Genomic DNA, 115,343 nt, shown 5'->3' with positions numbered 1-115,343 from the left:
GTTGAGATAGTTGAGCAGGTCGGTGGAGTTGGCCAACAGGGGACGGCCGACCAGTTCTTTTTCAAGGCAGCGGTCGGCCACGGCCTTGACCAGCCGTATGCCGAAAAGGTTTTTCGGGCCGATGCCGTCAATCCGGCAGAGCGCTTCAGGCGCGGCATTGAGCACGCCCTGAAGGGTCTTGAATTCGGCCATGGCCGCCTTGGCCGGTGCCTTGCAGTCCTTGCGCGGCGTGGCCAGGGTCAGCAGCAGTTCAATGATTTCATAATCATGAAAGCCGGAAAGACCCGAGGCCAGAAACTTCTCCCGCAGCCGCTGCCGGTGACCGGTGCCTTTATGGGATGTGGTTTGGGTCATGCGCAGGACCGTTGCCTGTTTTTCCGCGAAGCAAAAGGAAAGGCTCAGTAAGCCGTCACCTCGTCATCGATCTCGTGTTTCAATGTCCGGGTCATGAGCCGCAGCACCGCGTCTCCCGGAGCCAGCCCCTCGTAAAGGATGCGATACACCTCGTGGCAGATGGGCATCTCCACGTTGCGCTTGTTGGACAGGTTGAAAACCGACTTGGCGGTTTTTACCCCTTCGGCCACCATGCGCATGGAGGCCAGGATCTCATCAATGGTCATGCCTTCCCCGAGTTTCTTGCCCACCGTGTAGTTCCGGCTCAGGCTGCCGGTGCAGGTCAGAATCAGGTCCCCGATGCCGGCCAGGCCGGAAAAGGTGTGGGGGTTGGCGCCCAGGGCCATGCCCAGGCGCCGCATCTCGGCCAGGCCCCGGGTGATCATGGCGGCCCGGGCGCTCAAGCCCAGGCCCAGGCCGTCGCAAACGCCGGAGGCAATGGCAATGACATTCTTGACCGCCCCGCCGAGTTCCACGCCCACGGGGTCGTCATTGGTATAAACCCGGAACAGGGGCGCGGCAAACACCTGCTGCAGAAACAGGGCCGTTTCCGTGCTGGTGGAGGCCACGGCCACCACCGTGGGCAGGTTGGCCGCCACTTCACGGGCAAAGCTGGGGCCCGACAGCACGGCAATCTTTTCAGCAGGCGTGTTGGGAAGCACCTCGGACAGGACCCCGGTCATGGTCAGATGGGTCTTGTTCTCAATGCCCTTGGAGGCGGTCACCACAATGGTGCGGCCGTCCAGGTGGTCCGCCGCCCGGGCCGCCACGTCCCGGGTCAGGTGAGAAGGCACCACCATGACCACGATGTCCCTGTCGGCCACCACGGCCCCAAGATCATTGGACACGGAAATTCCCTCGGCCAGCTGAATACCGGGCAGGTAGATCGTGTTTTCCCGGCCCTTTTCGATCTGCTCGCACAGCTCCGGCTCATAGGCCCAGAGCAAGGGAAAAAGCCCCTTGGATGCCAGCAGGTGGGCAATGGCCGTGCCCCAGCTGCCCGCGCCCACAACGGCGACTCGAAGATCCGTCTGGCCGCTACTCATCGCCTTCTCCATTGGTCAAAGCCGCCCCGTCATCGCCGCTGTCGTCGTTCTCGTCGTCCTCTTTTTCCGCCAGGCGGGCCGCGCCGGTGACGGTTTCGCCCTCTTCCATGCCGATCAGCCGGACCCCCTGGGTGTTGCGGCTGATCACGGAGACGCCGCCCACGGGAATGCGGATCAGCTTGCCCCGGTCGGTCATGATCATCAGTTCGTCATCGTTTTCCACCAGCAGAATGGCCACCACCTTGCCATTGCGCTTGGTGGTCTTGATGGTGATCACACCCTTGCCGCCCCGGCGGTTGACGGGATATTCGTCGATTTCAGTCCGTTTGCCGTAGCCGTTCTCCGTGATGGTCATCAGGGTGTTGCCGTGGCTTAAGACCTCCATGCCCACCACGTGATCGTCCTTTTCCAGGGTCATGCCTTTTACGCCCCGGGCCAGGCGGCCCATGGGCCGAACATCCGACTCCAGGAACCGCACCGACTTGCCGTTTTGCGAGCCCAAAAACACGTTCCATGAACCGTCGGTGATGCGGACCGCGATCAGTTCATCGCCGTCGGCCAGCCCCAGGGCGATGAGCCCGCCGGAACGGGGCCGGCTGTAATCCATGATATCGGTCTTTTTGACCATACCCTTCCGGGTGGCCATAAGCACGAAAAGCCCGGGCGAAAATTCCGGCACACTGAGCACCGTGGCCAGGTCCTCGCCCTCGTTGAAATTAAGCAGGTTCACGATGGCCGTACCCCGGCTGGCCCGGCCGGCCTGGGGAATCTCGTAGACCTTGCGCCAGAACACCCGGCCCCGGTTGGTAAAAAACAGGAAGGTATCATGGGAGGATGCCACGAACAGGCGGTCCACAAAATCGTCTTCCCGTGTTCCCATGGCGGTCTTGCCCCGGCCCCCCCGGCGCTGCTTCCGATAGAGGGTGATGGGGTTGCGCTTGATGTAGCCGGCACGGGAGACGGTGACCACCATCTCCTCTCTGGCGATCATGTCCTCAAGCAGGATCTCCTTTTTCTGGCCCATGATCTGGGTGCGCCGCTCGTCGCCGAATTCGGCCTTGAGATCGGCCAGCTCCTTTTTTATCAGGTCCAGCACGATGCGCTCGCTGCCCAGAATTTCGTTGAACCAGGCGATCTGCTTTAAGGTCTCTTTGTACTCTTCAATAATCTTTTCCCGCTCCAGGCCGGTGAGTTTCTGCAGGCGCATGTCCAGAATGGCCTGGGCCTGAATCTGGGTGAGGCCGAATTGCTCCATCAGGCCGGTACGGGCCTCGGCAGGGGACGCGGACCGGCGAATCAGGGCCACCACCTCGTCCAGGTTGTCTAAGGCGATCTTCAGGCCCTCTAAAATATGGGCCCGCTCCTCGGCCTTTCTCAGGTCGAACCGGGTCCGCCGGACAATGATCTCCTTGCGGTGAAGGATAAAATACTCGAGGATTTCCTTTAATGTCAGCAGCTCGGGCCGGTTGTTCACCACGGCCAGCATGTTGATGCCAAAGGTGTTTTCCAGCTGAGTGTGCTTGTAGAGCTGGTTGATCACCACGTCGGCAAACTGGTTTCTCTTCAAACCGATGGCAATGCGCATGCCCTCCTTGTCCGACTCGTCCCGCACATACCGGATGCCGTCGATGACCTTGTCCTTGACCAGTTCCGCGACCTTTTCGATCAGCCGGGCCTTGTTCACCTGGTAGGGCAATTCATCAACCACAATGGTTTCGTCATGGTCGTCCTTTCCCTTTTCCACAAACACCCGGCCACGGACCCGGATCTTGCCCCTGCCCGTGGCGTAGCCCTCGGCAATGCCGTCGGTGCCGTGAATGATGCCGCAGGTGGGAAAATCGGGGCCCGGCACATGCTGCATCAGGGCTTCCACGGACATATCGGGGTTATCGATCAGGGCCGTGATGGCGTCGGCCACCTCGGAAAGATTGTGGGGCGGAATGTTGGTGGCCATGCCAACGGCAATGCCGGAAGATCCGTTGATCAGCAGGGTCGGCAACCGGGAGGGCAGCACCAGGGGTTCTGAGAGACTCTCGTCATAGTTGAGGCCTAAATCCACGGTCTCCTTGTCGATGTCTTCCAGCATCAGGTGGGCCAGCTTCTGCATGCGGACCTCGGTATACCGCATGGCCGCCGGCGAGTCGCCGTCCACGGAGCCGAAGTTGCCCTGACCGTCCACCAGCATGTAGCGCATGGAAAAATCCTGGGCCATGCGCACAATGGCGTCATATACCGCGGTATCGCCGTGGGGGTGATACTTGCCGATCACGTCGCCGACCACGCGGGCCGATTTCTTGTAGGGCTTGTTCCATTCGTTCTTCAGTTCATGCATGGCAAAAAGGATGCGGCGATGCACCGGCTTGAGCCCGTCCCGTACATCGGGCAGGGCACGGCCGATGATCACGCTCATGGCGTAATCCAGGTAGGATTTGCGCATCTCTTTTTCGATGCTTATTTCTTCGTGGCGAACAGCGGTCTCTTCCATTGGTGTGTCACCTTTTTAAAACTATTCTCTTGATACCGGTATTGTATAACCTTCCCGCACAGCGCGGGCCTATCCCGCCTATCTGGCGATAAACCCGCCGGCAGCCAGCAGCAGCATGAACTCGTAGGTAAACACCGCCGTGTAGTTGCCCATGAAGTGAAACACGATACCGCCGCCGATAATGGCCGGCACGCCGAACACCACCATTGTTCCCAGCAGTCTTGCAATGCTCATTGCCTTACTCCTTGATTTTTATTTTATGTATTGTTGCGATTACTGTCTTTCAATCACCATGGCCATGCCCATGCCGCCGCCGATGCACATGGAAATCAGGCCGGTGGTGTAACCCTTTCGCTTCATGTGGTGCAGGGCCGTCACGGTCTGGCGGGCCCCGGTGCAGCCGATGGGATGGCCCAGGGAGATACCGCTGCCCAGCTCGTTGGGCTTTTCCGTGTCAATGCCCAGCTCCCGCATGCAGCCGATGGCCTGGGAGGCAAAGGCCTCGTTGAGCTCGATCATCTCCATGTCGGCCATGGTCATGCCCGTGCTTTTCATCACCCTGCGTACCGCCGGCACCGGCCCCAGGCCCATGTAGGCCGGGTCCAGGCCGCCCGCGGCAAAGCCCTTGATGGAAACCGACGCGTCCAGGCCCAGCTCCTTTGCCTTTTCCTCGCTCATCAGGATCACGGCGGCGGCGGCATCGTTGATGCCGGACGCGTTGCCTGCGGTCACGGTGCCGTCCTTGGCAAACACCGGCTTTAAGCCGGACATTTTCGCCATGTCGGTGTCCATGGGCCGCTCGTCGGTGTCAAACACCACGTCCCCCTTGCGCGAGGACATCACCACCGGCACGATCTCCTGGGCAAAAATGCCCTCGGTGATGGCTTTTCTGGCCCGGTTGTGGCTCAGCACGCCCAGTTCGTCCTGCTCCTTGCGGCCGATATCGTAGAGCCGGGCGATGTTCTCGGCGGTGACACCCATGTGGTAGCCGTAAAAAATCTCGTACAGGCCGTCAAACACCATCAGGTCGTATACTTCACCCACGCCGGTAAGCTCCATGCGGTGGCCCCACCGGGCCTTGGGAAGGGCCATGGGCGCCAGGCTCATGTTCTCCTGGCCACCGGCCACCACCACGTCGGCCTGGCCCGTCATGATGGCCGAAGCGCCAAGGGCCACGGCCTTGAGACCGGAACCGCAGATCTTGTTCACGGTCATGGCCGGGGTCTCCTTGGGCAGGCCGGCCCGGATCATGGCCTGCCGGCCCGTGTTCTGGCCCTGGCCCGCCTGAAGCACGTTGCCCATGATCACCTCGTCGATCACCACCGGCACGGCCCCTTCTTCCCAGTCGTAAGCCTTGTTCTCCAACTCGATACGCCCCTGGTCCCTGAGCCGGTCCGGTGCCGCCTCGGACATCAGGTCGCTGGTGACGGGCCGCAGGCCCGCCTTTTTCAGGACGCCCCGCATCACCACGGCACCCAGGTCCACCACGGGCACGCTCTTGAGAGAGCCGCCGAAAGAACCGATGGCGGTGCGCACGCCTTCCACGATCACTACTTTTCTCATGCCTTACTCCTTGTTTATATCCGCTGTTACTTTGATAAACAGTTCATCCAGCTGTTTTTTGTCCGCCGGAGACGGGGCATCGGTCAGGGCGCAGGCCGCTTTCTGTGTCTTGGGAAACGCGATCACCTCGCGAATGGAGGACTCGCCGCACAGGAGCATCACCAGACGGTCGAATCCAAAGGCCATGCCGCCGTGGGGCGGGGCCCCGGAATCCAGGGCGTCGAGCAGAAAGCCGAACTTGGCCGTGTAATCTTCCGGCGCCAGGCCCAGGGCCTCAAACATTTTTTCCTGCACCTGCCGGTTATGAATACGAATGCTGCCGCCGCCGATCTCGGTGCCGTTCAACACCAGGTCATAGGCCCGGGAGCGTACCGCCTCGGGGTCGGTGTGCAGATGTTCCATGTCCGCCTCGTGGGGCGCGGTAAAGGGATGGTGCTTGGCCTGGTAGCGCTTTTCGGTCTCGTCATACTCGAAAAAGGGGAAGTCCGTGACCCACAGAAAACACATCCTGTTTTTGTCCACCAGCCCCAGCCGTTCGCCGATGCGGTTTCTCAGGTTGCCCAGGCTGTCGTTGACAACGGACGCGGCATCAGCGCCGAAAAAGACCAGGTCCCCGACCGCCATGTTCAGCCGCTGTGCCATGGACGCCTTTTCGTCGTCGGTGAAAAACTTGGCAATGGGGGACTGCCACCCGTCCTCCCTCACCTTGACCCAGGCCAGGCCCCTGGCCTTGTAGATGGCCACGAACTCGGTGTAGTCGTCCAGCTCCTTGCGGGTAAAATCGGCGCATCCCTTGGCGTTTAAGGCCTTGACAATACCGCCGTTCTTCACCGCGCCGGAAAAGACCTGGAACCCGCACCCGGCCGCGATATCGGTGATGTCCACCAGTTTCATGTCAAACCGCAGGTCGGGCTTGTCCAGGCCATAGTCGGCCATGGCCTGGTCATAGGTCATGCGGGAAAAGGGCAGGTCCACGGCTTCGCCGGTAACCTGACGGACCACGTTGGCGACCAGCCCTTCGCCGATGGCCATCACATCCTCCTCGCCCACGAACGACATCTCAAGGTCGATCTGGGTGAACTCGGGCTGGCGGTCGGCCCGCAGGTCCTCGTCCCGGAAGCACCGGACAATCTGGTAATACCGGTCAAACCCGGCCACCATCAGCATCTGCTTGAAGAGCTGGGGAGACTGGGGAAGGGCGTAAAAAGCGCCGGGATTGACCCGGCTGGGCACCAGGTAGTCCCTGGCCCCTTCCGGCGTGTTGCGGGTAAGAAACGGGGTCTCGATGTCTAAAAAGCCCTGGCTGTTGAGAAACTCCCGGGCCGCCATACCGGCCCGGTGACGGGCCAGAAGGTTTTTCTGCATGGCCGGCCGGCGCAGGTCCACAAACCGGTGCTTGAGCCGGATCGATTCAGACACGTCGATCCGGTCCTCCACCATGAAGGGCGGTGTTTTGGCCGTGTTTAAAATGGCCAGCTCGCTGGCCGCCACCTCGATCTCGCCGGTGGTCAGTTTGGGATTGACCATGTCGTCGGGCCGCTTTTCCACCTTGCCCTTTACGCAGATCACGTACTCGTTGCGGATATCGTGGGCCTTGGCATGTACCGCCGGCTCCCGGTCCGGATTAAACACCACCTGGGTGATGCCCTCCCGGTCCCGCAGGTCTACAAAAATAACACCGCCATGATCCCGGCGACGCTGCACCCAGCCGGCCAGCACCACCTCGGTTCCCGCGGACGCCGCGGAAAGCTCGTTGCAGGTGTGGGTCCGTCTCATATTTCCCAGCGTGTCAACCACTTGCTTTAGTTCTCCTGTCTGTTGTCCATCATCGTTATCAGCGCGCCGGGCACGTCCCCAAGGGGAATCTCCTGCTGCGCCTTTGTCTTCATGTTTCTCAAAATCAGGCTGCCGGTTTCCATTTCGGCGTCACCCACGATCAGCACATGGGAGGCGTTCCACTTGTCGGCGGTTTTCATCTGGCTTTTCAGGCCCCGCTCCTCCAGGCTCATTTCAACGTCAAAGCCCCGGCGGTTGAGCTCGCACATCCACCCGAAAGCCCTGCGCCGGGCACGCTCGCCCAGGGCCGCGATAAAAAGCCGGAGGTGGGCGACATCGGACACGGTTTCCTCCATTGCCACCAGCTCCACCAGCCGCTCCAGGCCCACGGCAAATCCCACGGCCGGCTGGTCCGGCCCGCCCAGCAGCTTCACCAGGTCATCGTACCGGCCGCCGCCGGCAATGGCGCTCTGGGCCCCCAGCCGGTCGGTCTGCACTTCAAACGTGGTGCGGGTGTAGTAGTCCAGCCCCCTTACCAGGCGCTTGTCGATATCAAACCCCACGCCCAGGTCCGTCAGAAGGCCGGTGACCTCGTCAAAATGAGCGGCACAGCCGGGGCAGAGAAAATCAGTGATCTGCGGCGCCTCGGCCGACACATGGCGGCACCGGTCCACCTTGCAGTCCAGTACCCGCAGCGGATTGCGATCGATGCGCCGGGTGCAGTCCTCGCACAGGTCGGCCTTCCGGCCTTCCAAAAAAGAGAGCAGCCGCTGCTTGAAGGCCGGCCGGCACTGGGCGCACCCCAGGGAGTTGATGTGCACCCGGGTGTCTTTCAGGCCAAGGGCTGAAAACAGGATCATCAGCATGAAGATCAACTGGGCGTCCATGTAGGGCGCGGCCACGCCAAAGGCCTCGGCATTGATCTGGTGAAACTGCCGGTACCGGCCCTTCTGGGGCCGTTCCCGCCGGAACATGGGGCCGATGGTGTAAAGCTTGGCCACCGGCGTGTCGGCATAGAGCTTGTGCTGAATATAGGCCCGCACCACCGAGGCGGTGGCCTCCGGTCGTAATGTTACCAGGTCGCCGCCCCTGTCCTCGAAGGTGTACATCTCTTTTTCAACAATATCAGTATCTTCCCCGATGCTTCGCTTGAACAGCTCGGTGCGTTCCATCACCGGGGGCCGAATCTCGGAAAAACCAAAGGCACCAAATGTGACGGCCGCCAGTGTCTCGATGCGACGCCACCGGTCCGCCTCACCGGGCAGAATATCCTTGAAGCCTTTAATTAACTGTAACATTTATATTTTTTAATGCTTTCGATGCGTTTCAGGGTGCTCTCGCATCCCTTTTTATGAATCAGGTTAATGTATATGGCAGGCCCTCTTTAGTCAATAGTTTATATTATATATGGCGACGCCGTAAAATCCCAATTTCTGTGTTGCGACGCACCCCTCGTCACTGCGGCGTACGACCAGTACGCCTCATTCCTCTGGGCTTGTGCGCCTTGAACTTGACCCGGACATTTCATGAAATTTTTCGACGTGAGTGAATATTCATATCAAACACAGTCTGTTGCAACAAAATTCAGGCGTTTTTGCAAAACACAAACTGTCATGAGCGGGGTGAGGCTTTTTTCGCCAATTTGTATGTCGAAAATTTCACCCTTCGGGCGAGTCACCTTGGCCGCATCTGCTGTGTTGCAGGCCGCTTGCGGTAGATTGACTACAGCTTCGCGTCCTGCGCCTTGCATCTGCGACCAAATCAACTCGTGAAATATCCGGGTTAGGATTTTACGGCGCCGCCACAGCTTTGGCTTTTCGGATTTTATTTAAAACAAAATAGAATAGTTATCTATCAACCAGGGATAACATTCGGTGGAGTGGATGCACCCGGCCCGAATAGCGCTTCCCATAACTACAATATTCTGTTATAATTCTAAAACTATGGAAAAAGAGATCCTGTCAAGGCTCAAAGTATGGCAGGGGGACATCACCACCCTGGAGGTGGATGCCATTGTCAATGCCGCCAACAAGACCCTGCTGGGCGGGGGCGGCGTGGACGGGGCCATTCACCGGGCCGCCGGTCCTGAGCTGCTGGCCGAGTGCAAAACCCTGGGCGGATGCGATACCGGCCAGGCCAAAATCACCAGGGGCTACCGGCTGCCGGCAAAATTCGTGATCCACACCGTGGGGCCGGTCTACAGCCGGTCCAACCCGGGTGTGGCAAAACTCCTGGCTGGCTGCTACACCAACAGCCTGAAACTGGCAAAAGACCAGGGCCTGGCCTCGGTCGCCTTTCCGGCCGTCAGCTGCGGAGTGTACGGCTACCCCATGAAAGAGGCCTGCAGAATCGCGTTGGACACGGTGTGCGACTTTCTTGAGACCGACCGGACCATCGAACAGGTGATTTTCGCGCTTTTTTCCGCGGACGCAGTCAGGGTGTATGAAGGGTATCTGTCAGTCCTTGCATAATTTTTATCACATGGAACCGTAATGGTGGGAAAAAGAGAGTTGACAAACAGCGGTTCCGTCATTAGGTTACGAAAACGGCAATAGCAACAGCTCTGTTAAAGCAGACAAACTGCCGGGAACATACCGGCTTTTACGGCATCGGGATCCGGTGCCAGAAGGAGGTTTCTCATGAGTGGCATTGAAATCACGCCTGCGGCCCAGGAGCAGATCCTGGACTACTTCAAGGGCAAGGACGTAAAACCCATACGGATCTTTTTAAACGAAGGCGGGTGAGGCGGCCCATCCTTTGCAATGGCTCTGGATGAGCCAAAAGATTCGGATACGGTTCACAAGGTGGATGACCTGCAGTTCATCATGGACAGCGCTTTCCTGGAAAAAGCCCAGCCGGTAAAGGTTGACTTCAACCAGTTCGGCTTCGCCATTTCCTCTGCCATTGAACTTCAGAAAGGCGGCAGCTGCGGCGGTTCGTGCAGCAGCGGCTCCTGCGGTTAACCGCCCGGCCCGAAAGGGCCTGACAGTACACATTAAAAGCCCGCTGTCATGCTTCGGCATGGCAGCGGGCTTTTACGTTTCATGACCCCGGCCGGGAGAGACCGTCCTTGTTGACCGCTGTCCGCCTTCATGGTAGGAGAAAGCTTTGACACACCGGTATCAACATCAAGACACCGAAGGAGCAGGAATGGCGGATATCACTTACACACTGGACAAGGAAGTGGCGGTTGTTTCGTTAAACACCGGCGAAAACCGGTTCAACCTCGACTTTGTCGACACCTTTATCTCGGTGTTCGACGAGCTCGAGACCAAAACCGAGGCCCGCACCATTGTGGTTACATCCTCCCACGAGAAAATCTTTTCCAACGGCATCGACCTGGACTGGCTGTCCGGCCTGATCCAGGCCGGTAAAGCCGACGAGGTAAAACAGTTTCTCTACCGGCAGAACGACATGTTCAAGCGGGTGGCCACCTGCCCCATGATCACCATTGCCGCCATTTCCGGCCACGCCTTTGCCGGCGGCGCCATTCTGGCCTGCGCCTTTGACTTTCGGGTGATGCGGTCCGACCGGGGGTTTTTCTGCTTTCCCGAGGTGGACCTGGGCATTCCCTTTCTGCCGGGCATGCTGGCGCTGCTCGAGTCCGCCATTCCCCTTTACAAAATGAATGAGATGCAGTACCTGGGCCTGCGCATGACGGCCGAAGAGTGCGAAAAGCACCACATCGTGACCAGGGCGTGTCACAAAGACGACTTGATGAACGAGGCCATGGCCTTTGCAAAAAAGTTCAACAAGGACCGCAAGACGATCGGCGAGATGAAGCGCCGCATGAACCGGAACATTGTGGCCGCCATGGACAACGAAGATGGGGCGTATATCGAAAGAGGGCGCCTGGTTTGACAGGCGCGGCTTCGATCCTGCCCATATCCACAAACTAGGAGGCAACCATGGAACACCTGATGGAGATCATCAAAAACCGTCGCAGCATTCGCCATTTTGAAGCAACACCGCTTTCCGATGAAATGGTCAATACCCTGCTGGAGTCGATAAAATGGGCCCCCTCCTGGGCCAACACCCAGTGCTGGGAGGTGGTGGTGGTCAAGGACCCGGCGATAAAAGAGCAACTGGCCGAGGCCGTGTTCAAGGGCAACCCGGCCGCAAAGTCGATCACCGCGGCGCCGGCGGTGTTTGTGCTGTGCGCAAAGCTGCAAAGCTCGGGCTACTACAAGGGCCAGGTCACCACCAAGTTCGGCGACTGGTTCATGTTTGACATGGGCATCGCCTGCCAGAACCTCTGCCTGTGCGGCCACGCCATGGGCCTGGGCAGCGTGGTGGTGGGCCTGTTCGACCACGACAAAACCCGGACCGTCCTGAACGTGCCCGAAGGATACGAAGTGGTCTGCATGGTGCCCATGGGCCATCCGGCCAAATCCTCGTCTGCACCCAAACGCAGGGAGATTAGCGAGTTCACCCATAACGACACGTTCTGATAAACCGGCAGGCGCATTTATCAATTCTCTATCATCGCTATCGAAATCGGGATCGGGAGTGAAATCGAATCGCGAACTCCCTCTCCCTCTGGGAGAGGGCCGGGGTGAGGGGTTCGAACCGATACCTATACCGATACCGATTCAATAAATAATGGAAACCTCCTTTCTCACCATCGCATCCCTCTCCTTTGCCGTGGCCCTTACCGGCGCCATGGCGCCGGGACCGCTTTTGACCTACACCATCATCCAGTCCGCGCAAAGCCGGCGGGGCTACCTGATGGGCCTCTGGATCATTGCCGGCCATGCCGCCATTGAGGCGGCCATCATCGTGCTGCTGATGGCCGGGTTCTCCTTTGTGTTAAACAGCCCGCCGGCCGTAAAAATCATCGGCGTGGCCGGCGGTACCATGCTGGTGTGGTTCGGCATCTCCGTGATTCGCGACATTTATCGCCGCCACCGGCCCGGGGCCCTGAACGGCGAAACAAGTGACATCGCGCCCGCTCTCGCAACAAACACCACCCTGCGCCGGCGGCTGTTGAAAAACCCGGTGTCCGGCGGGGCACTGGTCTCCATGGCCAACCCTTACTGGTGGGTCTGGTGGGCCACCATCGGGCTGGCCTTCATGACCGAATTTGAAATCTCCTTTGCCAACCCGGCCGGGTTTGCCGCCTTTTTTCTGGGCCACGAGGCCGGGGACCTGGCCTGGTACCTGGTGGTCTCCACCCTCGCCTTCTGGGGCGTTCAGAAGCTCAACCCCAAAGTTTATGCCGCCATGCTGACCTGCTGCGGCCTTTTCATGGTGGGGTTCGGGATATACCTGGGCGTGTCGCCATTCATCTGACATCCAAATCGAAATCGGGATCGGGATCGGGATCGACGCGGCAGGATCGCATCCTGACGGCTTAACTCCCCTGCGTCATTGCGCGAAGCGAAGCAATCTTGAACGCACTGTGGGTCATTACCCGGCGTGACCGGGTAATCCAGAATAAAATTGACTGAAATACCTTCCTGCTTATCTGCGTACTTTTCTTGGCGGTAAGAAAAGTACCAAAAGAACCGCGCCCCGCAGCTTGGCCTTCGGCTTCCCTCGCGCAAACGCTTTTTTCGGCGCGGGCAGGAACTCGCCCGCCTTCGGCAGGCTCAAACAGCCTGCCCGCTGCTTCCGAAAAAACCGTTTGCACTCGGCTGCGCTGCAATGGGCGGAAACAACGGCTGCCCGGACCACCCATCATAATACAATTCTTCCTTTGCGCCCTACACTTTCTTGTCAGGGCTTGATCTTTATCGCACGATGCACACAATGAATAACATGATCCCCGGTTGACATTTCGACAAAATAAATTCTAGTATCCTAAAAAGACCGGAGGGGACGGACGTTTACATCACAATAAATATTAATCGCTAAAAAATATGGGTTTAGCCGTGAGTCGATTTAGTGAAATCCGCCGAAAGATAGATTCGAGCTCTATAAGAATTTTTGCGCGCACCTTACTTTGGCCGTACAATGGTATGGTTAATGACATACTTGGTGCTATACAAACAGGAGGGAATTATTTAGCGGCACTAGGGTTGGCATCTTATACAGAAATTTGTGGGCGACAAATTTTCTTCGGTGGCGACAACAACAAAAAAGATTGGGAGTGTTTCAATCAATTCATTAAGCACATGGGGTCAGAAGAAATCCTAAATGAGAAACTAATATTTGAAGGGAAGCCCGTTTACTTCAAAGATGCCGTTCGTAATGGCTTGGTGCATCGATATTTCATGAAAGTCGGTAGTGGTAAGGTTGCAATGTCATCATCAAAAGCACAAGCAAAAAGAACTGGCTTCCTCATTAATGGACCAAATGAGGTCGTAATGGTAGTCATCCCGTATTTTGAGCTCTTCTGTGGTGCTCTTAAACGGGCAAGAGATGAAGAGCTGCTAAAATGGAGATCATAAATTTTTGGACTAACAACATCATCAGCGTACTTGCGAAGATTGGGGGCCTGTTTGGTTATACCGCCTTTGTCATCACGCTGAGTTGCGCTGTAGTCCTCAACGAGTCTCTCTTACACGACGACAGCTACATCGTTGGATGGGCAGCAGCATGGTTTATTCTCCCAGCCTTGTTGCTTTATCTCGTTCTTGAACGGCTAACGGTTGGTCGCATAAAGCATATCGCTGTAGCCGTGTATTCGTTCTTGTTTATCGGATATGGAATTTTAGTAGAAGTTATAGGCGGTGAGGGCGCAGGCTACGGTGTATTCTTCATCGTCGTCTACTTGGTGAGTCTGGCCTTCACTCTGCCGGTTTTGAGATATCTATCCGTCCGAAGAGTCCTTGTCACACTCTGGTGCCTCGGTGGCCTGTATGCTGCGGCTTTTGGCTTTGTTATGAGTTCTTACCTAGTGTCCATCCACAGATATAACTACTTGTAAAGAATAAAAAAAGCGCATTTTGTACTGGTATTTTTTGTCTTGCTGTAGTATATAAAAGTTATCCAAGCTTTCAATATAACTACAGAAAACAAAAAGGAGCCCAATACAAAATGCGCAAAAAATGGCAAAAACAAATGACCTTCATGCCTCAAGAAATTGATCATCCGCAAGCCAGAGAACTCGAAGCCATCAGTCAGTTGCTTGACAGCAAATCTACCATTTACGAAATCGTCTTGCAAGACCTTCCCAGTCAAGCGACATCCGGCTCGCCAGGTGGCGCCCAGGGCATGACTGCCGAGCAGGTGATACGAGCCGCCATTGTAAAGGTCCTGTTCGGCTTTACATACGAAGAACTGGCCTTTCATTTGGTCGATTCCATGAGCATCCGGCGCTTCTGTCGAATCGGCATTACCGACGAAGGGTTTAAAAAATCCACGCTTCATAAAAACATCAAAGCCCTGTCCGCCGAGACCTGGCAGTTGATCAACAAGGAGGTGCTGGCGCATGCCGAAGAAGCCGGGATTGAAAAAGGCCGTCAGGTGCGTATTGATTGCACGGTTGTTGAAAGCAATATCCATAAGCCGAGTGATTCTGTCCTTCTGTGGGACGCCGTCCGGGCTATTACCCGGTTATTGGAACGCGCCCAACAAGAGACCGGGAAGCAAAGGCTTTTGTTCCATGACCACCGGCGGATCGCAAAAAAACGAATGCTGGCGATTCAATACACCCGTGACGCAAAAGCCCGAAAGCCCCTTTACAAAGACCTTGTCAAAAAAACCCGCCAGTGCGTCTCCTATGCCAGGTCAGCCGTAAAAGCGCTGGAGCAATCCGTGGCCCATCCTTCCAGAACGGCATTGGCCATTGAACTGCAGAGCTTTGTGCGCCTGACCGATCAGGTGATCCGTCAGACCGAGCTGCGCGTCTTCCAGGACCAGCAGGTTCCGTCGTCAGAAAAAATCGTCTCTTTGTTTGAACCGCATACGGACATCATTGTCAAAGACCGCCGGGACACCTATTACGGACATAAAGTCTGTCTGACCGGCGGCAAATCAAATCTGATCCTTGATTGCCTTATTGTTGAAGGCAACCCGGCCGATACCACACTGACAGAGACCATGCTGGATCGCCAGCATCAGATTTATAATCGTTACCCGCTGAAAGCCGCCCTTGATGGCGGATTTGCCTCCAAAGACAACCTGGCCAAAGCCAAAGAGAAAAAGATCAAAGACGTATGCTTTGCCAAAAAACGCGGGTTGTCTGAATTGGATATGTGTCGCAGCCATTATGTTTATAAACAGTTACGCCGCTTCCGTGCGGGCATCGAGGCCGGGATATCCTGGCTCAAACGGACCTTCGGCTTCAACCGCTGCATGTGGAAAGGCCTGCCGTCCTTTAAAAGCTATGTCTGGGCAACGATCGTGTCGGCAAATTTGCTGACCGTTGCCAGAAAACAACTGGCATAACCGGACCCCGACATAACGATTTTGATAAGTCATGGGGATAGCTGTTCCCCAAAACTGATATTTTGTGGTATTTTGTTTGCTCAATAATTTTTTATCCCCAAAAAATAAGGGGTGATAAAATTTTGCTCATAAATGTGCCAGATTAAAGACCCAAAATCGACAATTTATGGATGGACACTACCTATAAAAGCCAAGGACCTCCGATAGTTTACACTGAGTACCTGGGCATAAACTCCCCCTCGCCCGTTGCAGCGCAGCCGAGCGCAAATGCTGTTTTCGGAAAAAGCGGGCAGACAGGATAGGGGCGGCCGGCGGTCGCCCGACTGATGGGCAACCACCGGTTGCCCCTGCATAATCGCCCGCGCCAAGAAAAGTACGCGAATCATGCCAGGGCAGTAACCTATGGCAGCCACTCCGCATGCAGCTTTCTGTTGTTCGCCGCACAATCCCGAAGGTAAAGATTGATCAGGCTCTGGTAGGGAATTCCGGTCTCCTCGGCCATGGTCTTAAAATACTGGACCGTGTCCCGGTCCAGGCGCATGGTCACCGGCTGTTTCAGATGCTTTACATAAGGGTTCTTGCGGCCCTTCATTTTGGAAAAATCATAATGGTCTCTCATGATCTGTGCCTCCAGTATTCATTTTCTTCATCCCCGTCGGCTTTCCTGGCGGAAATGATCCTGATAATTTTATCGCTTTTTCGAAAGCAGTGGCACACGACAAGCACCCTGAGCCTGTAACTGATGCCGAGCAGAATAAACCGTTCCTCCTTGTCTGAATGATCAGGGTCGAAATATTGAATGGCATGCACATCATAAAAAACAGCGCGGGCTTCCTCAAAAGAAACCCCATGCTTTTTAATATTCGCCCGCTCCTTCCGTTCGTCCCATTCAAACAGTAACTCGCTCATATGTACATTGTATTGACAATAGGTGTAATGTCAAGGCCCTTCTTATAGAGACAACCAGCGTCCACAGACAAGCCCCTTGCGGCCTGCACGTGGTGATTTGACATCGATTTGAATGATAAAAAGGGCGAAAAATGACATTTTATCATTGACAGCCCTTTGCCGGAAATGTCAACAATGGGATCAGCAGTACTCATTACAAGCCCGCTCTCTTTTTTTCTGAAGTTGGTCTTTTTTATCATCTTCTTTTCTTAAAGGGGCAATTGCAATCTCAAAACCAAAGGAAGACAAATGACACAGGCCCAGAACGGCAACACCGTAAAAGTGCACTATACCGGGAAACTGGAAAACGGCGAGATTTTTGATTCGTCAGAAGGCCGGGACCCGCTGGAGTTTACCATCGGGCAGGGACAGATGATTCCCGGGTTCGAGGCGGCGGTGATCGGCATGAAAGCCGGTGAAACCAAGACCGCCGAGAAAGTCCCGGCCGACCAGGCCTATGCCTACCACGAGGAGCTGGTCATGGAGGTGGGCCGGGACCAGATTCCGGAAAACCTCAGCACCGAAGTCGGCCAGCGCCTGCAGGCCCAGCAGCCGGACGGACAGGTCCTTGTGGTGGAGATTGTCGCGGCCACGGATGACACGGTTACACTGGACGCCAACCATCCCCTGGCCGGCAAAGACCTGTACTTTGACCTGGAGGTGGTGGAAGTCAGCTAGTTTCGAAGGAGACACCTCTGGTTGACTCTGAAGAAGGAGATTGCTTCGTCGCTTCGCTCCTCGCAATGACGGACTACGCTTTGCTCCTCGCAATGACGTTTGATTCCGTATCAAAAGGAGCATTCTGCCTTAGAAAGCAAAAGGCCCCGCATGCTTTTCGCTTGCGGGGCCTTTTTGTTTTCATTCCAGTGCTGTTTCAAAGGTCATTGCGAGCCGAAGGCAAAGCAATCCCCCCTGCATTACGCATGCCATGAGATTGCTTCGTCGCTGCGCTCCTCGCAATGACGGACTGCGCTTTGCTCCTCATGACGGGGATGCGTCTGGGCACCTTCGCAAGGCAACAGAACTTACTTTCCGGCAATCCCCAGCAGGTCCTTGCCCAGGTTCTGCATGGCTTTTTCGGTTCTCGGCGCCAGCCAGATGCCGAACAGAGCCTTTTTAATGGGCATGCCGGCGACCACCACCTCGGGCTCGGCCTTGCCGTTCTTGTAAACCTTGGTGCCAACGCCCTTCACATACTGAATATCAAACACGTCGTCCGGCTTGATCTCCTCGGCAAACACCGACAGGAACATGTCGATCTCTTTTTGAATGGACGCGGTGTTGCCGCCGGTGGCCTCCTCAAAGCCTACCACCGCGGCCTCGACAAACCGTTCAGAGGAGATCAGGCTGGAGATGATCTGAATTTTCAGGGCCATGGATTCATCCGCGTCGATAATGGCCTGGGCATCAGTGGTTTTGCTTTTCAGGTAAAGACCGGCCGCGTAAATATCCACGTTTACCAGCACCACCCTTTTTTCCCGAATGCCGGCCCCGTTTAACACCAGATTTTCACCCGCTATGGTGATCGAATCCGGGAGGGTCACCTTTCCCACCGTTACCGCTGACGCGATTGATGCCATGCAAACCACCAACAGACCCACCATCAATAAACGTTTAACCATGCTGCCGCCTCCATTGTTATGAATTTTAATGTTGACTGCTTGTGCCATTATACTTCCGGACCAGACAATATACAACCGGACCGGTTACCCCGGATATTTCATGAAATATTCCGGTTATGTGGACAGCGCGTTGACCAGCACATCCAGGTAGAACCGGGCATGGCTGATATGGGCCGCCATGTTGGCCCGGTGATTGGCAAAAATGCCGTCCAGGTCGCTTTCCAGAATGATCAGGGGATCCAGGTTTGCCGCGTGATGACAGGACTCGATGGCGTGGTGAAGGGTATCCGCGCTACCCCGGGTCTCAAGGGTTTCATGAAAATCCTCGGCCACTGCCTCCAGGATCACCAGCATGGTGCTGGCCACGCCCTTGGCATAATAGAAATAATCATCCGCGGCAAAGGTGCTCACCCGGCTGCCGTCTTTCTCATGGGACTTGACAAGGTTCTCGTCGCATCCGCCCAGCACATCGGCATAGGTTTTAAACAGGGGGATGATGTTGTCCGAACGGGTGAAAAACCTGGCTTCGCCCCTGGTCAGCTTGTGGCCATAGGCCCGCACTTCCTCAACGCCCTCCTGGTATTTGTTTTCAGCGGAAGGAAGCCAGTAACTGTCTGCGGCCACCATGAACCAGTTCATGGCCCGTTCCAGATTTTCGTCCATAATATCGGTGGTGCCGGTGCGGGAGAGCCGTTCGGCCAGCATCACCGCGGTTCGGCGGGTCACTTCCAGAACGCCCAGCTGAAAATTATTGACGTTGTCGGTGGGCTGAACAATATCATTGGGCCGCCACCCCATGAACCGTTCGCTGAGCTCGTATTCCATGGGTTTGATCATGGCATTGACAAAAGCCAGCCCCTTGGTTTTGGGTTTTGAACCGGCCGCGCCGGCCGCGCCCCCGTGTTCAGACGCCGGGGCATAAGGGGCCGGCGTGGTGGTGACCACGGTTTTGCGTTTTTTATCGGCTTTTTCCGCGGCCACCGGGGTGTGTGTATCGACGGCAGCAGGAGGTGCAGCGGCATCATCAGTCGCATGCTCCGTCACGACAGCACTGGTTTCTCCATGACCGGCGGCGTCCGCCGTGACAACGGAAGCCGGGCCATGACTGTCAACGGCTGCATGGTCGTCGCTTTCAGGGCTTAGAAAGTTTAAGACAAAAGATGTTCCCCACACCACAAGCGCCACGATCACCACGGCCGCGACCACCCGTGGCACCGCATAAGCGCTGAATTTCTCTTCGTTCATGAACCGATCTCTCCTTGACAACCCGGCTTTGCCGGGCGGACCTTTTGATTGTCTGTAACCCGGTTTTGTTTTCCCCCTCACAATATACAAATACCGGTAAAATGTTAAGGACTAATTGGTTTCCATCCATAAAGGGGCCTTTTTCCGGATTGGAAACATTTTTCGTGTTCTCATAACAGATGGATGGATACTGACGAATTGAAACGCGGGCAAGGCGGGGCGGATTTGCTTGTCATTGCCTGAGCTTGCGGGTGTCCCCCACGCGAATGGTCACCTTTTTCGCGTCAAAATATTCCAGCAACGGGATGGTGTATTTGCGGGAGGCGCCGGTCATCTCCTTGAACCGGGGCGCGTCGATTGTTCCGTTTTTATTTAAAAAATCAACCAGTTCGGATTCAAGGCGTTCGAGAACAGCGCTATTAAAATAAAGATCGTCCTTGACCCTTACCAGGTCTTTCTGCTGCACCAGCAGGTAAAGCACTTCGCGGACCGCCCCGGTATCCTGGGTGCCGATGGCCCCGGGCAACTCCTTGAGGGTGGGTGGTGTAAGGCCGCTTTGGGCCAGCAGGTTCAGCAGGTCTTCCCTGATTTTCCCCTGGTCCGAGGCCAGGGCCACGGCATGGCCGGACAGGTGCACGGTGTCGCCATCCTGGACCACCTCCTTTTTTTTGACCATGCGGTCCAGCACCCGCTCAAACAGCTTGTCACCGGCCCGGCGTGCGATCCTGGATTTGATGTCCTGCCGGGGCATGCCTTTTTTCAAGGGGTTGTCCCGGTGAAATGCGTCGAGAATGGCCCGCATCTCAAAAGCGGTTTTGTCAAAAAGCGTTTTGTGAACATAGACCTGTTTTTCCCGGTCCACCAGCAGAATGGTCTGGCCCGACAGCAAACCGTCCATGGCCCTTGTCAGGGCCTTGTCCGGAAGGTTGGTCATGACCCGGAGCGCGGGCAGTGAAACGCCCCGAAACCCGGCCTGCTCGCAGTGAAAGGCGATGACCGCCTCGGGCGGGGCCGATGCCAGGTTTGCGATGGCCTCTACCAGGGATGAATCGTTGCGCCGGTGCTTGACCGGCACCGGGTTTAACACCGGGCCGCCGCCGATGGTGCGCACCGGCGAATAACTGCGCACCACCACCCGGTCATCCTTGACGCACACCACCGGCTCCTTTAACCGAATCTGGACCACGGTGTCCTGGCCGGGATCAAGGGTCTCCCGGTCCAGCAGGATTATCTGGCCCATCACCTCGGCCGTGCCGCAGTGGACCCGCACCGGGGCACGGTGCTTGATGGGCCTTGCATTGCTCTTCAACGCGTGAAAATAGATGTCCAGCATATAGGTGGGCAAAAGCTGGTCCGGCCGGCCCACCACGCCGCCGCGGGTGATCTCGGTTTTTTCCAGGCCCTGAAGGTTGATGGCGGTGCGCAGGCCGGCATCGGCCCGCTCCACGCTGCTGTTGTGGACCTGAAGGCCCCGCACCCTGGTCCGGACGTCAAAAGGGTAAAGCTCCACGGTTTCACCCACGGTCACGGCGCCGGCCACCAGGGTGCCGGTAATCACCGTGCCGAATCCTTTCATGGAAAAAACCCGGTCAATGGGAATGCGCAGCAGGTCGGTGGGGTTGCGGTCCGGCACATTCGCGGCCAGGCGTTCCAGGATCGCGGGAAACTCGGCAATGCCCTCCCCTGTAACAGCGGAGACGGGCAGCACCGGGGCCCCCTCCAGAAAGGTGTTTTGCGTAAAGTCTTCCACGTCGGCCATGGCCAGTTCCAGCATCTCTTCGTCCACCATGTCGATCTTGGTCAGCACCACAAGGCCGTGGTCAATGCCCAGCAGGGTGCAGATGTCCATGTGTTCCCGGGTCTGGGGCATCACCCCCTCGTCGGCGGCGATCACCATGGCCACCATGTCGATGCCCGAAGCCCCGGCCACCATGTTCTTGATGAACTTTTCATGGCCGGGCACATCCACGATGCCCACCTGCTGGCCGCCGGGAAGGGTAAGGGAGGCAAACCCCAGCTCAATGGTGATGCCCCTGGCCTTCTCCTCCTTGAGACGGTCCGGGTCGGTGCCGGTGAGGGCCTTGACAAAGCTGGATTTGCCGTGATCGATATGGCCGGCGGTTCCCAGAATCAGCTGTCGCACGCGTGCTCCCTATTCGCCGGGCTTCCGGTTACGAAGATAGTCAAACAGGTAGGCCAGGCCCACCATAATAACGGCCAGGCCCACGGTGGCGGCCCCGGTCATCTCGGGATGAAAAAACCGGGTCAGCAGCACGGCAAACACCAGGCCCACCACTGCCCGGACAAAAAAAATCGTAACGCCACGGTTCATGATCTATGTTCCTTATGAAATATCGTTAACCAGGTATTCTTAATATACCTGGGGTACGCCGGTCAATACATCTTCCAGTGCCGGGCAGCCAACCCGGGGGAAACGGGGTGCTGGTTTCCCCGGCAGGGATCATACCACAAAAGACTTTTCCGACCGGGTATCGGCATCCCAGAAGGTGATCTCGGTGCGGTAGCTGTCCAGGTCCACCCGGGCCGTGGTGGTATAGGGAGGCATGTTCCACGTGAGGGCCACCCGGTTTTCCGGTGTCTCTTCGATGACCAGCTCGCCGTCAAAGGCGGGATAGCTGCTGCGAAACCGCATCAGCCGGATCAGCCGCTGCACCACCTCCCGCTCCACCGCCACGGCGATTTCGTCCAGGGTGTAATTGTGCCGGTTGATGTCCCGGCCGTTCCGGGTGGCCTCCACCAGGGCCACATCGTTTTCCCCGGCCAGCAGCCCCACGTAGTAAACATGAGGAATGCCCGGCGCGTAGAACTGAAGGGTCCGGGCCGCCAGGTAGGAGTCGTCGTTGCGCTCCAGTGCCGAATAGTAGGTGCAGTTGACCTGGTAGATGTCCAGGTTCTGGTAATCGGCGGTGGAATAGATGCGCTTGATGTTGGAACCCTTTTCATACAGACCGTCCACGGTGCGCTCGATCTCCTCCTGGCTCATGAGGTCGGCCACGTCCACCACGCCCAGGCCGTCATGGGTGTCCAGGGTGGTGAACTGCCGGCGGGGACAGATGCGAAGCCAGTGCAGCAGCCGCTTGTTGGTGTGATGATAAAGGGTGTGCAGCACCAGCATGGGCAGGGCAAAGTCATAGACCCAGTAGCCTTTTTCAGCCAGCTTCAACTGGTAGGAGTAGTGCTCGTGGACCTCTGGCAGCAGCTGCACGCCGAAGGGGGAGACAAACCCCTCCAGCATTTCCAGAAGCTCCCACACTTCCGGTTCGACAAAGAAGCAGTTGGTGCCCAGGCGAATGGTGGTGTAGGCAAAAGCGTCCATGCGGATAAATTCCGGCTTTCGGCGGGAAAGAAAAATCAGAAAATCCCGGAACAGCTCCCGGGTGACCGGGGACTGGACATCCACGTCGATCTGTTCGTAGTCAAACGTGGACCAGATGGTCTCCCGTGAACCGTCGGGCCGTTCAATCACCTGATAGGGAGGCGACGGCTTTCTCGTATAGACCTTGTCCAGATCTTCCTTGCGGATTTCACCGTCGGGCGCCAGCTTGTTGAAACTCAAGAACATGTCGGCATATTCGGATTTATCTCCCTTTTCAATGAAGTCGGCCACGTACTTGGACTGGCGGGAGATGTGGTTGACCATGAAGTCGATGGTGATGTCAAAGTCCTCCTGAATCAGCTCGATGTCACGCCAGGTGCCGAAGGCGGGGTCCACCTGGTAATAGGTAACGGGGGCAAACCCCCGGTCCGCGGACGACGGGTAAAAGGGAAGCAGATGCACGCCACCGGCGGCATCGGCAAAATAGCGGCGCAACACGTAGTGCAGCTCCTGAAGGTTTTTTCCCAGGCTGTCCGGGTAACTGATAACCTGAATCCGGTTTCTCAGGGTCATGTCTTTTTCCTTTTTCCACCGCCCTCCCTTTCCAGGAAGCGGTAATGTTCCAGCCCCTCGATAATGCCGGCGGCGCAGGGGGCCTTGGCAAAATAGACGTTGCGGCGGCCCCGAAGCGGCTTAAGTTCCGGGCTGTAGTTGCCCACCACCACGCCATGAATGTCACCCCGGAGCATCTCCTCGTCATTGCCCGAATCCCCGCACACCAGAAAATGAGAGAGCGGCACCTGCCACTTGTAGGCCAGGTAGCGGATCGCCTTGCCTTTTGAGGCCCGGAAGGGAAGGATATCCAGGTATTTTTCATGGGAGTAGATCAGGGTATACCGGCACTTTTCCCGGGAAAGGATTTCGTGGATCAGGGGAATGCGGTCCTTTGCCGGTGCCATGTTGTAGCTGATTTTAAACTCCCGCTGGGTCTCTTCCCGCTGATACTCCAGAAACGGCAGGTCGGCCAGCAGGTCCACGATTCTCTCCCGGTTCCAGCCCTTGGCGATATGAGTGGCCCAGCCGTTGGAAAATTGAAGCTCCCGGCCGTAATAGAGCTCGGCCCCCACGGAGGCGATCACGATATCCGGTGGCGCCACACCCAGTTCCTTGAGAAAGGCCACGGCCGATGAAACGGTTCGGCCCGTGGCCACACCGAACCCCACGCGGTTCCGGTTCTCCTTAAGAATGCGAACCAGTTCGTCCAGCCGGCTGTTGTCCTCTCCGGCCAGTGTGTTGTCGATATCGGTGATCAGAAAGCGGTCCAGCCGCAGCAGGCGCCGGCCGATGGCGTTGGAGGGCCGGGCCACGTCCATGCCCTGTTTTCCCGTCTCGGCCAAGGTCTGGCGCAGGGATTTCACATACCGGTCCACGTGGCTCTCCCAGGTGTAGTGTTTCCGCACGTTCATCACACCGTTGCGCGAACAGCGCTTCCATGTGTCCGGCCGGGTGAGAAGGGTCTTGATGGCGCCGCTGATCTCCTCCGGGTTCAGCGGGTCCACCAGCAGGCCGCAGTCGCAGTTGGCCATGATATCCCGGGGCCCGCCGTCCTTTGTAGCCACAAGGGGCAGGCCGGTGGCCGCGGCCTCGATCAGGGTGAGGCCGAAGGGTTCGGTCAGGGCCACGTTGACAAACACCCCTTTGCGCTCGGCGGCAATGCGGTAAAGCTCGGGCACCTCGTGTTCAAAATCGTGCTGCTTGGGAATGGCCATCTTGCCGTACAGGTCATACTTGTCCATGGAGAGCAACATCATGGTCAGCACGTCCTGCTCGTTATCGCCCATCCGGGTGATGTCTTTTCGAATACCGGCAAATACCGCCAGGTTGGCCATGGAGGAAAGCTCCCGGTCCGAGCCGAAGGCCTGGATCAGGCCGGATATGTTCTTGCGCTTGTCCGGCCGCGACAGGGCCAGCACCAGGGGCTTGTCCGGCTGCATGAAAAACCGGTTCATCTCCTCGATCACCGAAGCCCGGGCAAAGAGGGCCGCCTCGGTGCGCTCGTTGTCCCCGGCGATATCGTGGTAATAGGGATAGAAACGGTCCACGTCGATACCCGGCGGAATCACGCAGAACCGTTCCGGCAGGTGGTGGTCCGTGTAGGCGCCGTACTGCTTTTCCACCTCCTGGTGCGTACTGGTCACCACCAGGTCGCAGCTTTTAAGCACATCCTCCTCCACGCGAATGCGGTGGTCGATGCGGTACTTTTTTATAATATCGGCCTCGCGCATGCCGTCCTTGAGCAGCCGCTCCTTTTTCTGGCGGCCCAGGGAGTGACCGGTGAACACAAACCCGATGTCAAACAGCTGGGCCAGCTGGGACGCCACGTACCCGGCATCGGCATAATGACCGTGAACAATATCCGGCACCCGGTCCTGTGACCGGATGAACTGAATGGTCTTGTCCACGTACTCGTCCAGATGGGGCCACAACAGCTCCTTTCGAAGGTATCGGCCGCCGCCGCAGGGAATGCGCACGATGCGGAATTTATCGTTGACCTGCACCACCGGTTCGGCATAGTCACTGGAAACCGCCTTGTCCGTGACGCGCCGGGTCAGCAGGTCCACCCGTTCCACGTCCTTGTGCCGGCTCAGGTGGCGGGCCAGCTCTACCACGTACAACACCTGGCCCCCGGTATCGGCGTCCCGGCCCATCTCCATGTTGCGGTCCCGCACCAGGCCGTGAATGCTGAACATCTGGATATATAGCCCCCGTTTTGTCATCGGCTTTCTCCGGTGTCTTTGTAAAAAAATTCGGGCAGGCGACCCTGCCTGTAAAAATCGGGTGAATCGGGCACCGCGCCCTGAATACCGCAGATGCGGCCGGCAAACTCCGTGGCTGCCTCCAGAATGGTTGACAGATGACGGTTCTGCAAGAACCCGGCGGCCGTGACCGCGGCAAAGGCATCACCGGCGCCCACGGTGTCCACCACCGGCGGACCGGCGGACCGGGACGGCAGGTCGATGCGGACATGATCGTCAGGGGTAAACAACCGGCCGCCCCGGCTGCCCAGGGTCAGGGCCACCAGCACCAGCCCGCGGGCTTCCATCAGCCGGCGAATCATGGTTTCCGTATCCCCTTGAATGTCAAACATCTCTCCGATAACGGCCAGCTCCGCGTCATTGAGCTTCAGCAGGTCGGCCTGTTGCAGGGCGCCATCGACAATTGCCCGGTCATAGCCGCCGGGTCGAAGGTTGATATCGCAGAAAAACCGGGTTTCCGGCGGGGCCGCCTGAAACATCTCTTCCATGGCCTGCCGGCTCTGCTCAGACCGCTGGGCCAGGGTACCGAAATAGACCATGTCCGGCGGGGTGCGCATCAGGTCCATGACTTGATCGGTGCACGCCAGGTAGTCGTAGGCTGCCGGCGCAACAATATCAAACCGGTGGCCCCCGTCCGCCTCTGGATGGACCATGACCCGGCCGGTGGCATACTCGGGATCGATCTGAACGTTCTCGCGGGACAGCCCGAACCGGTGCATCAGGTCCAGAATCGCCCTGCCGTTGGCATCCTTTCCCACCCGGGTGACAAAGTGAACGGGAAACCCCATGTTTGCCAGGTGAACGGCAAAATTAAAGGGGGCGCCGCCGATCCGCTTGTCTTCGGGGAAAACGTCAAACAACACCTCGCCGATAGCCACCACCATGGGTCACTCCCTTGTCTCTGGTGCCGGACGCCGGCACGTGGAAAGAGAACCGGGCCGGCCGGCCCTGCGCTCATCCACGAAAAGTGTCCGCACTGCATGGGTTGAAAAGAAGAAGCGGACCGGTGCCGGCAACGGCCCGGCACCCGTATATGTGATATCCGGAAAACTCATAACATGATGTTAAGGTAATACAAAATCGCGGGGCCCGTCAAGGCGGGGAAGAACGCATGGTGCGGGAGAGGTGCGCGGCGGTCTCCGCCTGCCCCGCGTATGGCACGGGTTATCTGGGCAAAAAAGCAAGGCCCGGCCAGGGTGGAAACGCCCGGAGAATAACGCTTTCGATCTACACCATCTCTTCTTCGGCCTGCTGGTCGATGATGAACCGGGAGGTCATGTTCGCGGTCTCAGTGGTCACTTCGCGCATACGGACCGTGCCGGTGTTGACCTCCTGTGTCTTGTCCGCGATCTCACTGGCCGACTGGTCGATGGCCAGAATGTCTTTGGCGATCTCGGCGGCCACCATGGAGGACTGGGCCACGTTCTCATTGACCTCGCCGATGCCGGTGGAGGCCCGGGCCACGTTGTTGGCGATTTCCCGGGTGGTGGTGGTCTGCTGTTCCACGGCCGTGGCAATGGTGGCCACCACCTCGTTGACGTCGTTGATGATCTTGGTGATCTGGCTGATCTCCTTGATGGTGCCGGCCGTGGAGTTCTGAATGCCCTCGATCTTGTTCTTGATCTCCATGGTGGCCTCGGAGGTGGCCGAGGCCAGCTCCTTGATCTCGTTGGCCACCACGGCAAACCCCTTGCCGTATTCGCCGGCCCGGGCCGCCTCGATGGTGGCGTTTAAGGCCAGCAGGTTGGTCTGGTCGGAAATCTCGGCGATGGTCTCCAGCACCTCGCCGATCTCCCGGGCCGCCCGGCCCAGCTCTTCCACCTGGTCTGACGCCTTCTGGGCCTGGGCCACGGCCCCCTCGGTCATGGTGCTGGCGTTCTCGGAGTTGCGGGCCACCTCGGCGATGGTGGCGGTCATCTCCTCGGTGGAGGTGGCCACCATCTTGATGTTGGACGAGGCCTGCTCCATGGCCAGGGCCACGGATTCCATGTTGGCGTTCATCTCCTCGGCGGCGCCGGCCACGGCATTGGTGCGGTTGCGGTTCTTTTCAACGGTCTTCTGCATGGACTCGGTCAGGACCAGCAGGCCGCCGGCCGAATCATTCACCACCACTGATTTGTCCCGGACCACGGTCATGATGATCTGAATCTTTTTCATAAACTTGTTGAACCACTTGGCCGCCTGGCCCTTTTCATCGTGGGGGTAGTCCTTCAGGCTGCGGTTGAATTCCCGGACACGGGCGGTGAGGTCGCTTCTGGCTTCAAAAATATCCACCGACATGTTCCTGCAGATTTCGATGATCTCGTAAACCGGCCCCAGCACGCTGCCTGCCACGAACCATATAATCACACTGTTTAAAATGATCATGATGCCGCCCAGGGCCCAGAAGGCACCGGCGGAGCTGCTCATGGAAAACATGAGCCCCAGCATGATCACGGTGACCGGAATCACCAGCAGCAGCAGCTTGGTACGAACACTCGCCCGTTTTATCCTCTCAGGAAGCATGGTTGACTCCTTGTATGAAAATGTAAAAAGCCGGCCGGTGGCCGTGCCCTGTAACCCGCTTGTTCCATAAGACTTTAGGCAATATTTCCGGGCATGTCAAGCCCATTGCCCTCATAGCCGGCCCTTTCTCAGGATCGCGATCAGCAGCCACACGCCCATGATGGCGGCGCCGGCAAACCCGATGATGCCCAGCAATGACATGCCGAACACCAGGGGCGGAATCTTGGTGGCGATGATCATGGCCGAACCGATGAGCAGTGCCCCGATGATGATGGAAAAAGAGAGGCGGTTGCTCACCTGGTCCATGGTGGACAAAAGCGTCTTGAGCCCCCGGATCTCCATCTGGAAAGCGATCTTTTCTCCCTTTATCATCCGGGTGATGTCCAGCAGCTCGCCGGGGAACTGGCGCGCAAACCGGCCCAGGTCGGCGGCGGTTCTGGCTGTGGCCGAGGCGATGCGAAAAGGAGAAAACCGGGCCAGCTTCACCCGCCGCAGAAAAGGCGTGGCATGGGTAATAATGTCAAAATCGGGGTCCAACCGGCGGGCGATGCCTTCCACCGTGGCAATGGCCTTGATCATCAAAAACACGTTGGGCGGAATGCGCAGCCGGTGACGGGTGAGCATCTCCAGCAGGTGGTGGAGCAGGCTGCCCAGGTCCATCTCTTTTAACGGCTTGTACAGGTGCTGGCCGATGAACTCGGCCACGTCCCTTTCCAGGGCCAGCCGGTTGGGCTCGTCGTCCCAGATGGCCAGCTTGAGCAGCACGTCGGTGGTGTCGGAAACATTCTGGTGGACCAGGGCGTCGAGCAGATCGACAAACATCTCCCGGTGCTTCAAGGCCACGTTGCCCACCAGGCCGAAATCCAGGGGGCAGATCACGTTGCCGGGAAGAACGAAGATATTGCCCGGATGGGGGTCGGCATGAAAAAAGCCGTGGTTGAAGACCTGCTTTAAAGTGACGTCCGTTCCCCGTTTCGTGAGAAGCTTCTTGTCGTAGCCTTCGGCCTCCAGCCGGGCCACATCGGATATCTTTATGCCGTCGATATGCTCCATTACCAGGACCCGGCCGGTGGTGTACTCCCGGAACACCCGGGGCACATGGATGGTCTCGTCGCCGGAAAACTGCCGTTTGAACCGCTCGATGTTGGTGGCCTCGATGGTGAAATCCAGCTCCCGCTCCAGGGCACGGGCAAACTCCTCCACAATCTGGACCGGCCGGTGCGGGGCAAACTCCTCAATGTTGCGCTCCATCAGGCCGGCCAGGTACATCATGATCTCCAGGTCGGCCTCCACCGTCTTCTTGATGCCCGGCCGCCGCACCTTGACCGCCACCCGTTCCCCGGTCAGCAGCACCGCGGAATAGACCTGGGCAATGGAGGCGGACGCAATGGGGGTTTTATCGATAGAGGCGAACACCACATTCACGGGCCGGCCCAGGTCCTCGCGCAACACCTCGGAAATGGCGTCAAAGGGGGAGGCCGGAACATTGTCCTGAAGCCGGGTCAGTTCGTTTACCAGGTCGATGGGAATCAGGCCGGGCTGGGTGGACATGACCTGGCCCAGCTTGATGAAGGTGGAGCCCAGCTCCTCAAAGGCCATGCGGACCCGTTCGGCCCGGGAGAGCCGCTCGGTCTGCTCCCGGTGCTGCCTTGAAATCATCTGCATGCCGATTTCAAGGTACTGCTCGATTTTCAACAGCTCGACAAACTCGCCGAACCCGTACTTGAAAAAGATGGTCAGTATCTGACGATACCGGTTCAGGTGGCGGTAGGTCCTGCCGATAATGCCGATTTTGCGTATGCTGAGCATCAAATATTACCGATCGTCATCGGCGGCGGAAGAATCTTCAATGGAAAGGGTTTTGCGCATGTGCTGAATCTCGTCTTTGACTTCGGTCATCTCCTCCCGGGTCACGAAATTGGCCTTGGCCAGCAGGTCCCGGACGGTGCGCTCCACTTTTTCCTCCAGTTTCTCTTTGGACTCATCGTATCGCTTCATAAAGTCGTTGACGAACTTTTTGCCCTCGTTTTCCGACAGTTCGGCCCGCTGCACAAGGTCGGAGGCGAACTCCTCCACCTCTTCCTTGGTTTTCAGTGCCAGGCCGATGCCCGCAAACATGGCTTTTTTCAAAAGGTCGATCATTACATCTCCTCCTTTTTTTTCTGATGAATATTCGGGCAGGCAACCGGGATTACGCATCAGGTCGCTAAAGTGACCATGTTGCGCCCGCCGGCCTTCGAAGAATATAAGGCATCATCGGCTTTTTTAACAAGGGGTTTTTTGTTTTTGGCATGAATGGGGAACCCGGCCACACCCAGGCTGATGGTCACCTGAAGATATTCGCCGGGAGCGTGTTCCACCCGAAGCGCCTCGACGCGGCGGCGGATCTTTTCAGCCAGGGCAAAGGCGGCCTCCGGCCCGGTCTCGTGAAGCAGCAGGGCCATCTCCTCACCACCGTACCGGGCCACCACGTCTGAACTTCTGCAGCTCTCCCGAATTTCAGCGGCCACCTCCCGCAGCACCATGTCCCCGGCCTGGTGGCCCCAAGTGTCATTAAACCGCTTGAAGTGATCGATATCGATCATGATCATGGAAAGCTCCCGGCCCTTGCGCTTGGCCAGCAACAGTTCCTGCTGCAGCATGTTCTGAAAATAGTCGTGGTTGTAAAGCCCGGTCAGCCCGTCGGTGACCGCTTTTCTGGAAAGTTCCAGCCGGCCGGCGGCGGACAGGGAGATGATCTCCAGGGTCTCAATCCGGTCCCGGGTAAAGGCGTTGCGGGTCAGGTTGTTTTCAAAATAGAGCAACCCGATCAGGGCGGTCCCCTCGTCGGTGGTTACGGTGATGGGCATGCAGAGAATGGACTTGACGTCATTGCCCTGAATATAGTCCTCCGAGTGAAGCATGGGCAAAATATCCTGGGGCTCCTGGGCGTTGTGAATCACCAGGCTCTCCTGGGTCCGGGCCACGTAATTGACCACGGTGTGGGAGAGGGTCTCTTTCTGGTCCACCGGCGTGGACTGCATGATCGCCACATCCCGGGAGCCAACGGACCACTCGGCCTCCACAAACAGGGCCATCTGGGCATCTTCTTCTTCCCGTGCCTCCTTGCGAAAAATCAGCAGCCCCTTCTGTGCCCCGGCAAACTCGACAGCCGCGCGAATGATGCGATCCACCATTTTGGTATGAATCCGTTCCTCGGCAATGGCCTTCAACGCCTTGCGAAGGGCGGAAAGGTCAATGGCCGCGGCGGTCATGGTGCTGGAAGTGCCGCCGGTGGAACTTCTGGCCACCAGCAGGGGCCCGGACGAGCCATACCGTTGCTCTATCTGTCGCACCTTGGCCGCTGCCCCCCAGCGTGCGTAGGCACCCCGGGCCTCGGCCGCGCAGGCCCTGCCGAACTCGTCATATCCCCTGGCAAAATGAAAATCAGCGGCCAGTTCAGCGGCCAGGGCCTGGTTCTGCAGAAAGCCGTGCTTTCGGGCCTCGACCATGGCCTGGTGATACAGGGCCGTGGCCCGGCCGGTGTCTCCGGCGCATCGGGCCTGCTCGGCCCGCATCAGGCAGGCCATGTGGGTGAAATTCTCCGGGCAGCTTTTTTCCCATTCCCGGTACCGGGCGACGCACCGTTTCATCACCTTTGTGTTTTTCTTTTTTCCGGCCGGAGAGGCTTCGTCGTAAAGCTTTGCGGCGGAAAGACACCAGTAAAAACAGACCTGGGCCACGTACAGCGTGCCCATGGCGTACGCTTCCAGGGGCCCTGCCTTGACAGCGGTGTCAAAACACTGCTGGTAGTTGCCGAAGAGAAACATGATCATGCAGCGCTTGGCATAATGGATGAAAACGCCCAGCTGAAGGTTTTCATCCTCAATGGCGCGAAGCCGGGCTTCCCGGTCGTTCCACTGGGTCTGAAGGTTCTCCTTTGTGCTCTTTTCGGTGCCGGTGAGCTGAAGAAAAATCTCGTAGGTGTCCATGTAATTGTTCAGCACAAAGGGCGAATCCAGACGCTCCAGAAACGCCTTGTGGGAAAGGTGGGCCTCGAATACGCCATCCAGGGGAAGCCCGGCGAACATCGAGTAGGCCGCGGAGACATTGATGCTGTGGCCGGTAAAAATCACATCCCCGGTTTCCATGCCGTGACGGATGGCCAGTGACAGGTAGTGCATGGTGTTTTTCACATGCTCGCACCAGGGCAGGATGAAATAGGCATACACGAAATAGGACTTGCAGAAGGAGGGGGTGTCGTTGAACCGGTTGATGGTCTTGAGGCCGACCTTGCCCACGCGGTACCCGTACTGGAGAAATCCCAGCTTGGAGCCGAAAATCAGGCCCAGCGGAATCAGGCCAAAGGCCACAAACTCGGGCAGGCCGTACTTAATACCCATGCGGCATCCCATGATGATGCACGCGGCAAACAGGTTGGGGTTGGCGTAATAGGCGGGCACGCCCACGGCGGTAAGCAGGGCGGCGATGGCCCGCTGCTTCCGGTCGGTCATCACCGGAAGATTAGAAACCGCCTCCACCGGCATGAATCCCTGAGTGAGCCGAAACCGGACCAGTTCCCGCAGCACGCGAAGCTTGCCCGCATGGGGGGAAAGCCGGACCCCCAGGCGGGCCAGGGCCGCCAGCCCAATCTCTATGGCCTTGTCCGGCTTGTCCACCGCGGTGTAAAGCATCACGATCTGCCGGTCCACCTCGGCCCGGTCAATGGGGTCGGTGGTGTGGGCCAGCATTTCGTCAAAAATACGGTTCGCCCCCTCCGGATCACCGGTTAGAAACAGGCTCTCCCCCAGCTGCCGCATCAGGGACCAGGACAGATCATGCAGGGTCTCCCACCGGTTGTCCGGCAGCAGGGACGCGGCGGTTGAAAAATAGCCTGCCGCCGCCGTGTAGGCGGATGCGGCCCTGGCCTTCTCCCCGGCGCGCATGTTGAGGCGGGCCGCTTCCATGCGACGGTCCGGGTCGGCAAGGGCGGGCAGGGCGCAATTGAACTGGTAGACGATTTGAAAAAGGTTCTCCTCCAGCTCCTGCTCGCCGGTGGTATCGAGCAACAGCTCGCCGATGCGCAGATGAAGGCCGGGACGGTCGTTTTCCGACACCAGGGAGTAAGCCGCCTCCCGGATCTTGTCATGCTGAAAGAGATACAGGTTGCCTTCGGGCCGGACCAGGTCAGCGGCCACGGCCTCGGACAGGTCGGCCACCACCTCGTCAATGGACCGCCCCAGAAGGGTAGCGGCCATGTCCAGCTCGAACCGGCTTCCCAGGCAGGCGCAGGCCAGCAGTGTTTCCCGGGCACCGGAATCCAGGGCGGAGATCTTGCCGACCATCAGCTCGATCACGTTGTCGGTGATCTGAAGCCGGTCGATATCGGCGGCCTTCCAGTGCCAGCCCCTTTCCACATCCAGCTCCAGCAGGCCCTGATCATAAATGGTCTTTAAAAACTGGTTGACGAAAAAAGGGACACCATTGGTTTTTTTGTATACCAGGCCGGCCAGGGGCTCAGCCCGCACCATACCGCACCTTAAGAAAAGGGCGATAAACTCATTGAGTTGCCCCGGGGTAAAGGCTTCCAGGTGAACCCGCTCCACCGGCACGCCCTTGGATTCCGTCTTTTCCAGGATCGATTCCACCGGGCCCCGCTCGGGTGCGTCGCTTCGGTACGCGGCAATGATAAACAGTGCCCCCATGTCGGACTCACCGGCCAGGTGGCTCAGCAAAGAGAGGCTTTCCGGATCGGCGGCGTGCAGGTCGTCCAGAAAGATCGTCAGCGGATGGCTCTCCCTGGCAAACACCCGCACAAACTGCTTGAAGGCATAGTTGAGCCGGTGCCGGGCCTCTTCCACACCGGCCAGCTCAGGCGGCGCGGGCTGACGGCCGATGAGCAGCTCCAGTTCGGGAAGAATATTGATCATCAACTGCGCGTTGGCGCCCAGGGAGGTCAGCAGGTTTTCCCGCCAGGCAGCGATGCGATCCGCGGACTGGGACAGAATCTGCTTGATCAGTCCCCGAAAGGCCTCGTCAAAACCGCTGTAGGGAACCGATGCCCGAAGCGTCTCAAACCGCCCGGTACAGAGGAACCCCTTGCGCGACACGGCCTCCCGGCATACATGGCCGGCCAGAAAGGTCTTGCCCGTTCCCGTGTCACCGGATATGACGGCCAGGCGGCTGGTCCCCTGCTCCACCCGGCGGAACAGGGCCACCAGCCGGTCTGCTTCCGCTTCCCGGCCCACCAGTTTCCGGGGAATAACAAACGCCACCGACATGTCCCTGGCGGCAATGTCAAACCGTTCCACCCGTCCGTTGGCGCGCAGGAATTCCAGGCATTTTTTCAGGTCATGGGCCAGGCCGAAGCTGCTCTGGTACCGGTCCTCGGCCTCTTTGGACATCAGCTTCATCACGATATCCGACACCACCGGCGGAATGGCGGCGTTAAGCTCCACCGGCGGCACCGGACGTCGGGCCATGTGAGCGTGAAACAGCTCCAGGGGATCACTGATGTCATCAAAGGGAAGCCGCTGGGTGAGCAGTTCGTAAAACGTGACCCCCAGGGCATAGAGGTCCGTGTGATACCCCACCGGCCGGTTCATGCGGCCGGTCTGTTCTGGGGCCATGTAGGCAAAGGTGCCATCAATGGCTGCTTCCTCTCCGGTGTCCGGCTCCTCACGGGTTAAAGTGGATGAGATGCCGAAATCGGTGAGCTTGGTCTGTTTTGTTTTTATGTTGAGAAGAATATTGTGGGGCTTGATGTCCCGGTGAACGATCTTTTTCCCGTGCAGTTTTCCCAGGGCCTCGGCCACCTGAATACCGGTGGTCAGAAACAGTTCCAGGGAAAACGCCTGCCTGGCGGCCTGCTTTTTTAAGGATACACCGTCAAAATCCTCCACCACCAGAGCGATGCGGCCGTGGTGCTCCACCATGTCGAGCACCCGGACCACCGAAGCATCCTCCAGTGACCGGACCAGCTCATACTCCCTTCGAAAACGGGCCACTTCCGAGGGGGTGGGGCTGTCGGTGTTGAGCACTTTGACGATCACGGTTTGGCCGGTGTCGTCACCGGCTTTCCTGCCCCGGTAGACCGTGGACGTCCGTGTCTCATCAATTTTTTCAAACAGGGTATAACCGGGAATCTGGTCCATATATGTATCCCAAGGAGATGTATGATGAGGGCCGGAACATGTGAGGGCGGTCAGAACACGGAAAAGCACAAATCAGGTAGACACCAACAGGCCCGGTGCATTTTTAGTCTAATTACTATAGGCCACAACCGGCTTGGTTGACAAGCTTTTTAATTTTACGGCCCTTTCCTCCGGGTCACAAAAAACGTGTTTCCCCACTGCCGATATTGACTATTTTTCACCATAAACAAAAACAGTCCTGACTGTTTTTCATTAGCAGGAATAATAGCCATTCTGGAACAGCGCTTATCCCACCCCCGATTTTTTTTCCTCCTTAATCAAATGCAGGGGCGAACAGACCCAAATCCCTTTTTTTATTTCAAACGGCTCATCCACCGGCGCGACCACGCAGGCGGTTTCGGGTCGCAGACCATCAACCAGCTCGTAAAAGCCACGGGAGGGTTGCGGGGCCTTGGAGAGCTTGCATTCAAAAACATGGTATCGCCCGGCCCGCTCCAGCACCAGGTCGATTTCAGCGCCGTTGGAGGTGCGTAAGAACGACGGCCGCCAGCGGGGATGCAGGGCAATAAGATTTTCAATCACAAACCCTTCCCAGGAGGCGCCGGCCGTTGGGTTGGCCAGCAGGTAATCATAGGACTCAATATCCAGCAACGCGTGAAGAATACCGCTGTCGGTCAGAAACACCTTGGGCGACTTGACCAGCCGTTTTTTAAGATTGGCGGCAAACGGGGGCAGCAGCCGGACCATATAGGTCTGTTCCAGCAGGGCCAGGTACTTTTTCAGGGTCGGCACGGCCAGGTCCGCTGATGCGGCCAGTTTCTGGTAGTTGATGGTCTGGCCGTGGCAGTGGGCCAGAAGCAGCCACAGCCGTTCGATCACCGGCACCGGAATGTTAAATCCCAGGGCCGGGATATCGCGCTCCATGAATGTACGGATAAAATCCAGGCGCCATTCAAAACCGGCCTGCTCGTCATGGGCCAGGGCGCTTTCCGGGAACCCGCCCCGAAGCCACAGGTCCGCCCACGACAATTTGCCGACCATTTCCGCCAGCAAAAAGGGCGTCAGGTCATGATAAGCGATCCGCCCGGCCAGGGACTCGGTTGACTGCCGGATCAGGTCCCGGGACGCCGACCCTAAAATCAAAAAGCGACCCGGCCGTCGATCCTTGTCGATCTCCGAGCGCAGCACGGAAAAAAATTCCGGCAGCAGCTGAATCTCATCCAGGCAGATCAGTCTGCTCCGGTATTGCTCAAAAAACAGTTCCGGCTCAGAAAGCTTGTTCCGGTCCACCCGGTCCTGCAAATCCAAATAGATCGATGTGGCCGGATCAATCAACTGCCGGGCAGTGGTGGATTTCCCGCATTGCCGGGGGCCGAGGATTGCCACGGCCGGAGACCGGGCAAGGGACCGGAGAATATCCGTTTCAATAAGCCTGGGGATATAACCATGCATATTTAAAACTCCTATTATTATTTTACATGGATAATATCACTGTTTATTATTCCTTTCAAGCCGCCGCCAGCTTTTTTATGCACTTTACCCAAATATTTAAAGCGTTAAGAGTTAGCCTTTACCGCCGCTGCCGGGCATGCCGGCCCGCGTTTCCTGGTTGATATTGCCCAACATTTCTGGTAGGAAGCAGAAACGTTGATACCGCTGCCCGCGCCCCCGTAGCTCAGTGGATAGAGCAATGGATTCCTAATCCATGTGCCGCAAGTTCGATTCTTGCCGGGGGCACCAGTAAAATCAAGGCTTCACACGTTTTCATAAATTCCATTTTTTATCCGGGGGGACCATAGGGGGACCACATGTAGGCTCAGGACCCGGAAACAGGAGAGTGGAAAAGTGCCCACGCCGGCGGCAATGTCGCGTTGCGGGTTTTCGGAAAAGCCATGGAAAACACACCGCTTGGTAATTCCGATGGATTCCATTTATCCGGAGATGAATTTGCCTTAGAGGGAAATTCCGTTGAAGAAATAGAGGCGACAGTTGCAGAAGTTCAAAAAAACCTTGACAAGACGCCAATTAGAGTCAAATTTAAAGGCAAGGAGATAGCCCTCACCTTGCAGTTTACGCACGCCATTGGCGAAAACCATGAGGTGGCAGATGAAAAACTCGAAAAAATCAAACGCAAACTCAGGCAACAACTCCCGAAGGGGACAGGGCTCCGGGGCGCAGTCTATGACGATGCGGGAACTGGCAGCGTTTCTGGAAAGCCAGGGGGCAAAGACGACATCGTATATGTCGAAGACAAAGCGAAGCCTGAAACCACTGAGCCACTACAAGACGAAGTAACCCCCGCCGAAGCCACACCTGCGCCAGAGCCTGCAAAACAAGCTGATGTGCCAAGCGCACAAACAGTTACAGGGCCGTCTACCGAGGCGGCTCCAGCCAAACCGGACGGTGACACTGGAGTATCCGAACAGCCAGCCGTTTATTCTTCCAAAGAAACGGGTGATGCAGTAAATGAGCCGACAGGACACTCACCAGAACAACTCGAATTTGACATCACCCTCCAGCCGGAAAGTGATACCGTTCCCGGTAGCCTCGAGGCGTACCGGGAGATTAAATACGCGACCACTGGCTACCTATACGGCTCCGGAGCCAGAATCAATGGCGACAGTGACGCCGCAAGCCTCATATCACAGAGGATACGCAAAAGACCCCAGGAAAACGCCTACGTCATAATCACCAATCATGACGGAAACCCCCTAAGCGACTATTCTGATTATTGAGAGAGACCGCCATGTCAATTGATTCAGCAAGGATTGTCTGCACTGGTTGCGACTACGAAACATACGAGGTGTATCGCCCTATTCGGATTCGATATCAAACCACGAACGGAAGGGCCATCGAGACTGGCTGTGCCAAAGGATGGTGTTACGACTGTGCAAGCTATTCCGATATCGAAAGAATGAATCAAGGAGAGTTGCACGACGAACTGGTTTCAAAAGAGCGCGAACGGCTTGAGGCACGCCATCATCAGGATGAGTTGAATTGCGGTTTCCTCTCCAACTTCCGGCATCGGTCAGAGAAAAGACAATTGCAGTATCAACTTGAATGTCTGAACGAGGAAATAGCCGAGCTTGGCGGGTTGCTTGAAATTGCAAAGAGCCGGAAACCGAAAGCAAGATGCCTAAAGTGCTGGTCTGACAGAACCGCTCTGCTAACGTTCGACTCTGAGAGCAACATTGCGTATGACTTTAAGCACGAGTGCGGCGGAAATTTGCAGATCATTCACGACCACTCAGGGCCACGAATAAACTTCCGGGTGTCAACTTATATACTGAACGAAGAGGGTGAGTTTCTCGGTGAGGAGTAACTTGCCTAACGAATGTAGATCGTGCAACGATCGCATTCACCGGATGCTGATTCCGTAGCGCTCCAGTGCGACCGCTTATGCGGAGCGTTATGGGTATAAAAAACAAAAAAATAAGAGGCTATGGAAATGAGTACAGTAACAGTTTTTTTTATATCATTTGTAGGTGTTGGGTTGATATACGCAATCATTGCGGCCTTCACAAAAATATTTTATAAAAACAAATCAATTGCCGACCTAAGTCTTTTTGAACTCAAAGTATTAGACGACGAGGCAACTGTCGGGGGCCGCCTTGCCGGGTTTGTTGTAAATCTATTTTCAAGCATAATCGCTCCTCCGATATATATTTTAGCCGGTATAATAACATTTATATTTTGGATTTTGGCAGATTAAAGGAGGAGTTATGAATATAGGAGAATTGAAAAAATTTACATTTGTTGACATTGAAAATGGTAATAACCATTACGTTTATATTTATCTTTTATATTCTAAGAACTTTTTCAAGAAGCTGTTTTTCAAGCTCACCTTTGAGTCAAAGTTCCCGCATTATGTGTTCACAGATATAATGAAAGTAATGAGAAATGAAGGCTGGTATTTTGAAAATTTGGTGGGCACAAGCACCGAGTTGTCTATTGGTACTGTTAAAGTTGTGCCTTTTAGTTCAGCAGACGAGACAAAATATGGTACTGATCATAACTGTTGGCAGGCTAATTTTTTTAAAGATGCACGGGGTAAACAAGAAAACTACATAGACGAATATAATGAAAAATACGGCCATCCCGAAGAGCTGGGTTTACATGATGCCTATAGGTAAAGTGAAGATCGTCGATTTGAGAATCAAAAGACCCCTCTCAGCTATCGTTTTTAGAGAAACTATCCGGGACTCCTTGCGAGGAAGTTGCCTCGTTAAAAATCGGGTTCCCGGTGTGAAGTTATCAGTACGGTTACCACGGCTACGCGAAGGGTATTTACTGCTCAGGTTGACGCTTTTTTATAGGATACGGAAAATTCTTTTTTATAGTGTCAGAAAACTACCGGCCTTTTTTATAGTGCCGGAAAACTACTGGGCTTTTTTATAGTGGGGAAAAACTCTTTTTCCCGGTTTTGACAACCGCACTAATTTTTATTGACTCCCCAGAAGAATAGCGTAAGTTTTGAGCAGAACTCTTCCAAGAATATAAAATACCCTCTGGAGGGGAAATGGGCACACCTCAAAATTATTGGCTCGGCTTCTTTTTTTCATTTAAAGGCCGGATCACTAGAAAACAGTGGTGGATATACTGTTTTCCTCTTCTGTGCCTTGGGGGTATGGTGGGAGTGGTTTTGGATATCGCTTTAACCTACAGAAGTAGCGACGAGAGTGGTGGGCTCGTCATTCTTCTTATTAGCCTAATATTTATCGGTTGGCCAGCTTGGGCCTTATCGGTTAAGCGTTGGCAGGATCGGAACAAATCTGGCTTGTGGATTTTTGTCAATTTCATCCCGGTTATTGGACCGGTTTGGATGCTTATCGAAAATGGGTTTCTTCGTGGCACTTCTGGTAATAATAAATATGGTCCCGACCCACTTGCCGGTGAAATCCTGATTGAAACGAACAGCGAACCGATTATACCGATAGTCGGCCAGGCAGCTAGTAGCTCAACTGACGATTATTCAACATCGCAGTCCCGCTATCAAGCAGATAAAGTCATGGGGTCCAATCCCCCCAATCCCCAGACAAATGATGAGTTAAAAGCCTATTATGGAATTATTTATGACGGTACTCATTATTATTTCGGCCCGCACAAATATACAACACTTGAAGATGCGATTAATTATGCAAAACTCAGAATGGGAAAAAAGGGGGGTGAGCAAAAAAAGGTATCGGACTCTACTTTGACCCAAGAAACACCGCAAATAGAAAAAAAATCAGCGCTGCAGCGTGCTTTTAAAATAATTGGATTTATAATCACTGCAATAGTTTCCTTGTTCATATGTTTTTTAATATATGTATATCAACATGAATATGTATCAAGAAAAAATATAAAAGCGTATGTGTCTTATGCTGATGAATGTGGGAAGGGGTACCCTTTATGGATAAAGATTGAAAACAATAGTTCCCGAACGGTTAATAGATTTCAATGTTCAATTAATGTAAGGATTAAAGGGCGGAGTTCTATTGTTGGTTCAGGAGTTTATGAGACCGATATAATAACTGAACCGGGCGAAGAGATTAACCATTGTATAAGGTTACCAAAGATAGAATTGGCGAAAGGACAATACGAAGTGAAAGCTTTAGATTATGAAGTTGAGGTTTTGGAGATAGAGTTCGCGCTATCATCTGCCATGGACCGATTTTTGGACGAGTTGCGCAAATTCTAATGGCCTTTCGGGGTGGCAAGATAGGCGTCACGGTCTACCGTTTTTCCCTGACGTAAAACTTCGCTCCTTTTAGGTTCAGTTCGGTATCCTGGAGGTGTCTTCCCTCGTTGCCCAGAAACTGTATTCTCATTCTTATGGCAGTGAAGGGCTTCTTCTGCTCCTTCTCCGTCGGACGATGTTCGGATGGCATTGGCTACCTCCTCTTCATTGTTGAACGTCGGGTCCTTGATCAAGCGGTGATAGTGGCTGGCTGTGATTAGCTTTGCAGGTTTAAAATAATCATACGCTCTCTAATCCGGCTTGCCCAGATTTTTGACCCTTTTTTATAGTGCCGGAAAACCACTGGGTTTCTTTATAGTGGGAAAAGACTCTTTCCCGGGCCACTGGTCCGGGTTCCGGGCCGCACCGCGCCGAATCCTCTTTTTTGTGTTTCTTGGAAGCGCCACCCGCCCAAAAGCGCAAAGCCGAAAGCAAAACAAGATTGCCCAGAAGCATGGTATATCATGTAAGTGCATTATGTTTTGTTAGACTAAAGCCTAAAATGGCTATGGGGCGTTTGTTTGTTCCAAGGCTTGCCGGTGTTACGTTTGCACGAATACGGGAAAATTTATAGTCTATCGTTTTGTGAGCGTATCCGGTTTTTTTAGTCTATCATTTTGCAATGCGTATAAGTCTATCATTTTGTGAGCGTGAATTTTTCCTATGGCGCTGGTTCGCCGGGTCTTGGAAACCACGCCTTATCACTTTGGGCCGTTTGTAGAAGACCACGCCAGGGGTCCACCTCAAATAATCTTCGGCCAGGGCAAAGACGCTTTGATCGTGTTTGCCGCCGCCGCCCTGATGCACTAGTTTTGCAAGCCCCTTTGCCAGAACGTCGTCAATGCCCCGTGTAATGCCCGCCATATTCATAAAATAAACATCCATAAGTTTCTTATATGGCAAGGTCAGGCTGTCTCCATTTACCAGAATCCTTTCTTTCTTGCCGTTAATTTTGACGTTATTGAATATTCGAGCATCAAGCAAGGCCGTCAAAACCATATGGCCGGTTGCGGTAAGTGAGCAATAAGCCGGACTCTGGTAAAGCATCCTTTCCCAATAAAAACCCCCAGGCCGTGGCCGATAGTCAAACGGCTTTGGATACCTGCCTTGACCTTTAGGCCGGATTGATATATTATCCTTCATAACTTATCCTTTTTGAAAGGCCGTTTTCCCGCCCGGAAATGGCCTTTCGTTTTTTCAGGCTATACTTCTCCTTGCCTTGCGTTCGGATCGTTCATCTTGGAAGCAAAAAACCCCTTCTAGCCCCCCTGTTCAACCATGTTTTTGCGCCGGACCATGTTCGGGTTTTTCGCCATGCGGAACGGCCAAAGGCTACAAGCCATGTTCCCACATTCGCGGACAAGTTTCGGACTATTGCACATGCAGGCCATACACTCCTGCCGGATCGTTTTCACCGATGGCCGGCCTTTACCCCTGCGATGGGGGAAAAGTGGACATGAACCGCCGCCGGTTAATTCATCCCCACCGCATTGCCGCACATCGGAAGCACTACCCACACAGGCAAGGCAAAACTTTCTGGCCGCCTGGCCGGGGGTCAATAGCGTTCTTTCAGTCAATGGTGGCCATCCTTTCAGCGTTTTTAACGTGAGCATCCCGCGCCCGGATCGCCATGTTTTCGTATTCATCAAGGTCCACCATAAGAGTGCCGTTGACCTTGAAAACCATGGCCGGGTGCTGTTTCATCGAATGCCATTTGTAAAGAGTGTTCAAGGCATAGGGAACCGCGCCACTGTCAATCGCCTTTTTCGCCGGTAACATCTTCATGCTAATTCCTTTCAAGTCGGGTTAATTAAAAATTACTTTATCCTTGACTGGAACATATCCCCTGAAAATGGACAGCACAAGCAAAAAATGCAGATTATTCAATTATTACGGTTATTTGCCTATTATTTAAAAATAAGCGTAATAATATTTAAAAACAAATATTTATATAATTGTGATTTATCGGAAAAGGGGGAGTGTTTGAAAAATACATAATAAATCAGAGATTTTGTTTGCTTGACCGGACGCGGCAACTATCAGAGCAAAACCGCTTGCCTTTACGTTTGATAAAAGTAAAACGTCCGCAGTGTTCACATGGGAGGAAACGGGATTGGCCGCCCTTCAATAAAAAATCTATAAAATACCTGGCGGCAACAGGACCCCAAGGGAAGATTGAGGGGAATCTTTCTTCAATATCTCCCATTAAAGCGTTGTTTCTTGTGACTTCTCCAAACCTAAAAACAGAATTAGGGCTCAATCCACGGGGGTAAAGAAAATCTAGGTCCGATTCTATTTTAGTCTCCTTTGTATCGGGGTTTATTACGGTGTGTCGCAACAATAACCCTTCGTTGTTTAATTCCAGGGCCTTACTGAACAGGCCTTCTTGCGGCAGAAGGATATTTAATCCTCGGTTTACCTTGTAAATCGCATGCGGAATCTCCGGTATGATCACACCAGCTTCACGTCCCGGTGGTTGTGATGGATCAAAGAAGCATAAGAATGGTAATGGTCCTTCAGCGTCAGGGTGATTCCAAGAGATGTTTGCTTTGTTTAATTTTTCAAGATATGCAAGGATGTTTCCTATCGTCCCCCTGACGCTCAATGGTCCCTCCGAGCATCTTTTAACGGCGATCTTACTCCACAGGCCGAATGCGTTATCAATGCTTGAGGTATCGAGCTGACTATAATTATTAATAATTTTCTTTATAATCGACTCGTTGTCACTGTTGCCTTTACCAAGAGTTTCCTTAAAATATTGGATGGTTATATCATCATCAGATAATTTAAATTTAAGGTTGTAATCCCTGATTGCCTGTTGCGCCAGCTTTTTGAACCGAAATGGTTTGGCGTCAGGGTCTAAAAAATCTTCTAACCATTGTCCTACCTTGACAAGTCTCAAGGGTTTGTTCAGTTTATCCACGTTTCATCGCCTTTGTGTCGCTTGTGGCCTTCTTTGACAGGTCATCCGACAGTTTCACCGCATCCCTTAAGGCTTGATCGCTTAAGTGGGCATACCGTTGCGTCATGGCCGCGCTTTTATGGGTCAGCAAGGCCTGAACGGTGTAAAGGTTCGTACCAGCAGACACCAGGGCGCTTGCAAAGTGGTGCCGCAGATCGTGGAGCCGGAAGCCTTCAGGCAGGGCCGCCGCCTGCTTGATTCTATACCAGGGGTGCCGGAAATCGGCTCTTTGTGCGCCGTTTCTGCCATAAAAAACAAATGGCGTCTCATGTTCCCGTGGCAGGCTGTTCAGGGCATCAATGGCTTTTTCAGATAACGGCAAGACCGTATCCCTGCCGCCTTTGGGGTCTCTAACGGTCAGGGTTTGCCGATCCATATTGACATCCTGCCAGGTCAGCCGGAACAGTTCGCCGCGCCTTAATCCGGTGTGAAGCAGGAAGGCAATAAACCCCGCCGACATCCGGTCAGGCCACTGTTCCAGAACATCAAGCAAACGGGTCAATTCATCATCGGTCAGAAAGCCGGTTTTCTGGTTGTTCAGCCGGGGTTTTGCAATCAGCTTGCAGGGATTCGGGCCAGTGTATTTCCCCCATCTGGCCGCCACATTAAACATTCTGGTCAACAAAACGATTTGATGTTTGATGGTGGCCGCCGCGTATGGCTTGCCGCGCTTGCTTGTGCCTTTACGCAAACCAGACAACAGCCGTTCAATGTCAAGCTGTGTTATGGCATCCAGTCGCTTCTGACCGAGTTTCGGGGCCAGGTGGGTTTGATAGTTAATGGCATCCTCATACCAGCTTTTTTTATTTGACCGTATCCAGGGCAAGTAGTCTTTATCCCAAAACGCATCAAGGGTCGGTGCCTGTTTTTGTGTTTGCAGGTGGAATGTGCCTCGTGTAATATCATGTTTGAGTTTGGTTTCAATTTCACGGGCAAGGTCCAGGTTATCCACCAGTTTGGTTTTCTTTTTGCCGCCATGTTTGACTGTGACTTTATAGGTTTTATTCCGGACAGGGAAGGCCGCGCCACACCCAGGACACTTCTTTGCCGTCAATTTTGTCTCTGTCTTGCAGGCTATACACCTTATCAATATTGCCATTTTATTGACCTTTCCATCTTTTTGGGGGGGACCATAGGGGGACCACATGCAGCTTAAACCCCCTAATTTTTGCCAAACGATTACAAACAAAATAAGCGAAATAAATAATAATGTCAAGGTATTTATGACATAATACAAAAAAATAAAAATGGTGTCCAATGGATTCCTAATCCATGTGCCGCAGGTCCGATTCCTGCCGGGGGCACCAGCCGGGTAAGCCGTTTATTCCTTCTTATGAAATCCCTTTTGCGATAAAATAGAGCCTGATAACCGCTGATCCGGAATTCCGTACCCGGCTCGTGGGCAAAGGAACTGACATCGCCTGTCAAGAAAGGGAAAGACCATGGACGTGGTTACCACCCATAATACCACCGATTTTGACGCGCTGGCCTCTCTGGTGGCGGCCGGCCTGTACTACCCTGAAGCCCTCATGGTGCTGCCCACACGGGTCAATACCAATGTCTCGGCGTTTCTGTCCATTCACAAGGACCTGTTTGCCATTCACTCTTACAAGGATGTGGATATGGACGCGGTGACCCGGCTGGTGGTGACGGACACCAACCAGTGGAAGCGGCTGGACCGGCTGAGCGTTCTTGAAAAAAGGCCGAATATCGACATTCATGTCTGGGACCATCACGGCGTACCCTCCGACATTACCGCCAGCCAGGTGGTACAGGAGTCGGTGGGTGCCTGCACCACCCTGTTTGTGGAGCGGTTTGCGGCGGAAGGCATCGACATTTCCCCGATCCAGGCCACCCTTTTTATGGCCGGTATTTACGAGGACACGGGCAACCTGACCTTTCCCGCCACAACATCCAGGGACGCCCGGGCCGCTGCCCACCTGCTGGACTGCAAGGCCGATCTGAACGTGCTGGAAAACTTTCTGCGCCAGTCCTACGGAGCCCGGCAGAAGGAGGTGCTGTTCGAGATGCTGCAGAAGGCGGAACGGATCAATGTGGACGGCCACCGGATCAGCATCTGCGAAATGGACCTGGCCGGCCACACCCAGGGCCTCTCCCTGGTGGTGCACATGTACCGGGATATTCTGAACGTGGACGCCGCCTTTGGCATCTTCAACGAACCGGAGAAAAAACGGTGCGTGGTGATCGCCCGAAGCGGCGTTGACTCCCTGGACGTGGGCCAGATCATGCGGATCATGGGCGGCGGGGGCCGGCCGGCGGCGGCATCGGCCATGTTAAAGGACGTGGGCACCACCGGTGTAAAGGAGTGGGTGCTGGAGCTGATCCGGAACAGCCAGCGATCCGCCGTGCACATCGGGGATCTCATGAGCTTTCCCGTGGAAACGATTGAGGCCTCGGCCACCATGAAGGAGGCGGCTGCCACGCTCAAACAAAAAAAGATATCGGGTATGCCGGTGATGGAAGCCGAACAGCTGGTGGGCATTATTTCGGTGCGGGATGCCAACAAGATCAAAAAGGCGGCCCAGTGGGAGATGCCGGTCAAGGCCTTTATGGCCACCAACATCGTCACCGCGCCGCCGGACATGGCGGTCCCCAAGGCGGCCCGGCTGCTGGTCAAACATGACGTGGGCCGGCTCCCGGTGCTGAGGGACGGCAAGGTGATCGGCATCTTCACCCGGTCCGACGCCATGCTGTACTATTACGACCAGCTGCCTGAATAACAGTCTCCCATGGATAAAGACCTGACATACAGCAGGGAAGTGGCCCGGACCCTGTTGAAACTGTTTGAAACAGGCTTTGCCGTCGACGCGGACGCAGCCCACTTTATCGACTCCACGTTGGGCTGTCCCGGCCGAAAAGACCTGCTGGACCTGTTTTCCCTGCCGGACAGCGACGCGGCGGCCCTGGTGCTGGACCTGGTAATCGCGCCGGACGATTCTATCCGGCAGGCTGTTGAAGCCTGCCTGGCCGACCGGCCCGGTATCTCCGTCGACAGCCGGGCCTTATTGGACGGGCTTCCGGAAACCATTCCAACGGCCCTGCTGTTTTCAGACGCCAGGGGCAAAATTCCCTGTACCGTGCCAAGGCCGGCGGCCAAACGCCTGGTTTGCGGGCTGAACCTGTCAAAACCCATCGATCCAGGGCTTTGCGAGTCCATAAAAAAAGCCCTGCACAGGCGGGAAGACCGGCTGGCCGTAATGGCGATCCTTCGGGGCTGCCGGGTTGACCTGACCGGGCCGGCGGCTCCCCTTGTGCGGGCTTTTGTCCCGCGGTTTCCCGCGACCGACATGTCCCTGTTTTTTTCCCATCTGCGCCTGCTGCTTCACATTCTGGAAAGGCCGGGGGCGGAAAGCGACCTGTTTGCGGCACTGGCAGCCGAACAGGCCGCCTGCCTGCAAACCCTTTTCCGGGCGGCCCGGCTGGAAAAACAGATGGCGCAAAACAACATGGAAACCCTGATGATGCAAGGGGGGCGGGGCCTGCTGGCGGTTGATACGGGTGACCTGAAGCAGCGACTGAACATGCTGAATGCCGTATGTACGGCAATTTTTGAAAGGCCCCTGCCCGCCGATCCCGCTGAAGAGCCCCTTGACTTTTCCTGGGACAAAACAGTTTAAAAAACCCTCCTCCGGTAGTACAATATTTAATTTTTCAGTGTTCGGTTTTCATGTAAAAAGGATTGAACCAATGAACCCTCGCCCCCTGATCGGTATCACCATGGGCGATCCTGTCGGCATAGGCCCGGAAATTATCTTGACGGCACTGGCTGGAACGTCGGTTTACGAAAAGTGCCGGCCCCTGGTGATCGGAGACCCCGGCGTTTTGGGCCAGGCCATGGCGGTTGCCGGTTACGCGCCGGTGATTCACATGACCGACACCCCGGAAACCGGCGTTTACCGGCCCGGCACCATCAGCATGTTCAGTCCGGCCCCGCCCCTTTCCCCTGTCACCTGGGGAGAGCCCACACCGGAAACCGGTGGTGCCATGGAGGCCTGGATCACCACGGCCGTGGACATGGCCATGGCCGGGGCCATCTCCGCCATGGTCACCTGCCCCATCAACAAGGAGGCCCTGAAAATGGCGGGCAGCGCGTTTGCCGGCCACACCGAGATGCTGGCCATGCGCACCGGCACGAACCGGTATGCCATGATGCTGGCCGGCAACCGGCTGCGGGTGGTGCTGGTGACCATTCACACAGCCCTTCAAAATGTCCCCGGACTGCTGTCGGTGGATGCCATTGCCGACACCATTCTCCTGACAGTGGAAAGCCTGAAGCAGCGGTTCGGCATGAACGCGCCGCGTGTCGCCGTGGCCGGCTTAAATCCCCACGCCGGGGAGGGCGGGCTGTTCGGCGACGAGGAGGCCCGGCTGATCACCCCGGCCATTGAGGCGGCCCGGCGGAAAACAGAAGCGGCCATTACCGGCCCCTGGCCGCCGGACACCGTGTTTGTCAAGGCCGCGGCCGGCGACTTTGACGCGGTGGTGTGCATGTATCACGACCAGGGGTTGATCCCCTTCAAGCTGCTTCACTTCGAGGACGGGGTTAACACCACCCTGGGCCTGCCCATTATCCGCACATCGGTGGACCACGGCACGGCCTACGATATTGCCGGAACGGGCCGGGCCGACTGCCGCAGCCTGACCGCGGCCATCGACATGGCCATCGACCAGGCGGCCTGCCTGGGAAAACGCCCTGCCGCCTGATGGCCAGGCCGAAAAAATTTTACGGCATACATGTTTTTCGATTTCGATCCCGATAGCGATCCCGATTTCGATACACTAATAACAGCAACATCACAATTTAATTAAAAAGACCAAAATGATATCTGATGCCATTCTCATTCGCGGAGCGCGACAGCACAACCTGAAAAATATTGATGTGGACCTGCCGCGCAACAGGCTGGTGGTGATCACCGGCCTGTCCGGCTCGGGCAAGTCTTCCCTGGCCTTTGACACTCTTTACGCCGAAGGCCAGCGCCGTTACGTGGAGTCGCTCTCCACCTATGCCCGCCAGTTTCTGGGCAAGATGGACAAGCCCGACGTGGACCTGATCGAGGGGCTGTCGCCGGCCATTGCCATTGAGCAGAAAACAGCCAGCCACAATCCGCGCTCCACCGTGGGCACCGTCACCGAGGTGTATGACTACCTGCGGCTGCTCTTTGCCCGGTGCGGGCGGCCCCACTGCCACCAGTGCGGCGACCCCATCTCTTCCCAGACCATCGACCAGATTATCGACCAGGTGACGGCCCTGGAGGAAGGCGCCGCCATCCTGATCCTGGCCCCACTGGTCACCGGCCAGAAGGGAAGTCATGAAAAACTGCTGGCCGGACTGAAAAAGGAGGGGTTTGCAAGGGTTCGCGTCAACGGCGAGATCACCGACATCGAGACGGTGCGCAAGCTGAACAAGAACAAAAAGCACACCATTGAGGTGGTGGCCGACCGGCTGCGTATCAAGGAGGGTATGGCCAAGCGGCTGGCCGACTCTCTTGAACTGGCCCTGTCCAAGTCCGATGGCACCGTCATCGTGGAGGTGCTGGACAGCCACGCAAAACAGACCGTCAACACCCTGCTGTTCAGTGAAAAGGCGGCCTGTCCCAGATGCGGCATCAGCTATCCGGAGTTCACACCGGCCGGCTTCTCCTTCAACTCGCCCCAGGGGGCCTGTCCCAAGTGCGACGGTCTGGGATCAGTAACCGAACTGGACCCGGACCTGGTCGTGCCCGACCCCGGCCTCTCACTGCGCAACGGCGCCGTGGCGCCGTGGGCCAACCGCAACTCGGTGCAGTTTGCCGAATTTCTCGAAGCCCTTACCGCCCACTACCGGATAGACATTTATACCCCTTACAAAAAGCTCCCGGAAGCCTTTCGGCAGGTACTGCTCTACGGGTCCGGCGACGAGGAGATCCCTTTTTATACCGAACGCAACGGACGGCGCATCGTCTCCCGGCGGCCCTTTGAGGGGGTAATTCCCAATCTTCAGCGGCGGTACCTGGAAACCGACTCCAACTGGGCAAGGGAGGACATCAAACAGTACATGAATTTCCGGGTCTGCGACGAATGCAACGGCACCCGGCTGAACAAGGGGGCCAGTGCCGTGACCGTTGGGGGAAAAACCATTGCCCGGATCACCGGGCTATCCGTTGGCCAGGCGAAAGATTTTTTTGCGACCCTTTCACTGACGGGAAAAGACCGGGTGATCGCGACCCCCATTCTGAAGGAGATCGGGGACCGGCTGGGGTTTCTGGCCGATGTGGGCCTGACCTACCTGACCCTGGACCGGGGCGCGGCCACCCTGTCCGGCGGCGAGAGCCAGCGCATTCGACTGGCCACCCAGATCGGCTCCAAGCTCACCGGCGTGCTTTACGTGTTGGACGAGCCCAGCATCGGCCTGCACCAGCGGGACAACCTGCGGCTTCTGGCCTCGCTGATGAAAATGCGGGACCTGGGCAACACCGTGCTGGTGGTGGAGCATGACCAGGAAACCATTCTTCAGGCCGACCACGTGGTGGACATGGGGCCGGGCGCGGGCATGCGGGGCGGCGAGGTGATCTTTTCCGGGTCCCCGGAACAGCTGTTAAAAGACGAAAAATCCCTGACCGGCCGCTATTTTTCAGGCCGGGACACCATTCCCACCCCGAAAAAACGGCGGCCCATCGGCAAACAGGTGCTGGGCCTGACCGGTGCGGCCCAGAACAACCTGCAACGGGTCGATGTGGCCTTTCCCCTGTCCACCCTGACCTGCGTCACCGGCGTGTCCGGGTCCGGCAAGTCCACCCTGGTGTTAGACACCCTCTACCAGGCCCTGGCCAGAAAGGTCTACCAGGCCAAGGCCCCGGCAGGAAAACATGATGACCTGTCAGGGACCGAGCACATCGACAAGGTGATTCACATCGACCAGTCTCCCATCGGCCGGACCCCCCGCTCCAACCCGGCCACCTACACCGGGGTGTTCACCTTTATCCGGGAGCTGTTTGCCAACACTCCGGACGCCCGGGCCCGGGGATACGCGCCGGGACGGTTCAGCTTCAACGTCAAGGGAGGCCGGTGCGAGGCATGCGACGGGGACGGCATTATCAAAATCGAGATGCACTTTCTGCCGGACGTGTTCGTGGCCTGTGACGTGTGCAGGGGCCGGCGCTACAACCGGGAGACCCTGGATGTTCGGTACAAGGGGAAAAATATCGCCGACGTGCTGGACATGACCGTCAACCAGGCCATGGCTTTTTTTGAAAATATTCCGGCCATCAAGGCCAAGCTGGCCACCCTCATCGACGTGGGCCTGGGCTACATTCACCTGGGCCAGGCGGCCACCACCCTGTCCGGCGGCGAGGCCCAGCGGATCAAACTCTCCCGGGAGCTGAGCAAGCGCAGCACCGGCAAGACCGTCTATTTTCTGGACGAGCCCACCACCGGGTTGCACATTCACGACATCAAGTGCCTGCTGGGGGTGCTGGACCGGCTGGTGGATGCCGGTAACACCGTGATCGTCATCGAGCACAACCTGGACGTGATCAAACACGCGGACTACATTATCGACCTGGGCCCCGAAGGCGGAGACGGCGGCGGCCGGGTGGTGGGATGCGGCCCGCCCGAAGCGCTTGCCCGGATCAAGGGATCCTACACCGGAGAGTTCCTGAAAAAAGTTCTGTGACTTCCTCCTTCGTGTGCTTCGTGCCCTTCGCGTTCTTCGTGTTAAAAAGCGGCCGGCCGATGGCGTCGACAGGGTTTTTCAACACGAAGATCACGAAGATTTGGAAGAACACGAAGCGGATTTTGATTTCGGATTATTTTCTCTCCTCAATGCCTCTTATCCATAAAACGCAAAAGGGCCGAGGTGCGCAGCACAAGAGGCAGCACGTTGATTTGTTCGCATTGCCCAGGATAATCTAATAGGCCTCTTGCCCTTCGGGCACTGGCAGACGAGCTGCCAGTGTCACCCGCAAAAAGGGACGCATACCTGCTGTATACCCCATTGCAGCGCCGCTGAAGCGAGAATGATTTTTCGGAAAAAGCGGCAATGCTGTTTGAACGAGCCGAAGGCGAGTGAGTTCATTTTCGCGCCGAAAAATTATTTGAGCCAGGGAAGCCACGCTTTGGCGTGGCCAAGCTGCCAGGGGCGATTCTTTTGGTACTTTTCTTCTAAAGAAAAGTACACGAACAAACGCAAAAGGGCCGCGCGAAACGCGCGGCCCTTTTTTGTTTTTAAAACTTTACTGCTTACTGCTTAGTGACCGGCACCTGTCAGCAGACCGGTAACCGTTGCCGTCATGGGGGACGCAAAGATCAGGATCAGGGCAACGACCAGCGCGTAAATACAGAGCGACTCGATCATGGCCAGACCGATGAGCATGGTCACGGTGATCTTACCGGATGCTTCGGGATTGCGGGCAACGCCTTCGGCCGCCGCCTTCAGGCCAAGACCCTGGCCGATGCCGCAACCAAACGCCGCGATGGCGATTCCAAAACCAGCCGCTGTCACACACGCGATAAAAAATTTTAAGGCTTCAGCTTCCATTTCCTCTTTCCTCCTTCAAAATAACGATTGATAATTGCTTCTTCCTTTTGCCGATATGAAAACAACCGAGTTGTTGTTCACAGACTTCAAATAATCAGTGGGCATGCTCCATGGCGCCGGCGAAATACATGACGGAGAGCAGGAAAAACACGAATGCCTGCACAAAGGCCACAAAAATACCCAGGGCCATGATGGGCAGGGGCGCGAAAAAGGCGCCGCCCAGCATGAACAGAATCACCAGCACCGACTCATGGCCCATCATGTTGCCAAAGAGACGGAAGGTCAGGGAGAGCACCCGGGCCAGATGGCCGATGATTTCAATGGGAAAGATCAGGGGCGCCAGCCACCAGACCGGCCCGAGAAAGTGTTTGATATACTTGGGGCCATGATACTTGATGCCGATAAAATGGGTAAACACGAACACCACGATAGCACAGGCCAGGGGGGTGTTAATACTGGCCGTGGGCGGGAAAAAGCCCGGCACCAGGCCGATCAGGTTGGAAACGGCAATGAAGATAGCAATGGTCCCTGCCAGCGGGAAAAACCACCGGCCCTCTTCGCCGGTAACGCTCACCATGAACTCTTCGATGCCGGAGATCAACACCTCGAGAAAATTCTGCATTTTCGTGGGCACGATCTGAATGTTGCGCGCCCCCAGAACACCCAGCGTGATCAGCAGGGCCATGACCACCCATGTGTAAATAATGTGTACGCTGGTATGAGCAAAATGCTCAAACCCCAGGGCCTCAAACAGCTTTACGAAAAACAGATAGGGATGCTCCACCTTATATCGCCTCCTTGAAGATGAGTTTTTTTATCGCAAAAAGGGTTGCCAGGAACATGCTTGCCACCACAACGGAGAGCCCGGCGATCAACCCCAGGGGGTCCACCAGGCGACCGGCGATCAGCACAAACAGCAGCAGGCCGCTGACAAAAAACCGTAAATAATACTTGGCCAGAATAGCATTCTTGGAAACCACGCGGTCCGGCACAAACGCGTTTCTCAGGGTCCGGACAAGCAGATGAAAATTGATCGTCACAATCAGTGCCCCGCAGATAAACCCGGAAACCAGCCGGGGAAGGTATATCGCGCCCGGCACGGCCAGGCAGAAAAACAGGACCCAGTTGCTGCGGGTCACAAAATTTAAAATGTGCTGCTCAATGCTGACGTTGCTATTCACCCTTGTCTGCCTTATCCGCTTTCTGCAGTTTCCGCATGGCATGAAAAATGTTGCGAAACCCGGCGGCAATACCCAGCCCCAGAAATACAAAGGTCCACACCGGCTGGGTGCCGAATTTACTGTCGAGCCACACGCCGACAAAAAGCCCGATAAATATGGCCAGGACAATGGAGAGCCCCAGACTGCTGTAATAAGCGAGCTCTCTTAAAGATCGTCGTGTGTCTTCTTTCATGCCAAATTATCAAATTAAAACGGTATTACTAGCATAGGGGGCGTGAACAAGTCAACATGTTTTCAAAAAAATCACGCCCAGCGGACCGGTTTCTTAATCTGCTGTAATAAAAACGAATATCGCCGCCAATGCCCTGCTGGAACCCGGTGGTCCACTGGACCGCCCTCAGCCGGAAAGAAGCGGGCCGCACAGATCGATGCGGCTGCAATCAAACACCGGGCCGTCGGTACAGGCATGTTTATAAGCCGCCTGATTATCAGCGGACCGGACGGCACATCCCATACAGGCGCCCATGCCGCAGGCCATCATGGTTTCAATGGAGACCTGGCAGGCCACCTTGCGGGTTGTCGCCATGCTGCCCACGGCCCGCAGCATGCCAGGGGGCCCGCAGGCAAACACCGCGTCCGGGGCCTGGTTTTCAAGGGCCGGGGCCAGAATGTCGGTGACCAGGCCTTTTGTGCCGGCGCTGCCGTCTTCCGTGGCAATGCAGACCGTCATGCCGAGGGAGGAGAAATCCGCTTCACACAAAATATCAGAAGCCGTGGCCCCGCCCAGAAACACGGTGCAGTCCACCGCCGTGCCCTTCCGCCCGGCCAGGTGCTGCGCCAGAAAAGCCACCGGCGGCACACCGATGCCGCCGGCCACCAGAAACGCCTGCTTCAGATCAGGGCCGAATGAAAACCCGTTGCCCAGAGGCCCCAGTACATTCAGGCCATCGCCGGGACCCAGCGCGGCCATGGCGCAAGTGGCCCGGCCCACCACCCGGTAAAGAATATCCAGCCGGCCGTCGCCGGTCACCCGGTAAATGGAAAAAGGCCGGGGCAGAAAAGTGGCGGAAATGCCGGCGGCAGGCAGACGAAGCATGACAAACTGGCCGGGAACGGCCGCGGCCCATGATGCCGGGCAGGAGAGGCCCAGTTGCAGGCAGGTGTCGTTAATCCGGCGGTTTTCAAGAACCCTTGCGTTGTGCTGCATCATCGTTTGCTACCCCACCACAAAATTGGCGATGATCTCTTTCATGATCTCGGTGGTTCCCCCGCCGATGGAAAGTATCCGGTTGTCCCGGTAGAGCCGCTCCACCATGTATTCTTTCATGTAGCCGTAGCCACCGAAAATCTGGACCGCGTCATAGGTCACCTTGTCGCTGACCTGGCAGGCAAAATTCTTGGCCATGGAGATCTCCTTGACCTGGTTTTGGCCGGCGTTCATTTTTGCCGCCACCCGGTAGGTGAACTCCCGGCTGGCCTCCACCAGGGTGGCCATGTCCACCAGCTTGTGGCGGGTCACCTGGAACCCCTTGAGGGGCTTGCCAAAGGCCTGCCGCTGCTTCGCGTATTTAATAGACTCCTCCAGGGCCAACTGGGCCGTCATGTTGGCCATGACACAGAGGTGAAGCCGTTCCATCTGGAAGTTCTCCATGATGGTGTAAAACCCGGAGTTCTCTTCGCCGATACGGTTGGCCACCGGCACCCGGCAGTTGTCAAAAAAGATTTCGCCGGTGTCCGAGGCCAGCCACCCCATCTTTTCAAGCTTTCTGCCCGTGGCATAGCCCGGCGTGTCGGCCTCAATGACCAGAAAACTGATGCCGTGGGCCCCCTTGTCGCCGGTGCGGACCGCACAGGTGAGCTGATCGGCCCGAATGCCGCTGGTGATAAAAGTCTTTGAGCCGTTGACGATATAGTCATCGCCGTCCCGCACCGCCGTGGTCTGAAGGTTGGCCACGTCCGACCCGCCACCGGGCTCGGTGATGCCCAGGGCCGCGATTTTTTCTCCGGCCAGCACCGGCCGCACAAAGCGGTCGACCTGGTCCGGGGTACCCTTCATGGCAATGGGCGGCAGGCCGATGCCGTGGGAGCCCAGGCCGGCCACGATACCGGCGGCGCCGCACCGCATCATCTCCTCATTTAAAACGATGGTGGAAAAAATATCCCCGCCGCTGCCGCCGAAATCCTCCGGAAAACCGATGCCGAGAAATCCCAGATCACCCATCTTCCTGTAAAGGTCCCGGGGGAACTCTCCGGCTCGCTCCCACTCATCCACGAAGGGCGTGATCTCTTTTTTGACAAACTCCCGCAACGCGCTGCGCAGCATGTTATGCTCCGCCGAAAAATAGGCCTGGCAGGGGGGACCGGAAAGTGGGTTCACATCACACCTCTTTTTTTGAAAAGTTTTTATTAAAATTAAAGAACCGTTCCGGAAAAATTGACTCTATGCCAGCCGGGGGGTGAGTGTCAATAGGCGTATCCACCGGCCCACCTGTTTTGCCTTGCGGCCGAATCGTGGGCAATGGTAAACTTGGCAGGAGCGACTCCGGTGACAAGTGCCCGTCACCTTACCGTACACGTTTACCCATGGTTGAAAGCAGGACAAATGCCGGCACCCAAACGCATCCTTATTCTTGTTGTCATACTGGCCGTCGCCGGCGCAGGGGCATGGTTCGGTCTGCTTCGGTACGGCGCCACACCCGCCGATCCCGGTGCCCGCAATGAACAGGTACTGGTAGTTGCCCCGGGCATGGGCATCAACGCCGTGGCGACCCTGCTGCACCGGGCCGGGATTATCCATCACCCGGATCTGTTCCGGCTCTTTGCCCGAACAGCCCGGGGCAGACACGTCATCAAGGCAGGAGAATACCGGGTGTCGGCGGCCATGCCGCCGTCGGACATCCTGGACCGGCTCTTTTCCGGGGACGTGGTGCTCTACCGGGTAACCATTCCCGAAGGTTTCGCCATTGACCAGATTGCCGGCGCAGTGGCCCAGGCCGGGCTGGCCACAAGCGAGGCTTTTGCCGCTGCCGCCAGGGACAGCGGGCTTGCAAAAGAGATGGGCATTCCGGCCGACACATTGGAAGGATACCTGTTTCCCGAGACCTACTATTTTCCGGCAACCGCCACTCCCCGAAAAATGGCGACCGCCATGGTGGACCGCTTTAACGCCGTATTCACCGACGAGTGGAAAACACGCGCCACACAACAGGGATTTTCGGTCCACCAGATCGTGACCCTGGCGTCGATCATTGAAAAAGAGACGGCCCACCCGGACGAACGGCCCGTGATCGCGTCGGTGTTCCACAACCGGCTGGCAAAAAGAATGCGGCTGGAGAGCGACCCCACGGTGATATACGGCATTCCCGACTTTGACGGCAATATCACCCGTGCCCATCTGCGACAGGAAACCCCTTACAACACCTACCGGATTCGGGGTCTTCCGCCGGGGCCCATTGCCAGCCCGGGCAAAGAATCGCTCTACGCGGCCCTTTTTCCGGCCCAAACCGGCTATCTCTATTTTGTGGCAAAAAACGACGGCACCCACCACTTTTCCGCCACCCTTGCAGAGCACAACCGGGCCGTTCAGACATATCAACTGGGAAGGCGGCGTAAAAAATAGACCAAAGCAGGTTCGGACGATAAAATGCAACGCCATGATCACCATACCACCGCTTTCACTGAACACAGCCGTTTCCCCGCGATCATCGGCCGCGTGCCTTTACGGTGCCTGAAAACAGAAATTGAAAACAACCTGCTGACGCCGCCGTCGGCCGCCACCCGCACCGGCAGCGAGGATGAAAAAGCCCCGGAAAAGCAGGAGGCCCTGCGCTGTTTCCGGTGCCTGCACCCCATCACGCGACGGGAAGAGCAAACAACCGTCAATGGCCGCCACTCCCATGTTTTTGCCAACCCCGGGGGGATGATTTTTGAGATCGGGTGTTTTCGCGGGGCGCCGGGATGTGGTCATGCCGGTTCACCGACCCTTGAATTCACCTGGTTTGACGGCTACGCCTGGCAGGTGGCGGTGTGCAGCGGATGCATGAGCCATCTCGGCTGGTACTACACGACTGCCGGCGCATCGTTTTACGGCCTGATCCTGAACCGGCTGATTGATGCGCCATGACGATTGTTGCTTGACATACAGCCACACCGCTTTAATATCGTGACGATAAAAGTGTTTTAAAAACCATCAGCTGCGGCTGTTGTTCCGGCAGCCATAAAGAGAAGACGTCCACATGAACCGAACCAAATGGCTGATCACCCTGATCCTGATCTTTGTCTCCTCCTGCGTGGCCCTGGGATTTTCCCTGTTTCTCTACATCTACTGGTACATCAAGGTGCGGGCGGGACTCAACCGGCTGGTGGACCGGTTCGACCTGAACGCGGTGGACATTCTGGCCTCCCACACATGGGTGGTGATCACCGTCCTGTCCATCCTGGTGGGGATCATCCTGCTGGGTCTTTTCACTATTTTTATTTACAACCTGAAAACCTTTCAGCTCTTCCGACTGCAACGCAACTTCATCAACAACTTTACCCACGAACTGAAAACACCGGTCACCTCCCTGCGCCTCTTTCTGGCGACCTTTTTAAAACATGACCTGCCCAGGGAAGAACAGGTAAAGCACATTCAGACTATGATCTCTGATGTCAACCGCCTGGAGTCCACCATCGGCAGTATTCTGGACCTGGCGGAAATCGAAGGCCGGACCTATGCCGGGGATTTTGTCGAAACCGACCTGGTTTTTCTGATCCGGCAGTTTTACCAGAAAACCCGCCACCTGTTCAAAAACTGCGCCATCACCGTCTCGGCACCGCCTGATGGATCTTTCGTGTGCCGCCTCAACCCCCACCTGTTTGAGATGCTGCTGATGAACCTTTCCACCAACGCCATCAAATACAACAGCGCCGGCACACCGGAAATCCATATCACCTTTGAACGGAAAAAGAACAAAGTACTGGTCCGCGTGGCGGACAACGGCATCGGCATTGACCCGTCGGAGCAGAAAAACATCTTTAAAAAGTTCTACCAGGCCGGCCGGGCCGATGACCGGTCAGCCAAGGGAAGCGGCCTGGGCCTCTACCTGGTGGCCAACATCGTGCGCCTGCACAAGGGGAAAATATGGGTGAAAGACCGTCCCGGTGAAACGGGGTCCGTGTTTGTCGTCTCCCTGCCCCTGGTGACAAAACCAAAGGATCCGGCATGAACAGCCCTGACAGAAAACAAATACTGATTATTGAGGATGAAGCCCATATCGCCCAGGGGCTGCAACTGAACCTCTCCCTGAAAGGATACGATGTGATGGTTGCCGAAAACGGCAGCCGCGGCCTGGCGGCCTGGAAGGCGCACAACCCGGACCTGATCGTGCTGGACATCATGCTGCCGGGCATGGATGGGCTTTCCGTGTTGCAGCATATTCGGCTGGAGGATGAAAAGATCCCCATCCTTATCCTGTCGGCCAAAAAAGAGCCGATCGATAAGCGAAAGGGCTTGACCTACGGGGTGGACGACTATCTTACCAAGCCCTTTGACCTGGAAGAATTTCTGCTGCGCGTGGACCGTCTCCTGACCCGGGCTTCCTGGAGCAAGAAAAGCGCGGAAAGTCTGGTACCCACCCGCTACACCTTCGGCAACAACCAAATCGATTTTTCACTGTCCCAGGCGGTCTGCCGCCAGGGCACTATTCAACTCACCGACCAGGAGGTCAAGCTGTTAAAACTCTTTATCACCCACCAGAACCGGCCCCTGGCCAGAAAAACCCTGCTGGAGATCGGCTGGGGCTATACCGGCGATCCCTCCACCCGCACCGTGGACAACTTCATTGTGCGCTTTCGAAAATATTTCGAGGACGACCCCAGAAAACCGAAATTTTTTAAAAGCATGCGGTCAGTGGGATACGTATTCACCCCGCACCCCGAAGCGTAGTCGCGATGTTGTCCAGCAAGGAAAGGACTCCGGGACCGACGAACGGGGCAGGCACAGAGCATCCCTCAGTACATCGAGAAGAAAACACCGGGGCAGTCCCGATGTTATGCGCGCAACGGTCAGTTAAAGAACCGCACCTGGCAGTTCACCCCGGCGGGCAGCCTGTAGCCGGGGTTGGATAGCCGGACCCGGACCCCGAAGGTACCACTGGCCGCATCAATCACCCCATCCACGATCACTACCCTTCCCTGGTATGACCCGCCCGGCGGATCATCGGGCATAACCTGGGCCTTCATCCCCTCTTGAATGGTGCCGTAAAGCGCGGCCGGCACCACCACCTCAACGTTGAGCGGGTCCACGCAGGCGATGGTCATGACCGACCCCTCACCGATATACTCGCCCGGTCCCAGATGGCGTTCCACCACGACACCGTTTACCGGGCTGTAAATGGTGCGCAGATCCAGATTTGCCTGGGCTTCCTGAAGCTGAATCTCCATGATACGGACCTCGGTTTCCATCTCGTCCTTTTCATGAATGGAGATCAGCTGTTTCTGGTGGAGCTCCTCGTTGCGCAGCATTTTTCTTTTGCCAAAATCCAGCCGGGCCAGGGCCAGGTCAACCTGGGCCTTTTCCAGGCCCGCCTTGAGCATGGCCACCACCTGCCCCGCCTTGACACGGTCACCCCGTTCCACGGGCACCTTCTCGATGATTCCCGGCACCTGGCTGCTGATCTCGACTACCTCGCTGGGTACCACCAGTCCCCGGTGAAGCACCGCTTCACCCTCCCCGGCAATCCCATGCCCGCTCGCAAACATGCAGAGGCACACCAAACTTCCGATCATGGCAACTGTTTTCATGGCTGGCCTCCTATCCCGGATCCCTATTGTTCAGAATAAACAAAAAATGCCTTTTCACAAAATCCCCGGGCTATTCACTTCTTCCGGAAAAAGAAAGGGTGTCACTCCGGTTCTCGTCATATCGCAGTAACCGCTTCCGAGCCCCGGCATGAACCTTTTCCAGTTTTCGCTGTGCCCTTGTTATAGCCTTTTTCCCCAGCGGTTTCCAGAGCCCGGCCCCTCTTTTTTCCAGCAACAACGCCGCGCGACCGGCCAGCCCGGGGGAGCCGTCCTTGAAAAGGGGATCTTCCAGGGAGACAAACCCCTCGCACCGGCCCGGATCCCCCTGCCGGCCGCATCGGCCGGCCAGCTGACGGTCCACGCGGCCGGACTCGTGCCGTTCGGTCATGAGAACGTGCAGTCCGCCACGCCGGGCGACCTCAGGGGCCAGCTTGATGTCAGTGCCCCGGCCGGCCATGTTGGTGGCAATGGTGATACGACCCGGCTCACCGGCCCGTGAAACGATCAGGGCCTCTTCGGCGTCCTGCTTGGCGTTGAGTACCTGGTGGGGAATGTCGCGCCGGGCCAGCAGACCGCTAAAGTATTCCGACACCGCCACGGTTCGGGTACCGAGAAGCACCGGGATTTCCTGCCGGTACAGCGCTTCCACGCGCTGCACAACAGCGGCATACTTTTCCGCCAGGGTAGGGAAAATCTCGTCCGGTGGTATCTGCCGCTGAAGGGGCCGGTTGGTGGGTATGCGCACCACCGGCAGCCCGTAAATGGCCCAGAGTTCCCGCCGAATCTCCCTGGCGGTGCCGGTCATGCCTCCCAGCTTCAGGTACCGCCGGAAGAACCGCTGGTAACTGATCCGGGCCACGGTCTCCCGCTGGCCCGTCACCGGGCAGCCCTCCTTGACTTCGATAAGTTGATGCAGCCCCCCCTCCCAGGAGCGGTCCGGCATAACCCGGCCTGTAAACTCATCAATAATCTGAACCTTGTCGTCCTGAACCAGGTAATGCTCATCCAGCCGGTAAAGGTAAAGGGCCGTCAGGGCCTTTCGCACCAGCTCCTCCCGCCGGATGGGGCTCTGCCAGGCCGTTCCCATGGATGCGGCCGCCAAGCCCACCGCCTCCCGGCCCTGCTCCGTCACCGTGATGGTGTTTACGCCCTGGTCCACCTCATAATCGATGCGGTAGTGCACCGATTCTTTCAGTTCCCCGGCCAGGGCCAGAGCCTGCCGGGCCTCCGCCTCCTCCCCCTGGCCGGCATCGCTTCGGGAAATAATCAGGGGGGTCCGGGCCTCATCCACCAGCACACTGTCCACCTCGTCCACAATGGCGTAGTGAAGGCCCCGCAGCAGCAGCTGTTCGCTTCTGCCGTAACGATTATAAAGATGTTCGGCATGCAGGTGAAGGGCCCCGGGTGCGTGGCCCAGGACAATGCGGTCCCGCAGGTAGTCAAACACCACCTCCTTGTTGGTACAGTAGGTCACGTCGCAACCATAGGCGGCCCGGCGCTGGGCAGGCGTCTTGTCGTGGATCACGCACCCGACGGTGATACCGAAAAACCGGTAAAGCGCTCCCATCAGATCGGCATCCCGTTGGGTCAGGTAATCGTTTACCGTGATCACGTGAACGGGAATGCCGGCCAGGGCCGCGGTAATGGCGGGCAGGGTGGCCACCAGGGTCTTGCCCTCCCCGGTCTCCATCTCCGCCAGCAGTCCGCTGAGAATAACGTAGCCGCCCACCAGCTGGCAGTCAAAATGGCGCATGCCCAGCACCCGGCCGGCTGCTTCCCGAATCAGAGCAAAGGACTCGGCCACCAGGGGAAAGGCAAACCCGTCGACCCGAAGCCGGCGCCGCAGGTTCACACTGCGGTGCCGAAGGGCCTCGTCGGTTTCACCGGTCAGGGACTCCCCGGCCAGGGCCGCGGCATTCACGACCCGGGAAAACCGTGACATCCGCTCCAGAAGCGGCCGCGCCACCACGCCGGCGGCCTCCCAGGCCAGGCGGTCCAGGACGGTCCGCCGCCGCTCCTTTTTTTCCGGGCGGGTAAAGTGATCGGCCCTGGGCCAGTTGGCTACGCTCAGATGCATCACCGGTTGAACACCCTCAAGAAAACCCGACGCAACACCTTGTACCACCGGCTGGCCAGGGTCTCGGCCTCATGCTCGAACCGCAAAAACACCCGGGCGCCCAGCCGATCCCTGAGGTGCTCATCCAGGGCCACTTCAAAATAGAACAGTTTTTCAAAAGAGGTCCGGCCCATCTGCTCCCTCGGATCCAGGGCAAAGAGGCCCCCGCCTTCCAGGGAGAAGGCGGCCGTGGGCAGGTCGCTGGAAGCGGCCGGCACTTCCCGTATGAGACGGGCCGGAACCGGATCGAAAATCCGGTCCGCGACACGGGCCGACACAGACCGGACACTGTGCCGGATTCGGCCCACATGCACCTGGGGAATGGCCGCCAGCACGGTAATGCGGCCTGAATCCACCACGTATCCCAAAGGGTCTCCCCGCCGTACAAAACGGCCGGGATAATCTTCGGCATCGGGCAGAATGAATCGCCCGTCCGCCGGGCTTCTCACCACCAGGGCTTCCCGTCGCTCCCTGGCGTGGCGCAGTTCGCTTTCAACCAGGGCGATCTCTTCTTCAAGAATGCGCTCTTCTGTCCGGTCCGTGGTCATGGCCACCAGATGGCGGGCCTGGTACTCCCTCAGCTTGGCCTCCAGAATCCGCTCTTCACCCTTAATATCCGGATTTTCGCAGATCAGGAGAGGGTCCCCCCGGCCGACGATGGCGCCGGGCCGGGCCACAAACCGATGAACCACACCGTCTGTGCCGGCCCGCACACGGGATTGTTCGCCCGGCCAGAGCACACCCTGGGCCAGGGTGGTGGCGGGCAGGCGGACGCCGAAAACAAAAAGACCAACCAGGCAGACGGCGGCCGCGGCCATGCCCGCGATACGAACCCGACGCCTGTAAAGCCCGGGATCGGAAAAAACGGTCCGGACCAGACGAAACAGGGGGACCGCCACCAGCCCGACCAGCGCCCATGCGGCAATCAGCACACCGACGAAAAAGAACTTTCCCGCCACGAACAGGGCGATGCGAATACTTATAAATATCCTGTATACAAAAGCGGCAATGCCGTAAACGACAAGCCACACCGCTTCCCGGCGGTCGGCAAGGGTAAAGACGGCCTCTTCGTTTCGAACCAGGTAGCGCTGGGCCAGGTGACCCAGGTAGCGGTTGGCCCGGGCGCCCAGGTTGGGAATCTCCAGGTAGTCCGCCAGAATATAGTAAGCGTCAAAACGAAGCAGGGGGTTGCCGTTAAAAAAGATCGTGGAGACTCCGGCGATAAGAATGACATTGAAGGCCAGGGCCCGCGGCACGCCGGGCCCCAGGTTCACCCAGAGCAACATGGCCAGCGCCGCAATGGCCATCTCCACGCCGATACCGATAAACCCCACGATCATTCTTCGTCGTTTTTCCCGGAAGGCCGAGGCCGTGGAAGCGTCCACGTAGGGCACCGGCACGAACACCAGCAGCATGACGCCCATCTCGTGAACCTCGCCTCCCCACCGTTTCACGGCCCAGGCATGGCCGAACTCATGAAAGGTCTTGACCACGGGATAGATCAGCCAGAGCAGCACCAGGTTTTCCATGGCCAGTACGCGGTCCGCCAGGTTCCGGGTCAGCTCGCCCCAGTTCAGAAAGGCCAGCACCACCGCCGTGATCACCAGGGCGCACCAGGCCACAGCCCCGAAAACGGAAAACAGGGGAGCCACCACACCGATGGTCCTGTCCAGGAACCGATCGGGGTCGATCAGGGGAATACGCAGCGCCACCGGAGACCGAAGGCGGCCCCAGAACCGGCTTTGCTGATCCTTGCGGCTTCGATGCAGCAGGTGGTCGATGTCCGGCGCCATGTTCGACTGGAGCACATCGGCCTGGTGCAGCTGAGACAGCAGGGTGATGACCTCCTCCTGGGTGGGCATGTCATCTTTCAGGTGAGCACAGGCCGCCTCCCAGATCTCCTGCAGGGTCCGGGTGCCGTCCATCAGGCCGATGAGAAAATAGGCCTGGGCCGAAAACCGGTGAAACCGTCCGGTGGAATGGTCCTGAAGCACGTACCAAATCCGGTTCCTGAAGGTCTGGCGGTGAATCTGGGCATGGCTCCGCAGAAAGGGTTTGAGTCCGGCGACCCGGTACCAGGAACTGCTGTAAAGATTTTTCTCACCCATGCACGCCCCCTGTCAGGGCCACCAGGACCATATCTTGATCCGCACCCATTCAAAAAGAGGCCGGGTCCAGATGCTCACCAGAAGCCGCCGGTCCACGTGAATTTTACCCACCCCCTCCATGCCCGGACGAAGCAATGGCGACGGCGAGTCCAAAGCGGCTTCCACGCGAAAATAGTTGTTGCCTTCCTCGGGGGTGGTCACGGGCGTAATTTTTGTCACCGTAAAACCATAGGTCTCTTCCGGCAGGGACGAAAGAACCAGGGTGCCGGACTGCCCTTCGACCACATCGGTAATGCGGCGTTCATTGACCTTGAGAATCACGCGGTAGGCGTCCAGGGGGGCGATCTGAAAAAGCTCCTCTCCCTGGCGAACGGCTCCGCCCAGCCGCTGGGTCAGGTCGCCGCTGAGCAGCACGCCGGCAAAGGGGGCTCGCAGGCCGACACGTTCAAGACGGGTTTCCGCCATTTCCAGCTGGGCCGCGGCCTGATCCAGCTGGGCCTGAATGATGTTGGCTTCGGCCCGGTTGCCACGGGCCACGGCGTCCTGAAGCTGGCGGCGGTACTGATTCATCCGGCCCAGCCAGTGAATTCGGTCCAGCCGGAAATCCCGGTCGTCCAGGGCGCACAACAGGTCATTCGCCACCACCACGTCTCCGGCTCGGGCCGGTGCCGCCGCGATAAACCCGTCAAAAGGGGCCACCACGGATCGTTGCACGGCCCCCTCCAGCACCATATCCGTTGAAATCCGGTAATCCCCCCTGGCAAAGGTAAGCACCAGAGCCGTCAGCAGCAGGGCCGCCGCCACTGCCTTTCTGCCGGTGTACCCGGCACCCAGCAATCTGGCCGCCTGGCGCTTCAGGGCCTGGAAGGCCAGCACCACCACAGGCCGGTCCTGGTGGTGCCGGCTTTCCAGGGCCGGCCCGGAAAGCGCGGCAATGCTTTTAACATAGGCCAGTTCATCGGCGGTAAAAGGCCGGTCTTTCTGTCGCTCCAGGGTGACGGCGCCGTAGTACCGGTCCCCGCCGTGAAGCGGTATTGTAAGGATGGCCTGGGTGCCGTGCTTGAGGGCCAGGTGTTCGTGATCGCGCAGAACAAAGGGCTGGGCCTCGGGAGGGGGGGGGTAGGTAATTTCGGCGCGCTGGGCAACCGCCTCGTCCATGGCCGCGCCGATGGCCCGAAGCAGGTTCATCTTCCGGCCCACCACGGCGGAGTGGGAGACCGCCGCCACATGGGCAAATTTTTTCCGAATCAGGCCGAGGCTGACCCGGTCGCAGTTGAGCCGCGTGGCAACCGCCGTCACAAAGGCCATGGCGGCACCGTCAAAGCGGGTTTCCGCCAGTACGCCGGCCAGAATATCCACCGCTCCCTTGAGCCGGGTGAGAATATCACCGTCTTCCAGGTTGCGGCGCCGGCGGTACCAGTTCTCGATCCAGATCGCCCCCCACTGAAGGCTCTCCATGGCAGGACGAAGCCGGTCTTCGCGGGTTGCCGCCACCTCGGCGGCCACGGCGCCCACACATTCGCCATCCACCTTTATGGGATAGGCAAGTCCGTAACAGGCAACGCCCTCCACGGGCTCAAGTCCGACCAGCATACCTTCCTGCTCGGCCAGGGTCTGGTCCAGAACATCGGCCAGGCGCTCCCCCTCGTTTCCGCCTTCAGGCCATGCCGCTACGGGAAGATACTGCCCGGTACCGGGTTCGCCAAGCACCAGGACCGCCTGGCGGCATTCCCGAATCAGAGAGCACTGAATCGCAAGCCATGAAGAAAAGAATGTCTCCCGGTCCGTTGCGACCAGGCCGGACCAGAGGGTCTGGCCCTGTTGAGAGGCTGTGGTCTGTGGGTCGGCATGAGGTCCCATTAGCCTGAATATTTCATGAAGTGTTTCGATGGATAGGTATTCATATCAAGCACAGCCTGTTGTATAAAGTTCGGCCGTTTTTTAAAAAAGCACGAACTGTTATAGGCCGCTTGAGCCACGTTACGTCCCTGCCGGAAGACGTCATTAACAAAAGGTTCGCATTCGCCCCCGGCATTCCCGGCAATGGCTGCCGGAAAAACAGCATGGGGCGATAACGCCCCATGTGGCACAGCGGTAAAAACAGCCTTCAGACGATCAGGCGTTTCCCTGGGTCTCCGGAATTTTCTCCGCCGGATCCAGGGCGATTTCGCCGTAGCGGTCTTCATACTGACGGATCACGTTGGACAGCAGCATGGCCATGCGCTTGGCGGCAAAGGGATTGAGGATGATCCGGTCGCTCATGTCAACGGTCAGCTCGCGCTGCTCGGGATTCCAGGTCTTGTTGATCCCGAACAGAATCGTGAACTCCTCGCGGGTGCTCGACACGTTGCAGACGTTGGCATAGCTGGTCTGCATTCCAGCCACGTCCCACTTGATCGTGGTCTTTTTCTCGTCCACGCCGGCCGTTGGGTTGCCTTTGCCCGTGTCACCATCTTTTTTCTGTACCATCTGCATACCTCCCGAAATGAAAATGTCGTAAGAAAAAACCACCTGCCTGCTGTGTTGTCTACATACCGCATCCGGCAGGGGGTGTCAACGGAAACCTTCGATATTCCTTAGTTTCCATCCATAAATGGCCTTTTCCCGCAGTCTCTGCGTCAAACTGCGGGCTACAGCCGCCCGGTAACCAGCATGAACGGCATCTCCAGGTCGATGCTGTCAACCTGAATATCTGAAAACCCGGCGGCCTTCATGAAGTCCGCGTAAACCGCCGGTGCCCGGTAACTGTGAAAAAAAATCAGAAACGGCAGCACGGCATGGCTCAGCCGCTGTTTGCCGGAAACGTAGCGTGCTCGCTCGAAAATCAACAGGCGTCCACCGGGAGACAGGGCCCGGGCCGCCTTTTGAATAAGCTGCCGGGCCTCATCGTCCGGCCAGTCATGCAGCATGGACTTGAAAACCACCAGGTCATGACCGGCGGGAAAAGCATCGGCCAGGGCGTTGCCCTTTACAAAGGCAATCCGGTCCGCCTCGGGTTCGCCGCCGACATGGGCCATGCCCGTCTCGCAGACCAGGGGCAGATCGAACACCGTGGCCCGCAGGCGGGTATGACGCCGACACAGGCGCAGGGCGAACTCGCCGCTGTTGCCGCCCACGTCAAGCAGGCGGCGATAGGGAGAAAAATCGTGGTGCGCCATGCACACCGCCGCTTCATACCGGGTCAGGACCGTGGTGATCCGCATCCACCGGGCAGTGGCCCGGCGGTCCGCCGCATCCGTACCAAAGCAGCGGTCATAGGCGAACAGCCGGTGAAAACGGGCCCGGTCCATAAAACGGGCCCGGTCCGTCACCAGATCGGCAAAACCGCCCAGCAGATCCTGGGCCGCCATGCGGGCCATGAACAGCCTGGCCTCCATCAGGTCCCGAAAACAGAGCGCCTTTAAAAAACTGTCCGCCAGTGCGCAGGCGCCGTCCTTCTCCGCCACGACCCCGCTTTCGATCAGAATATCCAGCAGCAGTGCCATGCCGTCCGGCGTTGCTGAAAGCCGCTCCGCAAGCACCCCGGAGGATGCGGGGCCCCGGCTGATCAGACAGTCCACCACGCCGATCTCAAAGGCCGTGGCCAGGGCCTCTGCATGGATCATGGTGCCCATGAAGCGGTCCACCACAAGATAGTCCCTGGCCGTGTTATCCGGGTTAGAAGGTGCCATAGTACCCGCTCTTGGGAATCACCAGCCGGCCGTTTTCCATCCGGTAATCGATTCCCACGTCAAACAGCAGGTGGTCCAGCCGGTCCCGGTTCTTCCTGACAAAAGCGATGATGGAATCCGGATATGCCATTTTCTCAAGAAAAAAGAGAAACTGATCCACCGTGATGCCTGAAAAATAGATGCAGTCACATTCCGACTTGTTGGCACAGCAGATGGTGCGACATTGCCGCAGCTCCGGCCACAGGATCGCGTCCAGGGCAATGCGCAGGTCGTCGACATGGGCCGAACAGGCGATCTTGAAGGCGATTTCATCCATCTGGTCAGCGGGCCGAAAAAAATAGTAGAGATTTTCCAGTGCTGCCCCCTTTCCGGTGAGGGCGTAGCAGATACCGGCCGACACCGTGCTGCCGGGCGTGCCGATATACATGTGAACCCGGTCAAGGTAACCGTCCCCGCCCAGCAGGTCGTCGGTGATGTCGATGGAGAACATGAAATAGTGCAGGTTTTCATTGGGCACCACCCGGGGGGTTACCCAGGGCCGCATGGCCTGAAGCACCCGGGACATGGACCGCTCCCGGTCCCGTCGCCGGTAATCGTAAAAATAGTACTCCCAGGCGATGGCCGTTCCCGCCATCTTCAGTCCCCAGACCGTGTTGCCCGTGCCGACGGTATGGCGAAGCCCCTCCACAAGATCGTACATGGCCTCGCCCACGCCCTGCACCGCAAAGGAATGGCGCAGCAGGTTGACGGAACGGAGCTTTCCTTGCGCCGGCACAGGCGGTGTATACGCATGAAGGCAGTAATCGTAAAAAACATCTTCGGGGCCAATGTATTCAGCATCACGCTTCATGGGAACTCTCTTTTCCGGGGCCGGCCAGAGGAAAAAGCCGGTCTTGTTCGTCTCCGAACCGGGACCGGTAGGCATCCGAAAGGCCCCAGCACAGGTTGTCCGCGCACCGGTGCCGATGGACACACAAACCGAACCGGCTCTTGTCAAAGGCCCGCCAGAAGGCTGCCGGCAGCACCGTCTCCGGGAACCGGCCGTCAAACACCACGCCCGGCACGGCGGACAGGCAGTGGGGAAAGGCCTTTAGCACCAGGGGCCGCGCAACCGGTCCCAGCATCTCCCGCAGCCTTGGAATAAGGCCGACAACCGTTTCCAGGTCCACGACCAGGCTGTTCTGGTCCGTCTTTCTCATGGGGAAAAAATTCCACAGATGAAACTCGCTGACTCGCTCCGCGGACAGCACGGCCATGATGTTCTCAAGGTCATGGCAGTTGGCCGTGGTCAGGACCGTGTTGGTGATGACATTCACATTCAACACGGCCAGGTTGCGAAGCCCCTGCATGGTTTCATGGTAGGATCCGGGGCGCCGGGTGATGGTGTCATGCACGGCCCCGGTGCCGTGAATGCTGACAAAGAACTCGTTTACCCCGCCGTCCACCAGGGCCTGAAGATATGCCCTGTCGGCCAGGCGCCGGCCGTTGGTCTGCACCTGTATCTTTTTGAACCACCCCAGGGAAGCGGCAAATTTCACATATTGCGGCAGCTCCTCAAAGGTGGTCACCTCGGCTCCGGACAGGATCAGGTTCCTGTACCGCCCCTGCCGGCGGACCGCGGTGATCACTTCCCGAAACCGGTCAAACCCAATGGGCGGCAGGTTCTGCCGAAGCCCGGCCAGCATGCAGAGGGTGCAATCGTTGTTGCAGCCGAACCACAGGGAAACAACGACATAATCTTTCAGGTCAACACGGTCCCTCGTCATCGTTCTTCCGCCGGCTCCGTGCCGCCCGACACACCGTAATAAAAAGTAAGAAAGTCCCTGCCCTCCCTGTCCTGCCCGCCGGAAACATGCCCGAACAACCGGTGCTTCATGGGCTCGTAAAACCGGTGAAAGGTCTCCGGGCCGATGCCGTTGATACGACAGGCCTCCCGCAGCCAGGGGTAGAGGTCCTTCAACGTGAACCCGGCCCGATACATGTTGATGTCGTAAGACCGGCGGGGATTGCCCTCCTCTTCCACCTCCAGATACAAAAAGTCCTCGGGTGCCATCGTCCCGGCGGCGTGTTGAACGATGCCGCGGACGATTTCATAAGACGCCGTGGCTTCGGAAGCGTAAAACCGCTGCGCCACCCTTTTGAGCATCTCTTCTGACGACATTCCGACATGGGAGGTATAACGGGCCAGGGCCGCCTTCCGGCTGTCGGCAACATCCCATTTAAATCCCAGGTGAAGCAGTGCGGAGGGCGGCGTGTCCGGGTCCTTTGTTGCCGCTGTTATGTACAGTCCGCTGAACTCCAGGTAGGCCTTGCAGGTGCCGCCACCGGTTTCATTTCCCTCGTAACCGAAAAGGATGACGTTGGACTCCGGCAGGCGCTCGCGATAGATTTTCTCAAACCGCTCCGGCATGCCGAGGTTCCGGCAGACGCCAAGCAGTCGGTCGTCCCGGTCATCGACGGCAAGGGCATCGGTGTTAAACCCCACAAGAACCCGGTCTCCCAGAATCACACCGGGAAAAAGCTTAAAGGAGCGTTCCAGCGCGGAATAGACACCGAGGCCTTCCACCAGGCGAAGCAGCCGGTCCACGCCCGGCGAGTGCCCGGCCCCCCCGGCAAGAGCCGTGGCATCAGGCTCCTTTATCCGGGGCGGGACCGGCGGATCAATGACGCCGTAGAGGGACTCATGGCGGGCCAGGGCCGCCATGAGCACCTGGGAAAGCCGCTTGGCCGCCGGCGGGGTAAGAATAACGTGTGTGGCCGTGTCAATGACCGGTTCCGAATCGCCTGGGGTGGACCGGCCGACGGCGCCGAAACAGAGGGTGATCTCCTCCCGGGTTTCAATGATCCGGGTGTCCCGGGCATAGCGTTCTCTGGGACCAGCCCCACTCATAAACGGCCTGCTGTCTGCGCTGCTGCAACGAATCGGACCATTATCATCATGCTTTACCCCACGCTGGTCCACCGTTTGAACCGTTTCTTGTTCTGCCGTGCCGCCAGGTCTTTGAAGGACTGCCGGTCAATGGCCCCCCTGCCCGCCACCGCGCCACCGGTCAACACCTTCCATCCCATGATACCGGCAATCACAGCGCCGGAACCGGCTGAAGGCTCCTCGGCAGTGCCGGCGGCTTCGGTTGCGGCTATCGTGGCATGGTCCGGCATACTTGATACCGGAACCAGCGCATCCTTTGCCGGCGGAACGTCACGCCCGTCGGTGCCGGTCGCCTTTCCTTCTTCAGCCGCTTCGGGAAGCTGCTCTTCCGGTTCCGTCTTCAGGGGTATCGCTTCGTAGTCTCCGTGATGATGCAGGGACGCAGCCGTCACCGCCGCTGTAAAACCGGCTGTCTTGCCGCCGTCCCCAAAGCCCGTCCGGTGCAGACCGTCTGTTCCATGGCGGGCTTCCCCGTAAAGCGGAACATTGACATCCGGTACCTCCCCGATATTGCTGCCGCCTTCCAGCTTCTCCTGAACATTGGCGATCAGGCTGATGGTGTCCAGCCGGATCACGGAAACCGCCATCTGTGTCTCCGGAATAAAAGTGGCCCGGCCGTAACGATCGATCATCACGTCATCGGCCAGGTTGCCCACGAACGTGTTATTCCCGGCACCGCCCATCATGACATCCCTGCCCGGGCCGCCGTCAATAAAATCGTTGCCGCCGATAAAGGGATCAATGGTTTCAAGCACGCGCCAGGCCCCTTCCTCCAGGGTTGCCTTGCCGCCGTCCCCGAACATGGCATCCCGGCCCGCGCCGCCATGCATGGTATCACTGCCATCACCGCCGATAAAAATATTGGTACCGTCAACGGTGCGCAGCAGATCGTCGCCGCCGACGTCGGGATTCGTGCCATATACCAGTGCGGGAAGGCCGTTGGTGTCATAAAGCACCACACCGTTATCGCCGATCAGGATATCATCGCCGGTGCCGGTTTCCGCCGTATCGTCACCGAATCCGGCAATAATGTATTTGGTTCCGTTCCCGGTTGCAATGGTGTCCGGACCGCCGGAGGTTGGCAGCAGGCTTTCAAGACGATCCAGGTGCAGCCCGCCTACCGGGCCGGCATAGGTGGTCCGGCCGTTGTCTCCAAAGATGACGTCCGTACCGTTACGGGTCGTAATGTGGTCAGACCCCATGCCGCCAAAAACAATATTGTCGCCGTCCCCGGTGATGTCGATCACATCATCCCCGCCGTATTCGGGATGGTCGGCCGTGTCCGTGGTCTCAAGAACCTTGGGCGCGCCGTCGGTGTCGTATTCAACAACGCCGTTGTCACCCATTACCACGTGGTCCCCGGCGCCGGCTGTGATCGTATCGACTCCATAACCGCCGAAGATGTGCTTGTCACCGTCGCCGGTGGTGATCTCATCGTCTCCGCCGGTGGAGATCTCGGTGGACACGATCTCAGACAGTTCCAGGCCGCCAACAGGACCGTCGTAGGTCACCCGGCCGTTGTCACCAAGAATCACGTCCGTGGTGCCGGCGGTGGTGGCTTCCGTGCCGATGGTATCGCTGCCCATACCGCCCAGAATATGGTTGTTCCCGTCACCGGTAATAGTGATGGTATCGTCCCCGCCGTACTCGGGATGGTCGGTCGTGTCCGTGGTCTCAAGGACTCTGGGCGTGCCGTCGGTGTCGTATGCCACAACGCCGTTGTCGCCCATTACCACGTGGTCCCCGGCGCCGGCCGTGATCGTATCAATGCCGAACCCGCCGAAAATGTGCTTGTCTCCATCGCCGGTGGTGATCACATCGTCTCCGCCGGTGGATATCTCGGTGGACACGATCTCAGACAGTTCCAGTGCGCCGGTATCGCCCGCGTAGGTCACCCGGCCGTTGTCACCCAGGATCACGTCCGTGGTGCCGGCGGTGGTGGCTTCCGTGCCGATGGTGTCGCTGCCCATGCCGCCCAGGATATGGTTGTTCCCGTCGCCGGTGATGGTGATGGTGTCATCCCCGCCGTACTCGGGATGGTCAGCCGTATCCGTGGTCTCAAGAACTCTGGGCGCGCCGTCGGTGTCGTATTCAACAACGCCGTTGTCACCCATTACCACGTGATCCCCGGCGCCGGCAGTGATCGTATCAATGCCGAACCCGCCGAAAATGTGCTTGTCTCCATCGCCGGTGGTGATCACATCGTCTCCGCCGGTGGATATCTCGGTGGACTCAATACCGGAGAGCTCAAGACCGCCCACAGGACCGTCGTAGGTCACCCGGCCGTTGTCGCCAAGGATCACGTCCGTGGTGCCGGCAGTGGTGGCTTCCGTGCCAATGGTGTCGCTGCCCATGCCGCCCAGGATATGGTTGCTTCCGTCACCGGTAATGGTGATGGTATCGTCCCCGCCGTACTCGGGATGGTCGGTCGTGTCCGTGGTCTCAAGGACTCTGGGCGTGCCGTCGGTGTCGTGTGCCACAACGCCGTTGTCGCCCATTACCACGTGGTCTCCGGCGCCGGCCGTGATCGTATCAATGCCGAACCCGCCGAAAATGTGCTTGTCTCCATCGCCGGTGGTGATCACATCGTCTCCGCCGGTGGATATCTCGGTGGACTCAATACCGGAGAGCTCAAGACCGCCTACAGGACCGTCGTAGGTCACCCGGCCGTTGTCGCCAAGGATCACGTCCGTGGTCCCGGCGGTGGTGGCTTCCGTGCCGATGGTATCGCTGCCCATACCGCCCAGAATATGGTTGTTCCCGTCACCGGTAATAGTGATGGTATCGTCCCCGCCGTACTCGGGATGGTCGGTCGTGTCCGTGGTCTCAAGGACTCTGGGCGTGCCGTCGGTGTCGTATGCCACAACGCCGTTGTCGCCCATTACCACGTGGTCCCCGGCGCCGGCAGTGATCGTATCAATGCCGAACCCGCCGAAAATGTGCTTGTCTCCATCGCCGGTGGTGATCTGATCGTCTCCGCCGGTGGATATCTCGGTGGACTCAATACCGGAGAGCTCAAGACCGCCCACAGGACCGTCGTAGGTCACCCGGCCGTTGTCGCCAAGGATCACGTCCGTGGTGCCGGCAGTGGTGGCTTCCGTTCCAATGGTGTCGCTGCCCATGCCGCCCAGGATATGGTTGTTCCCGTCGCCGGTGATGGTGATGGTGTCATCCCCGCCGTACTCGGGATGGTCAGCCGTATCCGTGGTCTCAAGAACTCTGGGCGCGCCGTCGGTGTCGTATTCAACAACGCCGTTGTCACCCATTACCACGTGATCCCCGGCGCCGGCAGTGATCGTATCAATGCCGAACCCGCCGAAAATGTGCTTGTCTCCATCGCCGGTGGTGATCACATCGTCTCCGCCGGTGGATATCTCGGTGGACTCAATACCGGAGAGCTCAAGACCGCCCACAGGACCGTCGTAGGTCACCCGGCCGTTGTCGCCAAGGATCACGTCCGTGGTGCCGGCAGTGGTGGCTTCCGTGCCAATGGTGTCGCTGCCCATGCCGCCCAGGATATGGTTGCTTCCGTCACCGGTAATAGTGATGGTGTCATCCCCGCCGTACTCGGGATGGTCAGCCGTATCCGTGGTCTCAAGCACCATGGGTGCGCCGTCGGTGTCGTATGACACAACGCCGTTGTCACCCATTACCACGTGATCCCCGGCACCGGCAGTGATCGTATCGACTCCATAACCGCCGAAGATGTGCTTGTCACCGTCGCCGGTGGTGATCACATCGTCTCCGCCGGTGGATATCTCGGTGGACTCAATACCGGAGAGCTCAAGACCGCCTACAGGACCGTCGTAGGTCACCCGGCCGTTGTCGCCAAGGACCACGTCCGTGGTGCCGGCAGTGGTGGCTTCCGTTCCAATGGTGTCGCTGCCCATGCCGCCCAGGATATGGTTGCTTCCGTCACCGGTAATAGTGATGGTGTCATCCCCGCCGTACTCGGGATGGTCAGCCGTATCCGTGGTCTCAAGAATCAGGGGCGCGCCGTCGATGTCGTATTCAACAACGCCGTTGTCGCCCATTACCACATGGTCTCCGGCCCCGGCCGTGATCGTATCGACTCCATAACCGCCGAAAATGTGCTTGTCTCCATCGCCGGTGGTGATCTGATCGTCTCCGCCGGTGGATATCTCGGTGGACTCAATCTCAGACGGCTCCAGTGCGCCGGTTGCGCCCGTGTAGGTCACCCGGCCGTTGTCGCCCAGGATCACATCCGTGGTGCCGGCGGTGGTGGCTTCCGTTCCAATGGTGTCGCTGCCCATGCCGCCCAGAATATGGTTGTTCCCGTCGCCGGTGATGGTGATGGTGTCATCCCCGCCGTACTCGGGATGATCGGCCGTGTCCGTGGTCTCAAGCACCAGGGGTGCGCCGTCGGTGTCGTATTCAACAACGCCGTTGTCGCCCATTACCACATGGTCTCCGGCTCCGGCCGTGATCGTATCGACTCCATAACCGCCGAAGATGTGCTTGTCACCGTCGCCGGTGGTGATCTGATCGTCTCCGCCGGTGGAGGTCTCGGCGGACACGATCTCAGACAGTTCCAGTGCGCCGGTATCGCCCGCGTAGGTCACCCGGCCGTTGTCACCCAGGATCACGTCCGTGGTCCCGGCGGTGGTGGCTTCCGTGCCAATGGTGTCGCTGCCCATGCCGCCCAGAATATGGTTGTTCCCGTCACCGGTGATGGTGATGGTATCGTCCCCGCCGTATTCGGGATGGCCGGCCGTGTCCGTAGTCTCAAGCACCATGGGCGCGCCGTCGGTGTCGTATTCAACAACGCCGTTATCGCCCATTACCACGTGGTCCCCGGCACCGGCTGTGATCGTATCCGCGCCGAACCCGCCAAAAATGGTTTCATTACCGTCACCGGCATCAATCGTATCCATGCCGCCGATACCCGGATCAACCGTGAAAATATTCACAGGCGTCCGGGCCACGCCGTCGGTCCGATCTTCCGTGATAACACCATGGGTCACCGAAAACTTCAAAAACCCGTTGGTGTTGCTGATGATCAGGTTGCTGCCCTGGGCATCAACCGTATAACCGGCAAGGCCCTGGGCGGCCAGTTCAGCCTCCAGCAGCAGGGCAAGCTGTGCAACAATGGTTTCAGGGGTCTCAGCCACGTCATCGACAACCGTGCAGGCAACCGAGACCAGGGTTGTGCCGTTCTCTTTTATACCAACGGACCATGTTTCGCCGTTTTCAGCGCCGCCGTCCAGGCGGATTACCCGGGAACTGGTCAGCGGGTCCGTGTTTGCCGAAAAATCCCAGGTAGACGTTACTTCAACCGTATTGCCCGCAATCGGCGTACCATTGCCAAGGGAAGTGACCACTTCGCCGGTTTCATTTCGATAGTAGACCCGGCCCTGGTCGCCAAAGACAATGTCATCACCGCTGCCCCCGTAAATTTCATCCGCGCCGTCTCCGCCAAAAATTACCAGGGACCGGCTGGAGGCAGAACCGTCCACGGTATCATCCCCGGCCTGCGCATTGACCACAAAGAATCCGTCCGTATCGGCATCAAGCAAAACCGTGACGCTGTCATTCCCCTCGTTGGTGTTCAGGGTGGTTATGGTCCGCACGCCGTCGGTGCGATGGGTACTGTCAACCGCTATGGTGTCTCCGCCGGTGCCGCTCCAGATCGTTATGCCCCCGGCCATGTTGCCGCCGGTGCTCTGGTAATTGATATCCCCCGGCGCCAGGCCGGTAATAGAACCATTGGTAATAATGATACTGTCATCCGGTGCCGTATCACCTGAGCCGTCCACGTTCAGGGTGTTGGTGCCGGCCATGAAGTCGATGTTGACCTCGGCCTGAATCGCGTCCAGGGACCGGGCATCGTCATACACATTGACCGTATCATCTCCGGCGCCCAGGGTAAGGTTGAGCCGGCTTTCCGGCACCGTGCCTTTGATATTGAACCGGTCGTTGCCGGCGCCCAGGTCAATGTTCAGGGTTTCCACGCCGTAATAGTTGATTCCATTGACGCGCGTATCCAGTCCGATATCCACCGTGCCGGTCAGGCCGGTGGTATCGATATCTTCCTGTGCGATCTCCAGGTCGCCATATTCACCCTGGAAGGTAACAAACAGCACATTATCAATCTTGCGGACCGCCACGTTATGGGTCCATGGCAGGTCGTCACGGCTGTTGTTCGGATTCAGGATCGGGGCCAGGGCGGCGTACACCGCCTCGGCATCGGCGTCGTGGGCGATGGGGTCGGTCCACACGACCAGGTCCGGATTCCCCGTGTAAACGTAATCTGTCCAGTCCCGTCTCGCATTGTAGACCGTTTCAAACCCGCGCAGACCGATCCGGTAGGTGCCGCCGGCATCAGCACCGGCATCCACGGTCAGCGCCTGAACGGTATTAAGCAGGGAAGCCGTGGTGCCGTTTTGAACCGTCCCGGTTTCCACATCGACTGAGCTGTCCGGATCTCCCACAACCAGGTCCGTGGTATCCAGGGTCTCGGCCCAGACCAGCTGGGGCAGATCGAGCCCTGCCAGATCCCCGGCAAACACAATGGTGTATGTCTTGGTGAAGCCATCAACCGTTTCCGTCACCTGGATACCGCCGGACACCCCGTAGAGTTCCTCCAGCCGCAGGCGGACCAGGTCGGTATCATCAGTATACAGATCAAAATCAATGGTCACCGTAGCCGCATCGGGGGTCCGCGTAACATTGGCCGAATCCGCCAGACCGGCGGCGGTCCCGAAGCCGGCCGTGGTCAGAAGGTAGCTGCCGCTCTCGGCACGCACGCTGACAGTCTGAACATCCGCCACCGAGGGCATATCCAGTCCGGTCAGGGTGGTCTGGGTCAGGGTGCCGGCATTGTCGCTGGCATCCTGGCTGTCGTCGATATAAACGGCGTCCCCGTCTCCACCGGCCACGAGGGTCAGCAGACCGTTGATCTGGTCTGCCACCCCGTCGTCACTGCCGACCCAGACGGTGTCCGCACCGTCGCCGGTATCCACAACGGTGTGGCCGGCGATGGTTCTGACGGTGATGGTGTCGTCTCCGTCACCGCCGGAAACCGTGGTAGCGCCCTGGTGGGTCGACTCAATGGTCAGGGTGTCGCTGCCGTACCCCAGCTCCAGGTTCAACACCTCCAGGTTGGCATACTGAATGCCGCCGGGCACTTCCTCGCCGGCAATGACCGTGTCCGGTCCCATGCCCAGGCCGTAAAGCCGGTCCGCTGTTAACACGCCCGTGTCGTTCGACGGGCTGTCACCGTTGAACACATTCAGGGTATCGACCTGGTCGGCCTCATTCACCCGCATGTTGGGATTGACCGGCATGTAGTAATAATGGACCCCGGCTGCCGGGGCCACGCCGCCGGGCCAGTCCTGAACAAACGTAATGGTGTTCCCGTCCACCGATTCCACGTCCATGATGGTGCCGGCCAGATCGCCGTCAAGAATCTTCACCTGGTAGAGGGCGTCGTTCATTCGTGGATCAAATCCGCCCACCTGCCCGTACTGGGGGTCATAATGGGTGATATCGCTATCCGTCAGCGTGGCTTTTCCACTGCCGTTGGTACCGGCGGACTCGATATCGCCGTCCGGTATCAGCTCGTTGGTTTCGCCCGGCAGCATGTAGGGTGCTTCCAGGATCAGTTCCTCGCTGGTCACCTCGCCACCGTTAATGGTGAGCGGTCCGCGAATATAGGCCACCCGCTCTTCCATGGCCGGGAAGATCTGGGCGTCGCTGCCGTCCACCACGTTGTCGTGAATGGCCGTAACGGTCACATCCTGCGGGAGGTACCAGTTACTTGCGTCAAATGTCAGAACGTCACTCAGGACACCGTTTACATAAACCTGATAGTCCTCCCGCTCCCCGTTGTTCGCCTCGTCCACAAAGGCCAGGTCCGAGTTGTAGGTCCGGGTAATAACGGAGGCCACATCCACCGTGACTGTTTCCCCATCCGCCGGCGGTGCCGTCAGTACCACTGTGAAGGTGTCCGTGGTTTCGGCATACGCAGTAAAATCCAGAATGTCGTATGAGACCTCGAACCGGCTGGTACGGTCCACCGCTGCAACAAGCGCGCTGTCCAGGGTAAACGTGCTGGTTGCCGGGTCATAACCATCGATAATAAAGGACTGGCCCGCTCCCGCCCCTTCGGTGATCGTCAGGGTCCTGCCTTCCAGGCTGATCACGTCCGGATTGACCGCGTGGTTCTGCAAAGACACGTTGAGCTGGTAGGAAAGCCCCTTCTTCACCCCGCGGATCATGTCGGCCACATAACCGTCCAGGGAGTCGGCGTAAGTACCCACCTCGATCCGGTAAAGACCGTCCTCTTCAAACAGGTAAGAAAGAAACGGGTCCGCAGGGGTGGTGCTGCCCTTGTCCACCCAGTCGGCATAGGTGCTCGTGGCCAGCACCTCGTCACTGTCAACATCCACCAGCCGGAGATAAAAACTGGTCATGATATCATGGGGAACAAGCGGCCCCGGAAACGTTGCGGAACCACCCCAGGGCAGATCAGTGGTGATATACGTCTGCTCATAGAGAACGTTTTTGAGCACACTCCCGTAATCAATGTCGAAAATCCCCAGCACCGTGCCGTTCCCCCGGGATGCATCAACCGTGTCGCCATTGAGCCCGGTGATGGAAATTACCCCGCTGCTGGCGCTAATGGTGGCGCCGGCCAGTTCCGGGGCGGCCTCCAGGACGGACTTCAATTGAGAGGCCACATACGCCAGTGTCTCCCCGGTTTCCTGGACGGTATATTCATAGGTAACGCCGTGAATCGTCACGGCCCACAGTTCGCCCTCAAGCAGCGGGCCTTCCTTCTGCAGGGTGATAGTGACATCGATCCAGTGTTCCAGGCCGTCCTGCGTGCCGCCGGCCACCTGCGCACCGGCGACCGTCCTTAGCTGCGCCACCTGGTTCACCAGAACAGCCGACCCATCGGCGTTTGTCACATGCAGGGTGTTACCGGTCACGTCAACGGTATAATCGGCGTCCACGATATCGCCCAGCCCGCTTGCCACATCATCCAGGCCGGTATCGGCGGCATCAACCGTGTAAGGTGCGTAAGGGGTGCCGTCAAGGGTCAGAGACCACTGATCTTCGGCCGCGAACGACCCGTTGATCTGAATATCGGCGCTCCAGCCGGCATCGGGCGTGCCGCTGAACACGGCACTGCCGTTAACAATAATCGAAAAAGCGACCTGTACCCCGTCAGCATCCGTGATCGTCAGGGTGTCTGTATCAGCGTCATAAGAGGCGGCGGCTCCCAGCTGACCGGCAAACCAGGCGCCTACATCATCGGCGTCAACGGTGCCGTCACCCGTCTCATCGCCCGCCACATAAGTGTGGGTGGTTTCGGTGCCGTCCAACTGCGTCACCGTTAATTCCCAGGTCTCTCCGGCGGCAACCGGCCTGTTCAGGTCGATGTCGGCCCGGGTGTAATGGCTGGCGCTGCTGTTGTCCAGATCCACAACTGCCGTGCCGGTCACCGGCGGCGGACTTACCGACGCCGAGGCGGTAAAGGCCCGGCCGTCTTCCCGCGTCACGGTAAGCCTGTTGGTCCGCGTGTTGTAGTCGACATCAAACCCCGCGGAAGAAATCGTCGAGCTCCAGTCAAACCGCTGCCCCACATTGTCAACGGTATAGACGAGCCCACTGATCTCACGGGTGTAATCCACACCGTCCAGGGTCAGGGTCCATATCTCACCGACCTGGGCCGACCCGCCGAGGTCGAAGACCGCCTGGGCATAATGGCTGGTGCTTTCAGTGGTATCGAATGTGGCCGAACCACTGCCGCCCACGGAAAAACCGCAGGTAAACACTCCCGTATCCGTCCTGGAAACCGAGACCGTATCCGTTGTATCATCATAGGTAACCGCAAAGCCCGCATTCGCGATGGCCTCGTTGTCCTCAAACCACTGCCCCACCGTATCCACGGTGTCGTCGGAACCGGCGGAATATTCATAAGTGACCCCATCCAGGGTCAGCTCCCACTTCTCCGCGGGAGGCGTGGTCAGGGAAGTGCCGGAAAGGTCGATATCCACGGCGGTCAACGCCGCAATGCTGTTCGTAGCGCTTACCGTCATGGTCCCCTGGGCGGTCGAAGCCGCGGTAATGTCCAGCGCAACACTCACACCCCCGGCCTCGGTAATCGTCAGGGTGTTGCTGCGGTTTCTATAGGAGGCAGAGGCAATCTGATCCTCAAAGGCGTCTCCGACATCATCGATATCATCACCGTCCTGAACATCGTACGAATAAACAGTGGCAGCACCGCTGGTGTCCGTCAGGGTCATTGTCCAGGTTTCTCCGACATTCACCGGCCCGGCAAACACCACCTTTGCCTCGGACCAGTAGCTGGCGTCTCCGTCCACCACGCCGGGCATGTCCGCCGGGGACTGGGTGATCTCCAGGTCCACGGTAAAACTGTCGCCATTGAGCCGGCTCACCGTTACAGAACGGCCGTTGGCCAGGATCGTGTAGCCGGCCGGGGCGTCCGCTTTCAGCCCCGCGGCGATATCCGCAAGCGTGTCGCCGTCGTCCACCGTGTACGCGGCGTCCGCGCTGCCGTTAAAGGTCAGGGTCCATGTCTGTCCGTAAACAGGCGTACCGGTCAGATCCAGCGTAACCGTCTGCCAGGAAACGGATTCGGCCTCGGCGTCCATCACTGTTCCGGTAATCACAGCCGTTGCTTCCGGACTGGCCCCGGCCTGCGCAAAGTTCAGGGTAAAGCCCGTGGCATCGGTCAGCCGCAGGGTGGCGTCGCCAATCCGCTCCGGCGCATACGTCCCGTCTATGTCGCCGACCAGTTCGTCAATCACCGTGGCCAGGGTGTCACCGGTTTGTACCTCGTAATCGACGGTCGTGCCATTTATCACTGCTGACCAGACATCACCGGCCGTAATCACAGCGGCCGGGTCAAAAACAATATCGGCCGAGGTAAAATAAACGCCGCCGGTATCAAGGGTCTGGGTGACCCGGCCGGCCGCCTGAACCGTCTGGGTCAATCCGTTAAAAATAAACCCGTTGGGATCTGAAAGGTCCAGGACCGCCGGGTCCGTGCTGTTCAGGGCCGCGGTAACGCTGTAGTAGTCATCCGCAGAATCATCGGCCAGGTCATTGATCTCACCGGCCAGTCCGCTGATGATATCGGCCAGGGTGGTGTCCGTATCCTGAACCGTATAAGCGTAATCCTGACCGTTGATCGTGATGGTCCAGACATCGTTTGCCATCACATCGCCGTTGAGCCGAATGCCGGCATCCAGGTAATACTGGCTGCTGTCCGCAATGCCGCTCACCAGGCCGGCTCCCGGGAGCAGCATGGCCTGGGTGACTTCAAAGGTATATTTGTCCCATGAGCCGTCTCCATCACCGATGATCGAGGTGTAGGCGGTGTTGGAATCGATGACGCCGCCGGCCGGGTTTTCCTGGTCCCCGATATCGGGGTTAAAATAGGTGTACCAGTAGTCCGTATCTTCAATGGACTGCCCGGTATTGTTGCCCTTTTCATCCTCGAACTGAGGCCGGGCCTCATAGGTGAAGGTATCCACGTCATGGGCTTCCACCGATACGTGAAGGTCATAATCGGCTCCCAAGGGGAGCCCTTCGCCGGTACCCAGAATCAGGCCCAGCAGGTCTCCCACCTTAATCGTGTAGGTGCCGGCTTCAGACACCGCGGTCTCAAGATAGGCATCATAGAACGTGCTGCTGCCGGCCTGCCCCCAGGCGGGATTGCTGATCGCGCCGTAAACGGTATCGCCCGACGGGCCGGTAAGGGCCAGGGTGGAAATCCACCAGATCGAATCGTATTCCCCGGCAACAAAATCGGCCTCGAAACCATGGTCGATATCAAGGGTCACGGCAACGGCACCACCGGCGGTGTCAAGCATGGCCTGGGTGACCTCAAAGGAAAAATAGTCCACCGTGTCGTCTCCGGTCGCCTGAACCGTGATGTGGGGGCGGGTCAAAGAAGTATTGTCCTCCCTGTCGCCGATCTCGTCACTGTAATTGATCCCCCATCCTCCCAGCTCCAGATCCTGAGGCATCTGAAAGGCGTTGTTGCCGGCGGCTTCATTGATCACGGCGGCTCCGAAATCCGCGACAATAGTCGTGTCATCGACATTCGCCGGCTGGCTGACCTGCCCGACCCCCAGCAGCACGTCATCGGTGGGCTCCACCACATCGGTGGATCCGCCGGTCTGCTCCACGTATACCCCTGGAATACCATCAATGATCCTCACATCCAGCTGCGACACTCCCACGCCGTCGTAGTTTGTGCCCGCCGTGGTGACGATCTCGTGGACGATCCTGGCAAAATGGGTGCCCTCAGCCACACCCTCATCCACGGCCCGGACATAAACATCCTGCGGAATGTCCCAGTTATCGACCGTGAAAACCAGGTGATCAATCGCCGTGCCGCCGGCATTGACAATGTCGATCTGGCCGCCGGACAGGTCGCTGATATTGATGGTTACGTCGGTTTCCGGCGCGCATGTCAACACCACCGTGTACTTATCAGAGGCCCGAATCTCTTCTTTTTCAAACACCACTGTGTCATTGCCCTGCTGGGCAATGACCACACCGGGCGCGTCATTATCAACCGCCTCCACCGTCAGGCTGCGTACGGCCAGGCCATCGTACGCATCGCCGTCCTCGGCAGAGCGCCCCTGGACCACGCTGTGCTTGATCTCATAGGTCCGCAACCCCTCGGTCAGTGCGTCGTCCGGTGCGGTGACGGTGATAATCTGCTCAACATACCAGTTGCTGTCGTCAAACAGCAGCGTCACCCCCTGCTCGTTTCCATTCAGGGCAATGCCCTGCCCCCCGGCTTCAATATCGGCCTCCGTGGGCAGCGTGGCGCTGGCCGTAACCCGAACATCCTCTTCCGGCGGCCGCGTCAGGGCCACGGCATACTGGGCCATGACCAGGCCCGCGGGTGCCGTTCCGTCCTCAAAAACCCGCAAAGAGCCCTCCAGCAGACGAACCGTAACGCCCGCTGCATCGGCATCCATCACATTAACGGCCACGTCCTGGGCAAAAACCCCGGCATAGTCAGAATCGGCGAGATCGCTGTTTACCAGCAGGTCGATCAGGCCGCTGTGGCCCAAGAGGTCATTGCTCACCACGGAAATCGGCTCGCCGTCGGTACCGCCGCCCACGTTAAAGTCATCACTGCCCAGACCGCCGATAAGGGATACCGCCACATCTTCACTGGTGGAGGCGATAAAAAAGGTGTCGTTGCCTTCCAGGGCGTTGACCACCACCTCTTCAATACCGCCGTACCGGACAAACAGACCGGCGCCGTAGACGCCGCTGTCGGTCACCACAAAATCATCGCCAAACTCGGTGCCCACCACGGTCAGGGTGTCGGTGCCGTCACCCCCTTCGATGTTGACCGGCGCGTTGACGGTATAGGAGATAAAATCCGCGCCCTGGCCGCCGTTGATATTGGTAAAGGGCGCCTTGGGATCGTTGGGATCCACCTTCACAAACGCCCGGACGATAAAGGTGTCGTTGTCCTCCTCCCCATAAAGGGAAAGCTCGGCCAGGTTGCGATAAACCGTGAAGGTGTCTTCGCCGACACCGCCGTACATCGTCGCCGGAAAGCTGATGCCGTTGGACAAATACCCCTGGGTGGTAAGGGTGGTGTCAAACCAGTCTTCAGGGGCCAGGCCGGCATTGGCGGCCCGGGGGGACTCAAACATCTGGCCCACCTGGAAGGTGTCGTCTCCGGCATCTCCGTAGACGGTGACAGGTGAATTGGTGTCGTCAAACACAAAGGTGTCGTCCCCGTCGCGGCCGAATACATACACCCCGGCATTGATGTCGCCGTTGTAGTTGACCCGTTCCACCACGCCGTTTTCCACCGGCACCCGGTTTTCGTCCATTTCCAGGCTGATGATGGCGCCGGGACGGAACAGGAAAACATCGGCCTCATCCGTGGCGTAAATCCGCAGGCTGTCATTGCCCAGGTCGGCCGCGGGGCTTTCGTCATACACATTGAACAGGGCCGCGCCAATGCCGTACAGTTCGATTTCATACAGATCGCTGCCGCCGAAACCGGTCAGGGTAACAGCGCCGGCAATGTCATACAGCGGTTCAATCATTGGAAAGTGGTCGTCATCGCTGTCGCCGTAGATAAAGGCCTGGCTGCCAATGACAGTGGCAACGGCGGAGATGTGGACCGTGCCCCCCACGCCGGGATCGGCATTGCCAAAATCGATATACATGATGACATCACCCGCCGCCGACACTGTACCGTCAATAAACAGATCGTCCCCGGCCCTGAGAATGACGTTTCCGGCCTCGGCATTCAGGAATACACCTTCCGGGACATAGATGTCGTCTGTCCTGGCAAGGCCGCAGGGATAGGTGCCATCATCGTCATTATCGTCATAGGATGTGATTGTGATGTTCCCGCTTGCCGCGGTGATGGATTCCTGCAGGTAAACCGGGCTGCCGGCGCCGACGGTCACCGACCCGCCGCTGAGGATACCTGGCTTTTCCTCCTCCACAACGCCGCCCACGGTCAGGGCGCCGAGGTTGGCGATCCAGACACTGCCGGTGGTGGCCAGTCCCTCGAGGTTGCCGACCGCGGTTGTTATGGACGCACCCTCCTGTCCGATATGGTCCTTTGCGACCAGGTAGGTCTTGCCGGAGGTGATGTTGGTGCCGTCGCCGGTCAGGCCGTTGAAGATACTGCCCATGGGCACGGTTATAAAAGCGGTATAGGCATCTCCTGTGCCCACCTGCCCGAGAGAAAGATCGCCGTCGGGTTCAATGATGTAAATATTGCCCAGCAGGCTGGATGCGTTCACCACGCCGGGACCGGAGTGGGCGCTGTCGATGTCCAGGTCGTTGCCCGACACGCCGATGCCGCCGACTTCCGCGGTCAAAGAGATGGTGTTGCCGGTCACATCCACCGCGATGTCTTCATTGGCGTCCAGAATGGACTGGTGCGCCTTCAGATCTACGTCACCCCCGCTGGAGGTGACCCGATTGACATACATGTTGCCGTCGGTTTCGGCAATTCGAATAGAGCCCCCAGCCGTGGCCGTCAACGTCCCGGTTCCCAGGATATTCACATCCAGGTAGTCGCCCGGTTCACCGATACCGCCGCCGGCGGTAAGAATCACCACGTTGGCCCGAATGTTCTCAAAATAGGAATTAAACCCGTCCACGATGGAACCGTCGGCCTGCAAGTACACCCCGCCGGTCCTGGCATACATGGTCCCCACGTAGAGGGTGTCGCCGACGCTGTTGATATATATATCCGTACCGGCCCGGGCCGTGGTGGTGGCCTCGCCGTTCAGGTTCACGGTAATGGGATTATCGCCGGTTCCGACGGAGGCCGCGGCCGCTTCCAGGACCAGGTCCCCGCTGATCACGTTGGTCTCACCGGAAAGGGCCACATTGTAAATGCCCTGGCTGCCCTTGATGCGGACCGTCTCCCCGGCCCGGACCGTGTCGAGGTTGAGGTTGCTTTCCGACCCCAGGTAGACGTTACCGCCGGCCGTGATGTTGATCTCGCCGGAAGCCTCCACGTCCACGTCTTCCTTCTGGTCGATGGTGATGGTCTCCTTGACCAGGGAGGTGTCCAGAGGATCCAGCACCTCGTGCTGAAAGCTCACGGTGGCACCGGTCTCGTTGACCAGGGCATCATCGGCGCTCAGGGTGATCGTAGCGCCATTTACTTCCGTGATCAGGTAGTAATCATCATTATCCGTACTGCCGGTGACCCGAATCCGGTCGCCCTCGGCAAAACCGGTCCATGTCTGGCCGTCGGTCCGGACGATCTGGTCCGCGGTGCCGGCATCCACAAACTTGACGGTGGCGGTGGCGGATTCACCCCAGTAGGCCACGTCATCCCGCTCGGCCGCGGCCATGGCCACCCGCTCGTCGGATGTCAGGTGAAAATCGCCGCTGGTCAGATCAATGACGATCCGCCCGCCGGCGTTGCCCACACCACCCGTGGTGATAAGGGTCACATCAGCGCCCACCACATTGGGATCCTCAATAGTGGCCTGGGTATCTGAGACCGGCTTCAGCAGCCCGGCCCCGATGGCGTAAAGCAGTTCCTCCTCGGTCCAGACCTTGACGCTCCCGCGAAGGGTGCTCTCCTCGTCGGGGCTCAGTTCATAGACAAAGCCCGAATCGTAACTGGCGGGGAATGCCTGTCCCCGGTCGGAAAAATAGTCGTCAAACTGGGTGTGCAGGGTATGGTACTGGGTGGTGCGGCTGTTTTCCAGTGTGGTGATGGCGTCGTCGATTTCCGCCTCCGTCTTTCCCAGGTCGGCGTAAAATGCCCGATACGCGGCCTCGTCCGCCGCGGACAGGGTTACAGTATGATTCGAATCATAGACGGAAGGATCGGGCTGCGTGTTACGATAGATCCAGTAGGTCTGATATTCCTGCTGCCTGGTCATCTGAAACGAGAGCACGATATTGTCGATCTTGCCCTGGGCCCCGGTGCTGTCGGTCAGCGCAAGGTCGCTCCAAACCCCATCCTTCAGCTCGTTGTAGGTCCGCTCGTCCCTTGTCGCGTCCTGGTTGACATCCAGCAGGGAACCATTGGCAACCTCGATATAGACATTCTTGCCCGATGCATCGATTTTCTTTAACCGCAGATCCCCCGAAACCTCCTTCAGGTAAACATCGCCCACGGTGGAAATCGCCACGTGATCTTTCAGCAGGGTGCCGGAATCAAGGGTAAGGGGATGGCTGGCGCTGTTGCCGATGCCGCCGTTTCCCGCCGTCAGTTCAATTGTTCCGCCCTGCACCAGGCCGGTATACCAGCCGCCTTCAGGGGTCTGGGCCACATAAATACCGCCCTGGGCCGTCAGGGCCACATTGCTTCCCGAGCCCATGGCATCGTGGCCGGTCTGAACCTGATCGACAAACAGGTCGCCGATGATCTCGTTGATCTGAATTTTCCCGGACGTGGTAACAGCGCTGAGACTGGGCCGATGGTCGACCTTCTCCCACAGGCTGGTGTCGCTGTAATCCTGGACCCGCAGATCCCGGTCGGCCGGATCCCCGGTATACCGGTAAACCGCGCCCGGCTCGCCACCGCCGGCATAATCCGCGGCCAGTTTTACCCGGTCATTGGTGGTAAGGGTGGTCATTCCCCGCTTGCTCTCGTCCGCGTAGTCGTCGGGGTATCCGGTATAAACAGAGGTATATTGATACACGGGGCCGTCGGCCAGGTTGGTGTTAAGTGCCGTGTTGCTGCCGATACCTTTTTCCGCGTCCAGCTCGACACGAAGGCCATTCACGTAAGCACTGTCCCCGGCCTGCTGAATCACGCCGTCGGTCTCAATCCGGGTGGTGCCCGAAGGGTTCAGGATCGGCCCCTGGAAAACGACGTCCCCGTGGGAATCGATGGTAACCTGGCCCTGGTCATGACCGAGGAAGGTAATATCAAAGGGACGGTCGGCGGAAATAGTGTGAGTGTAGGTGTGCTCTACTGTTTCTTCCTTTTTCCACCAGGTATGATAGGTTTTCTCACCGTACCAGGTGCTGTCCACCCGTTTATCTGTCAGCTTCCAGTCCTCGGTGGCGATGGTCTGCTGGGTGTGCAGATAGGTGTAATCATCAGTAATATCCGTATCCTTGTAAAAATAGGGCCCCGTTCCTGTGATGGTCGGCTGGCCCAGGGGCTCGGAATGCTTATTGTTCTCCACCGCCGGATCGGATGCCAGCGCGTCAATACCCAGCCAGGCGCTCTTCTGCACATGGCTGGTATATAAAATGCCTTCCTGCTGAAGCATGGTCCAGCCGTAGCGCCAGCCGTCGTCGGGGGTATAGGTATCGACAGGCGCGTAGGCGGTGCCGTCAAAGGTACGAACAAGAGCGTCAACCTGCACCGTTGTGCCATCATCTATCGTACGGATCACTTCACTGCCCGACATCCGGTACAGGGTCACCAGGTCCGTGGCCGTGTCGTTAATAAAAAGGGTGCCGCCGCCCCGCTGGGAGGCATCCAGGCGGTTGATCACCAGGTCATAGGCGGTCTCGTTGGTGATCTCCACGGTGGCATACCCGCCCAGGACACGGATCTCACCTGCCCCGGTGTTCAGGATATGACCGGTCAGTTCGATATGCCCGCCGCTTACACTCATCTCATCCACGATGATCTGCCGCGTGGTGGTATCGAAACGCACGATAAAATCGTCCTGGGAAGCGGTTTTTAAGACTACCAGCCCCTTCTGGGAAGCGGAGAGAGAGTTGATTTCATCAATGGTATCCTGATCCAGCTCAAGAACGTAGGCCTCCTTGCCGCTCTGCATGACCCCGTTGATGTTCAGGTATTCGGCGTTGATGAAAATCTTGTCCCCGAAAAGGTTGACCTTGTCGCCCGGCTCCATGCCCAGGATCGTATTGATGTCAGACGAAGTCGCCGATTCGGTACCCTCGTCCGTGTAACTGTTCCAGAGGGAATAGGCCTCACCGCCCACCGAATAGGAGGACACCCCGTCAATATAGACCGTTCCGCCCGCAATCACGGTCATGTCCTTGGCACGGACCGAGGCATTAAAAACAATATTCCCGTCACCGGCCTGAAGGGTTTTAAAGGTAGCCGACCCGTTTATGTTGCTGACCGCTCCGTCCACGATAATGTCCGGCCATGGATAGATCTCGTCCGGGGCGACCGTTCCGGCCACAAAATCGTTTTCCACGTAAACAGACGGCTCGGACAGGGCATTGTCCGGAATGGCGGCAAATGCCGCCCCGCCGCCGACTACCGCACTCCACCCCGTGGGCAGGCGATTGCCTTCATGATCATTGATCTGGTTGTCCAGATCGGCATTGTTGTCGTTGATGGTGTTGATGGTGCTGTTGTCGGCCATCTCCAGGCCGTTAAAGAACAGTCCGCCGTTTTTCTCCGGAATAGTGATTCCGTTGATCCGGAGAAAGGCCGGTGTATGGTTGAGAACGGTGACGCTGGCATCACCCGGCGCGTCAAAGGAGCCATCCCCTTTAAGCTGATCGGCGCGAATATCGATGATACCGGCTTCGGCCCAGACCGGATCCAGGTTGACGGTCATCACATACTGCTGCACCGCGGCGTATTCGCCGTCTTCACCCTCCAGCAGCCCCTCCTCCCTTAGCAGGTCTTCAAGACGGGCGATCTCGCTCTCGTAATAGGTAATAAGCGTGGCATTGCCCTTATCCTGGTAAAGCGCCAGCTGGGACTGGGCATTCATCAGTTCGTTCACCAGGTCGGAGGTCAATACCTCCTGGGTGACCGTAAACCCGATCTTCTGGTCAGTGCCGTTGACCGTGCCGCTGGCCGTAATTTCTCCGGTCTCGCGATCCCAACCGTCAAGGGTCAATGACCAGCTCCGCATGATTCCCGTGCGGATGGTGCCGTCGACGGTGACCACGGCGTGGCTCTCCGTACGGACCGTGCCGCCCACCATCTCTTCGGCGGCCTCCCCGTTTAAGGCGTCCGCGATGGAACTGACCCAGTTAACGGTCTTGGCCCGGCCCGTCATCTCGCCGAACCCGTATTTTTCAGCATGAAGGCTGACGCTCCGGGCGGTTTCCAGCAGTGCTCCGGACGCAACGGTGATGGTGTTTTCCTGGAACAGATAGGCACTGGCGTCCACATCCTCAATGGGAATGGCGCTGCCGGCAAAGGTGTCCAGGGTGGCTTCGACCGCGTAGTCGTCCCGAACAAAATTGGTATTGGTGCCGGTGGAGATGTTGAGGTCCCCCAGTGCCTGAATATGGGCGCCGGAGTTGATGATCACCTCGTTGGTGGGGCAGACGTTGGCCACGGCGTCGCCGAGAATCAGGGTCCCCGCGCCATAGGCCTGAGCGTTGACAACAGAAGAGACATCTCCGGTGCCCCGGGCCGAAATATTGATGGCGCCCACGCTGATAAGATCGGCGTCGCCCACGGTCACCCGGGCCAGGTCGTTTAACGTTTCAATGCTGGAGTAGGCCCCCAGGCCCGAGAGCCCGCCGGCGGCGAAAAAATTAATCTTGTCCTTGACCACCAGGTCGTTTAAGGCCCGCAGCGCAAAATCACCCGGTGAGGCCATGTCGCCTGTCACCGCCAGGGATGTGCCATTGCCGATGGTTACCCGGGTCTTGAAATCGATGGTGGTATCGCTGTCGGCCCCGCCGCCGGCAATGGCGCCGCCGGCCTCGCCGTCAATATTGGCCGTGCCGTCTTCGTTCTTGCGGGCCCGGTTGACCGCGTCCATGAGAATGTCTGTGGCCGTGACATTCACACTGTCCCCCACCCTGGCATCCACCGTGGAGGTGACGGTGTTGTCGATTTCCGCGCCGGTGCCGCCGAAAAGGCCGCCGGCAATGGCGCTGACCATGCTGTCAAAGGTGGCGGTATGGTCGGCCACAATCTGAAATTCGCCGGTGCCGCCGCTGGTCAGGTCGATATTTCTGCCGACCACGCCGTCTTTAATCTCCGCCGTGGTGGTGCTGGTATTGTCGGTGACAGCCGTGGCCGATGACACGGGAATGCCGCCAAAGGCACCGGCCGTGGTGTCGGCCAGGTTATCGTCATGGCCGGTGGCCGTGATGCTCAGGCTGCCGCCGGTAAGCTGGACCCCGCTGCCCAGCCAGGCTTTTGTCTCGGTGTCGGACGAGGCCGTGGCACTGCTTACGCCCACAGCCACCACGCCACCCACGTTGCTGTCGGCCTCGGCCCGCTGCCGGGTCTCGGTATCGGCACTAATAACAGTAGCGCCGGCGATATTCAGGGTGGTATTGGCCAGCACATACCCCTTCACTGTGGCGTCGCTGGTAGCGGTGGCGACGGTGGCGTCCACGCCGACCAGGGCGCCGCCAGAGCCGGTGGCCTCGGCCTTGGCCGAATCGCCACTTGGCGGCAGATCCTGGGCCGCGCTCACCGTCAGGCTGCCGGCGGTGATGCTGCCGCCCACATAGGCATTCACCGTAGAGGTCACCGTGGCCTCGGACAGGGAAACACCCACGGCCAGGGCACCGGCGTTCACACCCCAGGTATCGGCCACGGCCTTGGGCCGGACCGTCGCGCTCACGATGATATCGTCCGTCACAACCACACCCGTACCGGTACCGGAGATATAGGCCTCCACCGGGGACGTGATAATGGCCCGGCCATCATTGCCCGACCCCGCCCCGATACCCGCGGAAATGGCTGTGGTATCGGAATTGACCCGCGCATCAGCCTCGGCTGTAATGGTTATCCCCCCCACGGTATTGCCCGCCGCCATGCCCACCTCGACATAATTGCCGATATAGGCTTTGGTGGAACCGCTCACCGTGCCCACGGACACGGAAGCGCCCGCGGCCACCGCGCCCACTGTGGCGCCGATGCTGCGGCCCCCGATGATCTGCCGGGCATCGGCCAGAAGGGACACCTGGCCGGCTGAAAATACCTGAATTTTATCGGTGCCGGAAGTACCTTGAATAAAGGCGGACACATCATTGTCCACCGTGTTGGTGACCACGGCCCCGCCCAGGGCGGCGGCCAGGGCGCCGGCCACACTGAAGGTAAGGGCGTCGATACGGGAATCATCGACCGCGGTCAGGCCCACCGTGCCATGGGCCGAAATTTCACCGGTGCCGGTGATCGAGGATTGGATCGTGTTTTCTATGGTGTTAACGGATACAGAGGCGTTCAGGGCCAGCCCTCCGGCCACGCCGATACCCGCCGACAGGGTGGAAATGCGTGATCCCGACAGGGCCTCCGAAGTAATACCACCGGCGGTTGACGTCACGTCGGAATCGATCACCCGGGCCACCACTGTGTTGGTAATGGTGTTCTCCGCCACGGCCGCGCTGCCGGCCACACCGCCGGACAAGGCGATGGTAGCGGCAAAAGACACGATATTGGCGGCCTGATCCACGCTCTCGCCATCGAGGTTGTCGGTGGCCGTATCAATGATACCGGTGGGGATCATCATGTCACCCAGAAAATCGGGGATCGCATCCGGCGCCTCGTCCGAGGCCAGCAGAGAAACCGTGCCGGTGGAGTGAATGTCGGAATCATCGATTTTGGCTGTAATGGTGTTGGTAATCTCGTTAAGCGTCACCGAGGCCTGGCCGGCGGCCAGCCCTGAACCGGCGATACCCGCGGCAAAGGAGCGGATCAGGGCCGGGGATTCGGCGGTCAGCGAAACGCCGCCGGCGCCGGCCGTTATTGTGGAAGCGGTAATCGTGGCTTGCACGCTGTTATCGATCAGGTTCTTGGAAACCGCGGCCCCGGCCGCGCCAAAACCCGACGCCGATACGCCGATGGCCACGGAATCCATGGTGGACAGATCCCGGGCGAAAAGAGAGAGCCCGCCCGCCGTAATATCGGCATCGCTGACAGCAGCGGTCACCTCGTTCTCGATGGTGTTGATGGAAACGGAGACCTGGGCCGACACCACGCCGGAGGCGGCCACGCCGCCGGAAAAACTGAAGATATCGGCATCGGACAGGGCGGTCAGGCTCATGGCCCCGCCGCTTTCCACGGTGGCGTCGTCGATTTTTGCGGAAATGGTGTTGTCAATCTCGTTGTAGCCCACAATGGCGGAGACGGCCACGCCGCCGGAAGCCGATATGCTCAGGCCAATGGAGCCGATGGCGGAACGGTCCGCCGCGGCCAGGGCCAGTGCACCGCCGGCCGTTACCGTGGCGCCGTTTTGAATGACAGACTCCACGGTATTGGTGATCACGTTACCGAAAGCCACGGCCCCCACAGAGACCGCGCCGGACGCGCCCACGCCCAGGGAAAGGGAAGTAATCACGGCCCTGGATTCGGCGGTCATGCTCAGATTGCCGCCGGTGGCCGTTACCGTGGAGTTGTCGATAGTAGTCAACACGGTATTGATAATGACGTTGCCGGTGAGATTTACATCCACGGCCACCAGGCCGGAGCCGGACACGCTGATGTTCATCGCCAGAATGTTGGCGTCAGTAAAGGAGTCCGCGCCAAAGGGGGATTCGGTATCATCAAAGGCAGCGGTCACCTCATCTTCCCTGTCGGCGGGAACGTTCAATGCCGACACGGTGTCCGGCGCCATGTCCGAAGCGGCCAGGCTGACGTCGGTTCCGGCGGTTACCGTGGCGTCGGTGATATCAGCGGTCACGCTGTTGACAACGGTATTGCCCATGGCATTGACGGTCACGGCCACGGCCCCGGAACCGGACACGCCCAGGTTGAGGGACCGGATCACGGCCGAGGATTCTGAATCCAGGCTTACCGCCCCGCCGGCGGCAACCGTGGAACCTGTAACGGCCGTGGCAATGTCGTTGGTGATGACATTGGCTGACAACACCGCGCCCACGGCCACGCCACCGGTACCGGACACGCCAAAGGCAACAGAGTCAATACTGGAGCTGTCTTTTGCCAGCAGGGCAACGTCGCCATCGGCGGTGACCGTTGACGGCGCGGACGCGCCTTCATTTATCGAGCCGTCCTCGTTAAACACCCGGTCGGTGATGGATGCTTCGGTGGTATTGGTGATCACGTTGGCCGCCAGGGAGAGCTGGACGCTGACCACGCCCGAGGCGGCCACACCGCCGGCAAAACCGTAGATAACAGCGTTCTGTATGGCGTCAAGGGTCACGTTGCCGCCGGCTTCCACGGTGGAACCGGCGATCTGGGCCACCGTGGTGTTGGTTATCACGTTGGCCGCGGCGATCACGGAGACCGCCACCACCCCTGACCCGGCCACGGACAGGCCGATGGAGCTGATGGAGGAGCTGTCCGTGGCGTCAAGATCGACATTGCCGCCGGCCTTTATCACTGAACCACCCTTTACGGACGTCTCCACGGTATTGGTGATCACGTTGCCAAAGCAGGTGGCATTGACCGCCACCACCCCGGAGCCGCCCACGCCCACCGATATGGAGATGATCCGGGACCGGGAAGAGGCCAGCAGGCCCACGGCAGCGGCGGTATTGATGACCACGTCATTGATATCAACGCCCGCACGGACCGTGGAGGCGTCGATATCCGCGCAAACCGTATTGGCAATCACGTTGCCGGTCAGTGCCCCGTTGACGGCCACGGCCCCGGAACCGGCCACACTGATATTCAGGGCCACGATATTGGCATCCAGGTCGATGGGCGAATCTTCCAGGGATTCGTTGATCTCGTCCATCTTGTCGGCCGGCACCATCCAGGCGGGAATGGCACTGGGCGCGATATCGGACGCTTCGATGGTGACATCGTTCACGGCCGTGACCGTGGAATCGGTAATCGTGGCCAGGACATGATTGGTCACCACGTTGCCCATGGCCGTCACCTGCACGGCCACGGCGCCGGAACCGGATACGCCAAGGGCCACGGCCCGAATGATCGCTTCAGAGGTCGCGGTCAGGCTCACCGCGCCGCCGGCCGTGACAGTGGCGTCTTCAATAGAAGCGGTCACCGTGTTGGCGATGACATTGGCCGACAGGGCCACGCCCACGGCCACGGCCCCGGAACCGGACACGCCAAAGGCAAAAGAGTCGATACTGGAGCTGTCGGATGCGGCCAGAAAAACATCGCCATCAGCGTCGACGGTGGATTCGACAATGGACGCTTCCGTGGTATTGGTAATCACGTTGGCGGCCAGGCTCACCTGGACCGACACCGCTCCGGTTGCCGCCACGCCGCCCGCAAAGCTGAAGATGGCGGCTTCCTGCGAAGCGATAAGGCCGATGGCCCCGCCGCTGTCCACGGTGGCATCGTTTATCCCGGCCGTGACATGGTTGGTGATCACGTTGGCGCCGACGATGACCGATACCGCCACGGCCCCGGAACCGGCCACGGACAGGCCGATGGAACTGATGGAAGAATCATCGACAGCCGATAGCAGGACATCCGCCCCGGTGGTCACAACGGCGCCGTCCGTGATGGATGCTTCCACCTGGTTCACAATGACGTTGCCGAAGCCGGTGACATTCACGGCCACCGCGCCCGAGGCCCCCACTCCCACGGTGGCGGCGATAATACGGGCCTTTGAATCCGAGGCCAGAATCACTTCTCCGGCCGTGGCAGTTACCGTGGCGTTTTCAATGGAAGAAACAACGGTGTTGGTGATGACATTGCCCGTGAAAGCCCCGTTGACGGCCACGGCGCCGGAGCCGGCCACGCTGATATTGATCGCCAGAATACTGGCATCCATATCAATGGGCGAATCTTCCAGGGATCCGTTGATGCTGTCCATGTCTTCGGCTGAAACCATCCACTCGGGAATGGCGCTGGGCGCGATATCGGACGCTTCAAGGGTCACGTTATCAGCCGCGGTCACCGTGGCATCGGTGATGGTCGCGGACACGGTATTGGTGATGACGTTGCCCATGGCCGTGACCTGCACGGCCACGGTGCCGGAACCGGACACGCCGATGGCAATGGCCCGGATAATGGCTTCGGATTCAGCGGCCAGGCCCACGGACCCGCCGGCGTCCACGGTGGACCCCTCGACGGAGGCAAGGATGCTGTTGGCAATAACGTTGGCCGACAGGGCCACGCCCACGGCCACGGAGCCGGACCCGGCCACGCCGATGCCGATGGCGTCGATGCTGGAGGTGTCATCCGCTGTAACCGACAGGGAGCCACCGGCATTCACGACGGACGCCACGGTCACGCCTTCCACCAGATCACCGTCTTCGTCAAAGGTGCGGTCATTGATGGAGGCTTCCGTGCGGTTGGCCACCACGTTGGCGGCCAGGCTTACCTGAACCGCCACCGAGCCGGAGGCGGCCACGCCGCCGGCAAAGCTGTAAATGGCGGAACTGTTCTGGGCGTCCACGGTCAGGGCGCCACCGCTGGACGCTTCGGATCCGGCGATCTGGGCCGTCACCGTGTTGGTGACAACGTTGGCACCGATCAGGGCGGACACCGCCGCGCTGCCAGAGGCGGCCACGCCGATGGCCAGGGACCGGATCGTGGATTGATCGTAGGCTGTCAGAGAAAAATCATGGCCGGAAGAGACCGTTGCATTGCCCTGAATGGACGACGCCACGGTGTTGGTAATCACATTACCAAAACCGGTGGCCTGGACCGCCACGTTGCCGGCGCCGGCCACGCCCACGGTAACGGCCACAATGCCGGCCTTGGACAGGGCCGCCATGGTGACATCCGCCGCGGCGTTGATCACATCCCCGGTAACGGCGTTGATGCCGGCCAGCACGGTGGCATCATCAACAAGGGTCGTTACGGTATTGTTGATCACATTACCTGCCAGGGCGGCGCTGACCGCCACCTTGCCGGAACCGGCCACGCTGATCATCAAGGACAGGATATTGCCCTGGGGGTCAACGGGCGAATCAGCCAGGCTGTCATCCAGCCGGTCCTGGTCCTCGGCGGCGAGTTCCATGCCGGGAATGAGGGCCGGCGCAATATCGGAGGCCGTAAGCGAAATATCACCGCCGGCCATGACCGTGGAACCGATGATCTCAGCGGAAACATCGTTGGCCACGGCATTGCCCAGGGCCGTAACGGACACGGCCACCTTGCCGGAGCCGGACACCCCGATGGCCAGGGCGCGAATGATGGATGATGACGCCGAATCCAGGGTCACGGCGGCATCGGCATTGGTCAGCACGGTGCCAGTGGCGTTGACACCGGCCCGAACGGTTGACTCGCTGATAGCCGTGCCGATGGTGTTGGTGATGGTGTTCACGGAAACGGCCCCGCCCACGGCCACGTCTCCGGCACCGGCCACGCCCAGGGCGATGGCATCGATAACGGACGCGTCAATGGCCGACAGGGCCACGCCGGCAGAACCGTCCACCACGGATCCGTTTCGGATTTCCGCCGTGATGGTGTTGTTGATGTTATTCACGGAAAGGGCAAAACCGGCGGCCACTTTTCCGGCCCCGGCCCCGGCCACGGTCAGGTTAAAAATCGAGGAGCTGTTGGTGTCGGGCAGGTCGACACCGTAGGTCATCATGCGAACATCGGAAAGCTCGGCCTTGCTGGCCGGCGGCGCGATGCCGGCGGCCAGGCCGATGCTTCCACCGGTGGATGTAACGGTAGCGTCGTCAATGACCGCCGTGGTCTGGTTCTCCATATAGAGCTGGGAAAAGGAAAGACCAACGGCCGCCTTACCCGATCCGGCAAACCCGCCGGCCACGATCACGGCCGTGGTGGTGTCGGATGCCGCAATGCCGATATCTCCGGCCGCATCCAGCGTCGAGCCGCTGATAATATCGGCGGTAACGGTATTCATGACCACGTTGGCGGAAAAAGACCCACCCAGGGCGAACTTCTCGCCCCCGGCGCCGCCCAAGGTAACACTGACCAGAAGGGTTTCGGCACCGGCGCTCACGTCAATGGCCGATGCTGCGTCAATGGCCGAATTTTCCACCCGGGCCGTGACGTTGTTGAAGATCAGGTTCACGCCCACGGCCGCGCCGACCCCGGCCTGGCCCGTGGAAATGGCGATCCCGCCGGCCGCGGCCACGCTGGTGGACCGGTCTTCGGCGGTAAAGGCCACGGCGTTGGCGGAAATGGCGCTGTCGACCACCCTGGCTGTAATATCGTTGTCAAAAATATTGATGGCCACGGAACCGGCAATTGCCAGCTTTGTCGAACCGGCCCCGGCCACGGCCACGGTGACCACGGTGCCGGTTTCTTCGGCCGTGGCGGAAAAATCGCCGGAAGTCTCCAGAGTTGAGCCATCGACCAGGGCGGTGACGCTGTTGTCCAGCGAGTTTACGGCAATGGCCGCGCCCAGACCGGCGGTCTTGCCGGCGGCCAGGGCGCCGGCAAAAGAGTAAATGCCGGTGCTGTCGTCGGCGTCAACGCTAATGTCGCCTGTGGAAGCGGCGGTGACGATCGTGTCGACAATCTTCGCTTCCAGGGTGTTTTTCAAAAAATTGATGGAAACCGTGCCGGCCCCGGCATACCCCTTGGCCTGGCCCGCGGAAATACCCACCGAACCGGTGACCGCCACGATCAGGCCGTCGGCCGTGGCGTCAACGGTAAAATCGCCGGTATGGGTCAGGTTGCTGACGTTTGAAACCAGAGCGGACACATCGGTTTCCGTCCAGGAAAACCCCATGGCAATGCCTACCCCGGCCTTGCCGCCAAAAGCCACTGAACCGGCAATGGCGATCAGGGTGGAATCGTCATCAGCGGTGACGGACAGGGTATTCACCTGGACCGGGCCGGTGATATCGCGCAGGGCCGCTTCCACGGTGAACAGGGCGATATTAACACTGACCGATCCGGCCACGCCCACGCCCTTCTGGCCCATACCGATACCGACGCCGGCCACGATGGCCACGTTCAGGCCTTCGCGGTCCGCCACAATGGAAAGATCGTTCGCCGTCAGGCTGACGGCGTCCTCAATAAATGCTTCCGTGGCGCCGGACAGCACATTGACGCCAAAGGCGCCGCCCACGGCGGTGCCGGAACCGGTGCCGCTGCCCTTGGCATATGCCACGGCCCCGGCAAAGGAACCCAGATCGGTGTCATTGCCGGCCGAAACGCTCAGGGATCCGTCACTGGTCAAGGTCACGGCTCCGGCATTGAAGATATAGGCCCGGGCGTTGTCGTCAACCACATCGACCACCACCGCGCCGGAAACGGCAAACCCCGACTTGGACTGGGCGGTCTGGTCTGTGGATTTGGACGTATCACCGGCCACATCACCGGAAAGCTTGCCCTTGTCTTTGCCCTCACCAAGGACCGAGGCCCACTTGCTCTGCCAGGAAGACAGGGCGTCGTTACTTGTCACGCTGCCATCAGAGCCCTGGGTGCCGCCGGTGCCCCGGTTGGAGCTGGTGCCACCGCCGCTGCCCGGTGCTTTCTGGGAACTCTTGGCCACGGCCCCGGCCACGGAAAAACCGCCGATAAAACCGTCATTGACGGCGCTGACCGCGGTGTTGCCCGCCACTGTCACTGTCCCGCGGTCACCCACGGCAGTCTGGTCCGCCGCATCGGTATCATGCAAATCGCCGATAAGGGCCTGGGTATCCCGATTGACGATATTGACATTGACTGAGGCCCCGATACCGACCTCGCTGGACACCGCCACACCACCGGCCACATCCACCAGAAAAAGATCGTCCCGGGCGTTGACCACCAGGGAATTTATGCCGGTCAGGTTGTGATCGGCACCGGTGGCGGAATCCTTATCCAGGCCGATGGCGTTGCCCGAGGCGTCCGCCAACCGAATTTTCGTGCCGGACACGGCCGCCACATAGTAGGTCTCTCCCTGGGTCAGCCCGCCGATGCTGGTTCCACCGCCGTTGTCATAAACGAGCGAGTCCCCGGCCTTAAGCCCGTAATAGCCCCCGAGATCGATCCAGTCGCCGATAAGGCTGATGGCATCCTCAGGATCAAAGGCAACGCCATCCACCACCAGGCCGCTGCCCACGGCAATGTCGGCCCCGGCATCGATACGGGCCGTGGTTTCGTTATCAACCACATTGACGATGACCACGCCGTTGAACCCAACCTTGCCGCCCTGGCCGCCCGAGGCCCCCACATTGACACCCATGGTTCCGGTCTGGGCGTCCACCAGCAGGCTGTCGGCGGAAAGGATTACGCCGTCTTCGATAACAGCCTCGGTGGTGTCCTTATAGTTGTAAATCATGACCGTGGCGCCCACAGCCCCCTTGCCGTCCTCGGCCTTGGTGCCGAGCAGGTCCTTGGGTTTGTACTGGGCCGACAGCTTGGGAAGCGTCTTTCCTTCTTCCGGTTCCGAGGATATCCCCGGCAGGTTGATGTTGCCGCCCAGGTTGACTGTTTCGTTGAGGTTGACGGCCTGGACCACCACGTCGCCGAACCCGTCGCCGCCGTCATTCTGGTTGATCTGCGCGTCCTTTCGAATGGCCGCCTCGGCGTTGTTGGCCATGTCCAGATAGGTGACGGCGCCGGCAATGGCCAGGGTGTCACCCTCGGCCGTGGCCTGGGTCCAGGAATTGCCCAGCCAGGCCGACATGCCGAAATCCCCGCTCAGATAGGTGGTCAGGTTGGTGACAAAATCCATGCCCTTCTTGTGCAGCGGATTGATCCCCTCCCAGAGGGCTTCGTCCGAAAAATCAACCGTTGACCAGTCATCAACGGACAGGTCTGCCGCGCCGAGATACTTGTACCAGGTGCCCTCCTCACCGTTGCCGGTATAACCGGAGGTCACTTCCACGGTCTGGCCCTCCAGGACCGTCACCGGGCCGGCGTCATCGGTGGTGTAATCAGCCTCCTGGACCCAGACATCATAGAGATTCCTGCCCCAGACAAACACATAGTCGTTCAAGGCCGCGGCGCAGACGTTGATATCGTCCACGGCATCCACCACGGCCCCGTCGTTGATAACCGCTTCGGCATCGTTTTTGTAAATGCCGATGGAGATGGCGGCCGAACCGGAGAACTTGCTGTCCGCCTTGCCGCCTGACGGCTGGGTGGAGTCGTTGTTGCTGGCCGACGCATTGGCGCTGACATAGGGGCATGACGCGATGGAACTGATCACCAGCACGGAGCCGCCGGCATCAAGGGCGCCGTCAAATGTGGCGTCGTCGCCGTCGCCGATCCGGGCCGAGGTTTCATTGCTGTCATATACAAAAGAGACGGCGCCGGCCACGTCAAAGGGCGGCTCCTTGGAAGGCTCATCGCTGATGCCCAGCTTGGTCTTGAACCACTTGGTGACCTTGTCGATCTTGCCCTGAACCGGGCTCATCACCTTGGCAAGAATGGCGGACTGGGCGGATGACTTCACGTCGTCCAGAACATCGCCGCTGGAATTGCTGCCCACGCCGGCCTGGGCGCCGGTACCGATGGTGGTGGAGGGCAGAAAATAAAGCTTCTTGACCTCGATCATCTCCTGCACCATGCCGGCGGAGACCAGTACATCGCCGCCGATCACGGCCTGTCCGTCCATCCAGGCGTTGGTGCTGCCCTGTTCCACGGTAATGGCAAACGCCAGGCCCACGGCCCCGTCTTTTCCACTGGTGGACTGGGCCAGCACGCGGCTGTGCTCAATGGTCTCGGCCCGCATGGAAAGATCGCCGCCGATGGTGAGCTCTGCCGTATCGGTCACATGCACCGTGGATTCGGAGTCGATCACCGATATACCCACGGCCACGGCCACGCCCTTGACCGGAGAAGGTGTGGCCACCACGTCCATGGTGATGTCCGCCAGGGAACGCAGGGTGACATTGCCCGTGACGTTGAGCTCGCCGGCAAGGGTGACGCTGGCCTCGCTGATGGCCACGCCGGCGGCGCCGCCCACGCCCCAGGACTTGATGAGCTTGGCCCTGACGTCGGCATAGGTGTTGGCATAGGCGGTAAACTGCTCAGCGGTGATAACCGATCCGTCCTGAATGTCGATCTTGGCGGTGGATTCCACGTAGCTGACGGTAATAAAGAAATTCAGGTCCTCCACCACGCCCAGGGCGCTCTCCAGAAGGCCCAGGGCCTTGCCGCCAAATCCCTCTTCGTTGTTTTCAAAAACCTGCTGGTTGCTGGCGGAAGCGATGATCTCCACGTTGCCGCCCTCAATCGCCGCCCCGCTCTTCATGGTAAAGCTGACATGACTGATATCGATATCGATCAGGGGCACGAAAAGGGCGGTGTTGTCCACTGCCAGAATGGTGATGTCGCCATTGACATCGTCGGCGGCCAGCAGGCTGGCACCGGTTTCCAGGGTGATGTCGTGGCCCTCAAGGGTGATATTGCCGGCAGTGGTGCCGGAGGCGTCTCCGGTATTAACCGTAACGCCGCTTTCAACGGTGATCGTGTCGGCCTTGATCTCCAGGGAGTGGCCGCCCAGGACAAGATCGCCCTGAATGAGGACCGTGTCCCCTCCGTCCGAGTTCCGGTTCAGGCTGCCGGCATCCAGGATCAGGTCGGCGTCCAGGGTCAGTGCCCCAAGATGGATATACTCTGTTGTTTCCGGCGCGTTGTAACCCGTGTTAATGGTCAGGGACCCGGTGGGATCATTGATGGTGGTCGTGGTGGTACCGATGTCGGTCTCATCCACGATCTGAATCTGCCCGCCCACCCGGGAGACGGTGACCCGGTTGGCGATTGACGGGCGGGCGTCAAAAACAAAATCGGTCACCGTGGCGCCGGCGGCGTTCATGGTGGTAAAATCCCCGCCCAGGTTCAGGGTGGCAAACGTGCCGTTGACGGCGGTGACGGTGTTGTCTCCTTTCCCGCCCTGAAGCACCAGGTCGGCGGCCAGACCGGTCACGTTCACGGTAATGGTGTCGTCTCCATCTCCGCCGTTGAGGGTCAGGATCCCGCCGGCGCCGGGATCGTCAAGGGTGATATCACCAAAGGTGGCGGTGGTGCTGCTGACCACATAGGTGGTGCCGGCACCGTCCGCCATGGCCATCTGGTCGTTGCCGGCAGTACCGAAAACAGTAATATCTTTTGCATACTCGGTATCAGCGGTGTAGGTAAAAATCGCCGTGCCGCTGTTGCTGAGCGTATTGGCCGCGTGGGTGATGGTCTGGGCCGTACCGGCAATACCCGTCACCTCGTAAGCAACGTGGTCGGCACCGGCCTGGCCGTCAATGGTCACCGCGGCTGTGGTGGGCGAGAACCCGGTACCCACGGTGACGCGGTCGTTGCCCGCGCCGGTCTCCAGGTTCAGATTTGTGGTCGGCTCGACAAATTCAAAATCGACAAACGAATCACTGCCACTGACAACGGTAATCCGGCCCGTGCCGCTGTCTCTCTCCAGCCGGATATCGGCGTCGCGGGTCTCCGGGTCGTCCACCAGAAACAAAATTCCATCGGGCAGGGTAGCGGTAACAACCGGCGTGGTCCCGGCCGGTCCGGTCACCTGCAGGGTGCTGTTCCGGGCAATGGCCACATACCCGGCCCCCTGAAGCAGGCCGACCCAGTCGGCGATGACATCGGCCAGCACTTCGTTGTCACTGGCAACGGTATGCACGTAATCCACGCCGTCCACGGTCAGGATCCATTCCTGGTCCTTTTCGTAGGGATCGCCGGCGAGATAAACCTCGGCGGTGCGGTCCGCGGCGCTGGCAACGGTGCGGGTGGTGGCGGTGGAAAGGTCTTCCACCCTGTCAATGCCGATATACCGGATCTGGTCACCGTCCCGGTCGATCCAGCCGGCATCTTCGCCGGCACTGGCCAGGGTCACAGTGGTGTAGGCGCCGTTTGCAATGCGCACCGTGTCGGTGCCGGTGGCCGGGCCATAGGGATGGCCGATCAGGGCGCCGTCCAGAGATCCGGCGGCCTGAATGGTAAACGTGTCATCATGATCGGCATGGCCGGCCAGGTTTTCAAAACCGGAGAATGTAATGTTGCGAAGTGTGGTTCCGCCGGCAACCGAACCGGCATTTTCACCGGACAGGGTCCAGGCCGTATCCTCCTCAAATCCGGTCAGGGTATCACCGGCGGACGTCCCGCCGATAACCGCATCGATCCGGTTGATACCTTTCAGGCCCGAGGCGGATCCAATCAGGGTGGTGGTCACAGCCGCGCCGTCCACGGTCCGGGTCACGGTCACGTCCATGTTGGAGACGTCAACGGCAATTGCCGTGGTACAGGCTGAATAGTCGAGAATGGCGGTGCCGGTGCCGCCATCAATATATGCGTTCAGAAACCCCTGGTCTTCAAAGACAAAGGTATTGGTACCGGACCCGCCGACAATGTTGTCGATACCGCCGGAAGCGCCCAGTGTATTGGTGCCGTCGGTGACGGAGACCGTGCCGTCGCTATGGATGGTAAATGTCAGGTTCGCGGTGACAGCCGAAAAATCGAGTGTGTCATTATCCACGTCACCGGCGGAGGTGATGGTGTAGTTGCCCCAGTTGTCCGCAAAAACAAAATGGTCATCTCCCTTGCCGCCGGTCAGGTTTTCAATGTTAGCGACGTTGTTGAGTGCACTTGTACCATCGGAAACCGACACGGCGCCGGTGCCGGTGAAGGTAAAGGTCAGGGCCGCGGTGACGGCTGAAAAATCAAGGGTGTCGCTGTCAGTCGCGGTCGGGTCCGTAACCGTATCGGTACCCCAGCCATCATGGAAGACAAAGGTGTCATCCCCGGTGGTGCCGGCAAGCGTATCAGCAAAGCGGGTGCCGATGGCCTGTTCAATGTTGTTTACACCGGATGTGCCCGGGGCCGTGCCGGTGGACAGGTTCACCGTAACGGGCGCGCCCCACTCCGAATAGTCCAGAGTGTCGGTGCCGGCAGCGGCTGCTTCCGTGATGGTGACGGTAGCGCCGTCATTGGTCATCACATAGGTGTCATCCCCGGCCCCGCCGGACAGCGTGTCCGCCCCGCCGCCACCGGTAATGGTGTCGTTGCCGTCGCCGCCGGTGATGGTGTTGGCCTGGTCATCGCCGGTCAGGGTGTCGTCTCCGCTGCCGCCGGTGATGTTTTGGATATTGTCTACACCCGTGGTGCCGGTGGCCGTAACATCGGCCAGGCCCACTGTCACGCCGGTGGTGTAGGCCGAATAATCCAGTGTATTGCCGGTGCCGGTGCCGCCGTCGATAAACCCGGCAAAATCGGCCTGGTCTTCAAAGGCAAAAGTGTTGCTGCCCGACCCGCCGACAATGCCTTCAATGATGTCGGCGTTGTCCAGGGTACTGGCACCGTCTGTCACGGAGACCGTGCCGTCAGCATGAACGGTCACGGCCAGATTGGACGCAACCGCAGAAAAATCAAGCACGTCGCTGCCGTCGGTACCGTAATCCACGATCTTATCGCTGCCCCAGCCGGCGGCAAAACGATAGGTGTCGCCACCACCGCCGCCATCTAACACATTATCCTGGCTGTTGCCGATAAGCAGGTCGGCGCCGGCGCCGCCGGCGGCGTTGCTGATGCCTGTAAAATGGGCGGTAGAAACCGGAGCGACCAGGACCGTTCCGGCAACCAGTGCCCCGGCGCCGGTTCCGGCGATGCCCAAATCAGCGGCGGCCGTGGAAGTCCCCAGGTCCGCGATGGTCAGGTTGCCGGCCCCGCCGGCCGTATCGGAAATATTGATGCCGTTGTTCGTGCCGTTGATGACGGCGGAAAGAGCGGGATGCGCCGCGCTAATGGCCGCCAGGGCCTCTCCCACGGTGGCGGTGCCGCCCAGGGCCACGTTTACAGTGGTACCGTCGGTCAGGGTGATGCTGATATCATATACCAGAGTTGTGCCGGTCAGGGTGTCGCCGGTACCGGTGCCGGTAATGCCCAGGCCGGGAGCGGCAGTACCCCCGTTGAGGGCCGAGACCGCCAGGTCACCGGCCCCGCCGGCATCATCATACAGTTCAAAGCCGTTGCCGGCCGCGTTGATAACGGCATAGAGGCTGATATCAACACTGTTCAAAGCGGTCAGCACGTCGCCCACCGTTTCGACGCCGGCCAGGGACACGTCCACGGCTGTGCCGTCGGTCAGGGTAACGCGCAGGTCATGCATCAGGGCTGACCCTTCCAGCACACCGTCAAGACCGTACCCGTCAATGCCCAGGTTTGCGGCCACCGGTGAATCGGCCAGGCCGGCCACCCGCAGGTCGCCCTCTCCGCCTGCCGTGTCGGTGATATTGATGCCGTTGCCCAGGGCGTTGACTTCGGCGGAGAGCTTGCCGCCGCCGGCGGCATTGATGGCGGCCAGCACATCGGCCACGGTGACGGCCCCGGACAGGTCGGCGTTCACCCGTGTGCCGTCGGTCAGGACAATGCCCAGGCCGTTGATGATCATGGAACCTTCAAGCAGGTTGCCGGTACCGGCACCTTCAATACCCAGGTCCGACGCGGCCAACGAATAGTTGAGGGTCGAGACCGCGAGATCGCCGGCGCCCCCTGCCGTGTCGGTGATATTGATGCCGTTACCGTCGGCGTTGATTGTCGCGCCCAGTCGTGCATCGGCGGCGGAAATGGCGGTCAGCACATCTTCCAGGGTTGCACAGCCGTCAAGGTCGATATCGACCGTGTCACCGTTGGTGAGGGTAATGTGGATATCATCGCCGTCCACTACGCCGATTCCGGCGCCGTCATGCAGATCAGCCAGCAGTGTCGTGGCGATCAGCGCGGGGGCGATCCCCACACCGGCACCGTTGTTAAGATCGGCCAGAAGCGTGGCCGTGGTTAATTCAACGGTCAAGCCCACCCCGGCGCTGTCGTTCAGGTCCGCCAGAAGGGTTTCGTCCGTGATACCCGCCACGCCCACACCATCACCGCTGTTGAGATAGGCCAGGGGCATGTCCGCTGTCATGCCTTCCATGACCCCGGCGTCATTGACAAAACCGCCCATGTCCACGGTACCGGCACCCAGGTCGATCCTGACCGGTGTCTGGTAGGCGGAAAAATCCAGGGTGTTGGTGCCTGTCCCGCCGGTGATGGTGCCGTCGAAGGCAGCCGCATTTTCAAACACAAAATTGTCGTCGCCGGTGCCGGTGGTTATGGCCGCTACACTCCCGCCGGTTTCAAGAAGGCTGGTGTAGTCATCAACGGAAAGGGTGCCGTCGGCGGCAAAGATCACCTCCAGGTCGGCGGTGGCATTTGAAAAATCCAGGGTATTGGCGCCCACATCGCCGTCGGTGATGGCATCAAAGCCCCAGTCGTCTGAAAACCGGAAGACATCGTTGCCAATGCCGCCGGTCAGGGTATCGTCCCCGATGCCGCCGTCGATGATATCACTGCCCGACCCGCCGGTAATCTCGTTGGCATATTCATCGCCGGTCAGAATGTCGTTGCCGGCGCCGCCCACGATGTTGGAAAAATTGCTGATGCCCCCGGTAACGCCCGTGGCCGTACCAGCGGTCAAATCAACCGCAACCGCCGATGTATAAGCAGAATAATCCAGGGTGGTGCTCCCCCCCTCGCCGCCGTCGATGGAGCCGGCAAAGGCCGCGCCGTCTGCAAAGGCAAAGCGGTTGTCGCCGCCCCCCCCAATAATCGCATCCATGGAAGCGGTGGAGCCGAGGATAGCGGAGCCGTCAGCGGACACGGACACCGCGCCGCCGGCATGAACGGTAAAAACAAGGTCCAGACCGGTACGGTCCGGCGCATCTTCGTCAACAGGGTCGATCACCGGTGCCACACCTGAAAAATCCAGGGTGTTGGTGGCGCCGGCGGCCGCATTGATGGTACCGGAAAAGACGGCCCCCCGTTCAAAGACAAAACGGTTGTCGCCGGAACCGGCAATAATGGTACTGATGCCCTCGGCGGGGTTTAGAACATTTTCACCGTCCGTGGCCGACACGGTGCCGTCGGCGTGGAAGGTGAAGATGAGATCGGCCGACACCGCCGAAAAATTAACGGTATTGCTGCCACCGCCGTTGACGATGGTATCGCTGCCCCAGTTGTCGTCAAAGCTGAAGATGTCGTTGGCACCAGTGCCTTCAAAGGTCTCGTTGTCACCGGTGCTGACAAAGGTCTCCAGAAGATGGGAGTAGCCGGTTGTGGCATTCGAAAGAACGGGGGTCTCTACCGGCCCGGTCTGAAATTCCAGGTCCCAGTTTCCGTCCAGGTCGACAGGGCCGGTCCTGTCCGTGGAGGCGGCCACGTCAGCCCCTGTAAAAGCGGCCAGTGTCTCCACAAAGGCGACACCGTCGTCACCCGCGGCCACATCACATCCGTAAAGAAGAAGGTCTCCATCAGGCGCAAGCGCTGCCCCCCAGGCGGTCAGGTCATTCTGCCGGTCGGCCAGGTTCTCACCGGTAACAGGGGTGGTGCCCAGGTAGACCGCGCCGGTATCGCCATGGGAAAAAATATGTACCGCGTCCAGGGTGTCGTAATTTTCCAGTATGTCCGTCAACTGGGCGACGCCATCACGGCTGCCGTCAAGAAGGTAGATATCCAGCAGGGAACCGGCGGACGTATCCGCCGGCAGGTCCGCGTTGCCGGCAAGATTGATGATGCGGGCATCCTGCCGGGAGCCGTCAATGGCCGTCAGCAGATGATTGGTATCCACAACCGCCGGGTCAATGACCACCACCTGACGCAATGCCCTTTCCGCGGTAATTTTGTCAACCGTGTCGGAAAAAAGCGTTGTGCCGGGGGCGGGTTCGGCATCCACGACATCGTTTGCGGTAAGGGCATGCGACGGGTCCGGCTTTTCCGGAGCGGCGGGCCCTTCTTTTTCTCCATTGTCCGCAACGGTCTTTACTTCCCCGTCATCCTTGATACCGTCTGCCGCAGGCGTAGTGGTCACATCGTTGAAGCGGTCCACATTTTCCACCACCGGCGCGGGTGTGGCCGTCAAGTTCTCAGGGTCTGCCGGGGGAATGCCCATCTCCGCGGAAAGCAACAACCGCGGTTCCAGGGCCTCGAACTGAAAGGGCCGCTCCTTGCGGGCTGCGCGGCGTTTTTTCTTTTTGTCCTTCTCCCCTGCCTTGCTACCGACCTTGATTCGCGGCATTGCGTCCATCCCCGGAGACCCCAAAAGGTCTCCTTTTAAGTCGTCTGTTTACTCGGAAACATTCCTCAGCCAGCCGTTAACGCCGGCAATATTGGCATCATCCAGCGTACCCACGGTTTTTTTGAGCACCAGGCTGTTGATGATGTAGTCGTATCTGGCCATGGCATAGTTCTGGCGGGCCAGCGACAGATCCCGCTCCGCGTCCAGAACCGCCAGAACCGTAAAGAGTCCGGACCGGTGCCCCTCCTTTTTTCCCTCCAGGGCCAGTTGCTGGGCCTCTACCGCATCTCTCAGGGACCGGACCCGTTCAATGGCGTTGTCCACGCCGTAAAAGGCGGCCCGGGTTTCACGTTGAAGGGCACGGGTCTGCCGCGATTCCTCCTGAAGTAAGGCGTTCATGCGACAAATCGCCTCCCGGGTGCGGGAGTTCACCATGCCGCCCTGGTAGAGGGGCACGTTCAGCCGGAACAGAATTTCGGACGTTTCCACCTCGCTGCCGCCGCCGAAAAGGGTACCGTCGGTTTCACGCCAGTTGTGGCTGGCTTCCAGGTTCACGTTCGGGTAGTGGCCGGCCCGCTGGCGCCGGACCTCCTGCCGGGCCGATGCCACGGACTGACGCACGGCCTCCAGTGACGGATTCTGCCTGACCGCCGCCTCAATCCATGCGTCGGCATCAACGGGATCGGGCGAGACCAGGGGTAGTTCCTCGTGCAGCAGAGAAAGATCCTCCACCGGAGAACCGGTAATTTCGGCAAGGGCCTGGTAAGCATCATCCAGGTCGCTTTCCGCTGTCAGGCGCCTGGCCATTATATCGGCCAGCCGGGCCTTTGCGTCATAATATTCCGTTCGAGTGGAGAGCCCCCGGTTGAACCGTTCGTTCACCAGTTCGTAATGACCGCCCACCGCGGCCTCCTCGGCCGCCGTGGCCGTCAGCCGGTCCCGGGCCGCCAGCGCATGGAAATAGGCTTGGGCCACACGCACGGCCAGCTCCTGGCGGGCCGCCTCCAGTTCCAGGTCGGCACCCCTGACAAGGGCGCTGGCGCGACGAATGTTGATAAAGGAGGAAAGGTTAAACAGGGGCTGCGTAAGGGAAAGGGTATATTCAGTGGTGGGAAAATCAGAACTGCCGGATCCAAAAACCGTATTATCGGAACTGACGATGTCCTGGGCGGTTTCCTTGTGGACCCCTTCCGCGGACAGGGAGGGCAGGACCCCGGCCCACGCCTGGCGCAGCCGCTCCTGCTCCGCGTCTCTTTCGTGGCGCATACCCACGAAACGGGGGTCGTTCTCCAATGCCTGGTTGAACACCGTCATAAGATCGGCGGCATACAGAACGGACGGCACTCCGGCTAAACACAACAACGCCACAGTCAATGCACCTGTTGTGATTCCAGAGACAATCTTTCTTCGAACACAGCGTCTGGCACTTACGGCTTTTTCCATAATGTTCCCCTCAACTCCTGCTCCACCGAATATTAACATGTTGCCGGTTTTTTCGTTCAACGCCCGGCTCAATACCGGAGCCGGCACCGAAATGTCAGAAACAAAAAAGGGAGGAAAGCCCGCCCCGGGCCTTCCCCCCTTTAAACCACAAAATCAAGCCGATCAAAAAATAAAAATGGTCGCTGACCAGAGACCTGATGTATCTGCAAATACATGTTCCCGCCTCTGCCCTCACAACAGGAAAGGCTCTTGATATTTAATTACAAAATCCGCGAAACAAAACCGTAAGAGACGGTCAAATCAAAAGGTCAGCTCACAGCATCGATCGGGTGGGTGTTGTCGCAGAAAAAACAGTACCTAAATCAGGCCGCAATGTCAATAAATATAATATTATATATATAAAGGAGCCCCCTGTTTTTACCTGTTTGTCAAAACGATGAAAATCTGCCGAAAAAACGAGTAAAAACCCCTTACCTGGCAGAAAAATCATCAAAAAAAGATATCCCTCTCTTTGCAGCACAAAACAGTACTGCTTGTTATTTACAAACCGAAGAATATCGGCAGAGCGAAGAAAAACAGGTCAGACTGTGTTTTCCTCGCCAAAGGGCTTTAACGTCAGTACCAGCGACGGCAGAAGTAAAAAATCGGCCAGCAGGGCCACGGCAATGGTGCAGGCCACAAGGATGCCGAAGTCGGAAAGGGTCTGCATGATGGAACCGGTAAACACCAGAAAACCGGCCACAAGAACCACCGATGTAACAAGAAGGGCCCGGCCCACCCCCAGCATGGCGGCCAGAAGGGCCTCCTGATAGTTGCGGTGCCGCGCGAACTCATGACGATAGCGGATGACCATGTGAACCGTGTCATCCACGGCGATACCAATGGCAATGCTGGCGATCAGCAGTTTCACATAATCCAGGGGAATACCGGCCCACCCCATAAGGCCGAGGGTAATGACAACCGGCGTAAGATTGGGGACCATCGACAACAGGCCCACACGAACCGAACCGAGCACCACGCACATCATTCCGGCGATCACGGAAAAGGCCACCAGAAAGCCGATAATCTGGCTTTTGGTAATATAGTCCAGCAGCGTCAGCCACAGGGTGCCCATGCCGGCCAGCACCGGCAGGTCCTCTTTTTCCGCGCCGGACGACACCAGAAACGTGCCCAGTTCATCCACCATGCTTTTGTATTGACTGGTGGCCACGGCCTGGCATCGCAGCTCCAGGCGGGCCTTTTGAAAATCACCGGAAAGGTAATCGTCCAGTTCCTCGCCACCGGACATTTCATAGACCAGCAGCAGCTGGGCAGCCTCCTCCTGTGTATCCGGAATCCGGTAGTATGACGGATCGCCGTTGTGAAACTCCCTGTTGATATCCTTGATCATATCCACCACGGAGTAGGCTTTCATGACAACCGGCTTTTTCTCTGCCGCCCGTTGCAGTGCTTCAATCCGTTTCAAAAACGCCGGATCCGTCACACCGTCCGGAGTTCCGGAATCAAACACGTAGCTGAAACTGGTGGATCCGCCCATGACGCTGTCCACATGCTCGGTGACCTGCCGGATCGGGGCTCTTTTTGAAAACTCGGAAATAAAGTTGGAGTCCACCTGCAGGCGTGTCATGCCGGCCAGAGAAAGTACAAAGATGACGGCAAAACCGGCGAGGATCGTTGTCTTATATCGCACATTACACCGGGCCAGCCCCCCCAGAAAAGCGGCCGCGAGATGGGATACCCGGTTCTGCCTGTCCTGCCGGCCTGGTTCTTTCCTTCTTCTGCCAAAGGAAAGGAACACCACCAGCATCGTTACACTGAGCAGAAACGCGGCCCCCACGCCCACGGCACTGTAAATGGCAAAATGTTTGATGGCCTTGATGGGAGAGATGCTCATGGAGGCAAAACCGGCCATGGTTGTCAGGCTGGTAAACAGGCACGGCACGCCCACAAGAAAGAGGGCCTTTTTGACCGCCGCCTTTCTGTCGCCGTATTTTTGGTAGTAAATATTGAATTCGGAAAGGACGTGAACGGCATCGGCCACGCCAACAGCCACCAGCAGGGCCGGCAGCATGATAAACATCAGGTCCATGTCCCATGAAAAAACCGCCATGAACCCCACGCTTGCCAGCATGGCGCACAGCACCACCACCAGCGGGCCCGCAACCCCCCGGACGCTTCTGAAAAAAAAGAGCAGCACCCCTCCGATCACGGCAAACGAAATGATGGCCAGCCGGGTGCTTTCCTGCTGGGAGATCCGGTTATAAGCGGCATTAAGAGGCACATCACCGGTATGGTAAAACCGGATGCCCTCATATTCCGGCATGGCCAGAATCGTTTCAATCCGGTCATAAGTGACCTGGGGATAAAGATTCTCAAGGGCGTCCCCCTTGCCGGGATCGAACCGTATCTCCTCCAGGGCGTCGACACTGGCCTTTTCCATTTCCACCAGAATCGCGCCGTATGTACCGTCCCGGCTGACAAGGCCGTTGATATATATCGGCTTGTTTAAAATCTTCTGCCGAATGGCCAGAAGGGCCGCCTGGGTTTCAGGAAAATCTTCCAGCACATCATGCACCAGCAGATCCCCTTCAACCCCTTCAACAAATTCGGCATTGGCAAGGGAGGTGACCTCCTTTACAAACGGCACTTCCTGTTTCAGCCGCCGGGTGAGGTCCCTTATCTTTTGCATTACCTCCATGTTCCATATGCCATGGGCGGCATCCGGGGCCTGGTAGAGAATATAAGAGATTTCATCCGATCCGAACACCTCCCGGAACTCCAAAAAGGCCTTGTAGGCCGGATCGTTCTGGTCAAAATAGGATTTAAAGCTGTTGTCAAACCGGACGAGGGAAGCGGCCCAGGCCCCGCAACAGAGGAGCACGGCGCACAACAAAAGAACGGCCCACCGGTAATGATACGCCCCGCCGCCGATACGTTCAAACCACCGGTTCAGAAGATCAACCCTTCCTGTTTTAAAGGCGTATCCATGAGCATCGTTGTTCATCTACCGGCCCCCCGGGTCTCGCATTGTTTGACATGAAAGATATGGCATCCTCTTACGTATCGTAAATCCTGCGGCTGGAAAACAAAAAAAGCCCGGTGCCAGAAAAACCTGACACCGGGCTTATAAAAAATTTTCGGCAGCGACCTACTCTCCCGCCCAGCTTCCCGAGCAGTACCATCGGCGCTAAAGAGCTTAACTTCCGTGTTCGGGATGGGAACGGGTGTTTCCTCTTTGCCATGGCCACCGAAAAATCACAGCAATTCAAGTAGAATATGAACACAGTAAAACGTTCATAGTGAAAATATGGCAAAAGATTGTGGCTAAGCCTCACGACCAATTAGTACCGGTAAGCTGAACCCATTGCTGGGCTTACACACCCGGCCTATCAACCTTGTCATCTTCAAGGGGTCTTCAGTCTGCATGTCTCCATGCAGAGGGATATCTAATCTTGAGGTTGGCTTCCCGCTTAGATGCTTTCAGCGGTTATCCATTCCAAACGTAGCTACCCAGCGATGCCGCTGGCGCGACAACTGGACCACCATTGGTTTGTCCATCCCGGTCCTCTCGTACTAGGGACAGCTCCTCTCAAATATCCTGCGCCCGCGAAAGATAGGGACCAAACTGTCTCACGACGTTTTAAACCCAGCTCACGTACCACTTTAATCGGCGAACAGCCGAACCCTTGGGACCTGCTCCAGCCCCAGGATGTGATGAGCCGACATCGAGGTGCCAAACCGCATCGTCGATGTGAACTCTTGGATGCGATAAGCCTGTTATCCCCGGCGTACCTTTTGTCCGATGAGCGACGGCCCTTCCATACAGAACCGCCGGATCACTAAGACCTACTTTCGTACCTGCTCGAAATGTCTCTCTCGCAGTCAAGCTCCCTTATGCCTTTACACTCTATGGCTGGTTTCCAATCAGCCTGAGGGAACCTTTGCGCGCCTCCGTTACTCTTTAGGAGGCAACCGCCCCAGTCAAACTACCCACCAGACACTGTCTTTCGCCCGGATCACGGGTCGAAATTAGAACCACAAAATGGCCAGGGTGGTATTTCAAGGGTGGCTCCACGATAACTGGCGTTACCGCTTCAAAGCCTCCCACCTATCCTGCACAAGCCATTTCAAGATCCAATGTCAAGCTATAGTAAAGGTGCCGGGGTCTTTCCGTCTTTTCGCGGGTAGACGGCATCTTCACCGCCAATACAATTTCGCTGAGTCCCTGGTTGAGACAGTGCGGGAATCGTTACGCCATTCGTGCAGGTCGGAACTTACCCGACAAGGAATTTCGCTACCTTAGGACCGTTATAGTTACGGCCGCCGTTTACTGGGGCTTCGGTTCAATGCTTCTCCGCCGAAACGAATGACATCTCCCCTTAACCTTCCAGCACCGGGCAGGCGTCAGACCCTATACGTCGTCTTACGACTTAGCAGAGTCCTGTGTTTTTA

General features: G+C 58.3%; 66 protein-coding genes, 1 tRNA gene and 2 rRNA genes (2 of these 69 running past the window's edge). 23 read left to right on the top strand and 46 right to left on the bottom strand.

Going from position 1 to position 115,343, the window contains the following annotated elements; genetic code table 11:
• From radC to DOLE_RS18490, 8 genes are all read right to left on the bottom strand, one after another.
• Positions 1-354, bottom strand: partial view of a RadC family protein gene (radC, locus tag DOLE_RS03475; RefSeq protein WP_012174104.1) — the beginning only. Its footprint begins 408 nt before the window's first position; only the first 354 of its 762 coding nucleotides appear in the window; it begins with the start codon at positions 352-354; the stop codon falls past the left edge of the window.
• A 44-nt stretch (positions 355-398) separates the two neighbouring features.
• The gene (locus DOLE_RS03470; protein ID WP_012174103.1) at positions 399-1,439 is read right to left on the bottom strand and encodes an NAD(P)H-dependent glycerol-3-phosphate dehydrogenase; all 1,041 of its coding nucleotides are present in this window, start codon (positions 1,437-1,439) and stop codon (positions 399-401) included.
• Positions 1,432-3,924: a DNA gyrase subunit A gene (gyrA, locus tag DOLE_RS03465; protein ID WP_012174102.1), complete on the bottom strand. Its 2,493-nt coding sequence runs from the start codon at positions 3,922-3,924 to the stop codon at positions 1,432-1,434. Before gyrA ends, DOLE_RS03470 begins: the two co-directional genes overlap by 8 nt.
• A 78-nt stretch (positions 3,925-4,002) precedes the next feature.
• Positions 4,003-4,158 carry a hypothetical protein gene (locus tag DOLE_RS18385; RefSeq protein WP_012174101.1) on the bottom strand — a complete coding sequence of 52 codons (156 nt, stop codon included), beginning with the start codon at positions 4,156-4,158 and terminating at the stop codon, positions 4,003-4,005.
• A gap of 39 nt (positions 4,159-4,197) precedes the next feature.
• Positions 4,198-5,487, bottom strand: a complete 1,290-nt coding sequence (locus tag DOLE_RS03460) for a thiolase family protein (protein WP_012174100.1) — start codon at positions 5,485-5,487, stop codon at positions 4,198-4,200.
• Positions 5,488-5,490: 3 nt separating this feature from the next.
• The gene (aspS, locus tag DOLE_RS03455) at positions 5,491-7,284 is read right to left on the bottom strand and encodes an aspartate--tRNA ligase (protein ID WP_012174099.1); all 1,794 of its coding nucleotides are present in this window, start codon (positions 7,282-7,284) and stop codon (positions 5,491-5,493) included.
• Positions 7,285-7,289: 5 nt separating this feature from the next.
• Positions 7,290-8,561: a histidine--tRNA ligase gene (gene hisS, locus DOLE_RS03450; RefSeq protein WP_012174098.1), complete on the bottom strand. Its 1,272-nt coding sequence runs from the start codon at positions 8,559-8,561 to the stop codon at positions 7,290-7,292.
• 260 nt (positions 8,562-8,821) lie between these two features.
• A complete protein-coding gene (locus tag DOLE_RS18490; RefSeq protein ID WP_208596991.1) occupies positions 8,822-9,013 on the bottom strand; it encodes a hypothetical protein in 192 nt (63 codons plus the stop codon).
• A 193-nt stretch (positions 9,014-9,206) separates the two neighbouring features.
• On the opposite strand from DOLE_RS18490, the gene DOLE_RS03445 reads away from it, so the two are divergent.
• From DOLE_RS03445 to DOLE_RS03405, 8 genes are all read left to right on the top strand, one after another.
• A complete protein-coding gene (locus DOLE_RS03445) occupies positions 9,207-9,734 on the top strand; it encodes an O-acetyl-ADP-ribose deacetylase (protein WP_208596990.1) in 528 nt (175 codons plus the stop codon).
• 168 nt (positions 9,735-9,902) lie between these two features.
• Positions 9,903-10,226: an IscA/HesB family protein gene (locus DOLE_RS18715; protein WP_208596989.1), complete on the top strand. Its 324-nt coding sequence runs from the start codon at positions 9,903-9,905 to the stop codon at positions 10,224-10,226.
• A gap of 187 nt (positions 10,227-10,413) precedes the next feature.
• Positions 10,414-11,124, top strand: coding sequence for an enoyl-CoA hydratase/isomerase family protein (locus DOLE_RS03435; protein ID WP_012174094.1), 711 nt, complete (start codon positions 10,414-10,416; stop codon positions 11,122-11,124).
• Between the two features lie 47 nt (positions 11,125-11,171).
• Positions 11,172-11,714 carry a nitroreductase family protein gene (locus tag DOLE_RS03430; RefSeq protein WP_012174093.1) on the top strand — a complete coding sequence of 181 codons (543 nt, stop codon included), beginning with the start codon at positions 11,172-11,174 and terminating at the stop codon, positions 11,712-11,714.
• A gap of 151 nt (positions 11,715-11,865) precedes the next feature.
• Positions 11,866-12,555, top strand: a complete 690-nt coding sequence (locus tag DOLE_RS03425) for a LysE family transporter (RefSeq protein ID WP_012174092.1) — start codon at positions 11,866-11,868, stop codon at positions 12,553-12,555.
• A 668-nt stretch (positions 12,556-13,223) separates the two neighbouring features.
• Complete coding sequence (locus DOLE_RS03415) at positions 13,224-13,655, top strand: hypothetical protein (RefSeq protein WP_153304345.1); 432 nt, start codon at positions 13,224-13,226, stop codon at positions 13,653-13,655.
• Positions 13,643-14,134, top strand: a complete 492-nt coding sequence (locus DOLE_RS03410; RefSeq protein ID WP_012174090.1) for a hypothetical protein — start codon at positions 13,643-13,645, stop codon at positions 14,132-14,134. The genes DOLE_RS03415 and DOLE_RS03410 overlap by 13 nt, the downstream gene beginning before the upstream one ends.
• Positions 14,135-14,244: 110 nt before the next feature.
• Positions 14,245-15,597: an ISNCY-like element ISDol1 family transposase gene (locus DOLE_RS03405; protein ID WP_012174089.1), complete on the top strand. Its 1,353-nt coding sequence runs from the start codon at positions 14,245-14,247 to the stop codon at positions 15,595-15,597.
• A gap of 400 nt (positions 15,598-15,997) precedes the next feature.
• Here DOLE_RS03405 and DOLE_RS03400 read toward each other — a convergent pair whose 3' ends face one another.
• Both DOLE_RS03400 and DOLE_RS03395 read right to left on the bottom strand, forming a co-directional pair.
• A complete protein-coding gene (locus DOLE_RS03400) occupies positions 15,998-16,216 on the bottom strand; it encodes a BrnA antitoxin family protein (protein WP_012174088.1) in 219 nt (72 codons plus the stop codon).
• On the bottom strand, positions 16,213-16,506 hold the full coding sequence (locus DOLE_RS03395; protein ID WP_012174087.1) for a BrnT family toxin: 294 nt from the start codon (positions 16,504-16,506) through the stop codon (positions 16,213-16,215). Before DOLE_RS03395 ends, DOLE_RS03400 begins: the two co-directional genes overlap by 4 nt.
• A 288-nt stretch (positions 16,507-16,794) precedes the next feature.
• Between DOLE_RS03395 and DOLE_RS03385 the strand changes: the two genes are divergently transcribed.
• Positions 16,795-17,223, top strand: coding sequence for an FKBP-type peptidyl-prolyl cis-trans isomerase (locus DOLE_RS03385; RefSeq protein WP_012174085.1), 429 nt, complete (start codon positions 16,795-16,797; stop codon positions 17,221-17,223).
• Between the two features lie 347 nt (positions 17,224-17,570).
• Here DOLE_RS03385 and DOLE_RS03375 read toward each other — a convergent pair whose 3' ends face one another.
• The 12 genes from DOLE_RS03375 to DOLE_RS03320 all read right to left on the bottom strand — a co-directional run bounded on the left by DOLE_RS03375 (position 17,571) and on the right by DOLE_RS03320 (position 36,655).
• Positions 17,571-18,167 carry a chalcone isomerase family protein gene (locus tag DOLE_RS03375; protein WP_012174084.1) on the bottom strand — a complete coding sequence of 199 codons (597 nt, stop codon included), beginning with the start codon at positions 18,165-18,167 and terminating at the stop codon, positions 17,571-17,573.
• A 114-nt stretch (positions 18,168-18,281) separates the two neighbouring features.
• Positions 18,282-19,412, bottom strand: coding sequence for a DUF2333 family protein (locus DOLE_RS03370; RefSeq protein WP_012174083.1), 1,131 nt, complete (start codon positions 19,410-19,412; stop codon positions 18,282-18,284).
• Positions 19,413-19,644: 232 nt separating this feature from the next.
• Positions 19,645-21,555, bottom strand: a complete 1,911-nt coding sequence (selB, locus tag DOLE_RS03365) for a selenocysteine-specific translation elongation factor (RefSeq protein WP_012174082.1) — start codon at positions 21,553-21,555, stop codon at positions 19,645-19,647.
• Positions 21,556-21,564: 9 nt separating this feature from the next.
• Entirely contained in the window at positions 21,565-21,744 is a 180-nt protein-coding gene (locus tag DOLE_RS03360; protein WP_012174081.1) for a hypothetical protein, read from the bottom strand.
• Between the two features lie 129 nt (positions 21,745-21,873).
• Entirely contained in the window at positions 21,874-23,322 is a 1,449-nt protein-coding gene (gtfA, locus tag DOLE_RS03355) for a sucrose phosphorylase (RefSeq protein WP_012174080.1), read from the bottom strand.
• The gene (locus DOLE_RS03350; protein ID WP_012174079.1) at positions 23,319-25,526 is read right to left on the bottom strand and encodes an HAD-IIB family hydrolase; all 2,208 of its coding nucleotides are present in this window, start codon (positions 25,524-25,526) and stop codon (positions 23,319-23,321) included. Before DOLE_RS03350 ends, gtfA begins: the two co-directional genes overlap by 4 nt.
• Positions 25,523-26,449, bottom strand: a complete 927-nt coding sequence (locus DOLE_RS03345) for a carbohydrate kinase family protein (RefSeq protein ID WP_012174078.1) — start codon at positions 26,447-26,449, stop codon at positions 25,523-25,525. The genes DOLE_RS03350 and DOLE_RS03345 overlap by 4 nt, the downstream gene beginning before the upstream one ends.
• A 343-nt stretch (positions 26,450-26,792) precedes the next feature.
• Complete coding sequence (locus tag DOLE_RS03340) at positions 26,793-28,070, bottom strand: methyl-accepting chemotaxis protein (protein ID WP_012174077.1); 1,278 nt, start codon at positions 28,068-28,070, stop codon at positions 26,793-26,795.
• 111 nt (positions 28,071-28,181) lie between these two features.
• The gene (locus DOLE_RS03335; RefSeq protein WP_012174076.1) at positions 28,182-29,879 is read right to left on the bottom strand and encodes an ABC1 kinase family protein; all 1,698 of its coding nucleotides are present in this window, start codon (positions 29,877-29,879) and stop codon (positions 28,182-28,184) included.
• Between the two features lie 6 nt (positions 29,880-29,885).
• The gene (locus tag DOLE_RS03330) at positions 29,886-30,212 is read right to left on the bottom strand and encodes a phasin family protein (protein WP_012174075.1); all 327 of its coding nucleotides are present in this window, start codon (positions 30,210-30,212) and stop codon (positions 29,886-29,888) included.
• A 56-nt stretch (positions 30,213-30,268) separates the two neighbouring features.
• Positions 30,269-35,203 (bottom strand): BREX system ATP-binding domain-containing protein, encoded by a 4,935-nt coding sequence (locus tag DOLE_RS03325; protein ID WP_012174074.1) that lies wholly within the window; start codon positions 35,201-35,203, stop codon positions 30,269-30,271.
• Between the two features lie 285 nt (positions 35,204-35,488).
• Positions 35,489-36,655 (bottom strand): ATP-binding protein, encoded by a 1,167-nt coding sequence (locus DOLE_RS03320; RefSeq protein ID WP_012174073.1) that lies wholly within the window; start codon positions 36,653-36,655, stop codon positions 35,489-35,491.
• Between the two features lie 212 nt (positions 36,656-36,867).
• Between DOLE_RS03320 and DOLE_RS03315 the strand changes: the two genes are divergently transcribed.
• The 6 genes from DOLE_RS03315 (at position 36,868) to DOLE_RS16980 (ending at position 40,883) form a co-directional block, all read left to right on the top strand.
• Positions 36,868-36,943 (top strand) — tRNA-Arg (locus DOLE_RS03315).
• 152 nt (positions 36,944-37,095) lie between these two features.
• A complete protein-coding gene (locus tag DOLE_RS03310; RefSeq protein ID WP_041280327.1) occupies positions 37,096-37,938 on the top strand; it encodes a hypothetical protein in 843 nt (280 codons plus the stop codon).
• 11 nt (positions 37,939-37,949) lie between these two features.
• Entirely contained in the window at positions 37,950-38,525 is a 576-nt protein-coding gene (locus DOLE_RS03305; protein WP_153304344.1) for a hypothetical protein, read from the top strand.
• 126 nt (positions 38,526-38,651) lie between these two features.
• The gene (locus DOLE_RS03300; protein ID WP_041280325.1) at positions 38,652-38,915 is read left to right on the top strand and encodes a hypothetical protein; all 264 of its coding nucleotides are present in this window, start codon (positions 38,652-38,654) and stop codon (positions 38,913-38,915) included.
• Positions 38,916-38,925: 10 nt separating this feature from the next.
• Entirely contained in the window at positions 38,926-39,336 is a 411-nt protein-coding gene (locus tag DOLE_RS03295; protein ID WP_012174070.1) for a hypothetical protein, read from the top strand.
• Between the two features lie 386 nt (positions 39,337-39,722).
• Positions 39,723-40,883 (top strand): DUF805 domain-containing protein, encoded by a 1,161-nt coding sequence (locus DOLE_RS16980; RefSeq protein ID WP_012174069.1) that lies wholly within the window; start codon positions 39,723-39,725, stop codon positions 40,881-40,883.
• Between the two features lie 651 nt (positions 40,884-41,534).
• Here DOLE_RS16980 and DOLE_RS03285 read toward each other — a convergent pair.
• The 4 genes from DOLE_RS03285 to DOLE_RS03270 form a co-directional block, all read right to left on the bottom strand.
• On the bottom strand, positions 41,535-42,065 hold the full coding sequence (locus DOLE_RS03285; RefSeq protein ID WP_041280324.1) for a hypothetical protein: 531 nt from the start codon (positions 42,063-42,065) through the stop codon (positions 41,535-41,537).
• A gap of 426 nt (positions 42,066-42,491) precedes the next feature.
• Positions 42,492-42,707 carry a hypothetical protein gene (locus DOLE_RS03280; RefSeq protein WP_041280323.1) on the bottom strand — a complete coding sequence of 72 codons (216 nt, stop codon included), beginning with the start codon at positions 42,705-42,707 and terminating at the stop codon, positions 42,492-42,494.
• A 217-nt stretch (positions 42,708-42,924) separates the two neighbouring features.
• The gene (locus tag DOLE_RS03275; protein ID WP_012174066.1) at positions 42,925-43,845 is read right to left on the bottom strand and encodes an FYVE zinc finger domain-containing protein; all 921 of its coding nucleotides are present in this window, start codon (positions 43,843-43,845) and stop codon (positions 42,925-42,927) included.
• Complete coding sequence (locus DOLE_RS03270) at positions 43,838-45,142, bottom strand: tyrosine-type recombinase/integrase (protein WP_232362725.1); 1,305 nt, start codon at positions 45,140-45,142, stop codon at positions 43,838-43,840. Before DOLE_RS03270 ends, DOLE_RS03275 begins: the two co-directional genes overlap by 8 nt.
• A 184-nt stretch (positions 45,143-45,326) precedes the next feature.
• Here DOLE_RS03270 and DOLE_RS03265 point away from each other — a divergent pair, with 184 nt between their 5' ends.
• The 4 genes from DOLE_RS03265 to uvrA all read left to right on the top strand — a co-directional run bounded on the left by DOLE_RS03265 (position 45,327) and on the right by uvrA (position 51,556).
• Positions 45,327-46,625, top strand: a complete 1,299-nt coding sequence (locus DOLE_RS03265; protein ID WP_012174064.1) for a CBS domain-containing protein — start codon at positions 45,327-45,329, stop codon at positions 46,623-46,625.
• A 9-nt stretch (positions 46,626-46,634) separates the two neighbouring features.
• Complete coding sequence (locus tag DOLE_RS03260) at positions 46,635-47,522, top strand: hypothetical protein (protein ID WP_012174063.1); 888 nt, start codon at positions 46,635-46,637, stop codon at positions 47,520-47,522.
• Between the two features lie 70 nt (positions 47,523-47,592).
• Positions 47,593-48,609 carry a 4-hydroxythreonine-4-phosphate dehydrogenase PdxA gene (gene pdxA / locus DOLE_RS03255; protein WP_012174062.1) on the top strand — a complete coding sequence of 339 codons (1,017 nt, stop codon included), beginning with the start codon at positions 47,593-47,595 and terminating at the stop codon, positions 48,607-48,609.
• A gap of 115 nt (positions 48,610-48,724) precedes the next feature.
• A complete protein-coding gene (gene uvrA / locus DOLE_RS03250; protein ID WP_012174061.1) occupies positions 48,725-51,556 on the top strand; it encodes an excinuclease ABC subunit UvrA in 2,832 nt (943 codons plus the stop codon).
• Between the two features lie 573 nt (positions 51,557-52,129).
• On the opposite strand, the gene atpE is transcribed toward uvrA, so the two are convergent.
• The 6 genes from atpE to DOLE_RS03215 form a co-directional block, all read right to left on the bottom strand.
• On the bottom strand, positions 52,130-52,420 hold the full coding sequence (atpE, locus tag DOLE_RS03240; RefSeq protein WP_012174060.1) for an ATP synthase F0 subunit C: 291 nt from the start codon (positions 52,418-52,420) through the stop codon (positions 52,130-52,132).
• A gap of 94 nt (positions 52,421-52,514) precedes the next feature.
• Positions 52,515-53,204: a F0F1 ATP synthase subunit A gene (gene atpB, locus DOLE_RS03235; RefSeq protein ID WP_012174059.1), complete on the bottom strand. Its 690-nt coding sequence runs from the start codon at positions 53,202-53,204 to the stop codon at positions 52,515-52,517.
• Position 53,205: 1 nt separating this feature from the next.
• The gene (locus tag DOLE_RS03230) at positions 53,206-53,601 is read right to left on the bottom strand and encodes an ATP synthase subunit I (RefSeq protein ID WP_012174058.1); all 396 of its coding nucleotides are present in this window, start codon (positions 53,599-53,601) and stop codon (positions 53,206-53,208) included.
• Positions 53,594-53,833: an AtpZ/AtpI family protein gene (locus DOLE_RS03225; protein WP_012174057.1), complete on the bottom strand. Its 240-nt coding sequence runs from the start codon at positions 53,831-53,833 to the stop codon at positions 53,594-53,596. The genes DOLE_RS03230 and DOLE_RS03225 overlap by 8 nt, the downstream gene beginning before the upstream one ends.
• 165 nt (positions 53,834-53,998) lie before the next feature.
• The gene (locus tag DOLE_RS03220; protein WP_012174056.1) at positions 53,999-54,811 is read right to left on the bottom strand and encodes a dihydroorotate dehydrogenase electron transfer subunit; all 813 of its coding nucleotides are present in this window, start codon (positions 54,809-54,811) and stop codon (positions 53,999-54,001) included.
• Positions 54,812-54,817: 6 nt separating this feature from the next.
• A complete protein-coding gene (locus DOLE_RS03215; protein ID WP_012174055.1) occupies positions 54,818-55,978 on the bottom strand; it encodes an acyl-CoA dehydrogenase family protein in 1,161 nt (386 codons plus the stop codon).
• A 225-nt stretch (positions 55,979-56,203) separates the two neighbouring features.
• Here DOLE_RS03215 and mltG point away from each other — a divergent pair, with 225 nt between their 5' ends.
• The 4 genes from mltG (at position 56,204) to DOLE_RS03195 (ending at position 59,527) form a co-directional block, all read left to right on the top strand.
• On the top strand, positions 56,204-57,220 hold the full coding sequence (gene mltG, locus DOLE_RS03210) for an endolytic transglycosylase MltG (RefSeq protein WP_052294242.1): 1,017 nt from the start codon (positions 56,204-56,206) through the stop codon (positions 57,218-57,220).
• A 24-nt stretch (positions 57,221-57,244) separates the two neighbouring features.
• Positions 57,245-57,724: a cereblon family protein gene (locus DOLE_RS16975; RefSeq protein WP_012174053.1), complete on the top strand. Its 480-nt coding sequence runs from the start codon at positions 57,245-57,247 to the stop codon at positions 57,722-57,724.
• 112 nt (positions 57,725-57,836) lie between these two features.
• Positions 57,837-58,808, top strand: coding sequence for a sensor histidine kinase (locus DOLE_RS03200; RefSeq protein WP_012174052.1), 972 nt, complete (start codon positions 57,837-57,839; stop codon positions 58,806-58,808).
• Complete coding sequence (locus tag DOLE_RS03195; RefSeq protein ID WP_012174051.1) at positions 58,805-59,527, top strand: response regulator transcription factor; 723 nt, start codon at positions 58,805-58,807, stop codon at positions 59,525-59,527. Before DOLE_RS03200 ends, DOLE_RS03195 begins: the two co-directional genes overlap by 4 nt.
• A 119-nt stretch (positions 59,528-59,646) precedes the next feature.
• On the opposite strand, the gene DOLE_RS03190 is transcribed toward DOLE_RS03195, so the two are convergent.
• The 14 genes from DOLE_RS03190 to DOLE_RS03125 all read right to left on the bottom strand — a co-directional run.
• Complete coding sequence (locus tag DOLE_RS03190) at positions 59,647-60,384, bottom strand: efflux RND transporter periplasmic adaptor subunit (protein ID WP_012174050.1); 738 nt, start codon at positions 60,382-60,384, stop codon at positions 59,647-59,649.
• Positions 60,385-60,454: 70 nt separating this feature from the next.
• On the bottom strand, positions 60,455-62,461 hold the full coding sequence (locus DOLE_RS03185) for a preprotein translocase subunit SecA (RefSeq protein WP_012174049.1): 2,007 nt from the start codon (positions 62,459-62,461) through the stop codon (positions 60,455-60,457).
• The gene (locus DOLE_RS03180) at positions 62,461-64,608 is read right to left on the bottom strand and encodes a PqqD family peptide modification chaperone (RefSeq protein ID WP_012174048.1); all 2,148 of its coding nucleotides are present in this window, start codon (positions 64,606-64,608) and stop codon (positions 62,461-62,463) included. The genes DOLE_RS03185 and DOLE_RS03180 overlap by 1 nt, the downstream gene beginning before the upstream one ends.
• 12 nt (positions 64,609-64,620) lie before the next feature.
• Positions 64,621-66,468 (bottom strand): HlyD family efflux transporter periplasmic adaptor subunit, encoded by a 1,848-nt coding sequence (locus DOLE_RS03175; protein WP_012174047.1) that lies wholly within the window; start codon positions 66,466-66,468, stop codon positions 64,621-64,623.
• 255 nt (positions 66,469-66,723) lie between these two features.
• A complete protein-coding gene (locus DOLE_RS03170; RefSeq protein ID WP_012174046.1) occupies positions 66,724-67,077 on the bottom strand; it encodes a DUF3467 domain-containing protein in 354 nt (117 codons plus the stop codon).
• A 161-nt stretch (positions 67,078-67,238) separates the two neighbouring features.
• On the bottom strand, positions 67,239-68,279 hold the full coding sequence (locus tag DOLE_RS03165) for a methyltransferase (RefSeq protein ID WP_012174045.1): 1,041 nt from the start codon (positions 68,277-68,279) through the stop codon (positions 67,239-67,241).
• Positions 68,266-69,129, bottom strand: a complete 864-nt coding sequence (locus DOLE_RS03160; RefSeq protein WP_012174044.1) for a hypothetical protein — start codon at positions 69,127-69,129, stop codon at positions 68,266-68,268. The genes DOLE_RS03165 and DOLE_RS03160 overlap by 14 nt, the downstream gene beginning before the upstream one ends.
• Positions 69,119-70,045, bottom strand: a complete 927-nt coding sequence (locus tag DOLE_RS03155) for a radical SAM protein (RefSeq protein ID WP_012174043.1) — start codon at positions 70,043-70,045, stop codon at positions 69,119-69,121. Before DOLE_RS03155 ends, DOLE_RS03160 begins: the two co-directional genes overlap by 11 nt.
• Positions 70,042-71,169: a DUF3467 domain-containing protein gene (locus tag DOLE_RS03150; RefSeq protein ID WP_012174042.1), complete on the bottom strand. Its 1,128-nt coding sequence runs from the start codon at positions 71,167-71,169 to the stop codon at positions 70,042-70,044. The genes DOLE_RS03155 and DOLE_RS03150 overlap by 4 nt, the downstream gene beginning before the upstream one ends.
• A 53-nt stretch (positions 71,170-71,222) precedes the next feature.
• Positions 71,223-109,448, bottom strand: coding sequence for a DUF4347 domain-containing protein (locus DOLE_RS03145; protein ID WP_012174041.1), 38,226 nt, complete (start codon positions 109,446-109,448; stop codon positions 71,223-71,225).
• A 48-nt stretch (positions 109,449-109,496) separates the two neighbouring features.
• Positions 109,497-110,891 (bottom strand): TolC family outer membrane protein, encoded by a 1,395-nt coding sequence (locus DOLE_RS03140; protein WP_012174040.1) that lies wholly within the window; start codon positions 110,889-110,891, stop codon positions 109,497-109,499.
• Positions 110,892-111,471: 580 nt separating this feature from the next.
• The gene (locus DOLE_RS03135) at positions 111,472-113,895 is read right to left on the bottom strand and encodes an efflux RND transporter permease subunit (protein WP_012174039.1); all 2,424 of its coding nucleotides are present in this window, start codon (positions 113,893-113,895) and stop codon (positions 111,472-111,474) included.
• Between the two features lie 131 nt (positions 113,896-114,026).
• Positions 114,027-114,143, bottom strand: a 5S ribosomal RNA gene (gene rrf / locus DOLE_RS03130).
• A gap of 68 nt (positions 114,144-114,211) precedes the next feature.
• Positions 114,212-115,343: ribosomal RNA gene (locus DOLE_RS03125) — 23S ribosomal RNA — on the bottom strand; it runs 1,890 nt beyond the window's last position.

The sequence above is a fragment of the Desulfosudis oleivorans Hxd3 genome, assembly GCF_000018405.1.
Classification (GTDB): Bacteria; Desulfobacterota; Desulfobacteria; order Desulfobacterales; family Desulfosudaceae; genus Desulfosudis; species Desulfosudis oleivorans.
The sequence above is the reverse complement of the archived record's forward strand: the minus strand, read 5'-3'. Positions and strand labels throughout refer to the sequence as shown.

What these genes read in the sequence shown, in the direction of transcription:
- DOLE_RS03470 (WP_012174103.1), bottom strand. Translation starts at nt 1,439, where the DNA reads ATGAGTAGCGGCCAGACGGATCTTCGAGTCGCCGTTGTGGGCGCGGGC.
- gyrA (WP_012174102.1), bottom strand. Translation starts at nt 3,924, where the DNA reads ATGGAAGAGACCGCTGTTCGCCACGAAGAAATAAGCATCGAAAAAGAG.
- DOLE_RS18385 (WP_012174101.1), bottom strand. Translation starts at nt 4,158, where the DNA reads ATGAGCATTGCAAGACTGCTGGGAACAATGGTGGTGTTCGGCGTGCCG.
- DOLE_RS03460 (WP_012174100.1), bottom strand. Translation starts at nt 5,487, where the DNA reads ATGAGAAAAGTAGTGATCGTGGAAGGCGTGCGCACCGCCATCGGTTCT.
- hisS (WP_012174098.1), bottom strand. Translation starts at nt 8,561, where the DNA reads ATGTTACAGTTAATTAAAGGCTTCAAGGATATTCTGCCCGGTGAGGCG.
- DOLE_RS18490 (WP_208596991.1), bottom strand. Translation starts at nt 9,013, where the DNA reads ATGCAAGGCGCAGGACGCGAAGCTGTAGTCAATCTACCGCAAGCGGCC.
- DOLE_RS03445 (WP_208596990.1), top strand. Translation starts at nt 9,207, where the DNA reads ATGGAAAAAGAGATCCTGTCAAGGCTCAAAGTATGGCAGGGGGACATC.
- DOLE_RS03435 (WP_012174094.1), top strand. Translation starts at nt 10,414, where the DNA reads ATGGCGGATATCACTTACACACTGGACAAGGAAGTGGCGGTTGTTTCG.
- DOLE_RS03430 (WP_012174093.1), top strand. Translation starts at nt 11,172, where the DNA reads ATGGAACACCTGATGGAGATCATCAAAAACCGTCGCAGCATTCGCCAT.
- DOLE_RS03425 (WP_012174092.1), top strand. Translation starts at nt 11,866, where the DNA reads ATGGAAACCTCCTTTCTCACCATCGCATCCCTCTCCTTTGCCGTGGCC.
- DOLE_RS03415 (WP_153304345.1), top strand. Translation starts at nt 13,224, where the DNA reads ATGGTTAATGACATACTTGGTGCTATACAAACAGGAGGGAATTATTTA.
- DOLE_RS03410 (WP_012174090.1), top strand. Translation starts at nt 13,643, where the DNA reads ATGGAGATCATAAATTTTTGGACTAACAACATCATCAGCGTACTTGCG.
- DOLE_RS03405 (WP_012174089.1), top strand. Translation starts at nt 14,245, where the DNA reads ATGCGCAAAAAATGGCAAAAACAAATGACCTTCATGCCTCAAGAAATT.
- DOLE_RS03400 (WP_012174088.1), bottom strand. Translation starts at nt 16,216, where the DNA reads ATGAGAGACCATTATGATTTTTCCAAAATGAAGGGCCGCAAGAACCCT.
- DOLE_RS03395 (WP_012174087.1), bottom strand. Translation starts at nt 16,506, where the DNA reads ATGAGCGAGTTACTGTTTGAATGGGACGAACGGAAGGAGCGGGCGAAT.
- DOLE_RS03385 (WP_012174085.1), top strand. Translation starts at nt 16,795, where the DNA reads ATGACACAGGCCCAGAACGGCAACACCGTAAAAGTGCACTATACCGGG.
- DOLE_RS03375 (WP_012174084.1), bottom strand. Translation starts at nt 18,167, where the DNA reads ATGGTTAAACGTTTATTGATGGTGGGTCTGTTGGTGGTTTGCATGGCA.
- DOLE_RS03370 (WP_012174083.1), bottom strand. Translation starts at nt 19,412, where the DNA reads ATGAACGAAGAGAAATTCAGCGCTTATGCGGTGCCACGGGTGGTCGCG.
- DOLE_RS03360 (WP_012174081.1), bottom strand. Translation starts at nt 21,744, where the DNA reads ATGAACCGTGGCGTTACGATTTTTTTTGTCCGGGCAGTGGTGGGCCTG.
- gtfA (WP_012174080.1), bottom strand. Translation starts at nt 23,322, where the DNA reads ATGACCCTGAGAAACCGGATTCAGGTTATCAGTTACCCGGACAGCCTG.
- DOLE_RS03350 (WP_012174079.1), bottom strand. Translation starts at nt 25,526, where the DNA reads ATGACAAAACGGGGGCTATATATCCAGATGTTCAGCATTCACGGCCTG.
- DOLE_RS03345 (WP_012174078.1), bottom strand. Translation starts at nt 26,449, where the DNA reads ATGGTGGTGGCTATCGGCGAGGTGTTGTTTGACGTTTTCCCCGAAGAC.
- DOLE_RS03340 (WP_012174077.1), bottom strand. Translation starts at nt 28,070, where the DNA reads ATGCTTCCTGAGAGGATAAAACGGGCGAGTGTTCGTACCAAGCTGCTG.
- DOLE_RS03335 (WP_012174076.1), bottom strand. Translation starts at nt 29,879, where the DNA reads ATGCTCAGCATACGCAAAATCGGCATTATCGGCAGGACCTACCGCCAC.
- DOLE_RS03330 (WP_012174075.1), bottom strand. Translation starts at nt 30,212, where the DNA reads ATGATCGACCTTTTGAAAAAAGCCATGTTTGCGGGCATCGGCCTGGCA.
- DOLE_RS03325 (WP_012174074.1), bottom strand. Translation starts at nt 35,203, where the DNA reads ATGGACCAGATTCCCGGTTATACCCTGTTTGAAAAAATTGATGAGACA.
- DOLE_RS03320 (WP_012174073.1), bottom strand. Translation starts at nt 36,655, where the DNA reads ATGCATGGTTATATCCCCAGGCTTATTGAAACGGATATTCTCCGGTCC.
- DOLE_RS03310 (WP_041280327.1), top strand. Translation starts at nt 37,096, where the DNA reads ATGGAAAACACACCGCTTGGTAATTCCGATGGATTCCATTTATCCGGA.
- DOLE_RS03305 (WP_153304344.1), top strand. Translation starts at nt 37,950, where the DNA reads ATGTCAATTGATTCAGCAAGGATTGTCTGCACTGGTTGCGACTACGAA.
- DOLE_RS03300 (WP_041280325.1), top strand. Translation starts at nt 38,652, where the DNA reads ATGAGTACAGTAACAGTTTTTTTTATATCATTTGTAGGTGTTGGGTTG.
- DOLE_RS03295 (WP_012174070.1), top strand. Translation starts at nt 38,926, where the DNA reads ATGAATATAGGAGAATTGAAAAAATTTACATTTGTTGACATTGAAAAT.
- DOLE_RS16980 (WP_012174069.1), top strand. Translation starts at nt 39,723, where the DNA reads ATGGGCACACCTCAAAATTATTGGCTCGGCTTCTTTTTTTCATTTAAA.
- DOLE_RS03285 (WP_041280324.1), bottom strand. Translation starts at nt 42,065, where the DNA reads ATGAAGGATAATATATCAATCCGGCCTAAAGGTCAAGGCAGGTATCCA.
- DOLE_RS03280 (WP_041280323.1), bottom strand. Translation starts at nt 42,707, where the DNA reads ATGAAGATGTTACCGGCGAAAAAGGCGATTGACAGTGGCGCGGTTCCC.
- DOLE_RS03265 (WP_012174064.1), top strand. Translation starts at nt 45,327, where the DNA reads ATGGACGTGGTTACCACCCATAATACCACCGATTTTGACGCGCTGGCC.
- DOLE_RS03260 (WP_012174063.1), top strand. Translation starts at nt 46,635, where the DNA reads ATGGATAAAGACCTGACATACAGCAGGGAAGTGGCCCGGACCCTGTTG.
- pdxA (WP_012174062.1), top strand. Translation starts at nt 47,593, where the DNA reads ATGAACCCTCGCCCCCTGATCGGTATCACCATGGGCGATCCTGTCGGC.
- uvrA (WP_012174061.1), top strand. Translation starts at nt 48,725, where the DNA reads ATGATATCTGATGCCATTCTCATTCGCGGAGCGCGACAGCACAACCTG.
- atpE (WP_012174060.1), bottom strand. Translation starts at nt 52,420, where the DNA reads ATGGAAGCTGAAGCCTTAAAATTTTTTATCGCGTGTGTGACAGCGGCT.
- DOLE_RS03225 (WP_012174057.1), bottom strand. Translation starts at nt 53,833, where the DNA reads ATGAAAGAAGACACACGACGATCTTTAAGAGAGCTCGCTTATTACAGC.
- DOLE_RS03220 (WP_012174056.1), bottom strand. Translation starts at nt 54,811, where the DNA reads ATGATGCAGCACAACGCAAGGGTTCTTGAAAACCGCCGGATTAACGAC.
- mltG (WP_052294242.1), top strand. Translation starts at nt 56,204, where the DNA reads ATGCCGGCACCCAAACGCATCCTTATTCTTGTTGTCATACTGGCCGTC.
- DOLE_RS16975 (WP_012174053.1), top strand. Translation starts at nt 57,245, where the DNA reads ATGCAACGCCATGATCACCATACCACCGCTTTCACTGAACACAGCCGT.
- DOLE_RS03200 (WP_012174052.1), top strand. Translation starts at nt 57,837, where the DNA reads ATGAACCGAACCAAATGGCTGATCACCCTGATCCTGATCTTTGTCTCC.
- DOLE_RS03195 (WP_012174051.1), top strand. Translation starts at nt 58,805, where the DNA reads ATGAACAGCCCTGACAGAAAACAAATACTGATTATTGAGGATGAAGCC.
- DOLE_RS03190 (WP_012174050.1), bottom strand. Translation starts at nt 60,384, where the DNA reads ATGAAAACAGTTGCCATGATCGGAAGTTTGGTGTGCCTCTGCATGTTT.
- DOLE_RS03185 (WP_012174049.1), bottom strand. Translation starts at nt 62,461, where the DNA reads ATGCATCTGAGCGTAGCCAACTGGCCCAGGGCCGATCACTTTACCCGC.
- DOLE_RS03180 (WP_012174048.1), bottom strand. Translation starts at nt 64,608, where the DNA reads ATGGGTGAGAAAAATCTTTACAGCAGTTCCTGGTACCGGGTCGCCGGA.
- DOLE_RS03175 (WP_012174047.1), bottom strand. Translation starts at nt 66,468, where the DNA reads ATGGGACCTCATGCCGACCCACAGACCACAGCCTCTCAACAGGGCCAG.
- DOLE_RS03170 (WP_012174046.1), bottom strand. Translation starts at nt 67,077, where the DNA reads ATGGTACAGAAAAAAGATGGTGACACGGGCAAAGGCAACCCAACGGCC.
- DOLE_RS03165 (WP_012174045.1), bottom strand. Translation starts at nt 68,279, where the DNA reads ATGGCACCTTCTAACCCGGATAACACGGCCAGGGACTATCTTGTGGTG.
- DOLE_RS03160 (WP_012174044.1), bottom strand. Translation starts at nt 69,129, where the DNA reads ATGAAGCGTGATGCTGAATACATTGGCCCCGAAGATGTTTTTTACGAT.
- DOLE_RS03155 (WP_012174043.1), bottom strand. Translation starts at nt 70,045, where the DNA reads ATGACGAGGGACCGTGTTGACCTGAAAGATTATGTCGTTGTTTCCCTG.
- DOLE_RS03150 (WP_012174042.1), bottom strand. Translation starts at nt 71,169, where the DNA reads ATGAGTGGGGCTGGTCCCAGAGAACGCTATGCCCGGGACACCCGGATC.
- DOLE_RS03145 (WP_012174041.1), bottom strand. Translation starts at nt 109,448, where the DNA reads ATGCCGCGAATCAAGGTCGGTAGCAAGGCAGGGGAGAAGGACAAAAAG.
- DOLE_RS03140 (WP_012174040.1), bottom strand. Translation starts at nt 110,891, where the DNA reads ATGGAAAAAGCCGTAAGTGCCAGACGCTGTGTTCGAAGAAAGATTGTC.
- DOLE_RS03135 (WP_012174039.1), bottom strand. Translation starts at nt 113,895, where the DNA reads ATGAACAACGATGCTCATGGATACGCCTTTAAAACAGGAAGGGTTGAT.